Source organism: Mesorhizobium sp. M1428 (genome assembly GCF_040317515.1).
Lineage (GTDB): Bacteria > Pseudomonadota > Alphaproteobacteria > Rhizobiales > Rhizobiaceae > Mesorhizobium.
In genome coordinates this window covers 1-112,778 of sequence record NZ_JAMYKT010000015.1, presented here as the reverse complement: position 1 = coordinate 112,778, position 112,778 = coordinate 1, and the positions used below count along the sequence as shown (strand labels likewise).

Below are 112,778 nucleotides of genomic sequence, written 5' to 3'. Positions count from 1 at the left end.
ATCGGCAGATTCCTCCTCGATTGCATTCCGGCCTGTTCCGTCGCGGACATTGCGGCGGAATGGTTGGCCGCAAATGAGGGGGCAGAGATTGGCAGGATAAAGGGCCGCGAGGCGCGGCTCGGTCGGCCGATTGTTTTCCTTGTGAGTTTCAACGCAATTCGCGATGTGCTGGCACAAACGGCGATGTGCGCTACTCGCATTTTTCGGTCTTTCCAACGGAAACCGCACCTCGTGGCCGCCTGGCATGAAACGTGACGATAGCTTTCGCGTCCGCCCTGGTCGCATCCGCTCCCGCGCCAGCCAGCGCGCGCGGCCCTTCATCTTTCAGGCGCTTGCGGCCACACAGCGTGCTGGCGGTCATCTTACAAGGGAGGGCCGGATCACCTCCCCACGAGCTTCAACGTTTGGTCGCGGCAGGTCAGCAAGCATCCGCGCCAGTCACCTTATCTCTGAGCGCTCACGAGGCGCCGTCGTCAAGACCCGTGTGGTGCGGCAATTCAGAGGGTCTGCACCACTCGCCACCCATCTCAAGTACCTTCGCCGCGAAGGTGTTACACGTGATGGCGAGAAGGCGAGGATGTTCGGCCCCGACACCGAAGAGGCAGACCATGACGCGTTCTCCGACCGCTGCAAGGACGATCGTCATCACTTCCGTTTCATCGTTTCGCCGGACGATGCAATGGAGCTCCGTGATCTCAAGACCGTCGCTCGCGATCTGATGGTCGACATGGAGCGCGACCTCGGCACGAGGCTGGACTGGATTGCCGTCGATCACTGGAACACCGCACATCCGCATGTTCACATCCTCGTTCGCGGCATTGCCGACGATGGCGAGAATCTTGTCATCTCGCGCGACTACATCCGCCAGGGCATGCGCGATCGGGCAAGCGACATTCTCACCCAGACGCTGGGGCTCCGCACCGACCTCGACATCCGCCAGGCCACAGAGCGGCAGGTCGACACTGAGCGCTGGACGCAGCTGGATCGCCAGCTTGTTCGCGACATTGACCGTCATGGCATCATTGAACTCGCGCCACATCCTGATTGTCAGCCCGACGAGTTCCTGGGGCTTAAGGTCGGCCGGCTCCGGCAACTGGAAAGACTGGGCCTCGCCTATGAAACCCATCCTGGCCAATGGATGATGGCCGAAGAGGCCGAGGCGACTTTGCGCGGCCTCGGCGAACGCGGCGACATCATCAAGCGCATGCACCGTAGCGTCACCGCGCGGGGGCTAGAAAGAGGGACTATGGAGTATGTGCTCGCGGCCGAAAAGATTGATGCGCCGGTGATCGGGCGACTGCTCGAACGTGGCCTCGACGAACTGCGCGGCTCGACTTACGCCATCGTCGACGGCATCGACGGTCGCCCGCACCACATTCGCTTCTATGACCCTGACGCGGCCGGGGACTCAGACCCAGGCTCGGTCGTGGAGTTGTGCCGCGATGCGGATGCAAATGGCTCTGGCAAGGTGCGTCTCGCCGTCCGCTCTGACCTTTCGATCGAACAGCAGGTCCATGCTTCCGGCGCGACTTGGCTCGATCGGCAACTTGTTGCGCGTAAGCCAGCCGAACTGCGCGACAGCGGCTTTGGCGGGGAGGTAAGACAGGCACTGGAAGATCGGGTCGACGAGCTTGTCAGGCGCGATCTGGCCAGGCGCGAGGGACAGCGCGTTGTTCTAGCGCGCAATCTAATCGATACGCTACACGATCATGAGGTGGAATCGCTCGGTGCCCGCCTCGCCGCCGAGACCGGCCTGTCATTCAGAAACGCTGCCAACGGCGACCATGTGGCTGGGATTTACCGGCAGCGTTTCTCGCTGGCTTCCGGCCGGTTCGCGATGATCGACAATGGTCTGGACTTCAGGCTCGTGCCCTGGTCGCCACCGCTCGAAAAGCGCTTTGGCAATCAGGTTTCCGGAGTCGTGTGTCCGGATACAGGGGGCATGGATTGGAGCTTGGGAAAGAAGCGCGGCGTCGGGTTGTGAGACGACACGCGCAGACTCTGTGTGATGCTAGTCTAGGAAGCCAGCACCGGGCGACTCACATTCTGTATGTACCTGCCCAGCCGACCGCCATGGTCGCTTTCAAAACAGGCCCGCAAATTCACAATCAGTCCGCGGTCAGCACGACCTTGACGCTCTGAGTGCGGTCGGCGGCAAGTCGGAACGCATCGGGGGCCGAAGAAAGCGTGCGCTCCGCTGTCACCAACTTGAGGACGTGCACCTCCCGCGACACAATGAGGTCGACTGCACGACCGAACTCTGTACCGAAGCGGAAGGTGCCTTTGAGGTCGATCTCCTTGGCCATCACCGCATTGGCCGGCAGTGGAATCTGGCCCCCGGGAAGGTTGCCGACCTGAACCACCGTGCCGCCGCGCCGGACGCTGGCGATCGCAGCGGCAAGGCCGGCCGCGCTGCCCGAAATCTCGAACGCCACGTCAAGCGAACCATCCGTCGTGAGCGCCTGGAGCTCGGCGTCGCCGCCGGAAATGTCGATCATCCTGTCGGCGCCCAATCTGCGGGCGAAGGCGAGCGGCGCGGCGGCGATATCGACGACGGTCAGTTCACCGCAGCCGGCAAGCCTGGCCGCGAGCATGGTCAAGAGACCGATGGGACCGGCACCGAACAGGATGACGTTGCAGCCCCTGATGTCGCCCGCCCGCGCGACGGCGTGCAGGCTGACCGCCAACGGCTCGGCAAGTGCCGCCGCCTGGTAGGCCACGTCAGATGGAACCTTGAAACATTGCGCGGGCGTGGCGTCGAACAGACTGGCGAAACCGCCCTGCATATGCGGCGTCTTCGATGCCGAGCCCATGAAATAGATGTTTTCGCAGAGATTGGCGCGGCCTTCCAGGCATCGCGCGCAATGCCCGCACCAGCGCGACGGATTGACCGCGATATGGTCGCCGACGCCCAGGCCGGGTGCCGCGCCGTTGATCTCGACGATTTCGCCTGAGATTTCGTGGCCGAGGACAAGCGGCGAGGTCACCACGAAGTCGCCGGTACGGGCATGTCGGAAATAATGCAGGTCGGAGCCGCAGATGCCCCCTGCCCCGAAGCGCACCCGCACCATGCCTGGCGCCAGCGGTTCGAGCGGACGCTCCACGACGCGCAGGTCCTGCGCGCCGAACAGCGTCGCGGCAATCACCTGGCCACTCACCGGATCAGGCCCATCTCGGTCGGCAGCCAAAGCGTGATGGCGGGTATGAAGGTGATCAGAAGCAGCGCCACGATAAGCGGCACCAGCCACGGCAGAATCGCCATGGTGGTGCGCTCGACCGAAAGCTTGGCGACGCGTGACAGCACGAACAGCACCATGCCGAGCGGCGGGTGCAAAAGCCCGATCATCAGGTTGAGCGTCATGATCAGCCCGAAATGCACCGGGTTGATGCCGTAGACAGCGGCAACCGGCAGCAGGATCGGCACCAGAATGGTGATCGCGGCGATCGTATCGAGGAAGCAGCCGACCACCAGCATCAGGATGTTGACCAGGATCAGGAAGACCCACTTGTTTTCGGTGAGCGCGAAAATGAAGTTCGAAAACAGCTGTGCTGCCTGGCTGACGGTGAGCAGCCAGGCGAAGATCGATGCGGCGGTGACGATGAAAAGCACCGAGGCGGTCGTCTCGATCGTGTCGAAGCTGGCCTTGGCGAGCAAACGCAGCGTCATCGTGCGGTAGCGCACCAGCCCGAGGAAAAGCGACCAGATCACAGCCGCCATCGCCGCTTCGGTTGGCGTGAACCAGCCCATAGTCATGCCGCCGATCAGGATGACCGGCGTCATCAGCGCCATGACCGCGGAGAAATCGAAATACCAGTCCGCCGCGATCAGAACCAGCAGCGCGATGCCGACCGCGATGTTGATCGACAGGCCAAGTTGCACAAGCACGTAACAGCCAATCGGAAAGGCAGCCACCACCAGCACCTCGCCCGCCGCTTCGGCGAGCCGCCGAAGCTCGAAAGGTGTGTCGGAGCCCCAGCCGCGACTGTAGGCAAAGATGGCGACCGTAATCATCATCAGCACGGTCATGACCACGCCGGGCAGGATGCCGGCCATGAACAGCGCGCCGATCGAGACATTGGCCATCATGCCGTAGATGACAAAGGGCAGCGAGGGTGGAAAGATCGGCCCGAGCGTCGCGGAAGCGGCGGTGACGCCGACCGCGGCGTCGATAGGATAGCCGTGGTCCTTCATCGCCTTGATCTCGATCGTGCCAATGCCGGCGGCGTCGGCGAGCGCGGTGCCCGACATGCCGGAAAAGATCACCGATCCGATGATGTTGACCTGCGCCAGGCCGCCCTTCATCCAGCCGACCAGGGCAAGGGCGAAGGAATAGATGCGTCCGGTGACGCCGGCGATGTTCATGAGGTTGCCGGCCAGGATGAAGAAGGGAACGGCGAGCAGCGGAAAGCTCTCCACCCCGGCGATCATGCGCTGGGCTGCGATGATATCGGGCGCGACGCCGTAGATGACGAGGTAAAGGATCGAGGCGGCCGCCATCGAAACAGCGACCGGCACGCCGATAAGCATCAGGACAAGAAAGCCCCCTACCAGAAGCAGCATCGCTCAGACCCCCGCCGTCTCGAACGCACCGGGACGCTCGAGCACCGAATAGCCGCGCCGATAATTGCCGATGAAGACCTGGATCGAGCGCAGAAGCATCAGCACGAAGCCCGCCAGAACGGCGTAGAAGAACCAGCGCCGCGGCAGGTTGACGGTGACCATGCGCTCATGCGCCACGATCGTGACGTAGCGCCACATCAGCCATGTTCCGTAGGCGAAGAATGCGATGCGGATAATATCGACGGCGAGCGCCAGCCAGCGGCCGACACGCTCCGGCAGATAGTGGTAAAGCACGTCGACGTGGATGTGGCGCGAGAGGCGCACGCACATGGCGGCGCCGAGAAAGACAACGACGACGAGCGCGTTGATGGCGATCTCCTCGGTCCAGGCAAAGCTGTTGTTCAGCGCATAGCGGGTGAAGAACTGCAGGAAGACACACACGACCATGCCCCAGAAAACAGCAAGCGTGACCCAGTCCTCGATACCGTGGTCCGACAGGTCGACGTGTACCGGCACCTCCTCGAAGGCGTGCACAATCTCTTCGACGGTGATCTCGGTGTGGTGTTCCTCGGCCATTGGCACGGGCTCCCGAAGCTGGTGGGTCGTCAAGGATTGGAAAGGCCGTCCGGCACGATTTGAAGCCGGACGGATGGGCAAGCGGCTAATCCGATCGCCGCCCTATCCTCTTGATTGAGCATCCGGTTTCCGATGCTCTACTTGATAGCGCGGATCGCTTCCCAATCGGCCTTGTTGTAGCCGAACTCCTCGAAGGTGACCTTCTCCAGCACATTCTTCTCGAAGTCGGCACGGTCGACATCGGTTACGGTGATGCCGCGGTCCTTGAATACCTGCACCAGTTCCTTTTCGCGGGCGACGATCTTCGCCGTGGCGCGGGCGGCAGCCTCCTGCATGACCTCGGTAAAGATCTTCTTGTCCTCGTCGGACAGCGAGGCCCAGCGCGACGCCGATATGATGGTGTTGAGATGATCGACGATATGGCCAGTGAGCACGATGTTCTTCTGCACCTCGTAGAATTTCTTCGCCTCGATGGTGGTCAGCGGGTTCTCCTGGGCCTCGACCGTGCCGTTCTGCAGAGCGAGATAGACTTCGGCGAAGGCAATCGGCGCCGTGTTGGCGCCGCAGGCACGCGGCATGGCCAGATAGGCCGGCACGTCGGGAACGCGCATCTTCAGGCCCTGCATGTCGGAGCACTTGGCGATCGGCCGGTTCGAGGTGGTCTGCCGCGTCCCGTAATAGGTGGTGGCGGCGATATGATTGCCGGTCTTGTCCTCATAGCCCTTGGTCAGGGCCTTGTAGACGTCGCTTTTGGTGTATTTCAGCAGATGGTCGGCATCGCGGAAAGTGTATGGGAAATAGGTGACGCCGATCGGAGGATATTCGCGCGCCGCGAAGCTCGATCCGGAAATGATGATGTCGACGGTGCCGAGCATCAGGCCCTGGTTGATGTCTGCTTCCTTGCCAAGCTGCGAGGCCGGATAGACGTCGATGGCATAGCGGCCCTGGGTACGCTTCTTGATCTCGTCGGCAGCCCACACGGACTCGGTGTGGAAGGGCTCCGTCGTCTCGTAGACATGTGCCCATTTCAGGACCGTTTCCGCCGAGGCCGACGTCATGGGTATGGCAATTGCGACGATCGCACCGAGCAGAACTGCGTATTTTCTCAGCATCTAATTCCTCCCTGGTTGAACTTGACGGCCGGATCTCCCCCCGGCCAACTGCTATTCCGCAACCTCCTTGGCTGCGGCTCTCTCATCGAAATTGCGTGAGAATCTGATTTGCGACTGGCGCAGGTGCTGCTGCATGGCGGCCTTGGCCCGCTCGGGGTCGCGCGCGGCAATTGCGTCGCGCACGGCACGATGTTCCTTTGCCGCGACCTGCCAGGAATCGCTGGTCTCGAAATAGATCGACAGGCGTTCGAAGTACGGGTTCATGCGCTGGTCGAAAAGCTCGCCGATGAAGCGCACCAGCACCGCGTTCTCGAGAATGCCGGCGACAGCGGTATGGAATTCCCGGTCGAGCGCAATGGTCATCTTGTTGGGGTGAAGCATGGCCTCCATCCGGCGCAGCACGTCGTCGAGCCGTTCGATATCTGCAGGCCGCACGTGAAGGGCCGCTTCGGCGGCGATCGCGCCTTCGACGAATTCGCGCGCGCGCAACAGCTCGAACGGGCCTTCCTCGACTTCGGGTTCGGAGGCGGCGGCGCTCGGCGGATCGGTGACGTAGATACCCGAGCCGACGCGGATGCGTATGCGGCCTTCGACCTCCAAAGCTATCAGCGCTTCACGGACCGTCGGGCGGGAAATTCCGAGTTGGTCGGCCAGATCCCGCTCGGTCGGCAGACGGTCGCCGACGGAAAACTCGCCAGCATCGATCAGCTGCCTGAGCTGATCGGCGACCTGTCGGTAAAGCCGGCGTGGTTCAACTGCCTGGATCGGCATGCGCGTTTAGTTCCTCCCGGGGCCACTCCTGGTACATTGGTCTGACCCATTGACCGCAGCTTAAACGGAGGATGCAGAGAGTCAAGCTCGACAGGCACCGCGGCCCGCGCAACCGGAACGCGGCGGCATTGCGCAAGCATTCCATGCGTCAGCGCCGTCCTCCGCGAATGACCAGGACGTTTCCGGCGGCGACGAGGACGAGCCCGATGATCGCGTACGCGGTCCAGTGATAGCCTTCCAGCGCCGTGGAGATCAAAAGCGCAAAGACGGGAAATATGACGGTCGCATAGCCGGCGCGGGCGCCGCCAATGCGTCCGAGCAGCGTCAGATAGGCGGCGAAAGCCATGACGGTCGATATGACGGCGAGGAAGACCAGCGAGCCAATATAAGAGGCGGTCGTCGCGAACACGAACGGCTCACCGAGCAGGAAGGCCAGGAACGCCGACCACAGAGTGCCATAAAGCATGCCCCAGGCGCTGGTTGAAACGAGCGGCAGGCCGCGGCGCTGGTTTGCGACGGAGACAAGATTGCCGGCGCAGAAGCTCAGCGTACCGCAGAGGCACAGCAGAAGGCCCACCAACGTGCCACCGGAAAGCCCGTTCGCGGCGATTTCGGGAAAGAACATCAGCGCTATTCCGGCGAAGCCGATGATGCCGCCGGCGAGAATGCGCGGCGCCGGGCGCTCGCCGATGACCAAGGCACCGAGCAGCATGTTGATGACCGAGGCGAGCGAGAAGACGACCGAGAGCAAGCCGCTGACGAGATAGCCGGCGCCATAATAGAAAAACAGGAAGTTCGACGAGAAGATGAGGATACCGAGCACAGCAAAGCGCAAATGATCGGTGATTGGAAAGCGGAGCCGCCGACCGGAAAAACCCGCCCAGGCAAACATCAGCAGCGTGGCGATGGCGAAGCGCCAGACCAGATTGACCTCGTTCGACACCCCGCTGCCGACCTGAAGTTCGATGGCGAACCAAGATGCGCTCCAGGCGATGACCGTCAGCGCGTAAAGCCCGTAGTCGACGGGTTCGAAGGGGCGGTCGCGCGTCGTCATGCGCATTTCCACGTTAGCCGGTTCCGCGGCGCCGTTTGGTTCTCTTGTTACTGACATGCTGGCCAAGACTCTTCCGCTCACAAGACGCTTACAGCCCAGCTATCCGCCTTCGCCGCTTCTGAACCCAGAAGACGAGACCGAGCAACAACAGGGCCGGGATGGTAAACCAGTAGCGCGACGGCCGTTCCGCAGGGACTAGCACCTGGTTGATTTCGTCGCCGGGCTGCAGGCCGAATTTGGCCGCCTGGCTGCCCAGTCGCACGACACCGACCGTCACGCTCTCGCCAAGCGCGCTGACATCCAGGCCCGCAGCCTTCAGGCGTTCGGCCGGTGAATTTTCAGGCCCGAGCTGTAGCCGAACCAGCTTCGATATCTCATCGCCGTTGAGGTTCAATGTCGTCAGGCGCAAGCGAACCGCGCCTCCCTCGGCTGTCTCGTCGACGATACGGCTGAGTTCGGAGGCGGGTACTGCCCGATACGGTTCGCTCACCTGATCGAGCAACAATCCCGGCCTGAACAAGATGAAACAGGCCAGAAGCAACGCAATCGTCTCGTACCACCGGTTGCGCACGAGCATCCAATTCTGCGTCGCCGCTACAAACGAGATCATGGCCAGCGTCGATGTCACCACCATCGCGACGAAATCGAACGGACCTTCGAGATCGATCATCAGCAGTCCGGTGTTGAAGATGAAGATGAACGGCAGCAGGCCGGTACGGATCTCGTACGTGAAGCCCTGAATGCCGGTCTTCACCGGATCGGCGCCGGAAATTGCCGCAGCAGCATAAGCCGCCAGCCCCACTGGCGGCGTCACGTCCGCCATCAGCCCGAAATAGAAAACGAACATGTGGACGGCGACCAGCGGCACGGCAAGATCGTTCTGCGCCGCCAAATCGACGATGACCGGCGCCATCAAGGTGGCGACGACGACATAGCTTGCAGTGGTCGGCATGCCCATGCCGAGAATGATGCAGATCACCGCGGTAAACAAAAGCATGACGATGAAGCTGCCGCCCGAGATGAATTCGACCAGCTCGGTCATCACCAGCCCGATGCCTGTGAGCAGAACCGTGCCGACGATGATGCCGGCCGTCGCAGTGGCAATGCCGACCGTCGTCATGTTGCGTGCGGCGGCGGACAGGCCACCGACCAGATCGTCGAAACCGTGAAGCCAATGCCGTGCCAGCGCGCGGTCCTTGCGGAAAAAGGCGGTGAGCGGCCGCTGCGTCACGATCAGCGCCATCAGGGCGACAGCGCCCCAGAATGCCGACAGGCCGGGCGACAACTCCTCCACCATCAGGCACCAGATCAGCAGGATCACAGGCAGCAGAAAATGCAGGCCGGTGCGCGCCGTTTCGCCGAAGTGCGGAATCCTGACTATCTCGCCCTCCAGATCCTCCAGCGGCAGGTCGGGATAGCGCGCCCGGTAGGCGACAAGGCCGATGTAGACGACGATCAGCGCGGCAGTGATCATCCAGGTCGCGGCGGCGCCGAAAACGATCTTCGTCCAGCCAATGCCGTAATAGACAAGCCCTGCGAGGACGATGAAGCCGCATATGCCCATCAGCCCGCGCAGCGCACCCTGAAATGCGGAGTGCGTGCTGCGTGACGGCAGGCCCTTCATCCCCGTTTTCATCGCCTCGATATCGACGATGTAGAACAACGAGCCGTAGGTCAGCAGCGCTGGGTAGAAGGCGTGCTTCACCACCTCGGCATAGGAGATGCCGACATATTCCGCGATCAGGAACGCGGCCGCGCCCATCACCGGAGGCATCAGCTGACCATTGACGCCGGCCGCGCATTCGATGGCGCCCGCCTTCACCGCAGAATATCCGACCCGTCGCATCAACGGGATGGTGAAGGTTCCGGTGGTCACGACATTGGCGATCGACGAGCCGGAAATCATGCCGGTCAGGCCGGAAGCCACGACACCGGCCTTGGCCGGACCGCCGCGGTATTTGCCGAGCAGCGAGAAGGCAAGCTGGATGAAAAAGCCGCCGGCGCCGGCGCGTTCCAGCAATGTTCCGAACAGAACGAACATGAAGACGACGTTGGTGGACACACCGAGGGCAACACCGAAGACCCCCTCTGACGTCAGCCACATCTGCGAGGCTGCGCGCGATAACGTCGCGCCCTTGTGGCCAAGCAGGCCAGGAAGGTGAGGCCCGGCGAAGATATAGATCAGCATGATCGCCGCGATGACGGTGATGGCAGGCCCGACGGCGCGACGCGCGGCCTCGAGCAAGATGAGGACGCCGGCGATCGAGACGACAAGGTCAGCCGTAGTAGGAAGACCCGGCCGATGGGCGATATCGCTGTAAAAGACCAACAGATAGAGGGCGGACGCCGCCCCGGCGATGCCTAGCACCCAGTCGGGCAGCGGCACGCGGCTGCGCGACGAGGTCTTGAAGGCCGGAAACGTCAGCATCGCGAGAAACAGGGCGAAGGCCAGATGGACGGAGCGGGCGATGCCGTCGCTGACGACGCCGAAATTGAGCATGAACGGAAGGGGCGAGGCATACCAGAGCTGGAACAGCGACCATGCCAGCGATACGCCGAGGATCAGTTTCGCGGTGCGGCCGGTCGGCTTGCGCCCACCGGTGTCGGCCTCGGCGACGATCTCGCTGAGCTTGTCGATGTCGATAACGGGTTGGTCAGGCGCTGCCGCCCGCTGGCTTTGATCTGTCATCGTTCCCCACAATTATTTGCGATGCGAGGCGCCGTGGGCGCCTCGCATTGAAGGCCTCAGAGCCAGCCCTTCTCCTTGTAATAGCGCTCCGCGCCCGGATGCATTGGCGCCGATAGACCGGTCTTGATCATCTCCTTGGGATCGAGATTGGCGAAAGCCGGATGCAGTTTCTTGAAGTCGTCGAAATTTTCGAAGACCGACTTCACCAGTTCGTAGACCACCTCATCGGGCGTTCTGGCATTCGTCACCACTGTCGCGCGGACGCCGAATGTCGTCACGTCGTCCGGATTATTGGCGTACATGCCGCCCTTGATGGTGGCGACCGAATAGTACGGATGAGCTGCCAACAGCGCATCCACTGCCGGACCGGTCAGCGGGATGAGTTTGGCGCCACAGGCCGTGGTCGGATCCTGGATCGCGGCGGAAGGATGACCGACGCCGTAGAAGAACCCGTCGATCTTGTTGTCGCACAGCGCGCTGCCCTGCTCGTCCGCCTTCAGCTCCGCGGCAAGCGAGAAATCGCCGAGCGTCCAGCCCATCTGCTTGAGCAACTCCTCCATGGACGAGCGGGTGCCTGACCCGGGATTGCCGACGTTGAAGCGTTTACCTTTGAAGTCCTCGAATTTGGTAACGCCGGCGTCCGGCCGCGACAGCACGGTAAACGGCTCGGGATGGACGGAGAACACGGCCCGCAGATCCTTGAACGGCTTGCCGTCGAAATTTCCGGCCCCCTCGTAGGCCTGGTACTGGACGTCCGACTGGGTCAAGCCGAAATCGAGGTCCCCGGTCTGGATGGAGTTGACGTTGAAGACCGAACCGCCGGTCGACTCCGTCGAGCATCGGATGCCGGTTTTCTGCCGGTCCTTGTTCATCAGTCGGCAAATGGCACCGCCGACGGCGTAGTAGACGCCGGTGACCCCGCCGGTGCCGACCGTGACGAAGCGCTGCTCGGCTCCGACGGATGGCAGCGCCAGCAGCATGCAGGCCGCCGCGCCGATCAGGGTTTTCATCGAACTGTACATGGTTGCTACCTCTCTGGTGGGTGTCCCGGCCCGTCGCCGATGACGCGTTGGAACTGGTTTGAGGCGGTCCGCGTCGTGCGGGTCAGGCCGCTGAAGCGATCGCAGCGTCGATCGCCTCGCCGAGCCGTTCGACGATCCGATCGATATCCTGTTTGGAAATGATGAAAGGCGGCGCCACAAGCACATGAACGCCTCGCACACCGTCAATCGTCCCGGCCATCGGATATATCATCAGGCCGCGGGCCATTGCTTCGCGCTTGATGCGGGCGTTGAGTTCAAGCCTCTGGTCGAACGGTTCCTTGCTGGCGCGATCAACCACCAGCTCGATTCCCCTAAATAGCCCCCGCCCGCGAATGTCGCCGACGTGATGGTGGTTATCGAAGCGTTGGTGCAGGCGTTCGTCCAGCTGCGCGCCCATTGCGCTGACGTTGTCGAGCAGACGGTCACGCCGGATGACCTCCTGCACGGCAAGGCCGGCCGCCGCTGCCATTGGATGCCCCATATAGGTATGTCCATGCTGGAAGAAGCCCGAGCCTTGGGCAAAGGTGTCGAAGATATGCCGGCCGAGCAGCACCGCGCCAATCGGCTGGTAGCCACCGCCGAGTCCCTTGGCGATGGTCAGCAGGTCGGGAGCGATGCCGTCCTGCTCGCACGCATGCAGCGTGCCGGTACGGCCCATGCCGCACATCACCTCGTCGAGGATGAGCAGCACGCCGTAGCGGTCGCAGATCGCGCGAATGTGCTTGAAATAATCGGCGACCGACGGCACGGCGCCGAGCGTGGCACCCACCACCGGCTCGGCGACAAAGGCGATGACCTCGTCCGGGCCGAGTTCGAGGATCTTGTCTTCGAGCTGCTGGGCGGAGCGCGCCGCATAGGCTTCGTCGCTTTCGCCATGCTTTTGATAGCGATAGGCGTAACAGGGGTCGATATGGTGGGTCTCGATCAGCAACGGCCTGAACTGGGCGCGCCGCCATTCGTTGCCGCCGGTGGCGAGAGCGCCGAGCGTATTGCCATGATAGCTCTGCCGACGTGCGATGAGATGGCGCCGTTGCGGCTCACCTTTCTCGACAAAATATTGCCTGGCCATCTTGAGCGCGGCCTCGACCGCCTCCGAGCCGCCGCTGACCAGATAGACATGGTCCAACCCCTTCGGCGCGTCCTCGACCAGCCGATCCGCCAAGCGCTCTGCCACCTCGGTGGTGAAGAAGCTGGTGTGGGCGTAGGCGATGCGGTCAAGCTGGGCGTGCAGTGCAGCGATCACGTCGGGGTGGCCGTGGCCGAGACAGGACACGGCGGCGCCGCCCGACGCGTCGATATAGGACTTGCCCTCGGCATCGAACAGTTCGATGCCTTGGCCGCGAGCGGCGACCGGCAGCGTCGAGTGGATGGTTCGATGAAGAATGTGTGTCATCGACGGTCCCTTATAGGCATTTTCTTCGGCGGACGCTGGTTCAGATGGGTCTTGAGGGCGGCGCCCTGCTCATCGAAACGTCGCAGCGACTCAACAGCGCCCTCGCCTGCCTGCCCTGCGACAAGAGCACCGAGGACCTCAGCAACGATGAAAGCTGGCGTCATGGTGTGGAAAAAGGACGGGCTGCCGGTCGGCACGACGACCAGGTGATCGGCAAGCAGCGCCAAGGGCGCTACCCCGCTGTCGGTGATCGCAATGACCGGTACGCCGCGGCTGGCAGCGTACTCGACGAGCTCGATGGTGAAGCGCGTGTAGGGCAGGACGCTGGCGGCGATCAGCACGTCGTCCTTTGTCGCATGGGCCAGAGCGTCACCGTCGGTTCCGCCGATTCCGTGCAGCAGCACTGACTTCTCGCCGATCAGCGACAGGATGTAATGCAGATGCCAGGCGACTGCGTGGCTTGAGCGCAGGCCGAGGCAATAGACGCGTCTTGCCGCACTCAGCGCCCTGGCCGTCTCGACCAGACGGTCGATCGACCTGCCTTCGGCGAGATGGGCAAGCTGGCTGGAAATCGAATCCAGAATATCGGCCGCCAGCGCGTGGTCGCCCTTGAGCTTTTGGCTGGCCACCTGAAGGCCCGCCTTGCCGGCGAAACCGATTTCGCCGTCCCGGATCGCGGCGGCGTAGATATCGCGTACCGCCTCGTAGCCATCAAGGCCGAGATGCTGGGCCAGCCGCGTCATCGTCGCCGGCTGCACTCCTGCGTGCCGGGCCTGCTCGCGCATCGACAACAGCGCGACATCATACGGCTTATCAAGGACATAGCGCGCGGCGGACCGAAGCTGCGCCGACATGCCGTCGAAGGCAGTGACGATCTGTCCAGCAAGCTCTTCCTGGTCCATGGATATTGCTAGCTCGCCAGACCAGCGATTGCAACGTCTGTTTCAGTGTGGTCAAAGATTGATTCATATGAATCTTGTCACTCACAGAACGTCCCGATGAAGCCGGCCCATGGTCTCGACCGCATCGCCATAGCCGTCGCGCCGAACGGGGGACGTCGCAGCAGGGCAGACCATCCGGCGATTCCGCTGACACCAGCCGAACTTGCGAGGACGGCCGCGGAATGCGCCGATGCCGGTGCAGCTATGATCCACGTCCATGTCCGCGACAGAAGTGGCAATCATCTGCTCGACGCCGACGCCTACCGCCAGGCGATCGCCGCCATCCGCGGTGCTGCCGGCGACCGCTTGGTAATCCAGATCACCTCCGAGGCGCTCGGTATCTATTCGCCGGCTCAACAGATGGCCGTCGTACAAGATGTGAAGCCGCAAGCTGTCTCCCTGGCGCTTCGCGAAATCGTTCCTGATGCCGGATCGGAACTCGCCTTCGCGCGCTTCATGGCCTGGCTGCACACCGAGGGGGTTGCGCCGCAGATCATCCTCTATTCGCCCGAGGAGGCCGTCAGGCTTGCGGACATGCAGCAGCGCGGACTGATCACCTGGGCAAGCATACCGGTTCTCTACGTGCTAGGCCGCTACACGCCGGGACAGACGTCCGTTCCTGCCGATCTCCTGCCATTCCTCGCGGCGAACATGCCGCGCTTCGACCATTGGAGCGTGTGCGCCTTCGGCCGCTACGAAGCGGCGTGCGTGACCGCCGCCGCATTGCTTGGCGGCCATGTCCGGGTCGGCTTCGAAAACAATCTTTTCCTTCCGGACGGCAGCATAGCCTCGTCCAACGCCGAACCGGTAGCGACGGTCGCACGCATACTCGCCGACTGCGGCGTCAAGATCGCCTCGGCCGCCGAGTTGGCCGCTCAATGGAACGCGCCGTTTCGTTCCATATGACAAACCAAAGCCTATTTTCGGAGGCAAGCTCGCGTAAGGCAGATAGAGGCGGCTGCAATGTCATTCGCCGACGCGTCCCCGCCCGCGGCGCGGCGATTGCAACAACAGTGCCGGTCGTTGTAACCATTCCGGCCGCTTGATTTTGGAGGAGACGCAGCATGGACCGATTCACCGGCGGTTGCCTGTGCGGCAACGTCCGAATTGTCGCGTCGGGGCGCCCATACCGGGTCGGCCTTTGTCACTGTCTCGACTGCCGCAAGCATCATGGCGCCCTTTTTCACGCTTCCGCGATATTTCCTGAGGATGCGGTGACGATCGACGGCGAAACACGCGACTACGCCGGGCGGTTTTTCTGTCCCCGCTGCGGCTCCTCCATTTTCGCACGCACGGCAGACGAAATCGAAGTAAACCTGGGGTCCCTGGATGCGCCTGACCAGCTTATGCCAACCTACGAAAGCTGGATCATCCGCCGCGAGTCCTGGCTGCCGCCGTTTCCGCTCACGAGACGGTACGAGCGCGATCGTGACGCCACGGGTCGCTTTGAGGAATAGGCCGCACGAACGGTGCGGCTCATTCCTTGCTGCCGTCCTCGGTGTAAACCGCAAGCTCGTAACCATCCGGGTCAGCGAAATGGAAGCGCCGGCCGCCGGGGAAGCCGTAGATCGGTCTGACGATCTCGACACGCTTGACCGTTCCCGGCAAATCCTCGGCATAGAGAATGACGAGCGGGCCTCCTCCGGACCTCGCTGGGCCAGCAGCAAAGCCACCTGACAAGCGCCCGTCGTTGAACTCGCAATATTGTGGGCCGTAGTCGGTGAAGGTCCAGCCGAACGCCTTTCCGTAGAAGTCGCGTGACCGCTGAATGTCTTTCACGTTGAATTCGACGTAGTCGATCCGTTGGTCGTTGTTGTTGCTCATGACGCGTACCTCTCGTGTGATGTACGACGCGGAAAGATAAGCACGCATCTCGCTTGCCGGATTGAACAAAACGGCCATCGACGTATGAGCCGCACACGGCGCCGCCGATGGCGATGCACGTGACATCATCCCTCACCTGCCCTCGTCGGTCCGGCCGGAAGAAAACGACCGATTCTTGCAACCGTTCTCGATTGGAAGACGTTGTCGGTGGTGCAGATTATTGCCTCGACCGACGGCCGGGCGAGCCGCTGCGCCGTAGGTTCACCGCCGCTAATCCGAAGGGGAGCGAGATGAGCGATCCCGTCCCAGCGCAGGCAACGGGTTCATTTCAGCAACGTCCAGCGTCGGCGCGGCTTCACGGGAGCTTTGCTTCTGTGTGGGTGCATCGAATGGACCCGGCGGGCTCACCGCCGATCGTCATCATGCCCGACGCAACGATCGATTTGCAATGGATCGGAGGCAGCTTGCGAATTGCCGGCCCCGACAAGGAGCCGCAGACCGAGGTTCTGGCGGCGGACGAGGTCGTGATCGGCTTGCGCTTCCATCCTGCCGCGGCGGCGGCATGGCTCGGCGTGCCCCAAATCGAGCTGGTCGGCAAGAGGCTGTCGCTCGACGATTTGTGGGGCGCGCGAGCTCGCCGCCTCGCCAGTTGCGTGCGCGCCAGCGACAATCTCGAGGATCTGGCCTGCTCGCTCCAACAGGTCCTCGCCGAGGAGGTGGGCTCCCGCGCGCCGGACGTTCCCATGCAGGCGGCATATCGCTTGATCGAGCGCGGGCCGCCACCCGACGCGCCGCTCGTCCCTTGGTTGATGCGCGCGCTCGAGATGAGCGAAGGACATTGCGCCGGCGCTTCGACGAGAGCTTCGGCTATGGCCCCAAGACGCTTGACCGTATCCTCCGCTACCAGCGCTTTCTGCGGCTTTCGAGCCACTCCAACAGCTCCACCGCCATGCTGGCTGCCGAGGCGGGCTATTCCGATCAGGCGCATCTTGTCCGAGAGAGCCGCCGTCTGACGGGAGGCACCCCGCGACAGATTCATCACCTGCTGCACAACGAGTGAAACCTCGGTGCGTTCTTCGACTTGGCGGCACGCTTTTGGCCGTTTTGTTCAAGTCCTCACTGTCGCCCGACTTTATCCTGGTATTTCCGACAACCAGAGGAGACTGCCATGAAACCGCGCATTTCGGTTTTGACCATCGCTGTCGCCGACCTCGAGAGTTCTCTCGTGTTCTACCGCGACGGTCTCGGCTTGCCGACGGAAGGGATCATCGGCCGCGAGTTCGAGCATGGCGTCGTCGCGTTCTTCACGCTGTCCGGCGGGTTGAAGCTCGCGATCTGGGCTCAGGACGACCTCGCCTACGACACCGGCCTGCCCAAGGCGCCGATTACCTCGACCTCGTTCACAATCGGCCACAACGTTGTGCGCCGCGAAGAAGTCGATCAAGTGATGGATGAGGCCGCCCGCGCCGGAGCCGAGGTCATCAAGCCTGCCCGGGACACGTTCTTTGGCGGATATGCCGGATACTTCCGCGACCCGAACGGACATCTGTGGGAGGTCGTCTGGAACCCCGCCAACATACCGAGTGAGGATCCTCTTTAAGGGCGGCGCGGGCCTGCAGCATCGAACCGCGTCAGTCATCCCGGTGCTGGCAAATTGTGTCGGCACCGGGCGGGCGGCCATGCTTTCCTCAGAAACGAAGCCAGTTCGACGGCGGACCACCAGCACAATCTTAAGCGCTGACTATGTTGCTCTATCCAGATTCGCCTCGCCTGCATGACGCATCATGCGGCGAAAGCTCATTGAAATATGCGCCCGCCTTATGTGTCCTATGGACTCCCAGTCGCCGATCTCGGCGGCGGCAAGGACCTCTTCCATTTCGCGGCGGAACGCGGTGAACTCCTCGACAAGGCCCAGTTGCGGCATCATCTTTAGGACGACGCGCGCGACCTGAAAATACAGGCGCTCGCTGATCTCGCGCAGCGGCTGGTTGCCGGTCATTGCCGTGAGCTCGTAGAAAAAATCCATGTTGAGGCGCAGGAAAGCGCGCTGGTCGGGATTGAGTATATCGGCATCGCAGCGCGCGATGAGCGCCCGTATCCGGTCGAGGTCGTCCGCCGTGCGTGGGATCGGCGAAAGCTTGCCGACGAGGAGCGCCAGCTCAAGACGCAAATGATAGACCTGCTGCAATTCCTCGATGTCGACGTCGGTGACGATCGTGCCGACGCCGTGGACGGATTGAACCAGACCCTCGGATTCGAGGCGCGCCAGGACACGCCGGACCGGCGTGCGGCTGATCTCGAATTCCTGGGCAAGTTCTTCCTCGGACAGATGGCTTCCCGGCGCATAGTCGAGCAGGCAGATGCGGTCGCGCAATATCCGGTAAATGCGCTCGAACCGCTCCCGTGCCGAGAGCGGGCGCGGCGGCGCGGCGGTCACCGTCGTTGGCAGCCTGTCATCCGTCTCAAGCGTCATCCAGCCTCCAGGACAGCGTGCAGGAACTGCCGCGTCCGCTCGTTCTTGGGCGCGCCGAACAACTCGCTTGGCGGCCCCTGCTCGCAGATCTTGCCGGCATGGAAAAAGCAGACGCGATCGGAGAATTCCCTGGCAAATCCCATCTGGTGGGTGACCATCAGCATGGTGAGGTCATGTTCCCTACCGAGTTTTCGGATGACTTCAAGCACTTCGCCGACGAGTTCGGGGTCGAGTGCCGAGGTCACTTCGTCGAACAGCATGATCTTGGGCCGCATGGCGCAGGCGCGGGCGATGGCGACACGCTGCTGCTGGCCGCCGGAAAGCTGCGAGGGATAGTGGTCCTTCTTCTCCGACAAACCGACCATGTCGAGCAGCTCGGCAGCACGCGCCTCGGCATCGGGCCGCTTCATGCCGAGCACGGTTATCGGGGCCTCGATGCAGTTCTGGATCGCCGTCATGTGCGGGAACAGGTTGAACGACTGGAACACCATGCCGATCTTGGCGCGGATCTTGCGGATGTGGGCGAGATCGGCGGGAACAAGCTTGCCGTTCCTCTGCATGTGGGTGAGCGGCTCGCCTTCGACCCAGATGACGCCGTCATTGATCGTCTCCAGCGTCATCAGCATGCGCAGCACCGTGGTCTTGCCGGAGCCGGACGGCCCGATGATGGAGACCTTCTCGCGCTTTCACGACCATGCGGCGCGATTTCGATGATTTGAGCATGCTTTTCTCCCATTGGACAACTGTGGATGGTTCCCAGGGCGCGGCCTTTGTCTCGGGCAGGCCGGTGGTCAGGCGTGCGCTCCGAAGCCGAGCTGGTGCTGATCCGCGAGGCGGGTGCGATCTGCACGCATGCCATGAACCGTGCCATAGAGAAAATGCGGCCCGGTGTGCCTCAGAACCACGTCATTGCGGAAATCTATCACGCGCAGATCATCGGCGTGCCCGGAGCGGGCGGCGACTATGCCGCGATCTGTCCGCTGATGCCCGTTGGCGAGGGCACCGGCACGCCGCATCTGACGTGGTCCGACGCGCCGCTGCCGGACAGCGGCCTCGCCATTCTGGAGATCGCCGGCGTGCGCCGCCGCTATCATGCGGCGCTGACCCGGACGGTACATTTCGGAAACCCGCCGCAAGCCATCCTCGACATGGCCAAGGCGATCGTTGAGGGCGTCGACGCTGGCCTCGAGAAGGCGCGCCCCGGCTACACCGCCGAAGAGGTGGAAGCCGCCTGGCAGGCGGTGTTGAGGAAGAACGGGCTGAAGAAGGAAAGCCGCGTTGGCTATCCGGTCGGGCTCGCATACCCGCCCGATTGGGGTGAACGCACCGCAAGCCTTCGTCCCGGCGACACTTCCGAGATGCAGCCTGGGATGTGCTTCCATTTCATGGCCGGCGTCTGGCTCGACGATTTCGGCATCGCCATCTCGGAATCGTTCGTCGTCACGGAACGCGGCGGCGAACGCCTCTGCGATGTGGCGCGCGAACTCATCGTCATCGACTGACATGGCAGCCGGGAAACCGGCTGCCGAAAAGAACCATGCCCGCCACCAAGCCGGCAACAAGCACGAGGACGCCCGATGGACCGCAATCCGTTTTCCGAAGCCGAAATCGCCGGCCGCTTGGCAAAGGTCCGTACTGCACTGGTTGAGAGCGAGCTCGACGCAGCGGTTTTTGCCTCGCCGGAGAACGTCTTCTATCTCACCGGCCTCGACCACTGGGGGTATTTTGCCCCTCACCTGCTGATCGTCCCGCTCCGGGGAAAACCTGTCCTGGTCACCCGCTCGATGGAGAAGGTGACAATCGAGAAGCAAGTGAAGGCAGCGGAATTCCGTGGCCACTCCGACAGCGAAACGGCGGCCGACCTTGCCGCGCGGGTGCTTGCAGAGCTCGGCTTGTCCGGCAAGCGGATCGGCCTCGAATACTGGACGGCTGGCCTCAGCCATGGGCTTGCCGTTGCGCTCCAGACTCAGGCGGACGCCAAATGGAGCGATGTCTCCGGTCTTGTCGATAAGATGCGGCGGGTGAAGAGCGCCGAGGAACAGGCGCTGATGCGGCGTGCCGCCAAGGTGACGGACGCCGCTGCCGGCGCCGCGATCGCAGCGATCTCGGACGGCGCCTCCGAACAGGAGGTCGCGGCCCAATGTGTTGCGGCAATGATCCGCGCCGGCGGTCATGCGCCGGGCTTCGGACCGTTCATCCGCCCGGCCGCGCGCCTGGGTGAAGAGCACACGACCTGGGGCGACGGGATTTACCGCAACGGCGAGCCGGTCTTTGTCGAACTGTCCGGGTGCATCTCGCGCTACCACGCGCCGCTCGGCCGGCTTGTTCGCATCGGCCACATCAGCGACGAAGATGCCAAAATGGCGGAGGTGACCGCCAAGGCGTCCAACGCGGTCATCGAGGCGCTGCGGCCGGGCGCCAAGGCGCGCGATGTCTACGCCGCCTGGCAGGCCGTCGCCGACGAGGCCGGCCTTTCCCACTATCGCCGCCATCACTGCGGTTACCTCGTCGGCGCCGGCCAGCCGCCGTCATGGACCGGCGGCAATTCGGTGACCGGCTTGAGGCACGATTCCGACCTCGAGATCGAGACCGGGATGAGCTTCCACATCCTGTCGTGGCTGATGGGAACGGGTCGCGGCGACGACTTCGTCTCCAACACGGTGCTGTTGACCGATGCGGGTGCCGAAGTGCTCACCCGCACGCCGGCCGGCCCGATCGTTCGATAGGCCGCACGCATGGCGCGCTACTCGGCATTTTCGGTTTTCCGCAACGCGCTGTCCGGCCAGAAGAATTGGCAGCGCGCCTGGCGTGCGGCGGAGCCAAAACCGTCCTATGACGTGATCGTCATCGGCGGCGGTGGACACGGCCTCGCCACCGCCTTCTACCTCGCCGAGAACCACGGTATCCGCAACGTCGCGGTGCTCGAAAAGGGTTATGTCGGCGGCGGCAATGTCGGCCGCAACACCACCGTCATCCGCTCCAACTACCTGCTCGACGGCAACACCCAGTTCTACGAATTCTCGATGAAGCTCTGGGAGGGCATGTCGCGGGCGCTGAATTTCAACGTCATGTTTTCTCAGCGCGGCCAGCTCGTCACAGCGCATTCGGCCGATCAGCTCGACGGCTTCAGCCACCGCGCCAACATCATGCGGCTGAATGGCATCGATGCCGATATCCTCGACCGCGAAGAGGTGCGCCGGCTGGTGCCTTACCTCGATTTTTCCGACACCGCCCGCTTCCCGATCCACGGCGCCATCTTCCAGGGCCGCGCCGGCACGGCGCGCCATGACGCCGTCGCCTGGGGCTATGCGCGTGCCGCCGATAACCATGGCGTGGACATCATCCAGAACTGCGGGGTGACAGGCTTTGTCCGTGACGGCGACAGGATCGTCGGCGTCGAAACGACGAAAGGCCGGATCGGCGCCGGCAAGGTCGGCCTCGCTGTTGCCGGTCATACATCCGTGCTCGGCGCCAAGGCCGGCCTGGAACTGCCGATCGAAAGCCACGTCCTGCAAGCCTTTGTCACCGAGCCGCTGAAGCCGCTGGTAGATCACGTCGTCGCTTACGGGGCCGACCATTTCTACGTCAGCCAGTCCGACAAGGGCGGGTTGGTCTTCGGCGGTAATCTCGACGGCTACAATTCATACGCCCAGCGCGGCAATCTCGGCGTCGTGCGCGAGGTGGCGGAGGCGGCCATTGCGCTGATGCCGTGCATTTCGCGCGTCCGCCTGCTGCGCCACTGGGGCGGCGTCATGGACATGACTCCCGATGCCAGCCCGATCATCTGCCCGACGCCGATCGACGGCCTCTATCTCAATGGCGGCTGGTGCTATGGCGGCTTCAAGGCAACGCCGGCTTCCGGCTGGTGCTTCGCCCACACGATCGCCAACGGCAAGCCGCATCCCTTGGTCGCTGCCTACGGGCTCGATCGTTTCCGCACCGGCCACACGCTCGATGAAGCCGGTGTCGGCCCTTCGGCCTGGCTGCAATAGGAGGCGGGACAAAATGCTGCGCATCGAATGCCCCTGCTGCGGCCCGCGTGACCACGACGAGTTCCGCTATGGCGGCGATGCCTCGGTCACGCGTCCGGCCCATGACGATCCCGATCCCGAGGCCTGGTACCGCTACGTCTATATCAGGACAAACCCGGCCGGCCCGCACCGTGAATACTGGCAGCACGTGACCGGTTGCCGGCAATGGCTGGTGGTCGAACGCGACACACGCAACCACGTCATCGCATCCGTCGACTTCGCCAGAAAATTGCGGGCCAGGAAATCAACTCTCAGGAAATCACCGGCATGAGTTCGAACCGCAAACGGCTGTCGGTGGGTGGCCGCATCGTCCGCGAGCAGCCGGTCGAGTTTACCTTCGACGGCCGCAAGCTGGCTGGATATCGCGGCGACACGCTTGCCTCCGCGCTGCTCGCCAACGGCGTCACGCTGGTCGGTCGCAGCTTCAAATATCATCGCCCGCGCGGCATTTTTTCCGCCGGGCCCGAAGAGCCGAATGCGCTGGTTACGCTCGGGAGCGCCGGCAGGCGCGAGCCGAACCTGCCGGCAACGACACCGGAACTCGCCGACGGCATGGTCGTGGAGACTCAGAACCGCTGGCCATCGCTTGCCTTCGACGTGCAAAGCGTCAACGGGCTGTTGGCACCGTTTCTGTCCGCCGGCTTCTACTACAAGACCTTCATGGGCCCGACGCGCCGCGCCTGGATGTTCTACGAACATTTCATCCGCAAGGCGGCCGGCCTGGGTAGGGCCGGCACCAGCCCGGATCCCGACCACTACGAGGTTCGTCATGCCTTCGCCGATGTCGCCGTCGTCGGCGGCGGTCCGGCGGGATTGTCGGCGGCGCGAGCGGCCGCCGCGGCCGGCGCGCGGGTCGCGCTGATCGAGCAGGATTTCCTGCTTGGCGGCCAGCTTCTGGCGGAACCGTCCGACAGCGCAGCGGCCGCATGGCTGAAGCAAGCCGAGGCCGAGTTGGAGCGCTTCGAAACCGTGGCGCTGATGAAGCGGACGACCGCTTTTGGCAGCTATGACGGCAATGTGCTTGGATTGGTCGAACAGCGCGATCCAACCGATCCGCAGCCGAATGGCGAGACACGGCAAACGGTCACTATGCTGCACGCCCGCTCGATCGTTTTCGCCACCGGCGCCATCGAGCGGCCGATGGTGTTCTCGAACAATGACCGGCCCGGCGTCATGCTTGCCTCGGCCGCCCGGACCTATCTCAACCGTTTCGCCGTCCTGCCGGGCAAGAAAATCATTGTCGCCACCACCAATGACGGTGCCTGGCGCACCGCCTTCGACTATGCCGCAGCCGGCGCGGAGGTGACGGTTGCCGACCTGCGCGCCGTCCCGCCCGCAGCGCTTGCCGCAGAAGCCGCACGGCTCGGCGTGGTGGTGCGGGCCGCAACGCGTATCGTCGACCTGTGCGGCGGCCATGCCGCCAGGCAAGTAATGCTCAACGGGCCGGAGGGCCAGTCCTGGACCGCCTGCGACCTGGTCTGCGTGTCCGGCGGCTGGTCGCCAACCGTGCATCTCACCTCGCACCTTGGTGTCAAACCTGTCTATCGCGACGACATCGGCGGCTTCGTGCCGGGCGCGTTTCCGGCCGACCGGTTCGGCGCCGGCGCGATGCTGGGGGCCTATACGACCGCCGCGGCCGTCGAGGACGGTCATCGCGCCGGCATCGAGGCGGCATCGTTCTGCGGCAAGTCGGCGCCGGCGCCCACTCCATCGAAACTAGATCTCGGCGAGACCGCCGCGGCCCCGCATCACGAGGTCCTGCCCGCTGGACGCGGAAAAGCCTTTGTCGATTTCCAGATGGATGTGACGACAAAAGACATCGAGCTCGCCCATCGCGAGGGCTATGAATCGGTCGAGCACCTGAAACGCTACACCACGCTCGGCATGGGCACCGACCAGGGCAAGACCAGCAATTTTCCCGCGATTGCTGCCATGGCGGCGCTGCGCAACGCAACAATCCCCGAGACCGGCACCACGACCTTCCGCCCGCCCTATACGCCGGTTGCCATCGGGGCGCTTGCCGGGCGCGCCGTCGGCCATCATTTCAAGCCGATCCGCCGCACGCCGATGCACGACTGGCACATGGCGAATGGCGCCGAGATGCTCGAGGTAGGGGTCTGGATGCGGCCCTATTTCTACCGGCAGTCGGGGCGCGACGTGAACGAGGCCCATGTCGCCGAAATGCGTACCGTACGTCAGGCGGCGGGCCTAATGGACATTTCCACCCTTGGCAAGATCGATGTCCAGGGCGCGGATGCGGCGATATTCCTGGATCGCGTCTACGCCAACGGCTTTGCCAAACTGGCGGTCGGCCGCGCCCGCTACGGCGTCATGCTGCGCGACGACGGTATCGTCTTCGACGACGGCACCACGACGCGGCTGGCGGAAAACCGGTTTTTCATGACGACCTCGACCGCCAAGGCCGCCGATGTGCTGTCGCGTCTCGAATTCCTGCTCGACACGGCCTGGCCTGATTTGCGTGTGGCAGTGACCTCGGTAAGTGACGAATGGGCGGCTATGTCGGTTGCCGGGCCAGCCAGCCGCGCAATCCTCAGCGCTGCTTTTCCTGATCTCGACGTCTCCGATGAGGCGCTTCCGCATATGGGGCTACTCGAAAGCGAGTGGGAGGGCCGTGGGCTCCGCATCCTGCGTCTGAGTTATTCCGGCGAGCGTGCTTACGAAGTCTATGTCGGCGCCAGTGCCGGTGAACAGCTCTGGAGCCGCTTGCTCGAAGCCGGCAGACCCTTCGACCTGAAGCCATACGGCGTTGAGGCGCTTGGCGCGCTACGCGTCGAAAAGGGCCATGTCGCCGGACCGGAGATCGATGGGCGCACGACGCTCGACGATCTCGGCCTCGGCCGCATGGTCGGCAAGCGCAGCGGTTTCGTCGGCGACGTCCTGCGAGGGCGCCCTGCCCTCCAGGCGCCCAACCGGCAGCGCCTCGTCGGACTGGAATGCATCGAGGACGGAAAACGGCTGCGCGGCGGCGCCATCCTGTTCCTGCCGGATGAGAAACCCTATGGCCATGGGCGCGGTCGCGTCACCTCCGTCACATTCAGCCCCGAACGCGGCCATTATGTCGGTCTGGCACTCCTTGCCGGGGATGTTGCGTCAGAAGGAAGCGAAGTTGTGGCGGTACATCCGATGAAGGCCGAAACGGTTCGCGCCCGCATTGTCTCGCCGGTATTCATCGACCCGCAGGGAGAACGGCTGCATGGCTAGCTTGACCTCTCGGGATTTCAGCCTGTCCGTGGCCGATTGCCCGCTTGTCCAGATCGAGGGCTGGGACGGGACACTGAGACAATTCGAAAAGAGCGTCTCGGCCTCGCTCGGCAAGAAACTTCCCGCTTCGGTCGGAGAGACGGTTCACCACAAGGGGCTTCTAATTATCCGCGTTGCACCTCGCCGCCTTTGGCTGGCTCTAGACGAAGGCACAGAAGTGCCAGCCCTTGTCGTCGACCCCGATCTCGGCTGTTCCGTTCCCCTTGGGGAAGGTCGTGCTCGTTTGAAAATGGCCGGCCCTGACATCGCAAGGCTTCTGTCCGGCCGCATTGCCGTCGACTGGCACGCGCCGACAGCCGCTCCGGGCCGCGCCGTACTGACATCCTTCCATCACGTGCCCGTGCTCTTCCTGCGCACCGGCGAGACCGCGTGCGAACTCATCGTGCCGCGAAGTTTTGCCCGCAGTCTCTCGGATTGGATTGCCGGCGGCTAGCCAATACCGGTTCCTCGGGTAGGGCCGGCTTTAGCGGCGATCCAAGCCGCCATCACGAAGCCTCCTACTCTCTTGCCGGCCAGTCTTGCAGAAGCGTAATCCCATGCTTCGGCGCGGCTGCTTTGAGCCGCTCGATATCGGCAGGCGTCGGCGGCCCGACCACCTCTCCCTTGCCGAGTTCATGGCCACCTTCGGCGAGAAACTGCTCGAACACACTTGGCGTGTCTATCAGGATATAGCGAACGAGCTGATTGCCGGGATTCATAAGCTGGTGCGGGATGCCCCGCCTCAAAAACATGCTCTCGCCGGGCGAGAGCGTTCGGACCACACGGTCCACAATTGCGGTCAACTGCCCTTCGATGACGTAGACCGTCTCGTTGTCATTCGCATGAACATGGATTGGCGTTTTCGTGTGCCCGTCGCTTCTGTTTTCGAAAAGACTTAACAAGCCTCCCGTCTGTTGGCCGGAGACCAGTCGCTTCATGACGATGCCTGCGAGCACGAATTCTTTTGGTTCAACATCCGCCATTGATCCAATCCTGCCAGGCACATCTGGAGGGCCGTCAAGCAGACGAACTGCGCCGCGACATCCGTCGAACGGGCTCATGCGTTCCCGGCCGCTGGAGTTTCCACTTCCAAGCTCCGTCCGCCTAACTGACGGCGAAGCTGCACCGGGCTGCCAGGCTCTCGCCAGGCCCAAGCACCGACAGTCCATTCCATTTGTCGATCGAACCGCGATTGTGAGCATCGACAGCATGACTGACCGGTTCAAAACAGAAGAAGTCGCTCTCGTCCGATGGCGAATAGACCAGGTAGAAATTCAAGGGCGATGAAGCTTCGACACGCAGGCTGCAACTGTGCTTCGGCCACCATATGGTAGCGACGCCGCTCCAACCGGCAAACAGATTGTTTATCCATCCACTCGGCAATACGGCCGGCACGTCGAAATCCCAATCGGGACGGGTTTTGATATCCACAAACCGTTCAGGGAGGTGGTTGGGCAGTTCGAGACAAACCTGCGAGGCCGGCGCATGAAGCGCGGTTCGTGCCGTTCTCGGGAACCATGGATGGATGCCAAGCCCGAACGGCAATCTGATCGACGCCCGATTGACGATGCGAAGCTTCAGCTCGAGCCCCTGTCCGGTCAGCGTGTAGCGCACCTCGGCGCGATATCGGTATGGGCCGGGTCCGTTGCTGATGAGCGACAGCTTTGCGTTGTCCTGCGCTACGCTGTCGATGTCCCACTCGCTCGAAAACCCATTGCCGTGAATGGGAAATGGCTCGCCTGCAACATTGGCTGGCAGTCCGTGGAATTTGGAATCGAATGTGAACCCGCCGCCCGAGATGCGATTTGACCACGGCAAAAGCAGGTTGCAGGCAAGGTCGAACGGGTTGCTGCTCCCGCCATCCGGCCATGGCCGGAAGAGCGGCACGCGCCCATAGTCCAGTCTGGCAAGACCTGCCCCAAGCGACGGGACGATTTCAGCGGACAGGTCTCCGCTTCTGATCTTGATCGTCGGGGCCATCAGTTCAGGCGGTGTCGGCCTTGGCAGCGGCGATCGGCTGTTGATGGCGGCCTTTGCGAGCCACTGCAAGAAGGTCGTTCGACGCGATGCCGATGAGCGCCTTCATCTGATCGTGAGCGTCGTCGGCCCTGCGCATCCTAATTGCCTCCAGCACGTCGCCATGCGCGCTCAGCGTCTGCTGGTAATTAGCGGTGGCCGATGTGGTCAGGCGGAAGGAGAAGCTGAGGGCGGCCGCAAGCATATTGCCGAGATTGGCGAATACCGGGTTGCGGCTGGCACGAAGGATGGCGGTATGAAACCTGACGTCGGCATCGAGACACGCAGCGAGATCGTCCTGCGGAGCAATGCGCATGGCTTCATACGCCGCTTCGATGACTGCGAGATCGCCTGACGTCGCCATCTTGGCCGCAAGTTGGGCGGCAGCGGGTTCAATGACCAGCCGCGCCTCGATCAATCCACGGACGAAATCGAGGTCAGGCTCGATATCGCGCATCCATTCCAGAACCTGTGCATCCAGCCTGTTCCATTCGCTCGACACGCGCACACGCGTCCCGGCCCGCTTGCGTGCCTCGATTAATCCTTTCGCCGAAAGCGTCAGAAGAGCATCGCGAAGCGCGGTGCGGCTCGCCCCGTAGATAACGCAAAGTTCGGCTTCCGTCGGCAGGACGGAGTGCTGGGCGTAGGAGCCGGCGAGGATGCGCTGTCCGAGATCGCGTGCGATGCGATCCTTGAGCGATGACGTGGTGCCATCTGCGGCAGGAATGTCCTGCTTGCCTTGGCCAGTCGAAGCGATCGCCGCGTCCATCGTCATGTCCTGTTCAAGTGGTACTCGGCAATTACCACAGCAAGTATCAGCAGCGAGCCCTTGGCAAGCAACTGATAGAAGGTTGGCACGGACGTCAGTATCATTCCGTTGTTGAGGACGCCAATGATGGCGACGCCCAGCAGCGCGCCGACGATCGTGCCCTTGCCGCCCTGCAAGGCGCAGCCACCCAGAACGGCCGCTGTGATGGCCTCGAGTTCCAGGCCTTGGGATCCGGATACGGGCTGCCCAGAGCCGGTACGGGCAGCCAACAGAATCCCGGCCAATCCGGCCGCCACTCCACTCATGATGTAGATGCCGACGCGGTAGCGGTTGATGTTGATGCCAGAGAAGCGTGCGACAACGGGATTGCCGCCCAGGGCATAGATGTTGCGGCCAACGATCGAGCGGGCAAGAAAGAGATGGAACACGATGGCGGTCAGCAAAAGTATCCAGATCAGCAGAGGCAGGCCGAGGATTCGTCCAATCCCGATGAAGCGGAAAGTCTCGCTGAAAATCGCGATCGATTGCCCATCGGACATGATGAACGCGATGCCGCGGAAGATCGCCATCGTACCGAGAGTCGCGATGACAGCGTTGACCCGCCCATAGGTGATGATGATGCCGTTCACGAGGCCGGCAAGACCGCCCAGGACCAGGCCGGCAAGAATGCCCACGGCGGGTGATCCGGTGGCCTGGATGGCCATTGCCGTCGATACTGTGGTCAGACCGACAATTGCGCCGACGGCAATATCAAGCCCGCCGGCGACAATGACCACGGTCTGGCTCATCGCCAGAACGCCCAGGATGGTGATGCCCAGACCGATGTTCAGCAGGTTTCGGCTCGAGAAGAACACGTCGCCTCTCAGGGTGCCGAAAATGAGCACGAGAATGGCGAGAGCAACAAGAAGGCTTATGTTGTGAATGCCGATGCGCTCTGCGATGCGCAAGGAAGAGCGCCTTTTGTCGGTTTGTGTTGTTGCTGTCCTGAGCTCAAGGCTGTTCACTGAATTTGCCCTCCAAGTGATGCTGCAGATTGAGGCATGGCATGTTTCAGGATCGTGGCCTCGTCGATGTCAGGGCGGGAAAGTTCGGCCGTGATCCGGCCTCCAGCCATGACAAGCACCCTGTCGGCGAGCCCGATCAGTTCCGGCATTTCCGAGGAAATCAGGATTATGCCGATGCCGCTGGCGGCGAGTTCGTCGATCAGGCGATAGATTTCCGCCTTGGCGCCGATGTCGATACCGCGGGTCGGCTCGTCGAGGATGAGAAGCATCGGCTGCCGCGCAAGCCAGCGCGCGAGAACGACCTTCTGTTGATTGCCACCCGACAGTTTGGAAACCTGTTCGTCGAGGTCGGGCGCCTTGATCGACATCTTTGCTGCAAGCGGTGAGACGATCTCCAGTGCCTTGCGCCGATTGAAGAAGCCGAAGATCGACGTTCTGTCGGGCACGCACAGCGAGGCATTGTCAAGAATGCTTCGGAACAGCAGCAGCGCCTCGTGCTTGCGGTCTTCCGGGGCAAAGCCGATGCCCGCCACGATCGCCGCATGCGGACTGTTAGGGCCAACGGGCACCCCATTCATCATTATGCTTCCGTCGAGACGCCTGTCATAGCCGACAATCGCCTTTGCCAACTCGGATCGGCCCGCACCCATAAGGCCGGCAATGCCGAGCACCTCGCCATGGCGGACCTTGAGGCTCACATCGGTGACGTGGTCGGTGGTCAGGCGCGTCACCTCCAGCAACGGTTGCCCCGATTGCCACGTCTCGCGCGTAAACAGATCTGCAATGTCGCGGCCGACCATGAGCTTGGCTATGGTCTGCTCGCTGGCACCGGCCGCGGGGGAATCATCGATCAGCCGGCCGTCCCGCAACACGACAATGCGATCCGCAAGGTCGATGACCTCGTTCAGCCTGTGAGAGATGTAGACGATCGAAGTGCCCTCTTCGCGCAGCCGGCGAATTACTGAAAACAGACGGCGCGCTTCGTCGTCGGTCAGCGACGAGGTCGGCTCATCAAATGCGATCAGCCGGCCGCCGGCACGGATGGCGCGCATGATTTCGATCATCTGGCGCTGTGCCGGACCGAGTGTGCTGCAGAGTTGACGCGGCCGCATATCCTGCTGCATGCCGAAGGTCGCAAGCACCTTATCGGTCTGCTCCTCGAGCCTGTGCCAGTCGAGCAGGACGCCTGCCAGCCGCGGCAGTTCGCCGACGAAAATGTTCTCGGACACGGTCAGGTTCGGAACGATCTCCGGCTCCTGATGGATGACGCGTATTCCGGCTCTGTGGCTGTCGCGCGGTTCGTTGAAAACGATCGGCGTGGCGCTATGCAGCACGGTGCCGGTGTCCGGTGCGAACACGCCCTCGAGAATTCGCATCATTGTCGACTTGCCGGCGCCATTCTCGCCAACCAGGGCAAGCACCTCTCCTGGCCGAAAGGCAATCGAGACATTGTCGAGCGCCTGCACGACGCCGAAGCGCTTCGAAATCCTATCGAGCGAGAAGAAATCCGATTGCATCAAAAGCTCATTCCCGAGGATCGATCCGTGTGTCTGCCGACGAACTGCCGGCCCGAAGAGCGTCATGCGCCCTGCGGCGCATGACGCATATCTGGTTCAATGGCAGAGCTTGGCTTTGTAGTCCGACGCAAAATTGTCGGCGGTGATGTATTCCGGGTCGGTGAAGGACTGAACGGGAAGCTTCGTTCCGTCCTTAATGGAGGCCAAGAGAATCTTCACCGCCAGCGCGCCATGATTTGCCGAATTGAGCCACATCGTGCCGCGGAAAGCCGAAGGCTTTCCCGATCCGAAGGCGTCGCAGGCGCGGCTCCCGTCGATGCCGATCCCCATGCCCTGGTCTGCGGAATAGCCGGCATTCTCCAGTGCTCGCGCACCACCCAGCACGCCATCATCGTTGCATGAATAGAATATCCAGTTCGTGACGCTGGGATTGGCCGTCAATGTGGTGGTCATCACATCGATGGCGTTGACCATCGTATTGTCGTAGGGGACACGAACGATGTTGCCCGGCTTGAAATCGGGCACCGCCTTCAGGAACGCTTCTTCCGCGCCCTTGTTGCGCTGCATGCAGGTATCGGCCTTGCGGTCCTCGATCGAGGCGATGCGCACCTCTTTGCCCGCCCAGCCCTCAGCCTTGTAGAGCTTGGCAAGCTCTTCGCCCACCCGCGCACCGATATTGTAGGCATTCATGCCGACATAGGGGACCTGGGTGCCATCCTGGTAGTAGATATCGTCGTCCACCGCCACCAAGGGAATTTTTGCGGCCTTTGCTTTCTCCGCGATGACCGGTCCCAGCGCCTTGTCGGGGACAACGATGGCGATGCCCTTCACGCCATCGCCGACCATCGTATCGAAGGTCGTGATCGTCAAATTGGCGTCGAACTGAACGTCCTGCGACACGAACGCGGCCCCTGCCGCCTCAGCCGCTTTCTTGGCGCCGCCGACTTCGGCGACGAACCATGGGTGGTCTCCCATCTTGTTGATGTAACCAATCTTGATGTCATCTGCGCTTGCTGCGCCACTCATCAGTCCGGCAGCCAGTGCCGCAAATGTCGCCAAAGCCTTTGTTGTGGTTTTCATGAAGATCCTCCCTGAGCTCAATGGTGGTTGCTAGTCGTGGTAGAGAACCGAGCGCCCACCATCGATGGTGATCGTCTCGGCATTTATGAACGGCGCTTCGTCCGAAGCGAGGAAAACCGCCGTCATTGCAACCTCGTCCGGCCGGCCAATACGCTTGGGCGGATGGAGGTCGTAGGCTCGCCGCTTCTCCTCGGCGGGGTTCGGGAATGTGTTCCAGTAGGCTTCCGCGATCGGCGTCTCGATATAGCCGGGGGCTATCGCGTTCACCCGGATGCCGCGTGCGGCATATTCGATGGCCAGCGAACGGGTGAGGCCCAAAAGTGCATGCTTGGCGACCGGATACGGGAACGTATGGGGAATGATCTGGAACGCGTGACAGCTCGCTATGTTGACGATGGACCCCGAGCCCTTCGCCAGCATCGTCGGCAAAACCGCCTTGGCGCAGAACCACGCGGCCTGGAGGTCGAGCTTGAGGCAGCGCTCCCATTCCTCATCCGGCATCATCAATGGTTCGTAGAAGACGTTGGCACCGGCATTGTTGACCAGAATGTCGACCCCGCTATAGGCCGTGATCGTCCGCGCGATCATGTCCGCGACTGCGGATGCTTCGGTGACGTCCGTCTCGATGAACAGGGCGTCCGCGCCCTGGGCACGCAATTCGTCGGCGACCGCTTTCCCGCTTGCCGCATTCAGTTCAGCAATGACGGTCTTTGCCCCATGTGTTGCAAAGGCGCGGGCGGTGGCAGCACCGATGCCTTGGCCAGCGCCCGTGATGATTGCGATCTTTCCTTGCAGCCGTCCTGCCATTGCATTCACCAGTCGACCACGGTGCCGTCCGGCATAACGGCGTTGCGGGCATGCAGCACTTCCTGCTTGAAGGGGTGGCGCGCGATCACGTCCTCATTGACGGTGACGCCAAGGCCCGGCAGTTCGGGCAGATCCCAGCGGCCGGGTTTACGCTGAATTGGCCACATGACGACGTCGTCGTACCAGGCGACGGCACCGGACATCTCCTCCTGAATGACAACGTTTGGCGTCGATATGCCGAAATGAAGAGCAGCCACACCGGCGATCGGACCGAGCGGGTTGTGCGGTGCAAGGCCGATGCCTGCGGTTTCCGCCATGGCCGCGATCTTCTTTGCCTCGAGCAGACCGCCAGTGTGGCAAATATCAGGCTGGGCAATGTTGAAGGCGCGGGCTGCGATCGAGTGTGTGAATTCGCGGCGCCCGATCAGCCGTTCGCCGGACGCGATCGGCACGGCCGATCGCGCCGTAATATGCGCCAGTCCGGCAACATCTTCGGGTGGAACGGGCTCTTCCGCGAACATGATGCGGGCCGGCTCGATTGCCTTGAGGTAATCCATCGCCGCGTTAACCGATGAAGGGCGGCCGTGGAAATCGACCATGATGTCGATATCCGGGCCTACCGCCTCGCGAAGTGAGCCGACCATATTGGCAACGGAGTCGACTGCCTTTGCGGGCGATACGTAGTGGGTGTAGGGAATGCAGACGACCTTGACGGCATCGTAGCCTGCTTGCGTCACGATACGTCCGCGTTCCACCATGGCATCCGCGGATCCGGTCTCATAGACCGCCTTCATGTCCCCGAGGCCGAGATGCGTATAGGTGCGCAGATAGTCGCGAACCCGGCCGCCCAAAAGGCGCCAGACTGGGACGCCCAATGACTTGCCCAGGATGTCCCAGAGCGCGATCTCGATGCCGCTGACGGCGGACATTCCCTCGACGCCGAGGCGCCAAAAGCCGTGCCGCGTAAGTATCTGGTAGCACTGCTCCACATTGCGCGGATCTTGCCCGATGAGCAGGGCCTCAAGGTCCTGAAGCGCCCCAACGATGGCTCGGGTCTTCCATTCCAGCGTTGCCTCACCCCAGCCAAACAAGCCGGGCTCGTCGGTTTCGACGCGAACGAAGACCCAGTTGCGCATTTCCGCATTGCAGACGCGCGCCTTGATGGCCGTGATTTTCATTGGTCCTCCCAGACCTGCCGTCTTTTTTCGAAGCAATATGTATGATTTATTATGAATAATATGGACGAGTCAAGCGCAACGTCGATGTGGACCAGCGCCGTCAAGGAACTGGTCCTCAGGAGGATCGGGCAATTTTCGATCAATGCTTGTTCGCGGATGGAAAGGCTGTCAGCCGCCGATCTGCGAACATCGCGGGAAAGGCGCGGCTAAATCACCGCGCAGACCGTTTTCGTCTCGAGATAGTTCTCCAGGCCCGGTGCGCCGTTCTCATAACCCCAACCGGATTGCTTGTGGCCGCCTTTCGGCAACTCCGGCGAGAAGTAGGAATGGCAATTGATCCAGACGGTGCCCGACCGGACACGTGCGGCAAGGCGATGCGCAGTGGAAAGGTCGCGGGTCCAGACGCTTGCGGCGAGGCCGTAGGGCGAGTCGTTCGCATGGCTTACCGCCTCCGCGACATCGGCAACGACCGGGCCGAAGATTTCCTCGCGCATCATGCGCGTGTCCGGGCGGACGCCGGTGACCACAGTCGGCTCGAAGAAGTTGTCGAAGCGCCGGCCACCGGTGATGATCTCGGCGCCGCTGGAAGCACCATCGCCGACATACAAGGCGACGCGCGCAGCCTGAGTTCCGTTGACCAGCGGACCAAGGTCGGTATCCAGGTCAAGCCCGTGTCCGAGACGCAGCTTTCGCGCCTCTTCCGCCAGACCCTCCACCAGACGGTCGTGGATCGAGCGATGCGCATAGATACGCGAGCCGGCGAGGGACGAACTCGACGACGGCGACGGCATCCTTCAGAAGATCGTCTACTCCGCTTCCAAGGCCAACATCGCGTCGGTCTGGGTCGGCGGGAGAGCTGTTCTCGCCTAAGCCGACAGGAGGCTGTGCCGAGAACCAGAATGGATATCAGTATTCGCCGACGTCGATGACAGCCTGGGCAAAGGCTTGCGGGGCTTCTTGAGGCAAGTTGTGGCCGATACCGCCGGTGATGATCCGGTGCGTGTATCTGCCCAAGAATTTCTTGGCGTAGGAACTGCTGTCGGGATGGGGTGCGCCATTGGCATCACCCTCAAGGGTAATGGTCGGCACTGTGATCACGGGAGCTTCGGCCAGCCGGTTTTCCAGACCGTCATATTCCGGCTCGCCCAGCGCCAGGCCGAGCCTCCAGCGGTAATTGTGAATGACGATGCTGACGTGATCCGGGTTGTCCAGGGCTGCGGCGCTGCGCTGGAAGATGTCATCGTCGAAATTCCACCGCGGCGAAGCGAGTTGCCAGATGAGTTTGGCGAAATCGCGCGTGTATTTCTCGTAGCCGGCGCGGCCGCGATCCGTGGCGAAGTAATAGTGATACCACCATTGAAGCTCCGCCACCGGTGGCAGCGGCACCATGCCGACCTGCTGATTTCCGATGAGATAGCCGCTCACCGAGACGATCGCCTTGCAACGCTCAGGCCAGAGGGCGGCAACGACATTGGCCGTTCGGGCGCCCCAGTCGCAGCCGGCGATCGTGGCCTTTTCGATCCCCAGCGCATCCATCAGCGCAATCGTATCCGCGGCGAGCGCCGACTGCTGGCCGTTGCGCATCGTCTCGTCCGACAGGAAGCGGGTAGTGCCGTAGCCGCGCAGGTAGGGCACGATCACGCGGTACCCCTTTGCGGCAAGCAAAGGAGCGACGTCGGTGTAGGTGTGAATGTCATAAGGCCAGCCATGAAGCAGGATCACAGGGGCACCTTCGGCCGGCCCCAGCTCCGCATATCCGACGCTCAGTTTTCCGGCATTGACCCGTCTGAGCGAGCCGAATGATTTCTGCGTGGCTTGCGTTGCAGATGCCCTCGCCTCGACCATCCAAGTGGCTGCCGGCGCGCTCAAGCCGAGTTCGGTGGCGGCGAACGTCATTGCTGTTGCACCAACAATGCGCCGGCGGCGATGATCGACCGTCTCGGGAGCCTTACTCGCATTCATGATGAAGCCTCTATGATGACCAACAAGCGGGAACGACTAGACCGCCGCCACACCGGCCGACAGGAAATATTGGGCTTATTTCGACGGTGACTGCGGCGAATCCAGGATTGTAACCACTCCGCCAGGGGGCCGTGCGGCGAGCCCTGACTGAATGTCGGTAAGGTCCAGCGTTTCCTCGATTTCCTTCCGGAGAAATTCGAGACGTAGGCCACCCCCGCGCTTGGAAGCGGCTGGATGTAGCATCCGCAGGAACGGCAGCATGAGAATGACTCCTGATCTTCTGTTGGGGCGAGCGGATATGTTGCGTCTGATCTTATGCTCGGAGCCGCCCGCGGCTTCAGACGAGGCCCTCACGATCCATTGCGATGCGCACGGCCGGTCGGGCAGCCATTCGGGCGCGAAGCGCTTGCAAAGGCGCGGGAACAGGGACGTGGAAGCGGGCCGCCCAAAGCAGCATCACGAAAAGATAAAAATCCGCGACGCTGGGTTTGTCGCCGAACAGATAGTCGGTCTCGAGCCCGTCAGCGAAGAACTCGAGTTGGCTCGTAATCGTCGCGCTCGCCTTGGCCTTTTCGGCATCGCTGCTTTGGTGCCACATCGGCTTGAAGCTTCGGTGTATTTCAGTTGAGACGTAGGTCAGCGCTTCGAGAAGGCGGGTACGGCCCAACGGCCCCGCCACTCCCAGTGGCGGGTATTGCGACGCAATCCAGTCGAGGACGGCGATATTTTCCGTCAGCGTTTCGCCGCTATCCAGCACGAGGGCCGGAACGTAGCCCTTGCGCGTGACGGTAGTGAAATCATCCCCGGAGCCCGTTCGTTTGGTCTTGAGGTTCACGCTTTCGCGCTCGAAGGAAACACCCGCTTCTTCCAGTGCGATGTGGTCCGCTAGGCTGCAGGCGAGAGGGCTGTAATAGAGTTTCACCGCTTTTCCCTTTTTCTGAACCCGATTGAATCGCGCTGGTCCTCGCCGGGCGGAAAACCTGCCACGCGAGACAGCCGCCCCAGAAACTCGCACCTGGCGGAGACCACGACTGCGACACCGACAGCTAGACGTGCCTATGCCGAGGTATGGTCGGGCTGAAGTTCGGGATCGCTGCGCGCAATGCCGGACGCGCATTCCAGCTCAGTGGCCGACGGTTATCTGGAGGAATCCATAACCTTCCATGATGGCGTCATCGACAGCCCGGCCAGTCCTTCGCTCAGGGAATCCTAAACGAAAGTATTGGACGCACGTGCCGTTGGCACGATGGCTCACACCCGGCCACGGCAGGCATATTCCGCGCGGCATGAGCAGACTGGAAAGGCGAAAGCCGTGGCCTGCTTTTGCTCGATTGCCACCAACGCGATGACGCAGCTTCCAACAACAGGAGTCGCCATCATGGCCGACCTTTCCGAAACCTCCACAGCCGAGCACACATTGCGCGTCGAAGTGCCCGCCGCGATCGAGGTCGACGTCTCCTCGCTGACGCCGGGAACGTCGCTGATCGTCGACTGGCACGGCAAGCCGGTGGTCGTACGCAACCGCACTGAAAAAGAGAGGAAGGACGGCCAGGCAGTCAGTCTCGCCGAGCTCAAGGATCCAATCGCCCGCAACGCCAACCTGCCGGCCGATGCGCCGGCAACCGACGCCAACCGAACCACGCCGGGCAAGGAAGCCTGGGTTGTGATGGTCCAGGTCTGCACCCATCTCGGCTGCATCCCGCATGGCCAGGAAGGCGATTTCGGCGGTTGGCTCTGCCCCTGCCATGGTTCGCAATACGACACCGCCGGCCGCATCCGGAAGGGGCCGGCACTCGAGAACATGGCGGTACCGGTGTTTCAATTCGTTTCCGACACTAAGATCCGCATCGGTTGAGGCGGGTGCATTTCGATGAGCGGCAACAAACACTCGACCTATACGCCCAAAACCAGAATCGAACGTTGGTTCGACGCCCGCCTGCCGCTGCCGCGGCTGGTGCACGACAGCTTCATCGTCTATCCCGTCCCGCGCAACCTGAACTACGCCTATACGTTCGGCGGCATTCTCACGATCATGCTGGTTTCACAGATCCTGACCGGCATCGTGCTGGCGATGCATTACGCACCTGATACGGGCTGGCCTTCAATTCGGTCGAGCAGATCATGCGCGACGTGAATTCGGGCTGGCTGCTGCGCTATCTCCATTCCAACGGGGCGTCGTTCTTCTTCATTGCCGTCTACATCCATATCTGTCGTGGGCTCTACTATGGTTCGTACAAGGCGCCGCGTGAGTTGCTGTGGGTGCTCGGTTGCACCAACCTCCTGCTGATGATGGCGACGGCCTTCATGGGCTACGTGCTGCCTTGGGGACAGATGTCGTTCTGGGGCGCTACTGTCATCACCAACTTCTTCACGGCCGTCCCACTGGTCGGCGACTGGCTCCAGCAGCTTTTGCTCGGCGGCTTCGCGGTCGATAATCCGACGCTGAACCGCTTCTTTGCGCTGCATTGAGGCTTTTTTGTCCGACAGGAGAAGCCAATGACAGCAGCGTCCAATTCACTTGGCGAAAAGGGCGCGGCGCAGTACGTCACGCGTTTCAGATAGGCCGGAGGAAGACGCAACGTGACCAGATCGTCGATCGGCTAGGGCATCCTCGGTTCCGGCATGATGGGCCGCGAGCATATCCGCAACATCGCCCTGTTGCGCGACGCGCATGTGGCCGCGATCTTCGAGCCGGACCCCTGCATGTTGGCGGCATCGCTGGCGATGGCGTCGGGCGCACGGTCGGCGGCATCGATCGCCGAACTGCTGGCCATAGACGAGGTAGACTGCGTCTTGATTGCCGGCCCCAACCACCAGCACCTCGGTCAGATGGAGCAGATCGCCGCACTTCGACCACTGCCGGTGCTGGTGGAAAAGCCGCTCTTCACCGAGGCCGCTGACGAGGGGCGGATCGCGGCGCTGAAAGCTCGGCTTCCGCTCGTCTGGGTGGCCATGGAATACCGCTATATGCCGCCCGTCGCCGCATTTGTCGAGCAGGCGCGCCACGCCACCGGCGGCATCCGCATGCTGACGGTCCGCGAGCACCGCTTCCCGTTTCTGGCCAAGGTCGGCGACTGGAACCGCTTCAACCGCAACACCGGCGGCACGTTCGTCGAGAAGTGCTGCCACTTCTTCGACCTGATGCGGCTGATCCTCGGATCCGGCCCCGTCCGCGTGATGGCCAGCGCTGGACAGGCCGTAAACCATCTCGACGAACGCTATGGCGGTGAGAGGCCGGATATCCTTGACCATGGCTATGTGCTGGGTGATTTCGCGAGCGGCGCGCGCGCCATGCTGGAACTGTGCATGTTTGCCGAGGGCAGCCGCTACCAGGAGGAACTCTGCGCTGTCGGCGGCGACGGAAAGATCGAATGTCTGGTGCCCGGACCAGGCCGTTTCTGGCCGACCCACCTTGGCCCTGCGCCAGTGCCCCAGTTGATCGTCAGCCCGCGCAATCCGCCTGGACCACGACTGCTGGAGATTCCCGTCGATCCCCGGCTGCTCGAGGCAGGCGACCGTAATGGTTCGACCTATTTCGAGCACGTCCGCTTCACCGCTGCGGTGCGCGGACAGAGCAAGGTGGAAGTGACCTTGCAAGACGGCTGGTGGGCCGTCGTCATGGGTCTCGCCGCGCAGAGATCGGCCGGCGAAGGCCGCGCCATCGAACTCGCCGGTGAATTCGCGTTGCCGACCTAGGCCGACCACGCATTCACCGGACCAGCGAGTCAGATGCGCCGACCAGTTTCGGCGTCGAACAGATGCGTACATGCGCGGTCGATTTCGATCCGCACCCCTTCGCCTTGCTTGAGCGCAAGCCTTTCTCTGAACAGGCAGGAGATTTCTTCACCGGAGCAGTCGACCCTGGCGAAGATTTCCGAGCCGGTCGCCTCGAGAAGCGTGACCGTGCCCGGCATGCCCCGCCCGGTTGCCCGGATATGTTCCGGTCGAATGCCGTAGACGAGTTCGCGTCCCGCGGCATCCGCCGGCTGGGCGCCTTCCGGCAACGGCAGGATCAACCCGCCGGCGCTGCGGAACACGCCCTCCTCGATGCGTCCGGCGATGAAGTTCATGGCGGGCGAGCCGATGAAACCGGCAACGAAGAGGTTGGCCGGATGGTCATAAAGGTCCAGCGGCGCGCCGATCTGCTCGACCAGGCCGTCATGCAGCACGACGATCTTGTCGGCCATCGTCATGGCCTCGATCTGGTCGTGCGTGACATAGATCGTCGTCGTACCCAGCCGCTGGTGCAGGGCCTTGATTTCGCCGCGCATCTGGACGCGCAACTTGGCATCGAGGTTGGAGAGCGGCTCGTCGAACAGGAAGACCTGCGGGTCGCGTACGATCGCGCGACCCATGGCGACGCGCTGGCGCTGGCCGCCCGAAAGCTGGCGCGGATAGCGGTCAAGCAGCTTTTCCAGGCCGAGAATGCCGGCTGCCTTCCTGACCCGGCCAGCGGTATCGGTCGGGTCGGCTTTCTTGATCTTGAGGGCAAAGCCCATATTGTCGGCCACAGTCATATGCGGATAGAGCGCATAATTCTGGAACACCATGGCGATGTTCCGGTCCCGTGCCCGCAGATTGTTGACCATACGCTCGCCGATGGCGATCTTCCCGCCGGAGATCGTTTCAAGCCCCGCAATCATCCGCAGCAGCGTTGACTTTCCGCATCCCGACGGGCCGACCAGGATGACGAATTCGCCATCGGCGATATCGACGCTGACGTCGTGAATGATCTTGGTAGCCCCGAAGGCCTTCTGCACGTTGTTGATCGTTACCGATGCCATTGTATCTTTCCCAGAAAAGAGTGATGTCAGGGCGCGCCCTCAGCCGCCCTTGATGGCGCCGGCGGTCAGCCCCGCGACGATCTGCCTTTGCGCGAACATGGTCAGGATCAGCACCGGTAACGTCACCACCAGCGCCGCCGCGGCGAGCGGCCCCCAGCTGACCTGCTCGTAGGACAGCATGTTGTAGACGGCGACCGGCAGGGTGCGCGTCTCACGGCTGGCGAGCACCACGCCGAAGACGAAATTGTTCCATGAGAAGATCACGGACAGGATGAAGGCGACGACGATGCCCGGCTTGGCGATGGGCAGGGCAACCAGCCGGAACACCTGCCAGGAGCTGGCGCCGTCGATGTTGGCCGCCTCTTCCAGTTCCATCGGCGTGGTCTCGAAATAGCCGATCATCACCCAGACCACTATCGGTACCGTCACTACCAGGTGGATGATGATCTGCGGCCACAGCGTGCCGAGGATCCCGATCCATTGGAACAGCAGAAACAGCGGGATGAGATACGATAGTCCGGGCGTCATGCGGGCGATCATGATGACGACCGCCGACCGTTCAGCCTTGAGCCGTGCGATGCCATAGCCGGCCGGTACGCCGATCAGCAGCGCCAGCAAGGTTGCCGTGCCGGTCACCAGAACCGAATTCCAGAGATAGAGCAGGAAATTGTTCTCCTCGAACACCTTTACATAGTTCGACCAGGCGAAGCGTTCGGGGATCAGGATCGGCGGATAGGCACCGTTGTCGATCTCGAATTTCAGCGACAGCGAGATCATCCAGAGGAAGAACAGGATCGCCGGCGAGACGAAAATCAGGGCAGCGAAAAACAGACCGATCTGGTTGAGCAGCCGTGAACTCATCTATTTGCCCTCCGTATCGATCCACTGCGAGCGTTGGCGCAGCATCAGCAGGACAAACGACAGGGCCACGATGACAATGAAGAACACCACGGCCATGGCCGAGCCGTAGCCGATATCGTAGTAGGAGAAGGCGGTGTTGTAGAGATAGATGTTGATGGTCTCCGACGCCGTTCCCGGCCCGCCCTGTGTCATCGCATAGATGATGTCGAAGCTCTTCAAGGCATCGATGGTGCGGATGATGACCGCGATCATCAGGAACGGCGCGATCATCGGCAGAGTGAGATAGCGGAATTGCTGCCAGGCATTGGCGCCGTCGATCTCGGCGCTTTCGAAGGGCTCGCGCGGCACCGAGGCCAGCCCGCCAAGCACGATCAGCATGACCAGCGGCGTCCACTGCCAGGTCTCGACCGCAACCAGCGACGGGATGACCGTGTTGGCATTGAATATCCATTCCTGAGCCGGGATGCCGACCAGCGACAGCAGGTAGTTGAGCACGCCAAGCTGAGGATGGAACATCATTGTCCAGACGAGTGCCACGGCAACGGGCGTCGCCATCATCGGCATGACGAAGACGCCGCGCAGCAACCCGCGCAGCGGAAACCTGGCGTCGAAGATCAGGGCGGCCAGAGTGCCCAGGAGCATCGGCGCTGCAACCGAGAGGAAGGTGTAGGTCAGTGTATGAACAAGGGATTCCCAGAACCGTGGGTCGCTGGCCAGGCGGAGATAGTTTTCCATCCCGGCAAAGCTTCGCGACTGGCCGAGCGTCCAGCGGTTGACGCTCATCCACAGGGTGAAAGCCCAGGGGAAGACGATGACGGCGCCGACGACGACGAGTGCGGGGACAACGAAGGGCCAGTAGTTGGGAGCCAGCCGGATCGTCTGGCTCCCGTCGATAACCGGCATCGTCACCCCGGTCTGTTCTGGGGTGGTGGCCGACATCAGCCCTGCTCGCTCCTGTCGAGAACCGGCTGGAACTGCTCGGTGGCCTTCTTCAGCTCCGCGGCGGGATCGGCGCCGGCAATCATGTTGGTCAGCGCCACGCCATAGATGTCGCGGAATTCGGTGACGGGGATGATGACCGGCAGCGCCAGCCGGCTGATATTGCCCGAGCCGACCACGGCATCAAGCCAGCTTGCCGGCATGGTGACGCCTTCGCGCACCTTGGGATCTTCCAGCACGGATTTGCGAAACGGAACACCGGCGCCGGCCTGCAACAGCCGCGCGCCCATGGTTGGCGATACCGCCCACTGGCAGAACAGATAGGCGGCCTCCTTCTTCTCGCTGGCGGCGGTAACGCCAATCCCGTCGCCGAAGGTGCCTGAGGCATGCGCCTTGGGACCCTTGGGCATCACGCCGTAACCGACCTTGCCCACCACCCTCGATTTTTCCGGATTTTCCATCGGGGGGGCAAAGCCCACGCCGTCGAGCCACATGCCGATCTTGCCCTGCAGGAAGGCAGACTGTGCTTCGGCCCAATTGAACCCGGTAACGCCCGGAGGGGCGGACTTGGTCATCAATCTTTGATAGAGCGCGGCAGCCTCGATCGCCTCGGGAGCCTCGGTGCGCAGCTTGCCCTTGTCATCTAGCGGCGTCATGTCGTAGCCGAGCATCAGCGACGTCCACACCGGCGTGTTTGCGTTCTTGAGCCCGCGGGCGACGAAGCCGTATGTATTGGTCGACGGGTCGGTCAGCGCTTCGGCAGCGGCCACCAGTTGCTCGAAGGTCTCGGGGTATTTGAGGCCCTTGGCCTCGAACAGCTCCTTGTTCCAATAGAGGATCCAGTAGTCCACCGAGAACGGTAGCGAGCGCAGCACGCCCTGGCCGTCCTTGGCAAACAGCATGCCGGCTTCGGCGAAGTCGCTTTCGACAAGCGCCGGGTCGGTGAGCGACGGATCGGCGAGGTAGCCGGCGATGTCGGCTAGCCACCCACCCTTCTCGAACTGGCGCTTCTGCACGTGGTAGCTCAGATGCACGACGTCGAAGCTCGGCTTGCCCGAGCTCAATTCGATCACCGTCTTCTGGCGCTGCTGCTGCTCGGGCGTGGCCTCGGCATTGACCTTGATGCCGGTCAGTTCCTCGAACTCGGCGAGATATTTCAGGATCGTGTCGCTGCGCGGGCTTTTCACCAGATTGACGTCAAGCGTCGTCCCGGCAAAGCGTTTCCAGTCAACGCCTGCGGCAAAGCCGGGGCGAAGCCCCACAAGGCCGGCAGCGGTGAGCGCTGCGGTTCCGGCAAGGAGTTGCCTCCTGGTTGGGTTGAACAGATTGGACGACATTTCTTCCTCCCGGTTGCTGTCGTTGTGGATGCGCCGCGAACCGCGGCGCGGCTATATTTCCTCAGATCTGGAGCGCCAGCCGGCGCGCATTGTCGATATGCAGACTGATCGCTTCAACCGCTTTTTGCGGATTGCGGCTCTCCATGGCTTCGATGACTGCCAAATGCTCGCGCATCACCGGCACCACACGGCCGTCGATGCGGAAACGTTCCTGGTGGATCAGCCGGATTTTCACCGAGTTGACCAGATAGGCTTTGGCGATAATCTCGTTGCCGAGCGCATTGATGAAGGTGTCGTGCATGGCCCAGTCGATGTTCTGGGCCTTGGCTTCCATTTCCGGCGTCGGCGCCTGTCCCAGAGCTTGAGCCAGCATCTCCTCATGTTCGCGCCGCATGCTGGCAAGTTCGGCGTCAGAAGCGCTGGTCGTGAATAGCGCCACTGCCTCGCGTTCCATGAACAATCGAAACTGAAACGCCTCGCGGATCAGATTGATATCGATATGCGCGATTTGCATGCCGCGCTGCGGGATGGTGGTCAGCAGTCCCTCGGCCTCGAGACGCGGGACGATCTCGCGAATGGCACCCAGCGGCAGCCCGGTGAAAGCGACCAGTTCGCGCTGTGACACGAACTGCCCCGGCCGCAGATCACGGGCTAGCAAATGCCGCGTGAAGCTGGCATAGGCTTTCTCCCGGAGAGTGATCGGTTCGCTGCCGTCTTCCACTTCAGCTCGCTTCCTTGTCGGTCAGCCCGGCCTTGTCGGTCAGGCGGCCTCTGTCGCAAACAGCCTGTCGTAGGCAGCGGCAAGCTGCCGCTGTCCTTGCGGATCGATCGCCTCCAGGGGCGGGCGGACCGCCAGCCAGCGCTCGTCGCCGGTCTTGCGCGCGACCATGACCTTCACCGCCGGCGTGACCGGGTATTTGAGCAATTCGAGCACGAAGTCCTCGACGCGTGAGTCGTCGCGGCCCTCTTCGACCATTGCGCGGATTTCGCCGGTAACAAAATTAGCCATGCCGGAAATCGCACCCTGTCCGCCACGGCGCACGCTTCTCGCCAGATGCCGTTCGTCGCCGATGAGGATCACCAGATCGCCGTGCGCTTCAAGCAGCGCCTCACTGTAGCTCCAGTCCCCGCCGGAATCCTTCACCCCGGCCACCACAGCGGGAAAAGCGGTGCGCAGCCGGCCGATCAGCCCAAGCGGAAGCGGCACCATGGTGACTGAGGGGATGTTATAGAGGAGCACGTCGCGCGCCAGCGAACCGAGTGCGGTGAAGACGGCGGAAAACCAACCGAACAGCCCGTCCTCGCCGACATTCTTGAAGTAGCTCGGCGGGGCGAGCAGAATGTTGCGAACGCCGCGCTGTAAAGCGTGCCGGGCCTGATCGGCGGCATCTTCGGCTGCATCGACCAGCACTCCGGCGACGAGCTGATGTGCCGGAATACCGGCCGCCAGCATGGCGTCGGTGACGATCCGCCGCTCGTCGGTGCCAACCGAGGCCCCTTCGCCAGTGGTGCCGAACAGCGTCACGCTGCTGCAGCCGGCGCCAAGGCAGGCTCGGGCGTGCGCGATCATCGGCGCGAGCGCTATCTTCCCCGACGGGTCGAAGGGTGTGGTCAGGGCAACCGAAAGACCAAAGCGGGAAGCCAATGCGATCTCCGTTGAAATCAATGTGCACGTAGTGTTAGCATGCTAACATGTCAGATGTAAACTGGTGATCTTGCCAACTCGGCATCGCCCAACGGCACTGCCGCGGCAGCGCCATCGCCGATCATTTCCACCACTCGAACATTACATATGCAGCTGTCCCTGAGCCTCTGCGGGATTGGCTGGACGAGGCAGCCTAAGTTCGATCAAGTGGCGACGAGGTGGCCGTCGCCAACATCTTCAAGCTTGAGTTTCCGGGGCTCCTCACCGATGCGCCGCACAGCGCTTGGAATTTCGCTGTCCAAACGGGCGAACCGGGCGCGGCGCTGGCCTGGATCGGGAACCGGAACGGCTTCGATCAGCCGCTTTGTGTAAGGATGGCACGGGTTGGAGAAGATCTGGTCGCAGGTGCCCATCTCGACGATCTGCCCCAGATACATTACCGCCACGCGATCGGAGATGTTCTCCACCACTGCCATATCGTGCGAGATGAAGAGATATGCGACGCCGAATTCGCGCTGCAGCTCCTTCAGCAATCTTAACACGCGCGCCTGCACCGACACGTCGAGGGCAGAAATGCTTTCGTCGGCAATGATCAGCTTCGGTCGCAGCGCCAGCGCCCGTGCAATGCAGATTCGCTGGCGCTGCCCGCCGGAGAATTCGTGGGGGTAGCGCTCCATCTGGTCAGCGGAGAGGCCGACGCGTTCGAACAGGGCGGCGATCTGGGCATGCCGTTGCTCTCTGTCGCCGAGGCCGTGGATCAGCAGAGGCTCGGCGACGAGATCGCCTACTCGCATGCGCGGGTCGAGGGACGCGAAGGGATCCTGAAAGATCATCTGCACATTGCGGCGCACAGCCTTGCGCTCCTTGCGGTTGAGCGCCGACAAGTCGTGGCCGCCGATTGAAATGCTGCCGGTGTAGGGCACCAGCCCGGCGATCGCCTTGGCTGTCGTCGACTTGCCGCAGCCCGATTCGCCGACCAGCGACAGGGTTTCGTGCGGCGCGATCGAGAAACTGACGCCTTCGACCGCGTGCACCCTGCGGTCAACGCGGCCGAAGAAGCCGCCGTGCAGGTCGAAGCGGACGTGAAGATCGCTGACAGATATAAGCTCGGCCGGCATGTTGGTGGCATCTTGTCGGTCTTCGGCCGTCCGTCCGCCGCCGATACGCGGCACGGCGACCAGAAGCTCGCGTGTATAGTCGGCCTGCGGGCGATTGAAGATGTCAGCCGCCCTGCCCTGCTCGACCATCCGGCCGTCGCGCATGATGATGACGCGGTCCGCCATCTCGGCGACGACGCCCATGTCGTGCGTGATCAGGATAACGCTGGTGCCGTGCTCGCGCTGCAGGTCGCGCAGCAGCTCCAGCACCTCGCCCTGAACGGTGACGTCGAGGGCGGTCGTCGGTTCATCGGCGATCAGCACGTCCGGGTTCAGGGCCAGAGCCATTGCAATCATCACGCGCTGGCGCATGCCGCCTGAGAGTTCGTGCGGATAGTGCTCGAGCCGCCGTTCGGCATCCGGAATTCGGACTGCCTTCAGCGCCTCGAGCGCCCTCAGCCGCGAGTAGGAGCGCGACAGCGAGGTGTGTGCCTCGATCGCCTCCGTGAGCTGACGGCCGATGGACAGAACCGGATTGAGCGATGTCATCGGTTCCTGAAAGATCATGGCAATACGGTTGCCGCGGATGCGGCGCATGCCGCTCTCGCTGAGAGCCGCGAGATCCTGATCGCCGAGCCGGATGGAGCCTGATCCGATGCGTGCCGCCGGCTGCGGCAGCAAGCCCATGATGGCCAGCGCCGTCATCGACTTGCCGGAACCGGACTCGCCGGCAATGCAAAGCGTTTCGCCGCGCATCAGGCCGAATGTTAGGTCGGAAACGACGTCGCGCTCGCCCTCCTCGCCACGCACGGCGACGCTCAGACCTGAGACGCTGAGTACCGGCCTGATGGAGCCACTCTCCGCGGCGGCCTGCCCGGATCGTTTGATGTCCTCCACGTTCATTCAAAGACGCAGCGGGGGAAGTAGAACGAAACCACCCAGTTGGGCATGTCGACGATCTCGCTGATGCGCAGGTCGCCGCAAACCGAGACGAGCATATAGGCATCTACCGGATCCATCCCGTAGCGGCCGGAGAGCAGGTCGATCATCTGGGAGACGGCGCTCCTGGCGCCGTCCATCAGATCCGGCCCGACACCGGTTGTCACCTCGTAGCCCTTGGTATCGAGATGCCGCGACACCGGACCGGGCGTTGTGAAACGCGGCGTCCGCAGCCGGGCATCCTTGACCAGATCGAGCGTCAGCACGGCGTTCATCGGGCTCTCGATCGCCGTGCCGCAGACCTCGCCGTCGCCTTGCGCGGCGTGCGTGTCGCCGACCGAGAACAACGCTCCCGCGACCTCTATGGGCAGGTAGAGCACCGCGCCGGCAGCGAGATCGCGGATATCCAGATTGCCGCCCACGCGCCGCGGCGGGACCACCGAATGCAGGCCCGGCTCAGCCGGGGCATTGCCGATGGTGCCGGCGAAGGGCTTGAGCGGCACCCGGCCGTTCTTGCCGAACAGCGCCGGTTCGAGCGAGGCGGCGTCGTAGTTCCAGATATTTAGTGCCGGTTGAGTGAAGTCATCCGCCAGCAGACCGAATCCCGGGATATTCGCCGTCCAGCCGAAGCCCGACGGCTTGAACGCCTCGATGGTGATTTTCAGGGCATCGCCCGGCTCCGCCCCGTCGACATAAATTGGCCCCGTGACCGGGTTCACCTTGGCAAAGTCGAGCAAGGCAACGTCGTCGACGGTGCTCTCCATCGTCAGCTGCCCGCCGGACGAGTCCAGGCACTGGAACTCGATCGTCGACCCTGGCGCCACCCGTTCGACCGGGACAAAGGAATTGTCCCAGCCGAAATGATGGTGGCGCCCGTGGATGGTGTAGTCGCAGTTATTGCACATCGGTCACATACACATTGTCGTAGTTGATCGGAATGTGGACCGGGTCGACATAGAGGTTGTCGGCGCCACCCATGCGAGCTGATTTCATGGTGAAACGCTGCTCGTTGAAGATCGGTGCCCAAGGCGCGTCTTCCATGATCTTGCCGTAGATCTCGCTCCACATCTTGGCGCGTTCGCCAGCCTTGGCCGGGTCGACGATGGAGTCGGCTTCGGCCGCCTTGGCGTCGAGCTCCTTGTTGCAATACCACGACCAGTTCCAGCCGCCCGGGACGGCACCAGCGCAGCCCAGGATCGGGCCGTAGAAGTTCGACGGATCGGGGAAGTCGGCGATCCAGGCCATGCCACCGGACCAGATCATCGGCGCGCCGGCCTTGTCGCCGCCGGCGGCGATGACGTTGGCCTGCGCGAGCGACTGGATACTGGCCTTGATGCCGACCGCCGCCAGATCCTGCTGAATGGCTTGCGCGATGCGCGGGTTGGGATCGGTGTTCATGGCAAACAGCTGTGTGTCAAATCCGTCGGGATGCCCGGCCTCGGCAAGCAAGGCCTTGGCCTTGGCCACGTCATAGGGATAGCCCTTGAATTCCTTGTCATAGCCAGGCATCGACGGCGGCAACGGCTGATTGGCCGGCACCGCACGGTTGTTGATCAGCTGGACGATACGGTCCTTGTTGATCGCCATGTTGACCGCCTGCCGTACCTTCACATTGTCGAAGGGCGCCATGGTGGTATTCATGGTGATATAGCCGGTGTGCAACTGGCCGCCCTCGACGACACGGGCCTTCTGCTCGGGATCGGCCATCACCTCTTGGAATTTCGCCGGCGGAATGCCGTCACCGGGAACGTCGATCTCGCCTTTCTGCAGCCGCAGCAGCGCCACGATCGGCTCCTGGCCGATCTCAAAGGTGATCTTGTCGAGATGCGGCAGACCCTTGTGCCAGTAATCCGGGTTGCGCTCGAAGACCACGCGCTGGCCGAGTGTCCATTCGGCGAGCTTGAAGGCGCCGGTGCCGACCGGATGCTTGCCGAAGTCCGCGCCGTATTTTTCGACCTCTTCCTTCGGCACGACATGCGAGAAGTTGATCGCCATGACATGCAGGAAGGTGGCGTCGGGCCGCGTCAGCTCGAACTTGATCGTGTAGGGATCGACGACGGTTATGCCGGCCAGGCTTTCCGCCTTGCCGGCAGCGACGTCGTCATAGCCTTTGATCGAGCCGAAGAAGCCGGCACCCGGGCTCTGTGTCTTTGGATTGGTGACCCGGTCGAGCGAATATTTCACGTCGTCGGCGGTCATCTCGCGGCCATTGTGGAACTTCACTCCCTGGCGCAGTTTGAAGGTGAAGGTCTTGCCGTCGCGCGCAATCTCGTAGCTCTCGGCAAGGTCGGGCCGCAGGTTGGTGGTGCCCGGCTCGTAGTCCATCAGCCCGTCGAACAAGCTCTTGATCATCGACCAGTTCTGCCAGTCATAGCCGATGGCTGGATCGAGCGTGGCGACGTCGTCCTTGTAGGTGATGGTGATCGCACCGCCCTGCTTGGCATTCGGATCGACGGCGTCTTCGGCGCGTACGCTTGTCATGCCAAGCACCAGCGCAAGCGCCGATGCCGCCACGGTCGATATCAGATATTTTCTCATGTCATGTTCCCTTCTCTGGTTTCTTGGTTTTCATCTGAGCTTGATGCGTGGATCGATGAAAGGTGCGACAGTGTCGGCCAGGAGATTGCCGAGCACGATGGCAAAGGCCGAAACCAGGGTGACCCCCATAATGATCGGAATGTCGATGCGCTGAATGGCCTGCCAGGCTAGCTGGCCGATGCCTGGCCAGCCGAACACGCTTTCGACAACCACGATGCCGCCCATGAAGATGCCGATGTCGATGCCGATCATGGCGATGACCGGCAGGATGGCGTTGGGCAGCGCGTGCCGGAAGATAATGGCGCTGCGTGCAAGACCCTTGGCACGCGCGGTACGCACGTAATCCTGGCGCAGCACGTCGATCATCGACGAGCGCATCATGCGGGCGTACCAGCCGGCGCCGAGAATTCCCATGGTCAGCGAGGGCAGCACCAGATGACGCCAGGTGCCGTAACCGCCGATCGGGAACCAGCCGAGCCGCACCGCGAACACATAAAGCAGCAGCAGGCCGACGACGAATTGCGGCGCCGAAACACTGACGAAGGAGGCGACCATCAGCGATTGGTCGGTGGCGGTGCCACGCTTGACGGCGGCGATGAGGCCCATCGTCAGCCCGATCACGACTTCGCAGGCAATGGCGCCGAGCATCAGCAGCAGGCTTGCCGGCAGCCGCGAGACGATAAGCTCCGTGACCTCCGAGCGCTGAATGTAGGAGCGCCCCAGATCGCCGCTGAGGAGGCTGGTCAGATAGTGCCAGTACTGGACGACGAAGGGCTGGTCGAGGCCGAGCTGCCGGCGGATGTTCTCGACCGTCTCGGGCGTGGCGCTGCGGCCGGCGATCTGGCGGACCGGATCGGCCGGCAGGAGGTAGAGCAGCGCAAAGGTGATCAGCGACACCCCGAGTAGGATGAGCACCGACTGGACAATGCGGCGGCCGAGATAGGCGATCATGCCCGCCCCCTTTGCGTCGGATCGAGGATGTCGCGCAGCGCATCGCCGACCAGGTTAAAGGCCAGCGCCAGCGCCAGGATCGCCGCACCGGGAAAGAAAACCAGCCAGGGCGCTGCCTGAAAATAGGTTTGGTTTTCGAAGATGATGTTGCCCCAGGAAGCAGTCGGCGGTTGCACCCCGATGCCGAGATAGCTGAGCGTCGCTTCCAGAAGCACCGTCGTCGAGATGCCGAGCGTGCCCCAGACGATGATCGTCGGCAAAAGGTGTGGCAGGATATGGCGAAACAGGATGCGTGGGGCGCTTGCGCCGATGGTGCGCTCGGCATCGATGAACTCGCGCTCGGAGAGCGAACTTGTCTCGGTGTAGATGACGCGGGCGGTCTGCACCCAGTTCACCAATGCGATCACCATGGCGACGATCCACAGGCTCGGCTGGAGCACCGCCGCTAGGCAGATTGCGAGCAGCAGCGCCGGGAAAGCCATCATCAAATCGGTGAAGCGCATAAGCGCGCTGCCGATCCAGCCGCGGAAATAGCCGGCGGTGATGCCGACCAGCGTGCCGATCAGAAGCGCCACGCCATTGGCGACGATGCCGATGATCAGCGACGTGCGCGCGCCGAAGAGAAGACGGGTCAGCAGGTCGCGGCCAAGCAGGTCGGTACCCAGCCAGAACTGGGCTCCCGGCGGCAGTGGCGCGCCTTCAAGCGTAAGCCCGTCAAACATCTGCTCATTCGGATCGTAGCCTGTCAGCCACGGTGCAAGAATGGCGCCGGCCAAGACAATGGCAATAATCCCGAGGCCGAGCAAAGCGAGAGGCCGTTTTAGCAGACGTCGCCAGACGCCGGCGCGAGGCTTGGCTGGCATACGCCCGGCGGCTGAAAGCTCACGCGCGACCGGATTGGTCATCGTCGCCTTCTTCTTGTGTCATCGCCACGATCCTGCGCGCGGCGTCCTCGACGCTGATTTGCCAGCTCATCGCCAGCGAGCGGAGCTGCGCATAGGCGCGGCCGTCCTCGGCGCCCTTCGATAAGACCTCCACGGCGCGTACGATGGTCTGGCGCTCCGCGACCCGCTGACGAAGCGAGGCAATCTCGCTGGCCAGAAGCTTGCGCGCCTCGAAACTCTGCCTTGCGATCAAAAGCGCGCTATAGACGCCGGCATTGCCGACCGGTTTCAGCAATTGGGCATCGGCCTTGTGCGACAGTGCCCATTCGACACGCCCCGGCGCCTCGGAGCCGATCAGCGCTATCAGCGGCATCGGTGCCTCGCCCGGTTTCCACGGAAATTGCTCGTCAAAGCCGAGGTCGACGTCGAAGAAGACGAAGTCCGCCGCCAAGGCTTCGGCCGGCAGTTCCGGCCAGAAGCCAATCGCCTCTAGGCCGATGGCCGACAATTGCCTTGTGATCGCCTGCACGGTCGGATGTGGACGATGCAGGACAAAAGCCCTGGCGCCTCCAAGGTTCGGGATACGCGCCATCTTGCTCACGACACTACCCGCAGGCGTGGCCGCCCGAACGTCTCCGTCCGGTCATAGCGGGAAAGGTAGGGATCGGGTGCCACGCCCTTCGTCAGCGTGACCGTTTTGAACGATGTTCCATCGATACGTCCGATCTGCACCGGCAAGGTAGTGTGCTGGGTTTGCGGGTCGATGGCGATGTCGCCCAGCGGCGTTCGAAATGATGTTTCGGCGAAGACCTTGGGAAGATCCATCCATTGCGCATCGGGGCTGCGGGTAAGGATCTCGGCGAGGGTGCGCACCGAGGCATAAGCCGCCGCCTCGAAGGATGAGGCAGGCATGACGGAAGACACTGAAGCCGCTCCGCGATCCACCTCCGAGATGTCGTGAAAATAGGGCCCAACGGACAGATGGCCATCGCCTGCCCCGTTGAGCGCCGGCAATTCGCATTCCGTGAGATTGCAGGACAGGATCGGGCAACGCTCCGGCCCGAAATGCGGGTCGCGCTGGCCAAGCTCGGCATAGGCAGCGATGAAGGCATAAGAAGAAGGGCCGATGAGATTGTTCAGAATGAAATCAGGTCTCGTCGCCTGTATCTCCGCGATCAGCCTCGCAACATCGACCTCGCCGAGCGGCAGATAGCGTTCGCCCAGCACCTTGCCGCCGGCGTCCGCAATCAGGTCGCGCGCCACGCGGTTGGTCTCCCAACCCCAGATGTAGTTGGAACCGAGCAGGAAGCCGTCGGCGCCGAAACGAGGCACGACATAGGCAAGCAGCGGTACGAGATGCTGATTGGGGCAGGCGTGCGTGTAGACGACATGTTCGTTGGCTTCGAAGCCCTCGTACGGGCAGGCGTACCACAGCGTGCCGCCTGCCCTTTCCAGGATTGGAATGACCTCCTTGCGGCTCCACGAGGTGATACAGCCAATGATGTGACGCGCGCCGCTGTTGGCGAGAATGTCTGCGCAGCCGCTTGCATAGCGATCGATATTACCCTGCGGGTCGCGCTCGACCGGGACGAATTCGAATGGGATAGCGGGATCGGCGTTGACGTCGGCGATGGCGTTCATCGCGCCCGCACGGCAGGATTCGGACACCAGCCGGTAGTTGCCGGACCGCGAATAGAGAATGCCGATCTCGATATGCCGTTTCAAGCAAAGCCTCAAAATGACAATGCCCCGCAGCCACCGCCGCAAGGCGAGGCATACGAGGCATTCTTGCCGCCCGGCGGCCAGAGCCGGTATTTGTCCTCACCGTATTACGCCCGCGCCCCCAGTCAAGAGCCGCCACGCGAAACTTTGGCCAGCCGAACCGGTTCGAGGTGGAGCACGCAACTCATGCCCGCAGGTTTGTATAAATTCCGCCAGGAACGAAATCGCTGATGTCCAGATATGGGGCCGGACAAACTCGTTTCGCTACCATTCAAAGCAACGACTTTAATATCGGTTTACCTGAATCTGCTAGCAGCAATGACGCCGGTTTTCGTCGGTCAAGCAAAGGGTCCACCTTGCCGCAGCAATTCAGCACTCCGTTCAGTCACCGGGGCGATCGCAACTGGTCGAGGTTGCACGGCTTCATAGGCGTCGAGTTGGAACTCGCGTCCGATATTCTCGTGCCTCGCGTCGCCTTGGTCCGGAAGCTCGGTGGACGGGACTTTGGTGGCGGGAGCTGGGCTTGAGCGTCATTCGCGCCTTGCAAGGCGCCGACCTCCCGGCAGTTGCGAACATGTTTCAGCGCGTGCTGTTGAAGGAGAGGACCGAAGCGCCGGCCTCTCTCGTGGAATACATGAAACGGTTTTATCTGGATGCGCCCGGTTGCGGAGACAACCTCCGGTCGCTTGTCCATGTCAACGACGCCGGTCGCGTCTCCGGATTTGTCGGCGTCCACGTCCTGCCGATGACGTTCAACGGCCGACAACTACGCGCGGCCATCTGTAGCTCGCTCATGGTCGAGGACCACGAGCACGACCCGCTGGCCGGCGCTCGCTTGCTGAAAGCTTACCTGGATGGTCCGCAGGACATCTCCTTCAGCGAGACGGCCAACGATATCTCCGTGAAATTGTGGACCCGGCTGCGCGGCGTGGTCCTGCCGCAATACAGCCTTGACTGGGTGCGCGTGATGCGCCCCGCGGCCTTCATGCTCAGCCTTTCCGCCAATCGCATGGCGCTTGCGCGAATGCTCAATCCGTTGGCGCGTACAGTTGACCGATTTTATTGCAGGAGGATGACGTCCAGCGAACGACGTTGGTCGGGTGTGGCGGTGGACGGGGCAGGCCACGGAGCATTTCATACATCCGAAATCGACAGCCACACATTTGCCAGGCTCATCGAACCGTTTACCGCTCAATTCGCCCTGCGCCCATATTGGACGAAAGGCCAACTCGACCACATCCTGACCGATGCGGCACAAAAGCCGGATCTGGGCGAGCTTGTCTACGTTTGTGTGACGTCGCCAGTCGGCACCAATATCGGCGCTTTCGCCTATTACGCACGGAAGTATGAAATTGGTCGCGTGCTGCAGATTTTCGCCCTCCCCGGCCAGGCGGGCCCGGTGATTGACTGCCTGATCGATCACGCCGCCGCGCGCGGCGTCAGCGGCCTGCGCGGACGCATTCAACCTGCACTTCTGGAGGCGATGCTTGGACGACGCATCGCTTTCCTGACCGTTGCCTCAACGGTGGTACATTCACGTGATCCAGAGCTTTTGGACGCCATGAAGAACTCGCAAGTCTTCCTGAACGGGCTTGCGGGCGAGCAGTGGAGCCGGCTGATCGGCAGCCGTTTCAGTTAAAGCCGGACGCATTCAAATCGAACCGTGCACACCGCTTCACCTGTCTATCAGGTACCGATTTCCTCTACGTCATCAATGAGTTGCGGACGCTGGTGCAGATAACGCGTCGCCTTGCGTTTGGCGACAATATCGGCCCAGACGCGTTCCACTTGTGTGGCGGCCAACCCCGCCGCCTGCCCCACTACCTCAGCCGCCACGCCGTTGTTGAGACCGTAAAGGCAAAGATCCATACGGTCATAGGGCAGCGAGAAGTAGAACTCCTCCTGGGTCTGCGCCAGCGAGTAGGTATCGGTGGTCGGAGGCCGGTTAAGGATTTCCTCCGGAACACCGAGATGGGCCGCCAGCGCATAGACCTGCGTTTTGTACAGGTGGGCGATCGGCTTGACGTCCGCGGCGCCGTCACCGTTCTTCACGAAGAAACCCTGATCATATTCCAGCCGGTTCGGCGTTCCAAGAACGGCGAAGTTCAGGCGATCGGCATGATAGTATTCAATCTGCTTGCGGGTGCGCTGCTTCATATTGGTAGCGGCGACGACGCCGAGATAGACAGGCAGCGGCATTCTCAGTTTCGTCTGCTTGCCTTCGGGATCCTGCACCACCAGGGACGAGATATTGTAGCCCCCGCCCTCAAGGGCGTTCGCGATCACGATCTTCGAGGCCCAGCCTTCGCCGTATTCCGGGACCAATTCGCGGATGAAGGCGTCGCGACGCTTGTAGCAGCCCATTGCGCGCAGGATCGGCCCGATATCCTCCGTCACAGCCTCGACACCGAAAGTTTCGGCGACGAGGCGGCCGAGCCGCAAACTTTCAGGATCGGAATCGCTTTCCGGCATGAACAGGCAAAGCACATTCTTGCGGCCGACGGCTCGTGCCGCCAACGCGACCGAGACGCTCGAATCAATCCCTCCCGAAAGACCGAGCACAAGGCCCCGCTTGCGAAGCCCGCGCAACTGCTGGCGCAGGGCCGTTACGATACGGTTCGTTTCGGTGGCCAGGTCGATCGCCAGAGCCTGCGCCAGAAAGGTCCGCGCATCATCGTTCGGGCGAACATTCATTGCGCGGCCTCCATGGTTTCTGCCGCAAGCCGACGGCTGACCTTGCCGGTATCGGTCTTCGGCAGCTCGCGGCGGAACTCGATGACCTTGGGGACCATGAAGTCCTCAAGGTGGCGTGCACAGTGGCGTATGATATCCTTTTCGCTAAGCGCCGGGTCGGACCGTACGATAACTGCGCCGATCGCATGCCCGAGCACGGGATCCGGCACACCGACAACCACCGCTTCCGCGATGCCCGGATGAGCGTGAAGCACGGCTTCCACTTCCTTGGGCGCCACCTTCTCTCCCCGCGACTTTATGATGTCGTCCTTGCGGCCGACGAAATAAAGAAAGCCTTCCTCATCGGCCCTGAACAGATCGCCGGTGTAGAGAACCTTCTCCCAAGGGTTCGGACCCGGGCGCAGGGCTCGTGCCGTCGCAGCTTCGTTTCGCCAATAACCCTGCATGACGTGCGGCCCGCGAATGACCAGCTCACCTGCTACGCCCGGCAGCACCCGTTGCCCCTCGTCGTCGACGACAAAGGCTTCGGTGTTCGGAATGGCTATTCCGACCGAGCCCGGCCGGCGGTCGAGCTCCTCTGGCGGCAGATAAGTGCAGCGCTTGCATTCCGTCAGGCCATACATCGAATAGAGCCTGACACTGGGGAAAAGGAACCGAAGGCGTTCTATGTGAGGCGGCGGCAAGGCAGCCGCCGTGTTGGAAATATACCGAAGGCTGGGCAGGAAGCCCGGCGCCAGGTCCCTCATCTGCAGGATCATCGCTGCCATCGTGGGCACGAGCGGAAGCCCGGTGACGCCTTCCTGGCGGATGCGCTCAAAGACCGCCTGGGGAAAAGCGAAGGACTTCTCGAGCACGAGCGTGGCGCCGAGCCTGACTGCCATCAGCAATTGGTAGAGGCCGTAGTCGAAAGCGAGGGGCAGAACATTCAAGATGATGTCGTCGGGCGAGTTGCGCAGGTAGGTGGTGATGGAGTCGGCCGCCGCGTCGCAATTGCGGTGCGTCATCATCACACCCTTGGGCCGGCCGGTCGAACCCGAGGTGTAGATCAACATCGCAAGATCGACGTCAACGCCGCGATGGTCGATCTCCCTGGCTTGGAACGTCAAGCAATCCGCCAGGGATGTGGCTCCTGCCGGGCATTGGTTATCGGCGGCAACGGTGGAAGCCACGAAGATGCCGGTCTTGCCGGAGGACGTTTTGCCGGAGGATCCGGACGCCTCGGCGACCACGGGCATCAATTTTGCCTGGGTGAGGATCGCAGCGGCGTCGCAATCGGCGATGATGTAGGCCAGCTTTTCGGCCTTGGTGGATGCGTTGATCGGACTGAAAGTCGCGCCTGCTTTAAGAACCGCGAAAATCGAAACCGCAGCCTCCCAGCAATTGTCCATGAAGATCAGCACCCGGTCGTCGCGCCTGATGCCATTCATGAAAAGGGCGGCGGCCAGGCGGCTCGAGAGATCGTCCAGCTCTTCGTAGCACAGCCTTTTGTGCTCGGTGATCAATGCCGTTTTGGCTGGATGGGCAGCGGCCTTCGCCGTCAGAAAATGTTCGATCCGCACGGACGCTCCTCGCCGATGGCGCCTAAGCTGCCAGCGCTTCTGCTTTTGCCTTGATGAAGGCTGAGATGCGGTCAATCGAATCCAGATTGGCCGGTACGATGTCGGGATCGACCATCGCTATGCCGAAATCATCCTCTATGAATGCCACTAGCTCCAACACGGCCGTCGAGTCGATGATGCCGTTCTCGATCAGTGATGCCGAGTCTGCAAGCTCGTAGGACGTGTCCCCGAACAGGAAGTTGTCGACGATAAAGGTTTTGACCTTGTCCTTGATTGCTACCATGATTTTTTCATTCCCTCGATTTCTCAGGCCGCTCGTGCTGCACCGACCTTTTCGCCGGTGAAAATCTTCTGCCACAGTTGCGTCGACAAAATGCCGACGAAAGCCGCATTGTCGCGGAATCCGGACGCTGGCTGCAAGCGGCATTTCTCGTGCAGGTTCGCCACCGCCTTGGCGTTGAATAGTCCTCCGGCGGCGATGCTCGCCTCGCTCAGTGAGTCGCGTACGTAGTCCAGTTCTCCCGCTCCAATGAAGGAGCGGGCTTCCGGCGCCCGGTAAGGCTGTTTGGTGCGCTCGCGGATGGCCGTCGGAAGCAGGTGCTTGGCAGCTTTGCGCAATGTGTGTTTTTCCACCAGTCCCTTCAGCTTCATCTCCGGCGGAAGTCTTGCCGCAAACTCCACCAAGCGATGGTCAAGGAAGGGGAACCGCCCCTCGATACCGTGCGCCATTGCCATGCGATCGCCCTGGCTGGAGAGGATGTAGCCCGGCAGGAGAAAGCGGGTTTCGAGATATTGCGCCTGATGCAGCGGATGCCACCGGGAAAACGCCTCAGGCAACCGGCTGGCCAGGTCCTCGGCTGCGTCATAGCCCTTCAATATCGCGCGCAGGTCACCGGAAAAGAACATCTTCGCCGCTGATGTGGTCTTGAACCGCGGCCGATGCGAGAACAGCGGATCGTCCAGGGCAGCGCTGCCGGTGCCGAAGAACGCAGCCAGGTACTCCACGGACTGCTGTTGCAGGCCCGGCAGATAGGGATAAAGCTTGCGGAACAGCTGTGGCCTGATGCGCGATGCTGGCTGTCGTGCGCAGAAACGGCGAACCCGCGCTTCCTTGAAGACATCATAGCCGGCAAAGACCTCGTCGGCGCCTTCGCCTGTCAGCACTACTTTCAAACCGGCCTGGCGAACGAGGCCGGACAGTTGATAGAGGGGCGCCGGGGCGGTGCGGATGATCGGCCGCTCGGTAAAGCGGACGACTTCGGGAAACACACCGGCGATATCGCCGGCACGGCAGGCTATGGTTCGATGACGCGTGCCAAGTGCTGACGCCATTTCGGTCTGGAAGGCGCTTTCGTCATGCTCGGCGCTGTCGAACGTCACGGAAAATGTCTGCAGCTTAAGAGGAGTCATGCCGGCCGCGAGTGCCGAAACGAGGGATGAATCGAGCCCGCCCGAAAGGTAAGAACCGACCGGCACGTCGGCGCGCATGCGAAGCCTCACCGCGTCGGTCAACAGGGCCTGCAGTTCCTCGGCCGCGTCGTCCTCATTGGTGATCTTCGATGGCGTATCCGGATACGGGTAGTCCAGGTGCCAGTATGGTTTGACTGTGACTTGCCCCGGTGTCGCGATCATCACGCTTGCCGGCTCCAGCTCGTGGATGTTGCGGAAAGCCGTGCGTGGAGCGATCGGCGCCCACAGGGTAAAGATCTGGTCGAGTGCAATCGGATCGATTTCGGCCGAGACGCCGGGTACCTTCAGCAGGGCTTTTATCTCCGACGCAAAGTAGAGCACCCCGTCCTTGCTGGTGTAGAACAGCGGCCGAACACCCATGCGGTCTCTTGCAAGCACCATCCGCCGTCGCCGGTTATCCCAAATCGCGAAGGCGAAATCACCGTTCAGGAGAGATAGGCAGTCTTCGCCCATCTCGTCATACAGCTGCAGGAGAACTTCGGTATCGCTCGACGTTCGGAAGCGTCGGCCCTTGGCCAGCAGCCCTTCGCGCAATTCGACGTAATTGAAAATCTCGCCGTTGAAGGCAATCGTCAAATTGCCGGTTTCGTCGGACATCGGCTGCTGGCCATCACCAATCCCGATCACCGACAGCCGCGCATGCCCAAGTCCAGCCTCGGGCGCTACGAATTTCCCTTGTTCATCCGGCCCGCGATGGGCGATCGCAGACGTCATGCGCGCAAGCAAAGCTTCCGCATCCCGGACTGAACCGAAATAGCCCCCGAATCCGCACATCCACACAGCTCATACTGAACAGCAAGCCACGAAACATAGCGGTCATAAGCGCCTCAAAGGTTAATCGGATACCTTTCAGCAAGCATATGGTTAACAGGATGTTAGGATAAAATGATGCTTTTGCGGACCGACTTGCGCCCCACTCCAGGTGTCACGCATGAAGACGCCACGGCGAGCGGTGCAAATTACTGTTTCGAGTACGGCCGGTACCAGTCAACAAACTTCTTCAGCCCGTCCTCTATCGAAACGCTAGGCCTGAAGCCGAAATCCCGCTCCAGCGCGGTCATGTCGGCGTAAGTCTTCTCGACGTCGCTCGCCTGCATCGGCTCGTTGTGGCGGATTGCCTTGACCTCGAGCAGCCTTTCCAGAATGTCGATGAAGTCGCCCAGCCGCACCGGCCGGTTGTTGCCGACATTGTAGAGCCTGTTCGGCGGAATGTCAGCCGCCGGCGGCTTGTCGAGCACGGCGACAATCGCCTTCACAACATCGTCTATGTAGGTGAAATCGCGCCACATTTCGCCATTGTTGAAGACCCGGATCGGCTTGCCCTCGAGCATCGCCTGGGTGAACATCCAATAGGCCATGTCGGGACGGCCCCAGGGACCGTAGACCGTGAAAAAACGCAGGCCGGTCTGCGGGATGCCGAACAGATGGGCGTAGGTGTGGCTCATCAACTCATCGGTTTTCTTGGTGGCAGCGTAAAGCGAAACGGGCTTGTCGACCTGATCGGCTTCGCTGAATGGCACGCTGCGGTTGCCGCCATACACCGAGCTCGACGAGGCATAGACCAGATGCTCGAATGCCGGTTCGGCGCGACAGAATTCGAGCACTTCGAGGTGGCCCATGACATTGGAGCGGATATAGAGCCGCGGATTGTCGAGTGAGTGGCGCACGCCCGCCTGCGCGGCAAGGTGCACGATGCTGACGATGCCCTGCCCGGCCAAAGCGGCCGCAAGCGCGCCCTGTTCGGCAATATCGATCTGGTGGAACGAAAAATCCTTATGGGGCACAAGCCCGGCAAGCCGCCCCTTTTTGAGCGCCAGGTCGTAATAGTCGTTCATGTTGTCGACGCCGACGACCGCTTCTCCCCGGTCGAGCAGATGGTGGCAAACGTAACTGCCAATGAACCCCGCGGCTCCGGTGACAAGTATAGGCAACAAGCTTCTCCACGCGCATAGCCGGGCCGGTATCTGGAGCGGCAGATCCGGCCCATTTCGTCGTGCTATAGTCGAAAGCCGAGGTGGAGACCACCATTAAGCTGATGCGTCAGCTTGCCTCGCGCATGGCTTCGGCCTCCTGCAGGTCGACCGACACCAGTTGGCTGACGCCTTGCTCGGCCATGGTCACCCCGAACAGCCGGTCCATGCGCGCCATGGTGATCGGGTTGTGTGTGATGATGACGAAGCGTGTCTCGGTGGTTGCGGCCATTTCGTCCATCAGATTGCAGAAACGCTCGACATTGTGGTCGTCGAGCGGCGCGTCGACTTCGTCGAGCACGCAGATCGGCGCCGGGTTGGTCAGGAACACGGCGAAGATCAGCGACATCGCGGTCAATGCCTGCTCGCCGCCGGACAGCAACGTCATCGTCTGCGGCTTCTTGCCGGGCGGTCGCGCCAGGATCTCGAGCCCCGCTTCGAGCGGATCGTCGGACTCGATCAATTGCAGCTCGGCGGTGCCGCCGCCGAACAGGTGCGAAAACAGCCGTTGAAAATGGCCGTTGACCACCTCGAAGGCAGCGAGCAGCCGCTCGCGGCCTTCACGGTTCAGGCTGTGGATCGCCTGCCGCAGCTTGCGGATCGCCTCGATAATGTCGTCGCGCTCGGAGACGATGGTCTCCAGCCGGTCCGACAGTTCCTTCTGCTCTTCCTCGGCGCGCAGATTGACGGCGCCCAGCCGTTCGCGTTCGACCTTCAGTCGGTCGAGCTGACGCTCGATCTCGGCCATTTCGGGCATCGGGCTGTCGGGTTCGAGGCCGGTGTGGCGGATCACCAGATGCGGCGGCGTGTTCAGCGTTTCCTGGATGCGCGCCTCGACTTCCAGCCGACGCTCGTCGGCGGCGGTCAGCCGCTCTTCGGCGCGAACGCGGGATTCGCGCGCCTCAGCCAGCGACTGGATGGCAGCAGTCGCAGCCTTGTCCAGCTCGGACTGCCGGTTCTCCGCTTCCTGCAAGCGGTCGCCTGCTGCCTTGCGCAGGCTTTCGGCCTCGGCGAGCTGCGAGAGCAAGGCGCGCCGCTTGGCGTCGATCTCGTCGGGGGCGTCGGCCAGTTGCTCGCGCTCGGCCTCGGCCTCGGCCTTGCGTTCGCCGAGCGCCGCGATCTGCGTCAAGGCATTTTCGGCGCGCGCCACCCAGTTGCGCCGTTCCGCGCCGATGGCGTCGAGCCGGCGCACCCGTGCCTCGGCTTCCCGCCTCAGGCCCTCGTGAACGGCACGCGCATCGGCAAGGGCGGCGCGGTCGCGGGCGACGTTGGCCGCCGACTGCTCAAGCTGCAATTGCAGATCGCCGAGATCGGGCGCGTCTTGCAGCAGCATTTCCGCCTCGACGAATGCCGCCGCCGTCTCCTCATGGCTGTCGACAATGCGTGCGCGCGCCTCGTCAAGGGCGGCACGCCGGCTCGACAGTTCGCCACCGGCTTTTTCGGCCTCGGCCAGCGTATTGCGGGCAGCGTCCAGCCCGTGCTGGGCGTCGCGCCCGGCCTGCCGGGTGTTGCGTTCAGCCTCGCTCGCCTGGGCAAGCGCCTGTTCGGCCTGGGCAAGGGCTTGTTCAGCTTCGCGCAGGATGCGCGTGGCATGGACTGCTTCGGCATCGAGCTCGGCCAGCCGGTTTTTCTGCGCCAGCCGCTGCGCGGCGGCGGTCGGGGCATCGGCGCTGGCGGTGAAGCCGTCCCAACGCCACAGCGCGCCTTCGCGGCTGACCAATCGTTGACCGGGAGCAAGCAGCGTCTGCAGCCGTCTTCCGTCGGCGGCTTCGACAATGCCGATCTGGGCCAGCCTGCGGGCCAGCTGTGCCGGCGCGCGCACAACGCTGGCGAGGCTCCTTATGCCTTCGGGCAATGCGGCGTCGGCGGGCTGGATTTCGCTCTGGCCCCAATGCACCGGCGCACTGCGGTCGAGCGGCACGTCGAGATCTTCGCCAAGCGCGGCACCCAGCGCCGTCTCGTAGCCGCGCTCGACGCTGATCTGCTCCAGCACCGAGGGAAATAGATCGCCGCTGGCGGCGTTGAGGATCTTGGCCAGCGTGCGGGCCTCGGTTTCGATCCGCGCCAGCTCGGCCTTTGCGTCCTGAACCGGTGGGCGGGCAGCACCTTCGCCTGCACGCGCCTCGGCAACCGTCTGTTCGGCGGCAATGGCGGCTGCCTCGGCCTCTTCGAGCAGTGCCAGCGCCTGATCGACCAGCAGCCGCTTCTCGGCGGGATCGGGCAGGCCGGCGACCCTGGAGACGATCTCCGACAGTTCGCGGTCGACATCGGCAAGCTGGCGGGCAAAGCGGTCGCGGCGCTCAGCGGTGTCGCGCAGCGTCCGTTCGATCTGGTTGCGCGAGGCGGCGGCCTCCGCCCGTTCGGCGGTCAACGCGGCGAGCCTGGCCTCGCTCGAGACAAGCGTCGATGCCGCCTGCTCGAAAGCCGCGCGGGTGCTGGCCTCGCGCTCGGCGGCGCCGGCGTTTTCGGCGTTGAGCGCGGCTTCTTCGGCGGCGAGACGTTCGAGGATATCCGCATTGTCGCGGACCATGCGCTCCTCGCGGGCAAGGTCGCCATCAAGCTGTTGCAGTCGGCGGTCGAGCTCAGCCTGGCGGGCGCGGATGCGGCCTGCCTCTTCCTCGATCTGCGCCTTGGCGATCGACAGACGTTGGAAGGCGGCGGCGGCGGCGGCTTCCGCATCGCGCAGGTCCGGCAGCCGGTGGGCGTTGATGCCTTGTTCCCTCGCAGCAGCCATCTGGGCGGCAGCGCGGTCGCCGACCAGCGCGGTGGCAATCGCCAGCGCCGAACGCGCTTCGCCTTCCTGCGTCTTGGCCAGCGTCCAGCGCAGATGCAGCAGCGTCGCTTCGGCCTTGCGGATGTCGGCCGACAGATTCTTGAAGCGCGCGGCCTGGCGGGCCTGGCGTTTCAGGCTTTCGATCTGGCTTTCCAGCTCGCCGACGACGTCGTCCAGCCGTTCGAGGTTCTGTTCGGCTGCCTTCAGCCGCAGCTCGGCTTCGTGGCGGCGCGTGTGCAGGCCGGAAATTCCGGCCGCCTCTTCCAGCAGCGCGCGGCGCGCCTGCGGCTTTGCCTGGATCAGCTCGCCGATGCGGCCCTGGCCGACCATCGAGGGCGAGCGGGCGCCGGTCGACTGGTCGGCGAACAGCAGCTGAACGTCCTTGGCGCGAGCCTCCTTGCCGTTGATGCGGTAGAGCGAGCCCGCCTCACGCTCGATGCGGCGCGAGACCTGCAACTCATCGGCGTCGTTGAAGGCAGACGGCGCAGTGCGGTCGCTATTGTCAAGGAAGAGCGTGACTTCGGCGGTGTTGCGGGCCGGACGCGTTCCCGAGCCGGAAAAGATGACGTCGTCCATGCCGGACGCGCGCATGTTCTTGTAGGAGCTTTCGCCCATGACCCAGCGCAGCGCCTCGACCAGGTTCGACTTGCCGCAGCCGTTCGGCCCGACGATGCCGGTCAGGCCGCGTTCGATGACGAACTCGCCGGGTTCGACGAAGGATTTGAAGCCGAGCAGGCGAAGGCGCGAGAACTTCATTCGCGCCGGCCCATAGCCAAGTTTCGCAAAACTGTGCCGCGTTTTTGCAACGAGAACCCGCGGCAACACAAAGAAGTGCGCACGCCGAAGCGACGCCGCTTCGGCGCTGCCGATACGTCAGAGCAGAGGGTCGATGATGGCCGACATTTCCGCAATCGACATCGCCCCTTTGTAGGTCTTTCCGTTGATGAAAAAGGTCGGTGTGGAATCGACCTTGAATTCGTCGGCGCCGCGCTTCTGGACAGATCTCACATCGTCCAGAAGTTTCTGGTCCGTCAAGCAGGCCTCGAAGGACTCCTGTGTAAAACCGGCAAGCTTGGCGATTTGCAGCAGTGCGTCCTTGGTATTGTTCACACCAACCCAGTTCGCCTGCTGCCTAAACAGCACGTCGACCATCGGGAAATAGTTGTCCTTGGAGCAGCGCGCCAGCATGAAACCGGCCTCGGCGCTGGGATCGAATGGAAACTCGCGCAGTATGTAACGGGCCTTGCCGGTGTCGATATATTTCGTCTTCAGCTCCGGGAATGTGGTTTCGGCGAAATGCGCGCAATGCGGGCAGGTCATCGATGCATATTCGACGATGGTGACCTTTGCGTCGTCCTTGCCAAGCTGCATGTCGGGCAGCGCGCCGGGCTTCAACAAGGCTGCCATATCCACCGTGCCCTGAGCTTCAGGCGCTGTGGCGGCGGCCGGAGCGGCGGCCGGCTTCGCAGGTTCCGGAGCCGCAGGCTTCACATCCTGCGCCTCGGCTTTCTCGCCCGAGTCGCTGCAGGCGGCAAGCAGCGCCACCGCTGGTATTGCGGCCAGCGAAGTCAAAAGGTTTCTGCGGGACAAGGAACGGATCATACGAATCACCTGGCAATAGTTGGATTTTGCAATGCAAAGGCTACAAAAAGCGAGAGTTGGCGCGAATTAAGGCATTACCGCGCCTATTCCAATCGCCAAATCCGGGCATACCATCACGATAGCGCGAGATCACGGCTTCTTTTGACCGAGAATGGTGGCGCCAAGCCGCTCCAGCGAGGCGCGCAGCCCGCCGTCCTCGATCAAACCGACGGTGCCCGACAGCTTCGCTTTCTCGGCCGCAGTCAATGGCCGCAAACTGGGTTTCGGCTTTTCCTTGCCCGCCATTACCGGCTTCTGCACGATCCTGATCCGGCCGATCGCATTGAAACCGAGGAAGGCATTGACCCGGTTGATGATCTCGCCGGTCTCGTGCTGCAGATGCAGTGCCGCTACACCCTCGCAGGCAATCACCAGCACCGCCGGCTCGAACGGATCGTCCTCGTGCATGCGGCGCGGCCACTGAATCTTTTCCGGGCGCGAGCGGCCGGCAAGCCGCGGCCCGGCAATTTCTTCCCATGACTGGACCAACCCGATCGACATGCCGGCCCGCTTGCGCAGCACTGGGTCGAGTATCTCGGTTGCGAGATCGCTCACCGGAACGGGATTGCCGAAGGGCCTTTTCCCTGCCATGTGCGTTCTCCAGCTTCAGCACCAATGGATTAGGGCCGACCCTCGATCAATGGCACTGCACGACCAGACCCGCAAGGCCGTATCCGGAGACAATGGCGAGATCGCATCCCGGCTGCTTGGCTGGTACGACGCGCATCACCGCGACCTGCCCTGGCGCGTTTCGCCGCACGCGCTGGCGGGCGGGGCGCGGCCCGATCCCTATCTGGTCTGGCTTTCCGAGGTGATGCTGCAGCAAACCACGGTCGAGGCGGTAAAATCCTATTTCCGGGCGTTCGTAGAGAAATGGCCAACTGTCCAGGCGCTGGCGGCGGCACCGACCGAAGACGTCATGAAGGCCTGGGCCGGGCTCGGCTATTATTCCCGCGCCCGTAATCTCAAAGCCTGTGCCGATCTCGTCGCGCGGCAAGGCGGCCGCTTCCCGGACAGCGAGTCCGGCTTGAAGGAACTGCCCGGCATCGGCGCCTATACGGCGGCGGCGATCGCGGCGATCGCCTTCGACCGACCAGCCGCGGTCGTCGACGGTAATGTCGAACGGGTCGTCTCACGGCTGTTTTCGATCGCCACGCCGCTGGGCGAAGCCAAGGGCGAGATACGCGGCCAGGTCGAACGCATGGTTCCCCCGACAAGGCCCGGCGATTTCGCGCAGGCGATGATGGACCTGGGCGCGACGATCTGCACGCCGCGCCGGCCCCGCTGCATGCTCTGCCCCGTTCGCGAGGACTGCAGCGCCACAATCTCGGGCGATCCCGAACGCTTTCCGGTCCGCCTGCCCAAGGCCGAAAGGCCCTTACGCCGCGGTGCCGCCTTCGTTGCCGTCAGGGGCGACGGCGCCGTGCTTTTGCGAAAGCGCGTCGAAAAGGGCCTCCTCGGCGGCATGACTGAGGTGCCGACGACCGGCTGGACGTCGCGCATCGACGGCGCCACCACGGAAGCGGCAGCCCCCTTCCCCGGCAACTGGCGGCAGGCCGGACGCATCGGCCATGTCTTTACTCATTTTGCGCTTGAACTCGACGTGTTCAAGGCGGAGACCGACAGTGCCGCCCCGGCCGGGCATTTCTGGTCGCCGGCCCATGAAATTTCCGGGGAAGCGCTGCCGAGCGTCATGAAAAAGGTAATCGAAGCGGCGATACCGGGCGCGACGAAAAAGCAGCGCCCGCGTTGAAAGAGAGAAGAATGACTGAAATCCGCCACATCGTTTTCGACATCGGCAAAGTACTGATCCACTATGATCCGAACCTGCCCTTCAGCCGCTTGATCCCCGATCCCGACGAACGGAAATGGTTCTTCGACAATGTCTGCACGCATGATTGGAACATCGAGCAGGACCGCGGCCGCAGTTGGGAAGAGGCCGAAGCGCTGGCGATCGCGCAGTATCCCGAGCACGCCGAAAACATCCGCAATTTCCGCCGGCACTGGCACGAGATGGTGCCTCACGCCTATGAGGACAGCGTCGCCATCATGATCGGCCTGATCGACAGCGGCCATGACGTGACGATGCTCACCAATTTCGCTGCGGATACGCTCGCCGAAGCCCGCGAGCGCTTCGATTTCCTCAATCGGCCGCGCGGCGTCACCGTTTCCGGCGACATCCGCCAGATCAAGCCGGACCGCGCCATCTATGATCACCACGTTGCCGCGTTCGGCCTCGAACCGTCAGCCACGCTGTTCATCGACGACAGCCAGAAGAACGTCGACGGCGCCAAGGCGGCCGGCTGGCAATCGGTGCTGTTCACCGATGCAAAGACGCTCAGGGCGGACCTTCAGCGTCTGGGGATCAGAGCCTGATTTGAATCACTTCGACAGGCTCACTGGATAACCTGCTTCAACGCGACGGATTGCAATAGAATCCGTTCCCAGACCGGCTTGTTGGGCGGGAGCAGAATGTGTATATTTAATCAAATTCGTACACATTGAGCATCGCCATGCGAACCAACATAGAACTCGACGACAAACTGATCGCAGAGGCCATGGCCGCCTCCGGTCTCAAGACCAAGAAAGCCACCATTGAGGCGGCCTTGCGCACTCTGGTGCGCAGGCATCGGCAGGAGATGGCTATCGCCACCCTTGCTGGCGCCGGCTGGTACGGCGATCTTGACGCCATGCGGGAAGGTCGTTCGCCCGATCAGCATCGATGATCGTCGTCGACAGTTCCGTCTGGATCGCTCATCTGCGCAATACGGACAGCGTCTCGGTCGGTAAGCTCCGGCATCTCGATGACACTCAGGAGATTTTGGTCGGAGATTTGATCTTGCTGGAAGTGCTACAAGGCGCGCGCGACGAACCGCATGCCCAACTGATTGAGCGGAACCTTCGACAGTTCGCTGTTGTGCCGATGCTGAATCCGGCGACGGCAGTCGAAGCTGCCCGGAACTACCGCATGCTCCGGCAGCGCGGCATCACCATCCGCAAGACAATCGATATGATCATCGGCACATTCTGCATCCAGGGCGGATACGCGCTGTTGCATGATGACCGAGACTTCGACCCGATGGTTGATCATCTCGGCCTGCAACTCGCTTGATCGTAAGTTCCGACCGGCGGCCTGCCGACAGGGCGTCATTCGTCCGGTCGCGCCGTCCTGCTTCCGTCCGCAACGATGTGCAACGAGATCGCCAGAGCGGTTTTTGTCAGGCCCCGGCCCGCTCCATGCCTAGCCGAGCAATGCGGCGAAGCTCGTCGATCGGGGTCAGGCCGCCGCTGCGCTCATAATGCCAGAAAGTCCATCCGTTGCAGGCGTCCAGCCCCTGCACTTGTGCGCCGATCTTGTGGATCGACCCGGCACTGTCGCCGATCGCTAGCGTGCCGTCGGCGCGCACTTTTGCCGCCCAGCGCTTCTTGGCGTCGTAGAGCGTGGCGCCGGGCGCGACCAGGCCATTGTCGAGAAGCGTGACGAAGGCGACGCGCGGCTCGGCGCGCTTACCGGTCAGTACCGTCAAATTGGCGCCTTCCAGCGGCCGGACCGCATCGATACGTTCCATGGCGGCATCGATATAGGTTTGTTCGCGCTCGATGCCGACGAAGTGGCGGCCAAGCCGCTTGGCCACAGCCCCAGTGGTGCCTGAACCGAAGAAGGGGTCGAGCACGATGTCGCCCGGCCTGGTCGATGCCGTCATGACGCGGGCAAGCAACGCTTCCGGCTTCTGCGTCGGATGCAATTTGTCACCATTGTCGTTCTTCAGGCGCTCGCCGCCGGTGCAGATCGGAAACAGCCAGTCCGAGCGCATCTGGACGTCGTCATTCGACGCCTTCAGCGCCTCGTAGTTGAATGTGTAACCCTTGCCCTTTTGGTCGCGCGATGCCCAGATCATCGTCTCATGCGCGTTCTGGAAACGGCGGCCACGGAAATTGGGCATTGGATTGGTCTTGCGCCAGACGACGTCGTTGAGGATCCAGAAGCCCAGGTCCTGCATCTTGGCGCCGACCCTGAAAATATTGTGGTAGGAGCCGATAACCCAGATCGTGCCGTTGGGCTTCAACACGCGGCGCGCCGCCAGCAGCCAGGCGCGGGTGAAGGCGTCATAGGCCTCAAAACTGTCGAACTGGTCCCAATGGTCATCGACGGCGTCGACCTTGGATTGGTCGGGCCGGTGCAGATCGCCATCGAGCTGCAGATTGTAGGGCGGATCGGCGAAGATCACGTCGATCGACTTTTCCGGCAGCCGTTCGAGCGCGGCGACACAGTCGCCCTTCAGGATCGTATCCAGCCACTCGGATTGCTGGGGAGCATCGGAAAGCTCGTCGAGAAGACGCACGGCAGACATTGTGACACCCAAGGCACGCGTTACTGTTTACTCTCCGTTATGGTTACCGATCAGCGTAAATATTCAATGAAGCAGGCTGCTGAATTTGCGAAGCCCGGTCTGTTGGTGTATGCCGCGCCGCCTGAGCCGTTTGGACCAACGGACCCTCGGCATTCCCTTCATCCCGCTTTCCGGATCACCATGCCCCAGCCAGATCTTGTCATCTTCGATTGCGACGGCGTGCTCGTCGATTCCGAAATCATCGCCGCGCGGATCGATGCCGAGCTGTTGACCTCGGCCGGCTACGAGATATCGGCCGAGGAGATTTCCGAGATCTATGCCGGGTTGACTTTCAAGGACATCATGATGCGGGTCGAGGAAAAGTCCCGGATCCCGTTCCAGGCCTCGCTGATCGACAAGGAGGAACAGCTGGTCGATCGCCGGCTGCGCAGCGATGTGCGTGCCATCGACGGGGCGCACGAGGCTGTCGCCGCGGTAGCAGTGCCGCGCTGCGTCTGTTCGAATTCGCGTTCGGAGCGGATCGAATTCATGCTGGAAAAGGTGCAGCTTTTGCCGTTCTTCGCCGGCCGTATCTTTTCGTCGCTGGAAACCCCGACCGGGAAAACCAAGCCGGCGCCGGACGTGTTTCGGTTCGCCGCGGAAAAGCTCAAGGCCGATCCTGCGAACACCTTCGTCATCGAGGATTCCGTGCACGGCGTCACCGGCGCAAAGACGGCGGGAATGCGCGTCATCGGCTTCACCGGCGCGGCGCACAGCTATCCCGGCCACGCCGATGCGCTGACCGAGGCCGGCGCGGAAACGGTCATCCGCCGCTGGGCGGAGCTGAAAAGCGTGATCGCCGCGCTGTCGGAATGGTCGGCGGACGCCTGAGAGGCCGCCTTCAACCGCCGTGACGCGAATGCAGCGGCTCAGTTGGTCGCGGCGGCTTTCTTCTTCTTCGGCTTGTCTGTCGCTACTTTCGGAGCGCCCTCGTCATACCCGGCATATGCCTGGTAGTCCTTCGCCGTCGGCTCCGGAACGACGACGTTGGAATCGGTGAAGACGAACTGCGTGGCACTCGAAGGATCGGTAACCTGGACCTGATAGGAGTGAAGCTGCGAATAGAGAACTTCGGTGCCGTGCATCACCGCGATGCGGATCGGCATGGTGATGGTGCCGGGGGTGAACATCGGGCCAGGCACGACCTTGCCGGCGACGGCTATCTTCATCGACAAGGAGCCGTTGGCGCGGCTGCAGTCGCGGGTCACATCGGTGATCGAAGCCTGATAGATGATCTTGGCGGAATCGTCCGGCTGATCGACGCCTGCCGCATCCGCTGCCGGCTGGGCGGCTTCCTCGGCGGCGACGTCGGTTTTTTTCTTCGGCTTCGGACCGCTCTTGGCGTAGGTATTGAAGAAGGCGGTGCCGTCACGCAACGTCACTTTCGGGCAATAGGCCTGCAGCTGGCTGGAAAGCACCTTGGGATCGGGTGGCGGTGGCGGTGTCGTATCCTTTTTGCCGAAGCCGAGAATTCCATTGTCGCTCGATTGGCAGCCTGCGGCGGCAAGCATAAAGCAGGCGAGCGCCAGACCCGCGACAAAACGACCGTTAAATGAATGAAACGCCATGAACTGCACTTCCCTCTCGCAAAGCCGGTGACGTATATCAACCGCGCGGCAAAAATGCGACTGAGCCTGCGCAGAAATCCACCACCTCGCGGCGGGCGAAAATTCCCGGCAGCAATGGAAACGTGACGATGCAATATGTGAGTACCCGCGGGGAAGCGCCCGCGCTTGGATTTTCCGACGCGGTGCTGGCCGGACTGGCGCGCGACGGCGGGCTTTACCTGCCGAGTGCCTGGCCGCTTTTTTCCGCAGCCGAGATCCGCGCCATGCGCGGCCTTGCCTATCCCGATCTTGCCATCCGTGTGCTGTCGCCGTTCATCGGCGGCGAGATCGCGGCGCCGGTGTTCGAACGGCTGGTGCGCGAAGCCTATGCGACCTTCCGCCATGAGGCCGTCTGCCCGCTGGTGCAGACCGGGCCGAACAGCTTCGTGCTCGAGCTCTTCCACGGCCCGACGCTCGCGTTCAAGGATGTGGCGATGCAGCTTCTTGCTCGGCTGATGGACCATGTGCTGGCCGAGCGCGACCAGCGCGCCACCATTGTCGGTGCCACCTCCGGCGACACCGGAGGGGCCGCCATCGATGCCTTTGCCGGGCGCAACCGCACCGACATCTTCGTGCTTTTCCCGCACGGCCGCGTCTCGCCGGTACAGCAGCGGCAGATGACGACCTCGACCGCCGCAAACGTCCATGCGTTGGCGATCGAAGGCAATTTCGACGACTGCCAGGGCCTGGTGAAGGACATGTTCAACGACCACGGCTTTCGCGACCGGGTATCGCTGTCCGGCGTCAACTCGATCAACTGGGCCCGCATCATGGCCCAGATCGTCTATTATTTCTCCTCCGCGCTGTCGCTCGGCGCGCCCGACAGGCCGGTTTCCTTCACCGTGCCGACCGGCAATTTCGGCGACATCTTCGCCGGCTATGCCGCCAAGAAGATGGGGCTGCCGATCGAACGGCTGATCATTGCCACCAACGACAACGATATTCTGGCGCGCACGCTGGCGACCGGCGAATACCGCATGAAGGGGGTCTTTTCGACCACGTCGCCTTCGATGGACATCCAGGTGTCTTCGAACTTCGAACGCTTGCTGTTCGAGGCAGCCGGCCGCGATGCCTCGACCGTACGGCGCTACATGGACGGGCTCAAGCAGTCCGGCGCCTTCACCATCGAGGCCGGCGAAATCGCCAGGATCCGCTCCGAATTCGACGCCGGCCGCGCCACTATGGACGAGGTCGCCGCCACCATCCGCACCACACTTGCGGCGAGCGGCTATCTGCTCGACCCGCATACGGCCGCAGCCGTGCATGTGGCCGCCGGCAAGGTTGCGGGTGAGGTGCCGATGGTGGTGCTGGGCACTGCGCACCCGGCAAAGTTTCCCGCCGCCGTCGAAGCCGCCAGTGGCGTGTCGCCTGCCCTGCCTGCATGGCTAGGCGGGTTGATGAGCGCCGAGGAAAAATACACGGTACTTCCATCCGACCTGAAAATGGTGGAAGATTATCTCGGCCGCCACGCGCGGGCGGCGCGTTAGGGAGTAATTGCCATATGGGTGTTGAGGTAAGCCGTCTGTCGAACGGCCTGACAGTCGCCACCGAAACCCTTCCAAGCCTCGAATCTGTTGCCCTTGGCGCCTGGGTCAAGTCGGGCGCACGCAACGAGCGTGACGAAGAGCACGGAATGGCGCACTTGCTCGAGCACATGGCTTTCAAGGGCACCAGGCGGCGAAGCGCCTTCGAGATCGCCTCGGAGATCGAGGACGTCGGCGGCGAGATCAATGCCGCCACCAGCGTCGAGACGACCTCCTATTATGCAAGGGTTCTGAGCGACGACGTGCCGCTGGCCGTCGATATCCTTTCCGACATCCTGCAGGAATCCGAATTCGATCCGCAGGAGCTGGAGCGCGAGCAGCATGTGATTCTGCAGGAGATCGGCGCCGCGCACGATACGCCCGACGACGTCGTTTTCGATCACTTTACCGAGACCGCCTTTCGCCACCAGACTATCGGCCGCTCGATTCTCGGCACGCCGGAAACCGTCAAATCCTTTACTTCGAAGCAGCTGCACGACTTCATCGAACGACAGTACGGCGCCGAGAACATGGTGATGGTGGCGGCCGGCGATATCAAGCACGACGATTTCGTGCGCGAGGTCGAAAAGCGTCTCGGTAGCTTCCGCGGCAAGGCCGATGGCACCATCCCGCAATACGCGCAGTATGTCGGCGGCGATTTTCGCGAGGACCGCGACCTGATGGACGCCCAGATCGTGCTGGGTTTCGAGGGCCGCGCCTATCACGTCCGCGATTTCTATGCCTCTCAGGTCCTGTCGATGATCCTGGGTGGCGGCATGTCGTCGCGGCTTTTCCAGGAAGTCCGTGAAAAACGCGGCCTGTGCTATTCGGTCTATGCCTTCCATTGGGGTTTTTCCGACACCGGCGTCTTCGGGGTCCATGCGGCGACCGGACAAAGCGATATTGCCGAGCTGGTGCCTGTGATCATCGACGAGCTGCAAAAGGCCGGTGAAAACATCCTGCAGGAGGAGCTCGACCGGGCGCGTGCCCAATACCGCGCCGGGCTGATCATGTCGGCCGAGAGCCCGGCCAGCCGCGCCTCGCAGATCGCCAGGCAGTTGCTTCTGTTCGGCAGGCCGATCGCCAAGGAAGAGCTGATGGAGCGGCTGGCGGCGTTGACCGTCGAGCGGCTGACGGATCTGTCGTCTCGACTTTTTTCGACCAAGCCGACGCTTACAGCCGTCGGGCCGGTGGGTACGCTCGCGCCCTATGAGGCGATCCTCGATTCGCTTTCGGGCACGCAGACCACTGCCCGTAAGCTTGCCGTCTAAGCCTATTCGAGCGTCGTGTTCGCGCTCCCTTTCTTTCGCCGCGACCTGCCGGCACTGAAGGGCGAGCTTGTCACGCTGCGCGTACCGCTGACCAGCGACTATCGCGAGTGGTCGGTGCTGCGCAGCGAAAGCCGCGCCTTTCTTGAGCCGTGGGAGCCGCGATGGACCCCTGACGAACTCGACCGCACGGCGTGGCGGCATCGTATCGGCCGCTACCGCGAGGACTACGCGCAGGGGACGGCGATCGCCTTCTTCATCTTCGAGAAAAGCAGCGGCAAGCTGGCCGGCGGTATCACCCTCGGCAATATCCGCCACGGGGTCGCCCAAAGCGGCCATATCGGCTACTGGATCGGCGAGCGCTTCAGCGGACGCGGCCTGATGACCGATGCCGTCAAGGTGGTGACGCGTTTCGCCTTCGAAACGCTGCGATTGCACCGGATCGAAGCTGCCTGTATCCCCGATAACGCCCGGTCGATCCGCGTGCTTGAAAAAGCCGGATTCCGGCGCGAAGGACTGCTACGATCCTATCTCAGGATCAACGGCATCTGGCAGGACCATTACCTATACGCCCGAATCGCGGACGATCCGCCGGGCGTTGGAACAAAGGGCTGATTTTGACGAATTTTCTGCGCAACGGGTCGCTGCTTGCCTTTATGCTGGCGGCAATCGTCACGCTCTGCGCGGCATCCTCGGCGTTTGCCGTCGAACCGATCAAGATCGCCCGCGACGACGTGGCGCTCGACCTTTCAGGCGCCGTCGAAATCTACCGCAACCAGGGCGAGAATTTCCAGGTCTCGACGGCACCCGGCCCGGACGGGATCGTGCGGCGCATCGAGGTCGAGGCCAATGACGCTCGCTCGACCGGCGACTGGGCGGTGTTCGCGCTCGCTAACACCACCGACCAGCAACTCGACAGGCTGATTGTCGCACCGCATTTCCGGCTGGTGAATTCCGGCCTGTTCTGGCCGGATCTCGGCTCGACCCGTATCGCCGCGATCACGCCCAGCGAAGGCTTTGCGCTCGACCGCCAGACCAGCCCCGACGCCGACGTGTTCCGGGTCACGCTGAACCCCGGAACGGTGATTACCTTCATCGCCGAGCTCGCCTCGCCCAAGCTGCCGCAGGTCTATCTGTGGGACCCTGAATCCTACAAGGACTCGGTCAATTCCTACACGCTGTTTCGTGGCATCGTCATCGGCATCGCCGGCCTGCTGGCGCTGTTCCTGACCATTCTTTTCGTCGTCAAGGGGACCTCGATGTTCCCGGCAACGGCGGCCCTAGCCTGGGCGGTGCTTGCCTATATCTGCGTCGATTTCGGCTTTCTCAACAAGATCATAGAGATCTCACCGGGCAATGAGCAGATGTGGCGCGCCGGAACGGAGGTGGCGCTCGCGGCGACCTTCGTGGTGTTCCTGTTTGCCTATCTCAACCTCAACCGGTGGCACGGCCATTTCAGCTACGGCGCACTGGTCTGGATTCTCGGGCTGGTGCTGATCGCCGGCGTCGCCATCATCGATCCGGCGGTTGCCGCCGGCATTGCCAGGCTGTCCTTCGCCGCCACCGCGCTGACCGGGCTCGGCCTGATCATCTTCCTCGGTATCCGCGGTTACGACCGCGCCATCATGCTGGTGCCCAGTTGGGTGATGGTTCTACTGTGGCTATGCGGATCGTGGATGGCGATCACCGGCATGTTGGACAACGACATCGCCCAGCCGGCGCTGGGCGGCGGGCTGATCCTCATCATCCTGCTGATCGGCTTCACCGTGATGCAGCACGCTTTTGCCGGCGGCGCCCTGCATCAGGGCCTGTTCTCCGATCTCGAGCGCCAGGCGCTGGCGGTTGCCGGATCGGGCGATACTGTGTGGGACTGGGACGTGCTGCGCGACCGCGTCGTCACTCGTCCCGACGTCAGCATCCAGCTCGGTCTTGCCCCCAACAGCCTCGGCGGTCCCGCCCGCAACTGGCTGCCGGTGCTGCATGCCGACGACCGCGACACGTTTCGCACGACGCTCGACGTGGTGCTCGAGCACCGGCGCGGCCGGGTGTCGCAAAACTTCCGCCTGCGCGGCGCCGACGGGCACTATCACTGGTTTGCGCTGCGCGCCCGGCCGGTGATCGGCTCGGACGGCGAGGTCATCCGCTGCGTCGGCACCATGGTCGACGTGACGGAGCAGAAGAAATCCGAGGAACGGCTTCTGCATGACGCCGTGCACGACAATCTGACCGGCCTGCCCAACCGCGAGCTGTTCATGAACCGGCTGGAGGCGATCATTTCGATCGCCCGCACCGAAGAGAAGGTGCGCCCGACCGTCTTCGTCATCGACATCGACCGCTTCAAGCAGGTCAATGACGGGCTCGGCATCTCGGCGGGCGACACCATCCTTTTGACCATCGCGCGGCGGCTGCACCGCCTGCTCAAGCCGAAGGATTCACTGTCGCGCTTTGCCGGCGACCAGTTCGCGCTGATGCTTTTGTCGGAGCAGGATCCGGCTCGCATCGCGGCCATTGCCGATGCCATCAAGCACGCCATCAACAACCCGATCACCTTCGCCAAGCGCGAGATCGTGCTGACCGCCTCGATCGGGCTGATCACCTGGACCTCCACGCAGACCTCAGCCGAGGACATGGTCAAGGATGCCGAGCTTGCCATGCATCAAGCCAAGCGCTTCGGCGGAGACAGGATCGAGCCGTTCCGGCCCGCCTTCCGCACGGTCGGCACCGACCGGCTGCAGTTCGAGTCCGACCTGCGCCGCGCCATCGAGCGACGCGAATTCACGCTTGCCTATCAGCCGATCGTGCGGCTGGAGGACGGCAGCGTTGCCGGCTTCGAAGCGTTGCTGCGCTGGGACCATCCGCGGCGCGGCATGATCCCGCCGGCGGATTTCATTCCGGTTGCCGAAAACTGCGGCCTGATCGTGCAGCTTGGGCTGTTTGCCATGCAACAGGCTGCCGAAGACCTGGCGGGATGGCAAAAGCAGATCGGCGATGCACCGCTGTCGGTCTCGGTCAATCTGTCCAGCCGCCAGCTCATCCGCCGCGACCTGGTCAGCGACGTCCGCTCGGTGATCGCGCGGGCCAATCTGAAACCGCGCTGCTTCCGGCTCGAACTCACCGAATCGCTGGTGATGGACAATCCCGAGCAGACCGCTCATGTGCTGACCAAGCTGAAGCAGCTTGGCATCGGCCTGTCGCTGGACGATTTCGGCACCGGCTATTCATCGCTGGCCTATCTGACGCGCTTTCCGTTCGACACCATCAAGATCGACAAGAGCTTCGTCGACGACGCGACGCCGAAACGCGCGGTGCTGCTCAAATCCATGGTCAACATGGCGCATGAGCTCGGCCTGTCGGTCGTTGCCGAAGGCATTTCGGACGAAAGCGATGCGCTGGAGCTGCGGCAGATGGGCTGCGAATACGTGCAAAGCTTCATGTTCGGCGCACCGATGCCCGGCGACCAGGTGCTGAAGACGCTGAAGGAACAGTATCCGCTCACTCAAGCGTGACGAGTTTCGGGACGTGATGAGGCTCAGGCGTGACCGGCAGCTAGGCTGAGATGCGCGAGATCGATGCCGATCGAGGCAAGGATCCGGTCGTATTTGCGGTCGATGTCGGCGTCGAACAGAAGCTCGGCACTTGCCGGGCAAGTCAGCCAGCCATTCTCGGCGATCTCGCTTTCAAGCTGGCCCGCACCCCAGCCGGCATAGCCGAGCGCCATCAGCGCCCGCCGTGGTCCGCGGCCGGAGGAGATGGCACGCAAAATGTCGACGGTCGCGGTCAGGCAAACGTCGTCGGACACAGCGAGCGAGGATTCCACCCGGTAGTCGCCCGAATGCAGGACGAAGCCGCGGCTGCGATCCACCGGTCCGCCATTGCGTACGACGAAGTCGCGCGCCGGCGCCGGCAGGCGGATCGCCTCCATCTCGTTCATGATGCCGAGCTGCACGAGCAAGTCCGGAAACAGCATCTGCTGCGTCTGGTTGATGATCAGCCCCATCGCGCCTTCGTCGCTGTGCGCGCAAATGTAGATGACAGAGCGCGTGAAGCGGTCGTCCTTCATGCCGGGCATGGCAATCAGGAACTGGTCGTCGAGAAAGCCAGGTCCTGCGGCCGTCCTTTTATGGCGCAACAAATCCATGGCCACAGCGTAACGCGTTTCCGGGGCGTCGAAAAGATGGGCGGCGCCCGATTTGATCTGGCTCGTAAATCGAAGGTCACGCAAATATGATGCCGGCCGCGTCATGAAATCATTGTGCGGCCATCAACGGACGATCAAATCACCGTCATGCAAAGCTTGAAAATCCTGCTGCTTAGTGTGGCCATTGGATCGGCGACCGGCTCCCCCGCGTCAGCCTCCTCGTCGGCCTGGTACAACAGCGAAGGCGGCAGGGTGCGGCTGGTAACGAGCGGCAAAGCCGACGAGGCCGGACGTCTCCAGGGCGTCCTCGACATTGAGCTGAAGCCCGGCTGGAAAACCTATTGGCGCGATCCGGGCGATGCGGGCGTGCCGCCACAGATCGACGTCTCGGCCAGCACCAACATTGCCGACGCGACGCTTTCGTTTCCGCCGCCGCAACGCCATGACGACGGCTATGGCAAATGGGCCGGCTACGACCACCCGGTTTCGTTGCCGGTGACGTTCACGCTTGCCGCGCCCGGCCAGCCGGCCGTCATCGATGCGGACATTTTCCTCGGCATCTGCGAAACCATCTGCATCCCGGTGCAGACAAGACTGACCGTCGATCCCGGCGCCGATCCGGACAACGCCGAGGATGCGACACTGGTCAAGGCAGGCCTTGCAACCCTGCCCGCTGCCGCGACTCCTGGTTTCGGCATAAACGTACTGCCGGGCGACCACGAAACGCTGATTGTCGAAGCGAGCTTTCCGGGCAGCCCCGAGGGCGCCGACTTCTTCGTTGCCGGCGAACGCGACTACATGTTCGGTGCCCCGGCACGCAGCGAAAAGGATGGCAAGCTGATCTTTACTGTGCCGATCCTCGACAGGCCGTCGACAACGCCAATCGATGGCGGCCTGCACTACACACTGACTAGTGCCGCTGGCGCGGTCGAAGGCCTGCTGCCTTTTCCGTGATGCCAACGTCTGGACGGTTGCCGGGAGCGCCTTAGTTCGCTATCGCAAGGACACTCCCTTTCCATTCTCAAGCGAGGACCATCATGACGATCTCCGTTGGCGACAAACTGCCCGATGCGACCTTCAAGACAATGACCGCCGACGGTGCAAAGCCGATCACGACGGGCGAGATATTCTCAGGAAAGACGGTCGTGCTGTTTGGCGTTCCAGGCGCCTTCACGCCGACCTGCAGCAACAATCATCTGCCCGGCTACCTGGATAATTTCGACGCCATCCTGGCGCGCGGCGTCGACACTATCGCCGTTGTCTCGGTCAACGATGTTCACGTCATGGGGGCTTGGGCCCGCTTCAGCGGCGGTGAAGGCAAAATCCTTTATCTTGCCGATGGCAATGGCGATTTCGCCAAATCGGTCGGCCTCGACGCCGACCTCTCCAGCGGCGGCATGGGGCTGCGCTCGAAGCGTTTTTCGATGATCGTCGACGACAGCAAGGTCACCGCGCTCAATGTCGAGACAAAGCCCGGCGTCGACGAATCCGGTGCGGCTCACATTCTGGGACAGCTTTCCGTCCTGGCGACAGCCTAGGCCAGGCACGGCAAAGGGCGCCTTCGAGCGCTCAACGTCCAAGGACGCTGACTTTTGCATCGGCGCATGATCCTTCCGAAAGCCAACCCGGCTTTCGGGGCCATGCGTCGGCCCTTCGGGACTGCTTGCTTTTGGGGACCTCGATTATGTCTGACATCGTCTGGCACAGCGTCGCGATCGGTATCGGCGCAACCGCGCTTATGGATATCTGGGCGATTTTCCTGAACAAGGCGTTTGCTCAACCGCGGCCGAACTGGGGGCTGGTCGGCCGCTGGGTCTGGCATCTCAGGGAAGGCAAGGTCTTCCATGACGACATTGGCGATGCCTCGCCCCACGCCCATGAATCAGCGCTTGGCTGGGCCTTTCATTATGCTGTCGGCATCGTCTACGGCATCATACTGGTCGTGCTGGCCGGAACGGCCTGGCTCACCGCGCCGACCTTTCTGCCAGCCTTTATCCTCGGCATCGTCACAGTCGGCGCCGGGTGGTTTTTGCTGGCGCCCGGCATGGGTGCGGGCTGGGCTGCTTCGAAGCGCCCCAATCCGATGCAGGTCCGCGCCCTCAATCTTGTGTCGCATACGGTGTTCGCACTCGGACTGTTCGGCACCGCCCTTCTGATCCGCTGACACGCCAGCTCAACCGGATCAATAACTCTGGGTCGAGCGCCGAACCTTCTTGGCCGCCGATTGCTTGGACTGGGTGCCTTGCTTCGGCGGCACGGAGGCGAGCACGGGTTTCGCCGACTTCGTCTTGAATGGCGCCATGCCGAGCCGCGCCAATTCATCGGCGCGCTCGTTCTCGGGATGGCCGGCATGGCCCTTGACCCAATGCCAGGTGACCTGGTGGCGGTTGCGCGCCGCGTCGAGCTGCTGCCACAGCTCGGCATTCTTCACCGGCTGCCGGGCGGCGGTCTTCCAGCCGTTGCGCTTCCAGCCATCGATCCAGCCGAAAATGCCGTCCTTGACGTAGTTGCTGTCGGTATAGAGGTCGACGACGCAAGGCTCCTTGAGCGCATTGAGCGCCGAGATGGCAGCCAACAACTCCATGCGGTTGTTGGTGGTCAGAGCCTCGCCACCATGGAGCTCCTTGATGGCGCCGTTGAAGCGCAGGATTGCGCCCCAGCCGCCAGGCCCGGGATTGCCCGAACAGGCACCATCGGTGAAGATTTCGACGCGCTTGGTCATGTCAGTCCATATTCGGAAGGAGAATTGATCGCCCGGTGGAAGCGCATCCGGCGGATATACTCGGTCGGGTCGCGTTTCATCACCAGCCCGCCGTCCGGGACCGTCAGCCAATCGTAGAGGCGGGTCAGCATGAAGCGCAGCGCCGAGCCGCGCGCCAGCATCGGCAGCGCGGCTTTCTCGTCACTGCTCAACGGCCGCACGCTCTGGTAGCCGGCAAGCAGCGCCGTGCCCTTGGTCAGATTGAAGGAAAAATCCTTCTCGAAGCACCAGGCGTTGAGGCACGTGGCAACGTCATAGGCGTAGAGGTCGTTGCAGGCGAAATAGAAGTCGATCAGCCCGGACAGTTTCTCGCCGAGGAAGAACACATTGTCCGGGAAAAGATCAGCATGGATGATGCCTTGCGGCAGACCGTTCGGCCAGTTCCGCTCGAAATCAGCGAAGTCGGCATCGACCTCGGCCGCCAGTCCCGGCTCGACCTCGTCGGCGCGGGCGCGGGCGGCGTTCCACAGCTTGCGCCAGCCATCGATGGCAAGGGCGTTGGGGCGGGTCATCGGAAAATCCGCGCCGGCGAGATGCAGTGCCGCCAGCGCCTTGCCGACCTCGCCGCAATGCGCAGCCATCGGCCGCCGCAGCGACAGGCCTTCGAGAAAGGTGATGACGACCGCCGGCCGGCCGGCAAGTGTTCCGATCACACCGCCATCATGTGCGGTGACCGGGAGCGGGCACGAAATGCCCTTTCTGGCGAGGTGGGCCATGAGGCCGAGAAAGAACGGCAGGTCAGCCTTGTCGACGCGCTTTTCGTAAAGCGTCAGGATGTAGGAGCCGAAGCTGGTGTGCAGCAGAAAATTCGAGTTTTCGGTGCCTTCGGCGATGCCCTTGTAGGACAAGAGGTCGCCGATCGGATAGTTCCTGAGGAATGCGCCGAGCTCGCCCTCATTGACGTCCGTGTAGACCGCCATCGTTGCTACGCGGCTCCGTTGACGAAGGCCATGTCGGCTGCCGTCAGTTCGACATCGCGCAACACCCGCATCACCGGAAAGTCCTCCGTCTCGGTCGCCGTCACGGCCAGCTCGATGGTCACGTCGAAGCGCTGCCTGAAAGCATCGACGATCTCGTCGACGATGATCTCCGGCGCCGAGGCGCCCGCCGACAGGCCGAGCGTCGAAATGCCGGCAATGTCATTCCACGGAATTTCGGAGGCGCGCTGCACGAGAAGCGACATCGAAGCGCCGGCGCGCTCGGCCACTTCGACCAGGCGTCGCGAGTTGGAGGAGTTAGGTGCGCCGACGACCAGGAAGAGATCGGCGCCGGCCGCTGTTTCCTTGACCGCTTCCTGGCGATTGGTGGTGGCATAGCAGATCGATTCCGCCGCCGGCGCATGCAGCTCGGGAAAACGCTGCTGCAGGGCGCGAATGATACCGGCGGTGTCCTCGACCGACAGCGTCGTCTGGGTGACGAAGCCGAGCGCTTGCGGGTCTGCAGGCACGAAGCTTGCGGCGTCGGCCTCGGTCTCGACCAGAGTGACCGCGCCGTCCGGCAACTGGCCCATTGTGCCGATCACCTCCGGGTGCCCGGCATGGCCGATCAAGAGCACGTGGCGGCCAAGCCGCTGATGGCGCATCGCCTGCTTATGGACTTTCGAGACCAGCGGGCAAGTCGCGTCGAGATAGAAGAGATTGCGGGACTGGGCGTCTGCCGGCACCGATTTCGGCACGCCATGCGCCGAAAAGACGACCGGGCTCTGGCGATGCTCGGGCGGGATCTCGGAGAGTTCCTCGATGAACACCGCGCCGAGGCTTTGCAGCCCTTCGACGACGTAGCGGTTGTGCACGATCTCGTGGCGGACATAGACCGGCGCGCCGTATTTCTTCAGCGCCAGCACGACGATCTGGATGGCACGGTCGACGCCCGCACAGAAACCGCGCGGCTGGCAAAGCCGGATGGTCAGCGGTGGCTTTGTGTGAAGCATGATTGCATCTTACGCTGATTGTAGGCCGGTTGATCCGGTTATGACTTCTGAGCTCAAGGCGCGAAATGAGGTGTGCGACCCTGCCCTGTCAAGGGTTGTGGCGGCGATCATTGGTCTTTCGCCGGGCGGCGGAGCCAGGAGATGAGGACACCGGCAAGGGCGGCGGCAAGGCCGTACCAGGTTATCGCATATTGCAGATGGCTGTTCGGCAGGTCGATGACGGTGACACCGCCAACCGGCAGCCCGCCGGGGTTAGCCACGGCGTTCGCATCGATGAAGATCGGCACCAGCGCCGCACCTGCCGGCAGGCCGGCGCTCGAGGCCATCGCGTCACGATCTTTCCAGTAGAAGATGTTCTTATGCGGATCATTGTCGGGAAGCATCATCGAGGGCTTGGCCGGCAGCGGGTTGCGGGCGAGCCCCGTCACCGTCACTTCGCCCGTCGCCTGCCCCTGCGGCCGCTTGGCTGGGTCCTTGAAATCGTAAGGCACGAAGCCGCGGTTGATCAGTACGAAACGGCCATCGTCGAGCTGCAGCGGCGTGAAGACGTCGAAACCGGACTGGCCTTCCCAGGTGGCGAGGAAATGCCGCTCGCCTTGATGCCGGAAAGTGCCGGTCACCGTTACCGGCGTGTAGTCCACGTCGCCGGTGGCAGCAAACCGCTTTTCGACCTCGGCCAATGGCACAGGCGCCGAATGCGTGCGCTGGTCTATCGTCTGGAGAAGGCCCTCTTTCCAGTGCAGGCGCTGAACCTGCCAGGTGCCGAGCGCCAGCAGTATCAAAAACAGGACGACACCCAGGGCGAGCGCCAATGCGCGCTTCGGCCGCGACCGGCCGGCCACCGAACCCGATGCCTCGCTCATTCGCCGCGATCCAGCCGGCCCTCGGCCGCCTTGTTGCGGTATTGCAGCGTCAGCAGCACGCCCTTGATCAGCCGGAGCGCCGCCAGGCAAAGCACAAGCGTCAGCGGAATCCACAGCAGCAGATGCAGCCAGAGCGGCGGATTGAGCGTCACCTCCATCCACAGCGCCAGGCCGACGACGATGAAGCCGATGATCAGGATAACGAACACCGCCGGCCCGTCGCCGGCATCGGCGAAGGAATAATCGAGGCCGCAATTGGTGCAGCGATTGCCGACCGTGAGGAACCCTGAGAACAGCTTGCCCTCGCCACAGCGGGGGCAGCGGCCATGCAGGCCGGCCGAGATCGCATCGATTGGTGGCCAGATCGCCTTGTCGTCGCTCATGAGGTCATCCTAGGAGCATTTGCCGCAAAAGATAAGGCGGCCACGTCGCCGCAGCCGCCTTGTCGATTTCCTCAGCTCGATCTCAGTGCGGTTCGATCATCGCGCCGTTCGATGCCCAGACGTAGATCGAGGCAAACAGGAACAGCCACACCACGTCGACGAAGTGCCAGTACCAGGCGGCGGCCTCGAAGCCGAAATGTTGCTTGGGCGTGAAGTCGCCCTTCATGGCGCGGATCAGGCAGACCAGCAGGAAGATCGTGCCGATGATGACGTGGAAACCATGGAAGCCGGTCGCCATGAAGAAGGTGGCGCCGTAGATCGAATCCCTGAAGCCGAACGGCGCGTGCATGTACTCGTAGGCCTGCACCATGGTGAACAGCATGCCGAGGCCGACGGTCAGCACCAAGCCGTTGATCAGGCCTTTGCGGTCGCCGTGGATGAGCGAGTGGTGCGCCCAGGTCACCGTGGTGCCCGACAGAAGCAGGATGACGGTGTTGTAGAGCGGCAGATGGAAGGGGTCGAGAACTTCGAGGCCCTTGGGTGGCCAGACGCCGCCGGTGAAGGCGGTACGGGCGTATTGATGGACCTCGCCCGGAAACAGGCTGGCGTCGAAGAAGGCCCAGAACCAGGCGACGAAGAACATCACCTCGGAGGCGATGAACATGATCATGCCGTAGCGCAGGTGCAGCGACACGACACGGGTGTGGTGTCCCTCATGCGCTTCCTTGATCGTATCCGACCACCAGGCGAACATCGTGTAGATGACGATCAGCAGGCCGATGAAGAACAGCCATGGATTGGCGACATTGAAACCGAAGATCGGGAAATCGCCGCCCTTGAGGTATTGCATGTAACAGACGCCGCCGAACGCGGTCACCAGCGCCCCGACGGAGCCCAGGAAAGGCCACGGGCTCGGGTCGACGAGGTGGTAGTCATGTTGTGGTTTTGCGTGTGCGTCTGCCATATCAACCCCCGAGGCTTGCTTCGGTATCTGAAATCTTGTTGCGGCGGCCGTCGGCCGGCACCGATGATGCGACCGGCTTGGTCTTGTCGACCGGGAACATCGTGTAGGACAGGGTAATCGTCCTCAAATCCTTCAATTCCGGCGCGTTGACGATGTCGGGATCGACATAGAACACGACCGGCATGTCCAGTGTCTCGCCCGGCTTCAGCGTCGTGTCGGTGAAGCAGAAACACTCGACCTTGTTGAAGTAAGGTCCGGCCAGCTCAGGCTGTACATTGAAGGTGGCCCGTCCGGTGATGGGCCGGCTGAATTTGTTCGTCGCGCTGAAATGCGCCTCGGCGGTCTCGCCGATCTTGATGGTGATCGAGCGGGCGACCGGTTGGAATTGCCAGGGAACCCCGACCGTGTTGGCATCGAAGCGGATGGTGATGTCGCGGTCGAGCACCCGGTCGGCATATTGCTGGGTCGCCCTTTTGACGGTGCCGCCGTAGCCTGTCGCCTGGCAGAACATCGCATAGAGCGGCACCGCGGCGTAGGCCATGCCGATCATGCCGCCGAAGAACGCGATGCAGACGCCGGCGACGACACGGTTCGTGTTTTTCTTCGTAGGATCGGTGACTGTTTGCCTGGTCATCGTCAGCTCACATCGAGCCGGGGAAACTGTGACCAAATTTCACGATGGTCGCGACGTAGAATATGACGACCAGCGCCGCCAGCGCGAAACCGATTGCGGCCGAGCGATTGCGGCGGGCCTTCTGCTGACGTTCGGTCAGCGTGACCAGTTCAAGCTTCTTGTCGACCATGCTCATGCTCCACCGATGGTCAGCGCGCGCGCGACGACGCAATCGCCAAGGTAGGTGGCGAAGATGGCGAAGAGATAAAGCAGCGAATAGCCGAACAAGGCCTTGGCCGGCCTCATCGCCCTGTCGTCATCGGCCATTTGCAGCACCTTCCACGCATACCAGACGAAGCCGGCGCCGAGCAGCAATGCAACGATGCCATAGGCCGGCGTGGTGAAGCCGAGAACCCATGGCAGCACGCCAACCGGCGCGAGGACCAGCGCATAGGCAAAGATCTGGCGTCTGGTCGCGGGATGGCCGGCAACATTCGGCATCATCGGAATACCTGCCTTGGCGTAGTCCTCCGACTTGAACAGTGCGAGCGCCCAGAAATGCGGGGGCGTCCACAGGAAGATGATCAGGAACAGCACCAAGCTTTCGAGGCTGATCGATCCGGTGACCGCCGCCCAGCCGATGACCGGCGGAATGGCACCGGCGGCCCCGCCGATAACGATGTTCTGCGGCGTCCAGCGCTTCAGCCACATCGTATAGATAACGGCATAGAAAAAGATGGTGAAGGCTAGAAGCGACGCTGCCAGCCAGTTGACCAGCACGCCGAGCGTCATCACCGACAGAACCGACAGCACCAATCCGAAGCTCAATGCCTCGCCTGGCCGGATGCGGCCGGCCGGCACGGGACGGCCGGCGGTGCGCGTCATCACCGCATCGATGTCTGCGTCGTACCACATGTTGAGCGCACCGGATGCGCCAGCACCAATGGCAATAGCCAGGATCGCTATCACCGCCAGCAGCGGATTGATGGTCACCGGGGCGGCGACCATGCCGACAAACGCGGTGAACACCACCAGCGACATGACGCGCGGCTTCAGCAGGGCGAAGAAATCGCCCGCCGTCGCTTCCGACATGCGGAAGCCCGGCTCGTCAATCAGTCCGTCTTCGGCAAGGGCCATGCGTACTAAAGTCCATCATTCCGTTGGCCAAAACCGCCGGCCGGCCGGCGGTTCCGTATTAAAGGAGGCAACCGCCTACTTGATCTTCGGCAACTGTTCCCACTGGTGGAACGGCGGCGGCGAAGGCAGCTGCCATTCCAGCGTGGTCGCACCCTCGCCCCAAGGATTGGCGCCGGCGACCCGCTTCTTCTGGAACGCCTCGAAGACGCCGAACAGGAAGATGACGACGCCGACAGCCGAGATGTACGAGCCGTAGGACGACACCATATTCCAGCCGGCGAAGGCGTCGGGATAGTCGATATAACGACGCGGCATACCGGAGAGACCGAGGAAGTGCTGCGGGAAAAAGACCAGGTTGACGCCGACGAAAGTGACCCAGAAGTGGGTGTTGGCGATCACCGGCGAATACATGTAGCCGGTCATCTTCGGGAACCAGTAGTACCAGCCGGCGAAGATGGCGAAGACCGCGCCCAGCGACAGCACGTAGTGGAAGTGCGCGACCACGAAATAGGTGTCGTGCAGCGGGCGGTCGAGGCCGGCATTGGCCAGCTGCACGCCGGTGACGCCGCCAACGGTGAACAGGAAGATGAAGCCGATCGCCCACAGCATCGGGGTCTTGAGCGAAATCGACCCGCCCCACATAGTGGCGATCCACGAGAAGATCTTCACACCCGTCGGCACCGCGATGACCATGGTGGCAAAGACGAAATAGCGCTGGGTGTCGAGCGACAGGCCCGTCGTGTACATGTGGTGGGCCCAGACGATGAAGCCCACCGCGCCGATGGCAACCATCGCATAGGCCATGCCGAGATAGCCGAACACCGGCTTCCTCGAAAAGGTCGAGATGATGTGGCTGATGATGCCGAAACCCGGCAGGATCAGAATGTAGACCTCCGGATGGCCGAAGAACCAGAACAGGTGCTGGAACAGGATCGGATCGCCGCCGCCGTCCGGGGCGAAGAAGGTGGTGCCGAAATTGCGGTCGGTCAAAAGCATGGTGATGCCGCCGGCCAGCACCGGCAACGACAGCAGCAACAGGAAGGCGGTGATCAGCACCGACCAGGCGAACAGCGGCATCTTGTGCATGGTCATGCCGGGCGCGCGCATGTTGAAGATGGTGGTGATGAAGTTGATGGCACCAAGAATCGAGGAGGCGCCGGCGATGTGGATTGAAAGAATCGCCAGATCCATGGCCGGCCCAGGCTGGCCCGATGTCGACAGCGGCGGATAAAGCGTCCAGCCGCCGCCGACGCCATAGGCGCCGGGCGCACTCGGGACGAAGGCCGAGAAAATCAGCAGGATGAAAGCCGGCGGCAGCAGCCAGAACGACACGTTATTCATGCGCGGGAAGGCCATATCCGGCGCGCCGATCATGATCGGTACCATCCAGTTGGCAAAGCCGCCGATCAGCGCCGGCATCACCATGAAGAAGATCATGATCAGCGCATGCGCGGTGGTGAAAGCATTGTACATACTCTTGCCGCCGTCGATGGCGGCGTCGCCGTTCATGCCGTAGACCATCTGCGCCAGGCCAGTGAATATCTGGATGCCCGGCTCCTGCAATTCCATGCGCATGACGACCGACAAGGCGCCACCGATGCAGCCCGCCATGATCGCGAAGATCAGATAAAGCGTACCGATGTCCTTGTGGTTGGTCGAATACACCCACCGGACCCAGCCATGATATGGCTTGTGGTCGTGGTCGTCGTGAGCTGCAGCGTCTGCCATGGTCGGCTCCGTTCCCTGAATCTTTTCTGGTCGCGACATCAGTTGCCGGCGGCCGCTACCTTGTTCGTGCCATCGACCTCGGCCATCAGCGCCTTGTTGGCGCCGGGAAGGTCGGTCTTGGCTGCCGCCAGCCAGGTCTTGTATTGCGCATCGGAGACGACGCGAATGGCGATCGGCATGAAGGCGTGGTCCTTACCGCAGAGTTCCGAGCACTGGCCGTAATAGAGGCCTTCCTTATCGGCCTTGAACCACACCTCGTTGATGCGGCCCGGCACCGCATCGGTCTTGATGCCGAAGGACGGCATGGCAAAGGCGTGAATGACGTCGGTCGCCGTCACCAGCACGCGGGTCATGGTGTTGACCGGCACCACCATCTCATTGTCGACGGCGAGCAGGCGCGGATACGCGGCGCGATCTTCCTTGCCGGCAGCAGCCCTGTCGGCATCCTGAAGGATCGCGGAATTGAAGGAAAGCGTGTTGTCGACCTGGTATTCGTAGTCCCAGTTCCACTGATTGCCGGTCGCCTTGACGGTCAGCTTGGCTTCTTCGGGCGGCGTGTACTGCGCGGTCAGCAGCTGGAACGAGGGAATGGCGAGACAGAGCAGGATGACGACGGGACCGACAGTCCAGATGACCTCGATCAGCGTGTTGTGGCTGGTGCGCGACGGGGTCGGGTTGACGCTCGCCCGGAACCGCAAAATGCAGTAGGCGATCAGAAAAAGCACCAAGGCGGTGATCACGATAATGAACGCGAACGAGTAGTTCCCGAACCATTCGATCTGCCGCATGATGTCGGTTGCCGGAGGCTGAAAACTGGTTTCCCAAGGTTGGGGCTGGGCTGCATGAGCGGATGCAGCGGCAAACAACGTGGCAGCAGCACTAGCTACGATTTTGGCGGTTGCCAGGAATTTTCTCATCGCCCTCGTCATCTCCCAGTTCCTCGCGATCGAACCGCAAGAATGTCGAACAATGCCGGGACGGGAATCCCGGACAATTCAAGGCTGGTTCAAACCATACTCTATTTGCCTCCGCAAGAAAGGAGCGCCGGAACCCGTGCGGCATTTTTGCGCGCAAGCGCGGCGCTGGCTTCGTGCGGTGACAGCTCGCCGCGAATCACCAGAGCGGCATCCGGGTAGAATGAGCCGCGCGGCGCGCGGAACCGTCGCAATTAGGGCGAAATTGGCACGGAAAAGCGCATTGTCGCCTGTGTCGGGGCAGATCGCCGGGGTCTCGTCCTTTACTTGGGTTTAGTGCGGCTTAAAGTGCCGTGATTCGCAATGGAGCCGTCATGAACCCTTGGCTTTCGAGAACCTTGGCGAAGGTCATCCTTGTTGCCGCCGCAATAGCCTTGCCCGGCGCCGGCCTGGCCAATGCCGCGCAGCCAAGCGGCACGGTGAAGTCGACGCATGGGGCGTGGTCGATCATCTGCGATACGCCGGCCGGTGCTACGTCCGAACAATGCGTGATGATGCAGAACGTCGTCGCCGAGGACCGCCCGGAAATGGGGCTTTCCGTCGTCGTGCTGCGCACAGCAGACAACAAGGCCGAAATCCTGCGTGTGCTGGCGCCGCTCGGCGTGCTGTTGCCCAACGGCCTCGGCCTCAATGTCGACGGCAAGGATATCGGCCGCGCCTACTTCGTGCGCTGTTTCCAGGACGGCTGCTATGCCGAGGTCATCCTGGAAAAGCCGCTGCTCGACACGCTGAAGACCGGAACGTCCGCCACCTTCATCGTCTTCCAGACGCCGGAAGAAGGCATCGGCATTCCCGTCGATCTCAAGGGTTTCGCCGACGGCTTTGCCGCCCTGCCCTGAACGCGGTGTTGTAGCACGATCCAGTGATGTTGACCGGCCGCGGTCACGGCGAATGTCATTTCAGATTGTCTGTGCGGGCCTTCGCGCCTACATCGTGGGAAACAATCCTCCTGCGAACGGATACGCCATGAACAGCCTGATCGGCCAATTCGACATTTCCGACGATCGCATCAAGCAGATCGTCGCCGAGACTATCAACGGCGCCGACGACGGCGAACTGTTTCTCGAATACAGCGAGAGCGAAGCGCTGATGTTCGACAATGGCAAACTGAAGACGGCGAATTTCAACACCGACCAGGGTTTCGGCCTGCGCGCCGTCGCCGGCGAAGCCAGCGGCTACGCCCATTCCAGCGATCTCTCCGAAGCCTCGCTGCTGCGCGCCGCCGATGCCGTTTCGACGGTGAAGAGCGGCTATTCCGGCACGCTTGCCGCAGCGCCCGCCCGCACCAACCGCCATCTCTACGGCGACGGAAACCCTATCCCCTCGCCTTCCTTCGAGGCCAAGGCCAAGCTGCTTCAGGAAATAGACGCGTGGCTGCGGTCCGAGGATCCGCGCGTCAGGCAGGTGACGGCGTCGCTCGCCGCCTCCTGGCAGCATGTCGAGATCGTGCGCGCCGACGGCCAGATGGTGCGCGACATCCGTCCGCTGGTCAGGATCAACGTGTCGGTGGTGGTCGGCGACGGCGACCGTCAGGAGAGCGGCTCCTACGGCACGGGCGGCCGCAAGGATTTTGGCGAATTCCTGGTCGAGGACAGCTGGAAGCACGCGGCCAAGGAGGCACTGCGGCAAGCGCTCGTCAATCTCGAAGCGGTTCCAGCACCTGCCGGCACTTTCGACATCGTGCTGTCGAGCGGCTGGCCGGGCGTCATGCTGCACGAGGCCGTCGGCCACGGGCTGGAAGGCGATTTCAACCGTAAGAAGACGTCGGCCTTTGCCGGCCTGCTTGGCCAACAGGTGGCAGCGAAAGGCGTCACTGTCGTTGACGACGGCACCATGCCCGAGCGGCGTGGTTCGCTGACCGTCGACGACGAAGGCACGCCTTCGGCCTATAACGTGCTGATCGACGATGGCAAGCTGGTCGGCTACATGCAGGACCGCCAGAACGCCCGGCTGATGGGCATGAAAGCCACCGGCAACGGGCGGCGCCAAGGTTACGCACACGAGCCGATGCCGCGCATGACCAACACCTATATGACAGCAGGCGGTATGGAGCCGGACGAGATCATCGCGTCGGTCAAGAACGGCATCTATGCCGTGTCGTTCGGCGGCGGCCAGGTCGACATCACTTCAGGCAAGTTCGTGTTCGGCTGCACCGAGGCCTACATGATCGAGAACGGCAAGGTGACGCAACCGATCAAGGGCGCCATGCTGATCGGCAACGGGCCGGACGCGATGCATCGCGTTTCGATGATCGGCAATGATATGAAGCTCGACACCGGCATCGGCATGTGCGGCAAGGCCGGACAGGGTGTGCCGGTCGGCGTCGGCCAGCCGCATCTCAGGATGAACCAGATGACGGTCGGCGGCACCAGGGTTTGATGCGGCGGCCGCGTTCCGGTAACATCGCCTTCTAAATGATGTTTCCGGATGCCGGTGTCTTCGACCATGTCCAAAGCCAAAATCGTCATCCTGACAGGCGCCGGCATTTCGGCGGAGTCGGGCGTCGCCACGTTCCGGGATCCCGACGGGGTCTGGGCGAAATACGACCTGCAGGACGTGGCCACGCCGCAAGGTTTTGCGCGCGATCCCGTAAAGGTGCAGGATTTCTACAATATGCGCCGGCGGCAGATGGGCAGCGTCGAGCCAAATGCGGCGCACGCCGCGCTGGCCAAGCTCGAGCAGAAATTCCCAGGCGACGTCCTCGTCGTCACGCAGAATATCGACGACCTGCATGAGCGCGCCGGTTCGCGCAAACTGATCCATATGCATGGAGAACTGGACCATGCCCTTTGCCTGGGCTGCGGGCAAAGCAGCGCCTGGGCCGACGACATCGCTGCCCATTCGGCCTGTCCAGCGTGTGGCGCAAAAGGTCAATTGAGGCCTGACGTGGTCTGGTTCGGCGAAATGCCTTACCGCATGGAGGAGATCGGCGAGGCGCTGACGCGCTGCGACCTGTTCGTGGCCATCGGCACCAGCGGCAGTGTCTACCCGGCAGCAGGTTTCGTGGAGGAGGCACGCGCGGCCGGAGCCGTAACAGCCGAACTCAATCTGAAATGCGCCGGCTGGGCCTCCCGTTTCGACGAGCAGATGGAAGGGCCGGCGACACAAGTGGTGCCTGCCTTCGTCGAGCGCGTCCTTTCAGGCGCAGGCTAGCACCGTCTGGTTATGCAGCCTTGAATTCAGCGCGCGATCAGCATCTTTGTTATGTCGGGAGAGGAAATTGTGATGGTCGGCGGAGAACAGCGAGAAGTCACCAGTTCGACCGACGATCAAGTCATACTGCCTGTTCCAGTCTTGCCCCTAACGCGGCCAGAGGACGTGTTTGGATCCCTGCCCACAGAGGCAGGCCGAAGACGTTGGAAGAGATGGAGGCGGGTGTGCTCGCCGCGGCTCGAATTGCCCTAAAGCCATGAAGCCGGTGTTTTCGGCAGGCGATGGTCGGGATCGATGATTTCAAGACGCGGAGCATCGTTTTCGTTCCAGCGCCACAGCGCGACGCATGTGCCGCCGGGCGACATGAAGGACGGGTAGATCACGCCGTGCAGCCCGTCGCCAAGCAAGCGGTCTCTCAGCTGATGCGTCTCGAGCACACAGCCTCTATCCACGATGTCACGCCATTCGCATCGGTGAATGCCCGCCGCTACACCAAGCTGCACCAGCGTATCGGCGTCTGTCAGGTCGGCCAGCCGGGCGCCTGACAGCTTCAATCGTGCAATCGGCGCCGGGTGCTGGACAAAAGCGCGCCAATCGGATTCCAGCGGCCGCCGAAGCGGGCCGCGCCGTCACCGGAAAGCGGCAGATGGGCCCAGCCCGGCACAAAAGCGCGCCACAGGGTCAGCCTGGTTTCAGGCATAGATGCCGGAGCGGACTGCCTCCAGATAGGCAAGCACCTTGTCCGTCTTACCTTCGCGAACCAGATCGTAGGCGGTCTTTCCGGCCCAACCGGGGATCGGCTGATGCTTGAACCAGATCGCCGCACGATGTTCATCACCGACCATCTCGCCGGCCGTCGCCAGGATACGGACGATGGGACTCAATGCGGCGTCGACCTTGCGCGCACCGGATTTGGCGGCAAGCGTGTTGCGCGAGACCGGTCAGCCCCGCCAGTTCTGTCATATTGACCCCTAGCAGTTCAGCGACCCGCCTTGGCGAGAGAAACGGCGCCCGCTCCTCGCCGAAGCGCGACGCCGAAATCTCAAAGGCTTTGGTGCTCATTGCAATTTCCTAGCACATTTTGAACAACGCACGTTCAAATGCGCTTTGTTGGTGCGCATTTCACGCCCATAAATGCTGCTAGCGCCTTCGCCTCGGCTTCTCCAACAGCGCCACGGCCTCGACATGCGGCGACCACAGGAACTGGTCGATCGGCGTCACGCTCTTCAGGGCGTAGCCGCCGTCCATGAGAATGCGTAGGTCCCGCGCCAGCGTTACCGGATTGCAGGACACCGCGGCGACGAGCGGCACGTCGGAGCGCGCGATCTGCTTCGACTGGTCCTCGGCGCCGGCGCGAGGCGGGTCGAAGACAACGCCGTCAAAGGCATTCAACTCCTTGGATGTGAGCGGCCGCCGGAACAAGTCGCGACGTTCGCCGGTCACCCGCTTCAGGCCGCTGGCGAAACGGAATGCCCGGTCGAGCGCCGCGAGTGCTGCCGCATCGCCTTCCACCGCGTGAACTTCCGATCTTGCGGCCAGGCGCAGTGCGAAGCTGCCGCAGCCGGCGAAGAGATCGGCGACCTTTTTGGCACGCGCGAGATGCTGGCCGACAATGCCGGCCATCGCTTGTTCGGCGGCCTCGGTCGCCTGCAGGAAAGCGCCCGGAGGCACTGCAACGGCGACGCCACCAAACAGGACGACCGGTTTCTTTGGTTCGATAATGATCTCGCCGTCGACCGACAGCCTGGCTAGCCCCTCGGCGATGATGAAGTTGGAGGCGACGCGGCGCTGGTTCTCGCCGAGCTTACCGGAATCGTGAACCGCGACATCGAGGCCGGAACCGGTTACCGTCACCGCCATGTGGAACGATTTGGTCGTGGTGCTGATCAGTCCGGCAAGCATCCTCAAACGGTCGAGCGCAGCGACGATCTGCGGCGCCGAGATCGGGCACTCCTCGATGGAGATGATTTCGGACGACAGCGCGCGAACGAAGCCGAACTGCATTCCCGCCTCGCTCCGCCGGGCGGTGAAGACGACGCGGCGGCGCGTGTGCGGCGCGCACGGCACCAGCGCGCCGACATCGCAAGCGATGCCCTTGCTCTTCAGCGCATGCACTACCTTTTCGCGCTTCCACTGGTGATAGGCTTCAGTCTCGAGATGTTGGACGGCGCAGCCGCCGCACGCGCCGAAATGCCGGCACGGCGGATCGACCCGCAGCGGCGAAGCCTCAAGCACCGACATCAAGGTAGCGCGATCTTTCTCCCGCGCGGCGGTGACGACCTCTCCCGGCAGCGCGAACGGAATGAAAACCTCGCCGGTTTCCGTCTCGGCGATGCCGTCGCCCTGCGAGCCCAATTTTGCGATCGTGAAACGGGTGCTCATCGCTTCTGGGTCTCGGTGTCCTTGATGCCGCCGAGCAGGAACTCGCGGTTGCCGTCGCCGCCCTCTATCGGCGACAGATGCAGCCCCAGCGAGCGCCAGCCGGCAATGGTGTCGAGCCAGTCCTGCATCAGGCCGGCAATGCGCGCCGCATCATAGGGGTCCTTCAGCAGGCCGCCCTTGCCGATCGCCTCGCGGCCGGCCTCGAATTGCGGCTTGACCAGAAACACAGCTTTTGCGCCGTTCCTGGCCAAGGCAAGCGCCGGCGGGAGCGCCAGTTTCAGCGAGATGAAGCTGACATCCGAGACGATGAAATCCGGCACACGGCCGCCGAGATCGGCGGTAGTCAGTTCGCGCGCATTCAGGCCTTCAATTACCGTCACGCGCGGATCGCCGGCAATGTCGGAGTGCATCTGGCCGTGCCCGACATCGATCGCCGTGACATGCGCCGCGCCGCGTTCGAGCAGCACCTGCGTGAAGCCGCCGGTCGAGGCGCCGACATCGAGCGCTTCGCTGCCGGTTGGGTCGAGCGCGAAATGGTCGAGACCAGCCTTCAGCTTCAGTGCAGCGCGCGACACGTAACCTTGCGCCGGATCGTCAACGACGATGTTGCACTCAGGCAGAACGGCCTGGCCCGGCTTGAGGGCGACGATGCCGTCGACCGTCACGGTGCCGCGCTCGACCGCGTCGCGGGCACGCGAGCGGCTGGCAAACAGACCGCGCTGGACGAGCAATTCGTCGAGCCGCTGGCGTATGCTGGCTGGCGGAAGGGAAGTCATCGGCCTTCATGGCGAAAGCCAACGATGATGGCAAGGATATTGGCGATGAGAGAAGGCATAGTTGGAAAAGCGGGTGAACTCATCAGCCGCAGCGCTGTTTGTCGAACCTCGCACGAGACCCGACGCAATGCTAAGAAGGAGATGCCGTTTAGCCGTCGAAACGTGGAGGAGGAACATGCTGACGGGAACCTGCCACTGCGGCGCAGCCCACTGGACCCTGGAGGGCGATCCCGGTTCGATCACTGCCTGCAATTGCACACTTTGCCGTCGCTACGGCACGCTCTGGGCTTACGACTATGTCGACGAACGAATCCGCCTTGCGGGGCCTGTAAGCGCCTATACGCGCGTCGGAAAGGCCCATCCTTCGCTTGAGATTCTCTTCTGTCCAACCTGCGCTTGCGTCCTTGCATGGCGCGGTCTGCATGCCGATGCCGCCGGTCGCTACCGTATCGCCGTCAATGTGAGGCTTGCGCCGCCCGAGGCTGTCGCCGATCTCCCGATCGACCATTTCGATGGTCTCGATACATTCGAGGATTTACCGAGAGATGGTCGCTGTGTGCGGGATATGTGGTTCTAGTTTCTAGCGTCTCTTCGGGATCATGCTTTAGAATATGATCCGCGAAACCCGCCGCTCGACGGCCGGCGTCAGACCGTCGCTGCTGTCGCCGGACACCTGCGTGCGCGGCCGGTCAATGGAAATGGACGCCTTCGGCAAGGTGTCGGGGCAGACGACGAATTGCGGCGCCTGCGTGTCGGAAAAGCCGCCACGGATTTCGCCGATCTTGCCGGCGACGATGCCCATCACCGCCTTTTCGAGTTTGCGGTCGTAGCGCGTTTCGGCCGCGGCCGACGCGGCGAAGATTGCCATTAGCGCGATGCCGCCCAAAAGCGATCTCATTGGTCTTCATTCCCCTGCCGGTCGCTTTCTAGCAGGGCAGCGTTGAAGAACGGCCAAAGAACACGGTAAGCAAATCGCCAAACGGCTGCGTAAACAGCATGTTACGACCGTCCGCCGGCGATTTGATTCAAGCAGTTGAGATTTTGATTCAGACTAGCATCTTGCAGCAAAGTTGAATCGCTTCGGCGTCGCCGGAATGCGTCCAAGCTAGGCGCGCTGGGCCTGCGCTGTGTGCCCCAGCGCCACGAACACGGTGCGCACGATGCCGGCGCTGTCCAGCCCGGCGTCGGCATACATCTTTTCCGGCTTGGCATGGTCGACGAAAGCGTCGGGCAGCACCAGCGGGCGCACCTTCAAGCCGCTCTCCAGCAGCCCTTCATGGGCCAGGAACTGCAGCACATGGCTGGCGAAGCCGCCGACCGCGCCCTCTTCCACCGTCACCAGTATCTCGTGCGAACGGGCCAGCCGCCGGATCAGATCTTCGTCGAGCGGCTTGGCAAAACGGGCATCGGCGACCGTGGTAGAAAGCCCTGCCGCGCCGAGCTCCTCGGCCGCGGCCAGGCAATCCTGCAGCCTGGTGCCGAAGGAAAGCAGCGCTACCTTGGTGCCCTCCCTGACGATCCGGCCCTTGCCGATCTCCAACACCGAGCCGCGTTGCGGCATCTCGACACCAACGCCGTTACCGCGCGGGTAGCGGAAGGCGATCGGGCCGTCATCGTAGCTTGCAGCGGTGCGTACCATGTGGCGCAGTTCGGCCTCATCGGCCGCCGCCATGACGACGAAACCGGGCAGCGTCGCCAGGAAGGTCGTGTCGAAGGCGCCGCAATGGGTGGCACCATCGGCGCCGACGAAGCCGGCGCGATCGATCGGAAAGCGCACCGGCAATTTCTGGATTGCCACGTCGTGGACGACCTGGTCGTAGGCGCGCTGGAGGAAGGTCGAGTAGATCGCAGCGAAAGGCTTGAAGCCTTCCGTGGCAAGACCGGCGGCGAAGGTCACCGCATGCTGCTCGGCAATGCCGACATCGAAGGTCCTCGCCGGAAACGCTTCGCCGAACAGATCAAGCCCGGTGCCGTTCGGCATGGCGGCGGTGATGGCGACGATGCGGTCGTCCTCTCGGGCCTCCTGGATCAGGCTTTCGGCAAACACCTTGGTGTAGCTCGGCGCATTGGCGGGCGCCTTGGCCTGGGCGCCGGTAATGACGTCAAATTTGTTGACGCCGTGATATTTGTCGGCGGCCGCCTCGGCCGGGGCATAGCCCTTGCCTTTCTGGGTCACGACGTGGATCAACACCGGGCCGTCGGCATTGTCGCGGACGTTCTTCAGCACCGGGATCAGGTGCTCGAGGTTGTGACCGTCGATCGGGCCGATGTGGTAGAACCCCATTTCCTCGAACAGCGTGCCACCGGTGACGTAACCGCGCGCATGCTCGACCGCGCGCTTGATGGCGCGATCGGCGCGCTCGCCGAGATAGGACGTCAGCTTCTTGCCGAAATCGCGCAACCCAAGATAGGTCTTGCCTGAGGCGAGCCGCGCCAGATAGGCGCTCATCGCACCGGTCGGCGGAGCGATCGACATATCGTTGTCGTTCAAGATGACGATTAGCCGGGCATCGAGTGCGCCGGCATTGTTCATCGCCTCATAGGCCATGCCGGCCGACATGGCGCCGTCGCCAATAACGGCAATGACATTGTTGCGGCCATCGGACAGATCGCGCGCCATGGCCATGCCGAGGCCGGCTGAAATCGAGGTCGAGGAGTGGGCTGCGCCGAACGGATCGTATTCACTCTCGACGCGACGCGTGAAGCCGGACAGGCCGCCCTCCTGCCGCAGCGTGCGGATTCGGTCGCGGCGGCCAGTCAGAATCTTGTGCGGATAGGCCTGGTGGCCGACGTCCCAGATCAGCCGGTCGTCCGGCGTGTTGAACACGTAGTGCAGCGCGACGGTCAGTTCAACGACGCCAAGGCCGGCGCCGAGATGCCCGCCGGTGTGCGAGACGACGTCGATCAGTTCGGCGCGAAGCTCTGACGCCAGCTGCGGCAGGTCGCCTTCGGCAAGCGTGCGCAAATCGGCTGGGACGCGGACCTTGTCGAGAAGCGGCGTATCGGGCTTTGCGTTCACTGTTTGCGAGCCTGGTCAGATTTTCTGTTCATCGTGAAATATGCCGCTGGCCGGCGAATGTAAATGTGGCGGTAACGCGCATCAGCTTTCGGGCAGTGGGATGAACTCTTGCTCGTCTCCAGGAACGATATCGAAGCGGCCTGTCTTCCATTCTTCTTTCGCCTGCTCGATGCGTTCCTTTGAGGACGATACGAAATTCCACCAGATATAACGTTTCGAACCGAGCGAAGCGCCGCCAAAGAGCATGAAATGGGCGCCGCCCACCGATGAAACAACGACCTCATCGCCAGGCCGGAAAACCAGCAGCCGCTCGGCCGGGAAGCGGTCACCGGATATCGAAACCTCGCCTTCCAGCGTATAGATGGCGCGCTCCTCGGCATCGGCCGGGATCTTCACGCTGGCACCCGGCGCCAGCCTGAGATCGGCATAAAGCGTGTCCGAAGCGGTGGCGACCGGGGAGCGCAGTCCGGAAAACGCACCGATGACGATACGACCGCTAACCCCCTCGGCGTCGATTTCGGGCAGGCGCAGGGCCGCGGTGTTTTCGAAGACCGGCGCGACCTCCTCCTTGCCGTCCGGCAGCGCCAGCCATGTTTGCAGGCCAGAAACCGACATCGGCGCGCCGCGCAATTCTTCCGGCGTGCGCTCCGAATGGACGATGCCACGGCCGGCGGTCATCAAATTCACATCGCCGGGTTGGATCACCATCTCGGTGCCGAGCGAATCGCGGTGCCTGATCTTGCCGTCGAATAGGTAAGTCACCGTCGACAGGCCGATATGTGGATGCGGACGGACGTCGAGCGCCTGGCCGGCCCGCAGAACCGCCGGACCCATGCGGTCGAAGAAGATGAAGGGTCCGACCAGCCGGCGCCTGGCCGTCGGCAAGGCGCGGCGAACCTGAAATCCGCCGATGTCCTTGGCGTTCGGAATGACCATCAGTTCGATCTGATCGCTGGCGAAGGCATCGCCCATCTGCGGATCGTTTCCGGGAAAGAAGCTCACGCGGTCCCCTCAGGCGAAGCGAAGTGCAGATTTGGCCTTCGCCTTGGCCGCCACCTCTTCGCGATTGCGCGGATGCTGTGTCGTCTCGAGGCTGTCGAGCAATTCGCGCGCCGAGGCGGCGATGGCCTCGACGGCATGGTCGAACGCATGCTGGTTCTGTTTCGACGGCCGCGTCGTTCCGCTCAGCTTGCGGACAAACTGGAGCGCCGCATCGCGGACCTCGTCATTGGTTGCCGGCGGATCGAAATTGAACAGGGTTTTGATGTTTCTGCACATCGTTCGCAATCTCCTCTCGTCCTGGAGCCGTTTCAAACGGTATGAGTTTTATCCTCAATCGTGATGATGTCCAAAGCCGGTAAGCACAATTGTCGTTCGAGGCCGTGCCTCAATCCGCATCCAGCGGCTCTGTCCCCACCGGCTTACCGTCGCGCGACAGCCTGATTTTCTCGACCTTGTCCTCGGCCGCTTTCAGCAGCCGGTCGCAATGCGCCTTCAGCGCCTCGCCGCGCTCATAAATGCGGATCGACTGGTCGAGCGGCACGTCGCCGCGCTCCAGATCGTCGACGATCCTCTCCAGCGCCTCGAGCGCCTGCTCGAAGCTCATCGCCTTAACGTCCTCGTTGGTCTCACCAGCCATCGTCTATCCCTTCATCAGCCGCCCAACATGGGCGGCGACTGAAAATGCCAATCCCTGCAGATCGTAGCCGCCCTCGAGCAGGCTGACGAGCCGGTTGCCGCTATGGCGTCCGGCGCGTTCGAGCAACTGGCCGGTCGCCCAGTCGAAATCATCCTCGGTCAGGTTGATCTCGGCCAGCGGATCGCGGTGGTGGGCGTCGAAACCGGCGGAGATGATGATGAGGTCGGGCGCAAAATTGTCGAGCGCCGGCAGGATGCGCGACAGAAAGGCGTCGCGGAAACTGTCGCTGCCGCTCTGCGGCGCCAGCGGCGCGTTGACGATGTTGCCGGCGCCGGTTTCGCTCGCGGCCCCGGTTCCCGGGTAAAGCGGCATCTGGTGTGTCGAGCAATAGAGCACTGACGGATCGTCCCAGAAGATGTCCTGCGTACCGTTGCCGTGATGCACATCCCAGTCGACGACGGCGACGCGGTCGGCGCCATGCTTCTTCTGCGCGTAGCGTGCCGCGATCGCCGCGGTGTTGAACAGGCAAAAACCCATCGAGGTGGTCTTTTCGGCATGATGGCCGGGCGGCCGCGCGGCGACGAAGACGTTGTCGGCACGGCCGGTGAAGACGTCGTCGACAGCGGCGTTGGCAGCGCCGATCGCGGTCACGGCCGCCTGCCAGCTCTTTGGGCTGGCGGTGGTGTCGGCGTCGATACGGGCGATGCCGGTGTCCGGTATCGCTGCGCGGACACGTTCGGCGAATTCGGGCGGATGCGCGTAAAGGATGGTTGCCTCGTCGCCTTCAGGCGCCTGGACGCGATCGAGCGCCGCGAAGGCCTCGTCGTCAAGCACACGCTCTATGGCGCGCAGACGGTCCGGCCGCTCCGGATGACCGGGCGGGGTTATGTGCTCGAGGAAAATCGGATGGGTGTAAAGTCTCGTGACCATGCCCCCGATATAGGCGCGCCTTACCGCTTTGGCCATGTTTTCGCGTCTCGCTGGTGCGATGTTCAACAGGGTTTACGCGGCCGGCCTCGGCTGGATCGAGCTGTCTGACATTGGCGAAAAGATGACCTCAGGCCGGTGATCGGTCAACCTCGGGCTGTATCGCCGACGGTCGATCAGGTTGATGCAGCCTGCCGGTGCGATTGAGCAGTCCTTCCAGAAGAACCTTGAACGCCTTCACTGCCTTCTTCGATGTCGCTTCGGGATCGTTCGAATTTGCGATCCACTGCGCCGCATGCAGCGAGGCGCCGCTGACCAGCCTTGCCGCGGCTTCGGGATCGACGGCGAGAATTGTCCCCTCGTCGCGCAGTCTTTGCAGGCTCTCTGTCATCGAACGGATGCATGTGCTCTGGCTTGGCCATTGCGATGGATCGCCGAGCACTGCCGGCCCGTCACGAAGCACGATACGCTGGATCTCGGGCTCCAGCGCCATCTCGATATAGGCGGTGCATTCGTCGACAAAGCCCTGCCAGAGATTGTCCGGCTTGGCCGAAACGACCTTCAGCCGGGCCGACATTTCGGCGTCGATCTCGGCGATGACCGCCTGGAGAAGGCCCTTCTTGTCGCCGAAATGGTGATAGAGCGCACCGCGCGTCAGCCCGGCCGATGCCGTGAAGTCATCCATCGAGGCTTCGGCATAGCCGAGCGTGCCGAAGGCCTGGCGCGCCGCGGCAATCAGTTTGGCGCGGGTCTCGGCAATCATCTCCTTGCGTGGTCTGTGCATGCTCTGGCCCTATTAACATACGCTTCGTATGCCAATTGACATACGCCGCGTATGATCTATTTAAACTCATACGCTACGTATGTAATCGCCGAACCGGCCGTTGTCGAGGAGCCAGACCATGCAAAATCCCTATTCGCAGATCTTTCGCGCGCCCGGCGCCAAGGGCTTTGCCGCCGCCGGCTTCGTTGCCCGGCTGCCGATGGCCATGGCTCCGATCGGGATCGTCGCCATGCTGTCACAGACCGATGGCGAATACTGGCTGGCCGGCGCCGTCTCCGCGACATATGCGCTGGCCAACGCTTTCGTCGCCCCGCAGGTATCGCGACTGGTGGACCGCCTCGGCCAGACGCGGATCGTGGTGCCGACCACCGTGATTTCCACGCTCGCTTTCGCGATCCTGATTGCGGCGGCCAATCAGCATTGGCCGATATGGACGCTATTCGTCTCGGCGCTGCTCGCCGCCGTCATGCCCAGTATCCCGGCAATGGTGCGCGCGCGCTGGACGGAGATTTTTCGCAACCGTCCCGAGTTGAACACGGCGTTCGCCTTCGAGTCGGCGGCGGACGAGCTGGTCTACATCGCCGGCGCATCGCTGTCGGTGGGGCTGAGCGTCGCGCTTTTCCCGGAAGCGGGAGTGATCGCGAGCACATTGTTCCTCGCCTTCGGTTCGACGGCCTTCGTCCTGCAGCGCTCGACCGAACCGCGAGCCCGACCGGTGGAACATGGTTCAGGCGGCTCGGCAATCCGCCTCCGGCCGGTCCAGATCATCACCTTGGCCCTGATCTTCATCGGCGCGACCTTCGCCACCACGGAGGTGAGTACCGTGGCGATCACCAAGGAGCTTGGCCAGCCGGGCGCGGCCAGCTTCGTCATCGGCGTCTACGCGCTCGGATCGTTCGTCGTCGGCATCATCATCGGCGCCCTGAACCTGAAAGTGCCGCTGCAAATTCAGCTTGCTATCGCAATCGCCATCATTGCGCTTACCACGCTGCCGCTGCTCGTCGCCGACACTGTGCCGCTGCTGGCACTGGCCGTCTTCGTCAGCGGCGTGGCGATCTCGCCGACCTTCATCACGGCATTCGGCCTGATCGAGCGGCGCGTGCCCGAGGCGGTGCTGACCGAGGGTGTGACCTGGGTGATGACCGGCATCGGCATCGGCATGGCGCTCGGCTCGTTCGCCGCCGGCTGGGTGGTGGACGCTTTCGGCGCGCAGAACGGGTTCTGGGTATCGGTGGCATCGGGCACAATCGCGCTGGTCATCGTGCTCGCCGGCCAGCGCAGCCTTGCCGCGCCGGACTGCGACATGGCTGCATGCGACGCAGCCGCGGTCGCTGCGGAATAGTTTCCGGTGCGTCCGGTCCCGAGGCGGGGCCGGACGTATACCAGCATCGTGAGAATGGCCTAAAGAATCTCGGTCTTGGCGATGTGGATGCCAAAACCTTCGAGACCGACATAATGGCGCTCGCGCGAGGCGATCAGATTGATCGAGGAAATGCCGAGATCCTTGAGAATTTGCGCGCCGAGGCCGATCTCACGCCATTCGTTTTCGCGACGGCGCGCCTCTTCATGATCTTCGCGGTCGCCGGCAGCCGGCCGCTTGCGTTCCTGATGGGCGACGCCGACCGAGCCTTCACGCAGATAGACAATGACGCCGCGCTTGCGCTCGCCCATCGCCTTCATGATGGCATCCAGCCTGTGGCTGATGCCGAAGACGTCACTCACCACGTCCTCAGAATGAAGGCGCACCGGCACCTCGACGCCGTCGCGGATGTCGCCGAAGACGACCGCCACGTGATGCATGGAATCCCAGGGCAGCGTATAGGTGAAGACCTGCGCCTTGCCGCCGGGCGTCTCGATGTCGGAACAGGCGACGCGTTCGACCAGCGTTTCCTTGCGTTGCCGGTAGGCGATGAGGTCAGCGACCGAGATTTGCTTCAACCCGTGCTTTTCGGCGAAGGCCTGCACCTGCGGGCCGCGCATGACTGTGCCGTCATCATTGACCAGCTCGGAAATGACGCCGACCGGCGGCAGGCCGGCGAGCTTGCAGAGGTCGACTGCGGCTTCGGTATGGCCCGAACGCATCAGCACGCCGCCTTCGCGCGCGATCAGCGGAAAGATGTGGCCGGGGCGCACGAAATCGGACGCGCCGACATTGCCATTGGCGAGATTGCGCACCGTCAGCGTGCGGTCGTCCGCCGAAATGCCAGTCGTGGTGCCGTGCTTGAAGTCGACGCTGACGGTAAAGGCAGTGGTGTGGGCAGAATCATTGTCGGCCACCATCGGCGACAGGTTGAGCCGCTTGGCTTCCTCGCGCGGCATCGGCGTGCAGACAATGCCTGACGTGTTGCGCACGATGAATGCCATCTTTTCCGGCGTGCAATGGACGGCGGCGACGATCAGGTCACCCTCGTTCTCGCGCCCGTCATCGTCCATGACGACGACGATCTCGCCGCGCTCGAAGGCGCGCAGGGCTTCAACGATCTTCTTCTGGTCGTAAGGCATAAGTGCTCGCTTCGCTCGCAGGGAATAGGGGAGTAGGGCAGTACGGGAGTAGGGAAAAGGAAAAAATGCTGTCGCGGGAGCTGCATAACCTACTCCCGTACTGCCCTACTCCCCTACTCCCCTACCTGTCTGTCCCCGATGACGCAGATAATGATCGGCAATGGCGCAGGCAACCATCGCCTCGCCGATCGGCACGGCGCGGATGCCGACGCATGGATCGTGCCGGCCCTTGGTCATGATCTCGACGTCATTGCCGTCCTTGTCGATCGACTTTCGCGGCGTCAGGATCGACGAAGTCGGCTTGACGGCAAAGCGTGCGATGATCGCCTGGCCGGTCGAGATGCCGCCGAGGATGCCGCCGGCATTGTTGGACAGGAAGACCGGCTTGCCGTCATTGCCCATGCGCATCTCATCGGCATTCTCCTCGCCGGTGATGCGGGCGGCCTCGAAACCGTTGCCGATCTCGACACCCTTGACGGCGTTGATCGACATCAGGCCGGCGGCGATATCCTGGTCGAGCTTGGCATAAATCGGCGCGCCAAGCCCCGCCGGCACGCCGTCGGCGACGATCTCGATGACCGCACCGACCGAGGAGCCCGCCTTGCGGATGCCGTCCAGATATTTGGTGAAGACGGCGACCGACGCCGGATCGGGAGTGAAGAACGGGTTTTCGGCGTCGCCGACGAAATTCCAGTTCCAATTGGCGCGATCGATCGATTTTTCGCCCATCGACACCAGCGCGCCGCGTACCACCATGCCGGGCACGACCTTGCGGGCAAGCGCCCCGGCCGCCACCCGCGCCGCCGTCTCACGCGCCGAGGAGCGGCCGCCGCCGCGGTAATCGCGCAGGCCGTATTTGACCTCGTAAGTGTAATCGGCATGGCCCGGCCGGAACTGACGCGCGATGTCGCCATAATCCTTGGAGCGCTGGTCGACATTCTCGATCAGCATCGACACCGGCGTGCCGGTGGTGATCATCGTCTCACCGTCCTCATCGAGAATGAAGCCGGACAGGACCTTGACCTCATCCGGTTCGCGACGCTGCGTCACAAAACGTGACTGGCCGGGGCGGCGCTTGTCAAGCTCGGCCTGGATCTCGTCGCGAGTGAAGCGGATGCCTGGCGGACAGCCGTCGACGACGCAGCCCAGCGCCGGCCCATGGCTTTCGCCCCAGGTGGTGACGCGGAAAAGATGACCGAACGTGTTGTGCGACATGGAACCAGCCCTGCCGGCGTCGAAGCCGGCTCAGCGCATGACCCCGAAAATCGGAGCGATCTTCGGAACGGATCATGCACAAAATCAAAACTGCTACAGCGTTCTTTGCGCGTCCAGGAGGACGCGCTGCGCTGCAGCTTGCCTTCTATTGGCGTTTTCCACAGTGGTCAAACTGTGATCCGGCGGATTTAGTTTTGACACATTCGATTGGTTTCTGCTCAGTTCCGTTCCGTTGGACCGAGCCGCTGTACCGGCAATGATTAAAGAGGACGATGATGCGTATCCTGATTGGCGCTGTTGCCGCCACGCTGTTGATTTCCACCGCCGCCTTCGCCGGCCAGACCGAAGGCCTGATCAAGAAGGTCGACAAGGATGCGCTGACGCTGACGCTTGACGACGGCAAGTCGTACAAGCTGAACGCCGAAACCGACCTCGATGCGCTGAAGCCGGGCATGGACATCGTCCTCGCCTATGACGTGACCAATGGCGAGAACGTCGTCACCGACATGGAACTGCCGGACACCGGATCGACCGAGTAGAGTCTTTCCGACCGACCCATGCCGCGCAGCGGTTTCGTTCTTCGCCCCATCTTGGCCGCAACGACGTTGCTTGCCCTTGCCTGAAAACAACTGCGGCGCCGCGTTGGCGCCTTGCGCTGGCACCTGCCTCTTGACGCTTCCGGCCGTGATACGCTCCTACCAATCGGTCATCATGCGTGTGGCCGAAGGCGGGTGACGAGCGTGGCGAGTTCCGCTTGACGGTGTGTGTTGGTTCTGGCGAATACCGCTTTGAGCCGGGTGCGCGCGGTTTCACGGCTGACGCCGAGTGCAATTGCCGCCGTAGCATCCTCCCGTTTGACCAACCGGATGGACGCGCCGAGATGATGTCCTTCATTCCACGCTTCGTTGGTCCGAAAAACCCGAACGGGCACAGGCGTGCTATTCGCTCTGGCGGGTGAGCCTGACAACGTCGCTGTCGGCCACGGCGGAGCAGGTTTCCTCGGTGGATCTCGAACTGGTTCTTTGTGTCGATGTATCGTCTTCAATGAGCGACGCGGAACAACGGCTGCAGCGGGAGGATATGTCAACCACTGCTCGATGCCGCAGTGTTGCAGTCCATTTGAATCCGGCCGGCGTGGTAATGCCCATATCGGTCTCCTTCGACCAATATGAATCATAAGCCGTCCATCAAAGGAATCCTGAATCCCTTAATTCGCGACTGACTTTAGCCCGGTGGCGGGCAGCCACAGGGTGGACATTTCAGCTCACATGGAAAATGATCATGTTGCCATGCACAACACTGCAGTGCGACGAGAAGCCTGAGCGTAGAAGCGGATCAACCGACCTCCGGTCCAGCGAGCGAGGACGCAAATGGACACCCCAGAGAATGGCCAATTGCATCGCGACGCGGGCGGGCGACCCCGTCGATCGGCCAGCTGGCTTGCCCGTGCTGCCATGTCGGCGGCATTCCTGCTCGGCATGGCTTTCAGCAGCACTGCGTTTGCGCAGGACCAGCAGCTTCCCGTGGTGACGGTGGCCAAGCCGGTGGTCCGTGAAATCATCGAAGACGACGAGTTCGTCGGGCGCTTCGAAGCCGTCGACCAGGTCGCCATCCGTTCGCGCGTCAGCGGCTATCTGGACAAAATCAGCTTCCAGGACGGCGCACTGGTCAACAAGGGCGACCTGCTCTTCACCATCGACCAGCGTCCGTACCAGGCGGCTTATGATGCCGCCAAATCGCAAGTGGACGTCGCCAAGAGTCTGCTCGAATTCTCCAAGATGCAGCTGGATCGTGCCGACGAACTCGCCAAGACCGGCAATATCTCCACGGCGACGGTCGACGACCGCCGGCGGGAATACCTTTCGGCGCAGGCGCAGATGCAGGGCGCGACGGCTGCGCTGACGACGGCCAGCCTGAACATGGAATTCACCGAGATCAAGGCGCCCTTGTCCGGCCGCATCGACCGCCGGCTGGTGTCGGTCGGCAACCTCGTGCAGCCGGATTCCACCTTACTGACGACCATCGTTACGCGCGATCCGATCGACTTCTATTTCGACGTCGACGAGCGCCTGTATTTCAGCTACGCCCGCGACGCGAAGGAGCGTGGCGGCAGCATGCAGGAAGGCGCCGGCGGGCTCGATGTGGTGGTTCGCGTCGCCGACCGCGCGGAGGCGGTATTCAAAGGCAAGCTCGATTTTGCCGAGAACCGGATCGACAACGCGACCGGCACCATGCGGGTGCGTGCAAGGTTTCCCAACGCCGACGGCATTCTCCAGCCAGGCATGTTCGGGCGCATCAACGTGCCGGGGTCGCTGCCGCATAGCGGCGTGCTGGTGCCCGACGAGGCGATCGGCGCCGATCAGGATCGCCGCATCGTGTTCCTGGTGGATGAGGCCGGGATGGTGTCGGCGAAGCCCGTGCGCACCGGCCCGCTTCTCGACGGCTACCGGGTGATCCGCGGGGGCCTGACCGGCGACGAGACGATCATCGTCAACGGGCTGATGCACGCCAGGCCCGGCACCAAGGTGAAGGTCGAGATGGTGACGTTGCCGCCCAGGGCCGAGACCGCCGGGTTGCAGCAATGAGGTTCGCACATTTCTTCGTCGACCGTCCGATCTTCGCATCGGTCGTTTCGATCGTCCTGCTGATCCTCGGCGGGATTGCTTATACCCAGCTGCCGGTCGCGCAATATCCCGAGATCGCGCCGCCGACCATCGTCGTTCGCGCGCAGTATCCGGGCGCCGACGCCGAGACGGTCGCAGCGACGGTGGCAACGCCGATCGAGCAGGAGATCAACGGCGTCGAGGGCATGCTCTACATGTCGTCCTATTCGTCGGGCGACGGGGCGATGGCGCTGACCATCACCTTCAAGCTGGGCACCGATCTCGACCAGGCGCAGGTGCTGGTACAGAACCGCGTGTCGGTCGCCGAGCCGCGCCTGCCCGAAGAAGTCCGCCGCCTCGGCATCACCACCACCAAGACCTCGCCCGACCTGATGATGGTCGTGCACATGCTGTCGCCCGACAATACCTACGACCAGCTCTACGTCTCGAACTACGCCCGCTCGCGGGTGCGCGACATACTGCTCAGACTCGACGGCGTCGGCGACCTCATCATCTTCGGCGAACGCGAATATTCGCTGCGCATCTGGCTCGATCCGGAAAAACTGTCCGCCCTGGGGATGACCTCGGGCGATGTGGTGCAGGCGCTGCGCGACCAGAACGTCCAGGTGTCGGGCGGCTCGATCGGCGCGCCGCCGACCAGCACCGGCACGGCGTTCCAGTACACGGTCACCACGCAAGGGCGCTTCAACGACGCACGCGACTTCCGATACGTGATCGTCAAATCGACCGACGACGGCCGCCTGATCTCGCTGCAGGACGTGGCGCGCATCGAGCTCGGCGCCAAGGATTACGTCACCAACTCCTATCTCAACGGCAAACCGGCGGTGGCGCTCGCCATCTTCCAGCGGCCGGGCACCAATGCGCTCGCCGCAGCCGCGGAGATCCAGGACAAGATGAAGGAGCTTTCCCGCGACTTCCCGAAGGGGTTGAGCTACGACATCGTCTACAATCCGACCGAGTTCGTCGCCGAGTCGATCCAGGAGGTCTACAAGACGATCCTCGAGGCGATGCTGCTGGTCATCATCGTCATCATCGTCTTCCTGCAATCGTGGCGCATGGCGATCGTGCCGATTGTGGCGATCCCCGTGTCCCTGATCGGCACGCTGGCGGTGCTTTACGCTGCCGGCTTCTCGCTCAACATGCTGACGCTGTTCGGCCTCGTTCTGGCGATCGGCATCGTTGTCGACGATGCGATCGTCGTGGTCGAGAACGTCGAGCGCAATATCGCCGGAGGGCTGGCGCCCAATCCGGCGTCGCACCTGACCATGGACGAAGTCGGAACGGCGGTCATCGCGATCTCGCTGGTGCTGATAGCCGTGTTCGTACCGACAGCCTTCATCCCCGGCATTTCTGGGCAGTTCTACCTGCAGTTTGCGATCACCATCGCGGTGTCGACGGCGATCTCCGCATTCAATTCGCTGACGCTTTCGCCAGCGCTGGCCGCACTGCTGTTCAAGCCGCACCACGCCGCGGCGGCGCCGCCGCGCTTTTTCCTGGCGCGGTTCGGACGGGCGCTCGCCGATGGCTTCAATCGCGGCTTCGACAGGGTCGCCCACTGGTATTCGAGTATCATCCGCGTGCTGGTCGGCTCGTGGATAACGATCGCCGCCATGCTGGCCGTTTTCGCGGGCCTCATCTACGCCACGGTCTACATGGTGCAGGCGGTGCCGCGCGGTTTCATTCCGTCGCTCGACCAGGGCTATGCGATCGTCGTCGTCCAGTTGCCGGACGGCGCCTCGCTGTCGAGGACCGATGGGGTCATCCAGCAGGCGTCGCAGATCATCCAGAAAACGCCAGGCGTCGACTACGCAGTCGCCTTCGCCGGCTTCTCCGGCGCGACTTTCACCAACGCCAGCAACGCGGGCGTGATCTTCGCCAGGTTCAAGCCCTTTGACGAGCGACTGAAAGCCGGCCAGTCGGCGACCCAGGTCATCGGCAATCTGTTCGGCAGCCTGCAAAGCATCAAGGAAGCCTTCATTATCGCACTGCCGCCGCCGCCGATCCGCGGCGTCGGCAATGCCGGCGGCTTCAAGCTGCAGATCCAGGAGCGTAACAGCGCCGACATGCGGCAGATCCTGGCGCTTGCCAACGAAATCGCCGGCAAGGCCAACAAGACGCCGGGGCTGACGGGCGTGTTCACCACGTTCTCCGCGTCGAGCCCGCAGTTCTTCCTGGCGATCGATCGCGACAAGGCGCGCATCCTGAACGTGCCGATCCCCAACATCTTCGAGACGCTGTCGATCAATTTGGGCACAGCCTACGTCAACGACTTCAACGCTTTCGGGCGCGTCTACCAGGTGCGGGCGCAGGCCGACCAGGCGTTCCGCCTCGATCGCGCCGACATCTTGAAACTGAAGGTGCGCTCGGCGACCGGCGCGCTGGTTCCGCTCGGCACGTTGATCGAGATCCGCGACGTCACCGGCCCGGCGCTGGTCCAGCGCTACAACATGTACGTCTCGGTGCCGCTGCAGGGCAACGCCGCGCCCGGCGTTTCCACGGGCGACGCGCTGGCATTGATGGAAGGGATCACGGCAAAGACGCTGCCGGCCGGTACCTCCTATGAATGGACCGAGCTCGCCTATCAGGAGCGCAGCACCGGCAATGCCGCTGTCTATATCTTCGGACTGTCGGTGCTGTTCGTGTTCCTGGCGCTGGCGGCGCAATATGAAAGCTGGGTGCTGCCGTTCGCCATTGTGCTGGTGGTGCCGCTCGGCGTGCTCGCGGCGTTGCTCGGCGTGTCTTTCCGAGGGCTGGACAACAACATCCTCGTGCAGATCGGGCTCATCGTGCTGATCGGGCTTGCCGCCAAGAACGCGATCCTGATCGTCGAATTCGCGCGCCAGGCGCAGGAACGCGGCCTGTCGGCCGCCGAGGCTGCCGTCGAAGCCTGCCGGCTCAGGCTGCGGCCGATCCTGATGACCGCTTTCTCGTTCATCCTCGGCGTCGTGCCGCTGGTGATCGCAACGGGCCCGGGCGCAGAAATGCGCCAGTCGCTGGGCACGGCGGTGTTCTTCGGCATGCTCGGCGTCACCTTCGTCGGCCTGTTCCTGACGCCGGTGTTCTACGTCACGCTCAGGTCGCTGTTTTCACGCCGCAAGCCCCGTGCCGAGGCCGAGCCTTCAGGGCCGGCAGAGGCGCCATCGGAGACGGCCGCCGAGTAGGGTTACGAATTCGCCGCGTCGGGCGCGGCTTATCACGCCAGAAAATCGGCGCGGCGCGGCAATGGCCACGATCTGCGCGACCTCGGCGTCGAGGTGCGGCGGAGAACCTGCTCGGTCTGACCCAGCCCAAGCGAGACGATGCCGGGCGGCGAGGCCAACGCGATCTTCTATCTGGTCGACCAGGCGGGGCTTGAGGGCATAGTGTCGAAGCGACTTGGCAGCAAATATCGCAGCGGCAACACGACGGCATGGCTGAAGACCAAAAGCACCGTCGCCGGATACGCTTGAACCCCCATAACGGTCATTTGCCGAGTCGTTCTCAAACGATGCATTTGGCGCAACCGCGACCTCCGGAGTCCTCGCTTGCGATGTCTTCTGTGGATGGCTCCCGCGATGCAAGAGGTAATTCGACATTATGGCGCGTTGGTCGGGTGCAGTCTTCTGTCCGGC

At 62.7% G+C, this 112,778-nt stretch carries 107 protein-coding genes and 5 pseudogenes (1 of these 112 running past the window's edge); 40 read left to right on the top strand and 72 right to left on the bottom strand.

Annotation, left to right across the window (positions count from 1 at the left end):
• Both NKG60_RS21420 and NKG60_RS21415 read left to right on the top strand, forming a co-directional pair.
• Position 1 carries a 1-nt sliver of a lytic transglycosylase domain-containing protein gene (locus NKG60_RS21420; RefSeq protein WP_352863140.1) on the top strand. Its footprint begins 683 nt before the window's first position, so a 1-nt sliver of its 684-nt coding sequence is all that appears in the window; its start codon lies off the left edge, out of view; only part of the stop codon is in view: it crosses the left edge, with 1 base visible at position 1.
• Between the two features lie 243 nt (positions 2-244).
• The gene (locus tag NKG60_RS21415; protein WP_352661183.1) at positions 245-1,984 is read left to right on the top strand and encodes a relaxase/mobilization nuclease domain-containing protein; all 1,740 of its coding nucleotides are present in this window, start codon (positions 245-247) and stop codon (positions 1,982-1,984) included.
• 124 nt (positions 1,985-2,108) lie between these two features.
• Here NKG60_RS21415 and NKG60_RS21410 read toward each other — a convergent pair whose 3' ends face one another.
• From NKG60_RS21410 to NKG60_RS21365, 10 genes are all read right to left on the bottom strand, one after another.
• Positions 2,109-3,158: an L-idonate 5-dehydrogenase gene (locus NKG60_RS21410; RefSeq protein ID WP_352661180.1), complete on the bottom strand. Its 1,050-nt coding sequence runs from the start codon at positions 3,156-3,158 to the stop codon at positions 2,109-2,111.
• Complete coding sequence (locus NKG60_RS21405; protein WP_352452150.1) at positions 3,155-4,561, bottom strand: TRAP transporter large permease; 1,407 nt, start codon at positions 4,559-4,561, stop codon at positions 3,155-3,157. Before NKG60_RS21405 ends, NKG60_RS21410 begins: the two co-directional genes overlap by 4 nt.
• A 3-nt stretch (positions 4,562-4,564) precedes the next feature.
• Entirely contained in the window at positions 4,565-5,137 is a 573-nt protein-coding gene (locus NKG60_RS21400; protein ID WP_352661178.1) for a TRAP transporter small permease, read from the bottom strand.
• A gap of 137 nt (positions 5,138-5,274) precedes the next feature.
• Positions 5,275-6,195 carry a sialic acid TRAP transporter substrate-binding protein SiaP gene (locus NKG60_RS21395; RefSeq protein WP_352489764.1) on the bottom strand — a complete coding sequence of 307 codons (921 nt, stop codon included), beginning with the start codon at positions 6,193-6,195 and terminating at the stop codon, positions 5,275-5,277.
• Between the two features lie 105 nt (positions 6,196-6,300).
• Positions 6,301-7,020 (bottom strand): FadR/GntR family transcriptional regulator, encoded by a 720-nt coding sequence (locus NKG60_RS21390; RefSeq protein ID WP_352661175.1) that lies wholly within the window; start codon positions 7,018-7,020, stop codon positions 6,301-6,303.
• Between the two features lie 148 nt (positions 7,021-7,168).
• Complete coding sequence (locus NKG60_RS21385; RefSeq protein WP_352565700.1) at positions 7,169-8,074, bottom strand: DMT family transporter; 906 nt, start codon at positions 8,072-8,074, stop codon at positions 7,169-7,171.
• An 88-nt stretch (positions 8,075-8,162) separates the two neighbouring features.
• On the bottom strand, positions 8,163-10,763 hold the full coding sequence (locus tag NKG60_RS21380) for a TRAP transporter permease (protein ID WP_352661172.1): 2,601 nt from the start codon (positions 10,761-10,763) through the stop codon (positions 8,163-8,165).
• Between the two features lie 56 nt (positions 10,764-10,819).
• Positions 10,820-11,773, bottom strand: a complete 954-nt coding sequence (locus NKG60_RS21375; RefSeq protein WP_352661350.1) for a TAXI family TRAP transporter solute-binding subunit — start codon at positions 11,771-11,773, stop codon at positions 10,820-10,822.
• A gap of 94 nt (positions 11,774-11,867) precedes the next feature.
• Entirely contained in the window at positions 11,868-13,199 is a 1,332-nt protein-coding gene (locus NKG60_RS21370) for an aspartate aminotransferase family protein (RefSeq protein WP_352661169.1), read from the bottom strand.
• Positions 13,196-14,101, bottom strand: a complete 906-nt coding sequence (locus NKG60_RS21365; protein WP_352661166.1) for a MurR/RpiR family transcriptional regulator — start codon at positions 14,099-14,101, stop codon at positions 13,196-13,198. The genes NKG60_RS21370 and NKG60_RS21365 overlap by 4 nt, the downstream gene beginning before the upstream one ends.
• 96 nt (positions 14,102-14,197) lie before the next feature.
• On the opposite strand from NKG60_RS21365, the gene NKG60_RS21360 reads away from it, so the two are divergent.
• Both NKG60_RS21360 and NKG60_RS21355 read left to right on the top strand, forming a co-directional pair.
• Entirely contained in the window at positions 14,198-15,046 is an 849-nt protein-coding gene (locus NKG60_RS21360) for a beta-keto acid cleavage family enzyme (protein WP_352661164.1), read from the top strand.
• A 158-nt stretch (positions 15,047-15,204) separates the two neighbouring features.
• Positions 15,205-15,597, top strand: coding sequence for a GFA family protein (locus tag NKG60_RS21355; RefSeq protein ID WP_352661161.1), 393 nt, complete (start codon positions 15,205-15,207; stop codon positions 15,595-15,597).
• Positions 15,598-15,616: 19 nt separating this feature from the next.
• Here the strand turns inward: NKG60_RS21355 and NKG60_RS21350 are convergent, their stop codons facing one another.
• Entirely contained in the window at positions 15,617-15,964 is a 348-nt protein-coding gene (locus NKG60_RS21350; protein WP_352661347.1) for a VOC family protein, read from the bottom strand.
• Positions 15,965-16,071: 107 nt separating this feature from the next.
• On the opposite strand from NKG60_RS21350, the pseudogene NKG60_RS32305 reads away from it, so the two are divergent.
• The 3 genes and pseudogenes from NKG60_RS32305 to NKG60_RS21340 form a co-directional block, all read left to right on the top strand.
• A pseudogene (locus NKG60_RS32305) lies at positions 16,072-16,509 on the top strand (hypothetical protein); the annotation flags it as partial.
• Positions 16,413-17,024, top strand: a complete 612-nt coding sequence (locus NKG60_RS21345) for a helix-turn-helix domain-containing protein (RefSeq protein ID WP_352661158.1) — start codon at positions 16,413-16,415, stop codon at positions 17,022-17,024. The pseudogene NKG60_RS32305 and the gene NKG60_RS21345, both read left to right, overlap by 97 nt.
• A 108-nt stretch (positions 17,025-17,132) precedes the next feature.
• Entirely contained in the window at positions 17,133-17,564 is a 432-nt protein-coding gene (locus NKG60_RS21340; RefSeq protein WP_352661156.1) for a VOC family protein, read from the top strand.
• 141 nt (positions 17,565-17,705) lie between these two features.
• On the opposite strand, the gene NKG60_RS21335 is transcribed toward NKG60_RS21340, so the two are convergent.
• Both NKG60_RS21335 and ehuA read right to left on the bottom strand, forming a co-directional pair.
• Positions 17,706-18,437, bottom strand: coding sequence for a GntR family transcriptional regulator (locus tag NKG60_RS21335; protein WP_352661153.1), 732 nt, complete (start codon positions 18,435-18,437; stop codon positions 17,706-17,708).
• Positions 18,434-19,117: pseudogene (gene ehuA / locus NKG60_RS21330) on the bottom strand (ectoine/hydroxyectoine ABC transporter ATP-binding protein EhuA); the annotation flags it as partial. The pseudogene ehuA and the gene NKG60_RS21335, both read right to left, overlap by 4 nt.
• A gap of 117 nt (positions 19,118-19,234) precedes the next feature.
• On the opposite strand from ehuA, the gene NKG60_RS21325 reads away from it, so the two are divergent.
• From NKG60_RS21325 to NKG60_RS21300, 6 genes are all read left to right on the top strand, one after another.
• The gene (locus tag NKG60_RS21325; protein WP_352661150.1) at positions 19,235-19,939 is read left to right on the top strand and encodes a M24 family metallopeptidase; all 705 of its coding nucleotides are present in this window, start codon (positions 19,235-19,237) and stop codon (positions 19,937-19,939) included.
• Between the two features lie 75 nt (positions 19,940-20,014).
• Positions 20,015-21,163, top strand: a complete 1,149-nt coding sequence (locus tag NKG60_RS21320; RefSeq protein ID WP_352661147.1) for a M24 family metallopeptidase — start codon at positions 20,015-20,017, stop codon at positions 21,161-21,163.
• Positions 21,164-21,172: 9 nt separating this feature from the next.
• Positions 21,173-22,429, top strand: coding sequence for a sarcosine oxidase subunit beta family protein (locus NKG60_RS21315; protein ID WP_352661144.1), 1,257 nt, complete (start codon positions 21,173-21,175; stop codon positions 22,427-22,429).
• A gap of 13 nt (positions 22,430-22,442) precedes the next feature.
• Entirely contained in the window at positions 22,443-22,739 is a 297-nt protein-coding gene (locus NKG60_RS21310; protein WP_352661141.1) for a sarcosine oxidase subunit delta, read from the top strand.
• The gene (locus NKG60_RS21305) at positions 22,736-25,690 is read left to right on the top strand and encodes a sarcosine oxidase subunit alpha family protein (protein WP_352975469.1); all 2,955 of its coding nucleotides are present in this window, start codon (positions 22,736-22,738) and stop codon (positions 25,688-25,690) included. Before NKG60_RS21310 ends, NKG60_RS21305 begins: the two co-directional genes overlap by 4 nt.
• Positions 25,683-26,183 carry a sarcosine oxidase subunit gamma family protein gene (locus NKG60_RS21300; RefSeq protein WP_352661134.1) on the top strand — a complete coding sequence of 167 codons (501 nt, stop codon included), beginning with the start codon at positions 25,683-25,685 and terminating at the stop codon, positions 26,181-26,183. Before NKG60_RS21305 ends, NKG60_RS21300 begins: the two co-directional genes overlap by 8 nt.
• A gap of 64 nt (positions 26,184-26,247) precedes the next feature.
• On the opposite strand, the gene NKG60_RS21295 is transcribed toward NKG60_RS21300, so the two are convergent.
• The 11 genes from NKG60_RS21295 to NKG60_RS21245 form a co-directional block, all read right to left on the bottom strand.
• Entirely contained in the window at positions 26,248-26,712 is a 465-nt protein-coding gene (locus NKG60_RS21295) for a cupin domain-containing protein (protein WP_352661131.1), read from the bottom strand.
• Between the two features lie 121 nt (positions 26,713-26,833).
• Positions 26,834-27,709, bottom strand: coding sequence for an aldose 1-epimerase (locus NKG60_RS21290; RefSeq protein WP_352661128.1), 876 nt, complete (start codon positions 27,707-27,709; stop codon positions 26,834-26,836).
• Between the two features lie 4 nt (positions 27,710-27,713).
• A complete protein-coding gene (locus NKG60_RS21285; RefSeq protein WP_352571188.1) occupies positions 27,714-28,514 on the bottom strand; it encodes a FadR/GntR family transcriptional regulator in 801 nt (266 codons plus the stop codon).
• Between the two features lie 2 nt (positions 28,515-28,516).
• Positions 28,517-29,518: an ABC transporter permease gene (locus NKG60_RS21280; protein WP_352975467.1), complete on the bottom strand. Its 1,002-nt coding sequence runs from the start codon at positions 29,516-29,518 to the stop codon at positions 28,517-28,519.
• Complete coding sequence (locus tag NKG60_RS21275; RefSeq protein WP_352661122.1) at positions 29,515-31,035, bottom strand: sugar ABC transporter ATP-binding protein; 1,521 nt, start codon at positions 31,033-31,035, stop codon at positions 29,515-29,517. Before NKG60_RS21275 ends, NKG60_RS21280 begins: the two co-directional genes overlap by 4 nt.
• A gap of 96 nt (positions 31,036-31,131) precedes the next feature.
• A complete protein-coding gene (locus tag NKG60_RS21270) occupies positions 31,132-32,115 on the bottom strand; it encodes a substrate-binding domain-containing protein (protein ID WP_352661119.1) in 984 nt (327 codons plus the stop codon).
• Between the two features lie 30 nt (positions 32,116-32,145).
• The gene (locus NKG60_RS21265; protein WP_352661116.1) at positions 32,146-32,922 is read right to left on the bottom strand and encodes an SDR family oxidoreductase; all 777 of its coding nucleotides are present in this window, start codon (positions 32,920-32,922) and stop codon (positions 32,146-32,148) included.
• Positions 32,923-32,927: 5 nt separating this feature from the next.
• The gene (gene dgoD, locus NKG60_RS21260; protein ID WP_352661113.1) at positions 32,928-34,100 is read right to left on the bottom strand and encodes a galactonate dehydratase; all 1,173 of its coding nucleotides are present in this window, start codon (positions 34,098-34,100) and stop codon (positions 32,928-32,930) included.
• Positions 34,101-34,306: 206 nt separating this feature from the next.
• Positions 34,307-34,891 (bottom strand): aldehyde dehydrogenase family protein, encoded by a 585-nt coding sequence (locus NKG60_RS21255; protein WP_352661110.1) that lies wholly within the window; start codon positions 34,889-34,891, stop codon positions 34,307-34,309.
• 115 nt (positions 34,892-35,006) lie between these two features.
• Positions 35,007-36,062 (bottom strand): alpha/beta fold hydrolase, encoded by a 1,056-nt coding sequence (locus NKG60_RS21250; protein ID WP_352661107.1) that lies wholly within the window; start codon positions 36,060-36,062, stop codon positions 35,007-35,009.
• A gap of 337 nt (positions 36,063-36,399) precedes the next feature.
• The gene (locus tag NKG60_RS21245) at positions 36,400-36,984 is read right to left on the bottom strand and encodes a glutathione binding-like protein (protein WP_352455799.1); all 585 of its coding nucleotides are present in this window, start codon (positions 36,982-36,984) and stop codon (positions 36,400-36,402) included.
• 456 nt (positions 36,985-37,440) lie between these two features.
• Between NKG60_RS21245 and petA the strand changes: the two genes are divergently transcribed.
• From petA to NKG60_RS21230, 3 genes and pseudogenes are all read left to right on the top strand, one after another.
• Positions 37,441-37,917 carry a ubiquinol-cytochrome c reductase iron-sulfur subunit gene (gene petA / locus NKG60_RS21240; protein ID WP_352661104.1) on the top strand — a complete coding sequence of 159 codons (477 nt, stop codon included), beginning with the start codon at positions 37,441-37,443 and terminating at the stop codon, positions 37,915-37,917.
• Between the two features lie 15 nt (positions 37,918-37,932).
• Positions 37,933-38,528 (top strand): annotated as a pseudogene (locus tag NKG60_RS21235) (cytochrome b); the annotation flags it as partial.
• 156 nt (positions 38,529-38,684) lie between these two features.
• A complete protein-coding gene (locus tag NKG60_RS21230) occupies positions 38,685-39,758 on the top strand; it encodes a Gfo/Idh/MocA family protein (protein WP_502903348.1) in 1,074 nt (357 codons plus the stop codon).
• Between the two features lie 29 nt (positions 39,759-39,787).
• Here the strand turns inward: NKG60_RS21230 and NKG60_RS21225 are convergent, their stop codons facing one another.
• The 13 genes from NKG60_RS21225 to NKG60_RS21165 form a co-directional block, all read right to left on the bottom strand.
• A complete protein-coding gene (locus NKG60_RS21225; protein ID WP_352661101.1) occupies positions 39,788-40,846 on the bottom strand; it encodes an ABC transporter ATP-binding protein in 1,059 nt (352 codons plus the stop codon).
• Positions 40,847-40,885: 39 nt separating this feature from the next.
• Positions 40,886-41,707 (bottom strand): carbohydrate ABC transporter permease, encoded by an 822-nt coding sequence (locus NKG60_RS21220; RefSeq protein WP_352661098.1) that lies wholly within the window; start codon positions 41,705-41,707, stop codon positions 40,886-40,888.
• Positions 41,708-42,610: a carbohydrate ABC transporter permease gene (locus NKG60_RS21215; RefSeq protein ID WP_245274609.1), complete on the bottom strand. Its 903-nt coding sequence runs from the start codon at positions 42,608-42,610 to the stop codon at positions 41,708-41,710. It lies immediately after the preceding gene.
• A gap of 35 nt (positions 42,611-42,645) precedes the next feature.
• Positions 42,646-43,983, bottom strand: coding sequence for an extracellular solute-binding protein (locus NKG60_RS21210; RefSeq protein WP_023674177.1), 1,338 nt, complete (start codon positions 43,981-43,983; stop codon positions 42,646-42,648).
• 61 nt (positions 43,984-44,044) lie between these two features.
• Positions 44,045-44,704 (bottom strand): GntR family transcriptional regulator, encoded by a 660-nt coding sequence (locus NKG60_RS21205; protein ID WP_352661095.1) that lies wholly within the window; start codon positions 44,702-44,704, stop codon positions 44,045-44,047.
• Between the two features lie 39 nt (positions 44,705-44,743).
• Positions 44,744-45,628, bottom strand: coding sequence for a dihydrodipicolinate synthase family protein (locus NKG60_RS21200; RefSeq protein WP_352661092.1), 885 nt, complete (start codon positions 45,626-45,628; stop codon positions 44,744-44,746).
• Positions 45,629-45,831: 203 nt separating this feature from the next.
• The gene (locus tag NKG60_RS21195) at positions 45,832-47,628 is read right to left on the bottom strand and encodes an ABC transporter ATP-binding protein (RefSeq protein WP_352661089.1); all 1,797 of its coding nucleotides are present in this window, start codon (positions 47,626-47,628) and stop codon (positions 45,832-45,834) included.
• Positions 47,625-48,569 carry an acetamidase/formamidase family protein gene (locus tag NKG60_RS21190; protein WP_352661086.1) on the bottom strand — a complete coding sequence of 315 codons (945 nt, stop codon included), beginning with the start codon at positions 48,567-48,569 and terminating at the stop codon, positions 47,625-47,627. Before NKG60_RS21190 ends, NKG60_RS21195 begins: the two co-directional genes overlap by 4 nt.
• The gene (locus tag NKG60_RS21185; protein ID WP_352661083.1) at positions 48,559-50,202 is read right to left on the bottom strand and encodes an ABC transporter substrate-binding protein; all 1,644 of its coding nucleotides are present in this window, start codon (positions 50,200-50,202) and stop codon (positions 48,559-48,561) included. Before NKG60_RS21185 ends, NKG60_RS21190 begins: the two co-directional genes overlap by 11 nt.
• Before the next feature lie 30 nt (positions 50,203-50,232).
• Entirely contained in the window at positions 50,233-51,153 is a 921-nt protein-coding gene (locus NKG60_RS21180) for an ABC transporter permease (protein ID WP_352661080.1), read from the bottom strand.
• On the bottom strand, positions 51,150-52,016 hold the full coding sequence (locus tag NKG60_RS21175) for an ABC transporter permease (protein ID WP_352661341.1): 867 nt from the start codon (positions 52,014-52,016) through the stop codon (positions 51,150-51,152). The genes NKG60_RS21180 and NKG60_RS21175 overlap by 4 nt, the downstream gene beginning before the upstream one ends.
• 19 nt (positions 52,017-52,035) lie before the next feature.
• Positions 52,036-52,638, bottom strand: a complete 603-nt coding sequence (locus tag NKG60_RS21170) for an ANTAR domain-containing response regulator (RefSeq protein WP_352661077.1) — start codon at positions 52,636-52,638, stop codon at positions 52,036-52,038.
• A complete protein-coding gene (locus NKG60_RS21165; protein WP_352661074.1) occupies positions 52,635-53,762 on the bottom strand; it encodes a transporter substrate-binding protein in 1,128 nt (375 codons plus the stop codon). Before NKG60_RS21165 ends, NKG60_RS21170 begins: the two co-directional genes overlap by 4 nt.
• Before the next feature lie 520 nt (positions 53,763-54,282).
• Between NKG60_RS21165 and NKG60_RS21160 the strand changes: the two genes are divergently transcribed.
• The gene (locus tag NKG60_RS21160; protein ID WP_352661071.1) at positions 54,283-55,398 is read left to right on the top strand and encodes a hypothetical protein; all 1,116 of its coding nucleotides are present in this window, start codon (positions 54,283-54,285) and stop codon (positions 55,396-55,398) included.
• A 47-nt stretch (positions 55,399-55,445) separates the two neighbouring features.
• Here NKG60_RS21160 and nadE read toward each other — a convergent pair whose 3' ends face one another.
• The 8 genes from nadE to NKG60_RS21120 all read right to left on the bottom strand — a co-directional run bounded on the left by nadE (position 55,446) and on the right by NKG60_RS21120 (position 66,457).
• A complete protein-coding gene (gene nadE, locus NKG60_RS21155) occupies positions 55,446-56,453 on the bottom strand; it encodes an NAD(+) synthase (RefSeq protein WP_352661068.1) in 1,008 nt (335 codons plus the stop codon).
• Positions 56,450-58,012, bottom strand: a complete 1,563-nt coding sequence (locus NKG60_RS21150; protein WP_352863177.1) for a class I adenylate-forming enzyme family protein — start codon at positions 58,010-58,012, stop codon at positions 56,450-56,452. The genes nadE and NKG60_RS21150 overlap by 4 nt, the downstream gene beginning before the upstream one ends.
• A 22-nt stretch (positions 58,013-58,034) precedes the next feature.
• On the bottom strand, positions 58,035-58,298 hold the full coding sequence (locus NKG60_RS21145; RefSeq protein WP_352661338.1) for an acyl carrier protein: 264 nt from the start codon (positions 58,296-58,298) through the stop codon (positions 58,035-58,037).
• Positions 58,299-58,318: 20 nt separating this feature from the next.
• Positions 58,319-60,256 (bottom strand): asparagine synthase (glutamine-hydrolyzing), encoded by a 1,938-nt coding sequence (gene asnB, locus NKG60_RS21140; RefSeq protein ID WP_352661064.1) that lies wholly within the window; start codon positions 60,254-60,256, stop codon positions 58,319-58,321.
• A gap of 185 nt (positions 60,257-60,441) precedes the next feature.
• Positions 60,442-61,413 carry an NAD-dependent epimerase/dehydratase family protein gene (locus tag NKG60_RS21135; RefSeq protein WP_352661061.1) on the bottom strand — a complete coding sequence of 324 codons (972 nt, stop codon included), beginning with the start codon at positions 61,411-61,413 and terminating at the stop codon, positions 60,442-60,444.
• A gap of 109 nt (positions 61,414-61,522) precedes the next feature.
• Positions 61,523-64,981: a chromosome segregation protein SMC gene (smc, locus tag NKG60_RS21130; RefSeq protein WP_352661058.1), complete on the bottom strand. Its 3,459-nt coding sequence runs from the start codon at positions 64,979-64,981 to the stop codon at positions 61,523-61,525.
• 117 nt (positions 64,982-65,098) lie between these two features.
• Positions 65,099-65,827, bottom strand: a complete 729-nt coding sequence (locus tag NKG60_RS21125; RefSeq protein ID WP_352661056.1) for a DsbA family protein — start codon at positions 65,825-65,827, stop codon at positions 65,099-65,101.
• A gap of 129 nt (positions 65,828-65,956) precedes the next feature.
• Entirely contained in the window at positions 65,957-66,457 is a 501-nt protein-coding gene (locus NKG60_RS21120; RefSeq protein ID WP_292657525.1) for a DUF721 domain-containing protein, read from the bottom strand.
• 49 nt (positions 66,458-66,506) lie between these two features.
• On the opposite strand from NKG60_RS21120, the gene mutY reads away from it, so the two are divergent.
• The 4 genes from mutY to vapC all read left to right on the top strand — a co-directional run bounded on the left by mutY (position 66,507) and on the right by vapC (position 68,978).
• On the top strand, positions 66,507-67,619 hold the full coding sequence (gene mutY / locus NKG60_RS21115; protein ID WP_352661053.1) for an A/G-specific adenine glycosylase: 1,113 nt from the start codon (positions 66,507-66,509) through the stop codon (positions 67,617-67,619).
• An 11-nt stretch (positions 67,620-67,630) separates the two neighbouring features.
• Positions 67,631-68,242: an HAD family hydrolase gene (locus NKG60_RS21110; protein ID WP_352661050.1), complete on the top strand. Its 612-nt coding sequence runs from the start codon at positions 67,631-67,633 to the stop codon at positions 68,240-68,242.
• Positions 68,243-68,379: 137 nt separating this feature from the next.
• On the top strand, positions 68,380-68,592 hold the full coding sequence (locus NKG60_RS21105) for a type II toxin-antitoxin system VapB family antitoxin (RefSeq protein ID WP_352661048.1): 213 nt from the start codon (positions 68,380-68,382) through the stop codon (positions 68,590-68,592).
• On the top strand, positions 68,589-68,978 hold the full coding sequence (gene vapC, locus NKG60_RS21100) for a type II toxin-antitoxin system VapC family toxin (protein WP_352661045.1): 390 nt from the start codon (positions 68,589-68,591) through the stop codon (positions 68,976-68,978). Before NKG60_RS21105 ends, vapC begins: the two co-directional genes overlap by 4 nt.
• A 106-nt stretch (positions 68,979-69,084) precedes the next feature.
• Here vapC and NKG60_RS21095 read toward each other — a convergent pair whose 3' ends face one another.
• A complete protein-coding gene (locus tag NKG60_RS21095; protein WP_352463905.1) occupies positions 69,085-70,218 on the bottom strand; it encodes a site-specific DNA-methyltransferase in 1,134 nt (377 codons plus the stop codon).
• Between the two features lie 180 nt (positions 70,219-70,398).
• On the opposite strand from NKG60_RS21095, the gene NKG60_RS21090 reads away from it, so the two are divergent.
• Complete coding sequence (locus tag NKG60_RS21090; RefSeq protein WP_352661043.1) at positions 70,399-71,088, top strand: HAD family hydrolase; 690 nt, start codon at positions 70,399-70,401, stop codon at positions 71,086-71,088.
• 38 nt (positions 71,089-71,126) lie between these two features.
• Here the strand turns inward: NKG60_RS21090 and NKG60_RS21085 are convergent, their stop codons facing one another.
• Positions 71,127-71,825 (bottom strand): hypothetical protein, encoded by a 699-nt coding sequence (locus NKG60_RS21085; RefSeq protein ID WP_352863184.1) that lies wholly within the window; start codon positions 71,823-71,825, stop codon positions 71,127-71,129.
• 128 nt (positions 71,826-71,953) lie between these two features.
• Here NKG60_RS21085 and thrC point away from each other — a divergent pair, with 128 nt between their 5' ends.
• Genes thrC through NKG60_RS21065 form a run of 4 tightly spaced genes read left to right on the top strand, consistent with a single transcriptional unit; the run spans position 71,954 to position 78,161 of the window.
• The gene (thrC, locus tag NKG60_RS21080) at positions 71,954-73,351 is read left to right on the top strand and encodes a threonine synthase (RefSeq protein WP_352661039.1); all 1,398 of its coding nucleotides are present in this window, start codon (positions 71,954-71,956) and stop codon (positions 73,349-73,351) included.
• Positions 73,352-73,365: 14 nt separating this feature from the next.
• Positions 73,366-74,658 (top strand): M16 family metallopeptidase, encoded by a 1,293-nt coding sequence (locus tag NKG60_RS21075; RefSeq protein ID WP_023674150.1) that lies wholly within the window; start codon positions 73,366-73,368, stop codon positions 74,656-74,658.
• Between the two features lie 15 nt (positions 74,659-74,673).
• A complete protein-coding gene (locus tag NKG60_RS21070) occupies positions 74,674-75,270 on the top strand; it encodes a GNAT family N-acetyltransferase (protein WP_352661037.1) in 597 nt (198 codons plus the stop codon).
• A 2-nt stretch (positions 75,271-75,272) separates the two neighbouring features.
• Positions 75,273-78,161 (top strand): EAL domain-containing protein, encoded by a 2,889-nt coding sequence (locus NKG60_RS21065; protein WP_292657502.1) that lies wholly within the window; start codon positions 75,273-75,275, stop codon positions 78,159-78,161.
• A 23-nt stretch (positions 78,162-78,184) separates the two neighbouring features.
• Here NKG60_RS21065 and NKG60_RS21060 read toward each other — a convergent pair whose 3' ends face one another.
• A complete protein-coding gene (locus NKG60_RS21060) occupies positions 78,185-78,793 on the bottom strand; it encodes a YqgE/AlgH family protein (RefSeq protein ID WP_352661032.1) in 609 nt (202 codons plus the stop codon).
• Positions 78,794-78,940: 147 nt separating this feature from the next.
• On the opposite strand from NKG60_RS21060, the gene NKG60_RS21055 reads away from it, so the two are divergent.
• From NKG60_RS21055 to NKG60_RS21045, 3 genes are all read left to right on the top strand, one after another.
• The gene (locus NKG60_RS21055) at positions 78,941-79,747 is read left to right on the top strand and encodes a protein-disulfide reductase DsbD domain-containing protein (RefSeq protein WP_352661029.1); all 807 of its coding nucleotides are present in this window, start codon (positions 78,941-78,943) and stop codon (positions 79,745-79,747) included.
• 83 nt (positions 79,748-79,830) lie between these two features.
• Complete coding sequence (locus NKG60_RS21050) at positions 79,831-80,331, top strand: peroxiredoxin (RefSeq protein WP_352661026.1); 501 nt, start codon at positions 79,831-79,833, stop codon at positions 80,329-80,331.
• Positions 80,332-80,477: 146 nt separating this feature from the next.
• Positions 80,478-80,957 carry a DUF2938 domain-containing protein gene (locus NKG60_RS21045; protein ID WP_352975460.1) on the top strand — a complete coding sequence of 160 codons (480 nt, stop codon included), beginning with the start codon at positions 80,478-80,480 and terminating at the stop codon, positions 80,955-80,957.
• Between the two features lie 18 nt (positions 80,958-80,975).
• Here NKG60_RS21045 and rnhA read toward each other — a convergent pair whose 3' ends face one another.
• The 11 genes from rnhA to coxB all read right to left on the bottom strand — a co-directional run bounded on the left by rnhA (position 80,976) and on the right by coxB (position 90,089).
• Positions 80,976-81,515: a ribonuclease HI gene (rnhA, locus tag NKG60_RS21040; protein ID WP_352489622.1), complete on the bottom strand. Its 540-nt coding sequence runs from the start codon at positions 81,513-81,515 to the stop codon at positions 80,976-80,978.
• The gene (locus NKG60_RS21035) at positions 81,512-82,474 is read right to left on the bottom strand and encodes a homoserine kinase (protein ID WP_352661020.1); all 963 of its coding nucleotides are present in this window, start codon (positions 82,472-82,474) and stop codon (positions 81,512-81,514) included. The genes rnhA and NKG60_RS21035 overlap by 4 nt, the downstream gene beginning before the upstream one ends.
• A gap of 5 nt (positions 82,475-82,479) precedes the next feature.
• Positions 82,480-83,484 carry a 4-hydroxy-3-methylbut-2-enyl diphosphate reductase gene (gene ispH, locus NKG60_RS21030; protein WP_352661017.1) on the bottom strand — a complete coding sequence of 335 codons (1,005 nt, stop codon included), beginning with the start codon at positions 83,482-83,484 and terminating at the stop codon, positions 82,480-82,482.
• Positions 83,485-83,591: 107 nt separating this feature from the next.
• Positions 83,592-84,347: an SURF1 family protein gene (locus tag NKG60_RS21025; RefSeq protein WP_352661014.1), complete on the bottom strand. Its 756-nt coding sequence runs from the start codon at positions 84,345-84,347 to the stop codon at positions 83,592-83,594.
• Positions 84,344-84,730 (bottom strand): DUF983 domain-containing protein, encoded by a 387-nt coding sequence (locus NKG60_RS21020; RefSeq protein WP_352661012.1) that lies wholly within the window; start codon positions 84,728-84,730, stop codon positions 84,344-84,346. Before NKG60_RS21020 ends, NKG60_RS21025 begins: the two co-directional genes overlap by 4 nt.
• Positions 84,731-84,812: 82 nt before the next feature.
• Entirely contained in the window at positions 84,813-85,694 is an 882-nt protein-coding gene (locus tag NKG60_RS21015; protein WP_023674137.1) for a cytochrome c oxidase subunit 3, read from the bottom strand.
• Between the two features lies 1 nt (position 85,695).
• Positions 85,696-86,328, bottom strand: a complete 633-nt coding sequence (locus tag NKG60_RS21010; protein ID WP_292657471.1) for a cytochrome c oxidase assembly protein — start codon at positions 86,326-86,328, stop codon at positions 85,696-85,698.
• 7 nt (positions 86,329-86,335) lie between these two features.
• Positions 86,336-86,503, bottom strand: a complete 168-nt coding sequence (locus NKG60_RS21005; RefSeq protein ID WP_502903347.1) for a cytochrome c oxidase system small membrane protein — start codon at positions 86,501-86,503, stop codon at positions 86,336-86,338.
• Positions 86,500-87,444 (bottom strand): heme o synthase, encoded by a 945-nt coding sequence (locus NKG60_RS21000; RefSeq protein ID WP_352661009.1) that lies wholly within the window; start codon positions 87,442-87,444, stop codon positions 86,500-86,502. Before NKG60_RS21000 ends, NKG60_RS21005 begins: the two co-directional genes overlap by 4 nt.
• Positions 87,445-87,519: 75 nt before the next feature.
• Complete coding sequence (gene ctaD, locus NKG60_RS20995; protein ID WP_292657466.1) at positions 87,520-89,172, bottom strand: cytochrome c oxidase subunit I; 1,653 nt, start codon at positions 89,170-89,172, stop codon at positions 87,520-87,522.
• 38 nt (positions 89,173-89,210) lie between these two features.
• Positions 89,211-90,089, bottom strand: a complete 879-nt coding sequence (coxB, locus tag NKG60_RS20990; RefSeq protein ID WP_352489615.1) for a cytochrome c oxidase subunit II — start codon at positions 90,087-90,089, stop codon at positions 89,211-89,213.
• Positions 90,090-90,460: 371 nt separating this feature from the next.
• Here coxB and NKG60_RS20985 point away from each other — a divergent pair, with 371 nt between their 5' ends.
• From NKG60_RS20985 to NKG60_RS20975, 3 genes are all read left to right on the top strand, one after another.
• A complete protein-coding gene (locus tag NKG60_RS20985) occupies positions 90,461-90,985 on the top strand; it encodes an invasion associated locus B family protein (RefSeq protein ID WP_254818452.1) in 525 nt (174 codons plus the stop codon).
• A 127-nt stretch (positions 90,986-91,112) separates the two neighbouring features.
• Positions 91,113-92,525 carry a metalloprotease TldD gene (tldD, locus tag NKG60_RS20980; protein WP_352863193.1) on the top strand — a complete coding sequence of 471 codons (1,413 nt, stop codon included), beginning with the start codon at positions 91,113-91,115 and terminating at the stop codon, positions 92,523-92,525.
• 66 nt (positions 92,526-92,591) lie between these two features.
• A complete protein-coding gene (locus tag NKG60_RS20975; RefSeq protein ID WP_352661002.1) occupies positions 92,592-93,299 on the top strand; it encodes an NAD-dependent deacylase in 708 nt (235 codons plus the stop codon).
• A 248-nt stretch (positions 93,300-93,547) separates the two neighbouring features.
• Here the strand turns inward: NKG60_RS20975 and NKG60_RS20970 are convergent.
• The 4 genes and pseudogenes from NKG60_RS20970 to NKG60_RS20955 form a co-directional block, all read right to left on the bottom strand.
• Positions 93,548-94,026: pseudogene (locus tag NKG60_RS20970) on the bottom strand (RES family NAD+ phosphorylase).
• Positions 93,992-94,361, bottom strand: a pseudogene (locus tag NKG60_RS20965) (antitoxin Xre/MbcA/ParS toxin-binding domain-containing protein). Before NKG60_RS20965 ends, NKG60_RS20970 begins: the two co-directional pseudogenes overlap by 35 nt.
• 78 nt (positions 94,362-94,439) lie before the next feature.
• A complete protein-coding gene (locus tag NKG60_RS20960) occupies positions 94,440-95,681 on the bottom strand; it encodes a class I SAM-dependent RNA methyltransferase (RefSeq protein ID WP_352660997.1) in 1,242 nt (413 codons plus the stop codon).
• A complete protein-coding gene (locus tag NKG60_RS20955; RefSeq protein ID WP_352660994.1) occupies positions 95,678-96,457 on the bottom strand; it encodes a TlyA family RNA methyltransferase in 780 nt (259 codons plus the stop codon). The genes NKG60_RS20960 and NKG60_RS20955 overlap by 4 nt, the downstream gene beginning before the upstream one ends.
• Positions 96,458-96,632: 175 nt before the next feature.
• On the opposite strand from NKG60_RS20955, the gene NKG60_RS20950 reads away from it, so the two are divergent.
• A complete protein-coding gene (locus NKG60_RS20950; RefSeq protein ID WP_352660991.1) occupies positions 96,633-97,034 on the top strand; it encodes a GFA family protein in 402 nt (133 codons plus the stop codon).
• A gap of 27 nt (positions 97,035-97,061) precedes the next feature.
• Here the strand turns inward: NKG60_RS20950 and NKG60_RS20945 are convergent, their stop codons facing one another.
• The 7 genes from NKG60_RS20945 to NKG60_RS20915 form a co-directional block, all read right to left on the bottom strand.
• Positions 97,062-97,355, bottom strand: a complete 294-nt coding sequence (locus tag NKG60_RS20945; protein ID WP_352660988.1) for a hypothetical protein — start codon at positions 97,353-97,355, stop codon at positions 97,062-97,064.
• A 207-nt stretch (positions 97,356-97,562) separates the two neighbouring features.
• The gene (dxs, locus tag NKG60_RS20940) at positions 97,563-99,476 is read right to left on the bottom strand and encodes a 1-deoxy-D-xylulose-5-phosphate synthase (RefSeq protein WP_352516531.1); all 1,914 of its coding nucleotides are present in this window, start codon (positions 99,474-99,476) and stop codon (positions 97,563-97,565) included.
• Between the two features lie 81 nt (positions 99,477-99,557).
• Positions 99,558-100,478 carry a pirin family protein gene (locus tag NKG60_RS20935; RefSeq protein WP_352975458.1) on the bottom strand — a complete coding sequence of 307 codons (921 nt, stop codon included), beginning with the start codon at positions 100,476-100,478 and terminating at the stop codon, positions 99,558-99,560.
• A gap of 9 nt (positions 100,479-100,487) precedes the next feature.
• Positions 100,488-100,754, bottom strand: coding sequence for a DUF2277 domain-containing protein (locus NKG60_RS20930; RefSeq protein ID WP_023716908.1), 267 nt, complete (start codon positions 100,752-100,754; stop codon positions 100,488-100,490).
• A 109-nt stretch (positions 100,755-100,863) separates the two neighbouring features.
• Complete coding sequence (locus NKG60_RS20925) at positions 100,864-101,115, bottom strand: exodeoxyribonuclease VII small subunit (RefSeq protein WP_031211056.1); 252 nt, start codon at positions 101,113-101,115, stop codon at positions 100,864-100,866.
• A 3-nt stretch (positions 101,116-101,118) separates the two neighbouring features.
• Positions 101,119-102,045: a histone deacetylase family protein gene (locus tag NKG60_RS20920; RefSeq protein ID WP_352661335.1), complete on the bottom strand. Its 927-nt coding sequence runs from the start codon at positions 102,043-102,045 to the stop codon at positions 101,119-101,121.
• 127 nt (positions 102,046-102,172) lie between these two features.
• On the bottom strand, positions 102,173-102,826 hold the full coding sequence (locus tag NKG60_RS20915; RefSeq protein ID WP_352660984.1) for a TetR/AcrR family transcriptional regulator: 654 nt from the start codon (positions 102,824-102,826) through the stop codon (positions 102,173-102,175).
• Between the two features lie 118 nt (positions 102,827-102,944).
• Here NKG60_RS20915 and NKG60_RS20910 point away from each other — a divergent pair, with 118 nt between their 5' ends.
• Entirely contained in the window at positions 102,945-104,168 is a 1,224-nt protein-coding gene (locus NKG60_RS20910; protein WP_352660982.1) for an MFS transporter, read from the top strand.
• 59 nt (positions 104,169-104,227) lie between these two features.
• Here NKG60_RS20910 and ribB read toward each other — a convergent pair whose 3' ends face one another.
• Positions 104,228-105,328 (bottom strand): 3,4-dihydroxy-2-butanone-4-phosphate synthase, encoded by a 1,101-nt coding sequence (gene ribB, locus NKG60_RS20905; protein ID WP_352660979.1) that lies wholly within the window; start codon positions 105,326-105,328, stop codon positions 104,228-104,230.
• 105 nt (positions 105,329-105,433) lie between these two features.
• Positions 105,434-106,543, bottom strand: a complete 1,110-nt coding sequence (aroC, locus tag NKG60_RS20900; protein WP_352660977.1) for a chorismate synthase — start codon at positions 106,541-106,543, stop codon at positions 105,434-105,436.
• A 74-nt stretch (positions 106,544-106,617) separates the two neighbouring features.
• Here aroC and NKG60_RS20895 point away from each other — a divergent pair, with 74 nt between their 5' ends.
• From NKG60_RS20895 to NKG60_RS20870, 6 genes are all read left to right on the top strand, one after another.
• The gene (locus NKG60_RS20895) at positions 106,618-106,803 is read left to right on the top strand and encodes a hypothetical protein (RefSeq protein ID WP_352660974.1); all 186 of its coding nucleotides are present in this window, start codon (positions 106,618-106,620) and stop codon (positions 106,801-106,803) included.
• Between the two features lie 15 nt (positions 106,804-106,818).
• Positions 106,819-107,082, top strand: a complete 264-nt coding sequence (locus NKG60_RS20890) for a DUF1344 domain-containing protein (protein ID WP_023716902.1) — start codon at positions 106,819-106,821, stop codon at positions 107,080-107,082.
• 415 nt (positions 107,083-107,497) lie between these two features.
• On the top strand, positions 107,498-107,722 hold the full coding sequence (locus NKG60_RS20885; protein ID WP_352660971.1) for a DUF1194 domain-containing protein: 225 nt from the start codon (positions 107,498-107,500) through the stop codon (positions 107,720-107,722).
• 275 nt (positions 107,723-107,997) lie between these two features.
• Entirely contained in the window at positions 107,998-109,128 is a 1,131-nt protein-coding gene (locus NKG60_RS20880; protein WP_292661581.1) for an efflux RND transporter periplasmic adaptor subunit, read from the top strand.
• Complete coding sequence (locus tag NKG60_RS20875) at positions 109,125-112,328, top strand: efflux RND transporter permease subunit (protein ID WP_352660968.1); 3,204 nt, start codon at positions 109,125-109,127, stop codon at positions 112,326-112,328. Before NKG60_RS20880 ends, NKG60_RS20875 begins: the two co-directional genes overlap by 4 nt.
• Before the next feature lie 138 nt (positions 112,329-112,466).
• Entirely contained in the window at positions 112,467-112,616 is a 150-nt protein-coding gene (locus NKG60_RS20870) for a DNA ligase-like domain-containing protein (RefSeq protein ID WP_352660965.1), read from the top strand.
• Positions 112,617-112,778: the final 162 nt, after the last annotated feature.

What these genes read in the sequence shown, in the direction of transcription:
- NKG60_RS21315 (WP_352661144.1), top strand. Translation starts at nt 21,173, where the DNA reads ATGGCGCGCTACTCGGCATTTTCGGTTTTCCGCAACGCGCTGTCCGGC.
- NKG60_RS21125 (WP_352661056.1), bottom strand. Translation starts at nt 65,827, where the DNA reads ATGATCCGTTCCTTGTCCCGCAGAAACCTTTTGACTTCGCTGGCCGCA.
- NKG60_RS21380 (WP_352661172.1), bottom strand. Translation starts at nt 10,763, where the DNA reads ATGACAGATCAAAGCCAGCGGGCGGCAGCGCCTGACCAACCCGTTATC.
- smc (WP_352661058.1), bottom strand. Translation starts at nt 64,981, where the DNA reads ATGAAGTTCTCGCGCCTTCGCCTGCTCGGCTTCAAATCCTTCGTCGAA.
- NKG60_RS20975 (WP_352661002.1), top strand. Translation starts at nt 92,592, where the DNA reads ATGTCCAAAGCCAAAATCGTCATCCTGACAGGCGCCGGCATTTCGGCG.
- NKG60_RS21190 (WP_352661086.1), bottom strand. Translation starts at nt 48,569, where the DNA reads ATGTGCAATAACTGCGACTACACCATCCACGGGCGCCACCATCATTTC.
- NKG60_RS21215 (WP_245274609.1), bottom strand. Translation starts at nt 42,610, where the DNA reads ATGCCGGTTATCGACGGGAGCCAGACGATCCGGCTGGCTCCCAACTAC.
- asnB (WP_352661064.1), bottom strand. Translation starts at nt 60,256, where the DNA reads ATGTGCGGATTCGGGGGCTATTTCGGTTCAGTCCGGGATGCGGAAGCT.
- NKG60_RS21020 (WP_352661012.1), bottom strand. Translation starts at nt 84,730, where the DNA reads ATGAGCGACGACAAGGCGATCTGGCCACCAATCGATGCGATCTCGGCC.
- NKG60_RS21225 (WP_352661101.1), bottom strand. Translation starts at nt 40,846, where the DNA reads ATGGCATCGGTAACGATCAACAACGTGCAGAAGGCCTTCGGGGCTACC.
- NKG60_RS21305 (WP_352975469.1), top strand. Translation starts at nt 22,736, where the DNA reads ATGAGTTCGAACCGCAAACGGCTGTCGGTGGGTGGCCGCATCGTCCGC.
- NKG60_RS21300 (WP_352661134.1), top strand. Translation starts at nt 25,683, where the DNA reads ATGGCTAGCTTGACCTCTCGGGATTTCAGCCTGTCCGTGGCCGATTGC.
- NKG60_RS21110 (WP_352661050.1), top strand. Translation starts at nt 67,631, where the DNA reads ATGACTGAAATCCGCCACATCGTTTTCGACATCGGCAAAGTACTGATC.
- NKG60_RS20880 (WP_292661581.1), top strand. Translation starts at nt 107,998, where the DNA reads ATGTCGGCGGCATTCCTGCTCGGCATGGCTTTCAGCAGCACTGCGTTT.
- NKG60_RS21090 (WP_352661043.1), top strand. Translation starts at nt 70,399, where the DNA reads ATGCCCCAGCCAGATCTTGTCATCTTCGATTGCGACGGCGTGCTCGTC.
- NKG60_RS21345 (WP_352661158.1), top strand. Translation starts at nt 16,413, where the DNA reads ATGGATCGGAGGCAGCTTGCGAATTGCCGGCCCCGACAAGGAGCCGCA.
- NKG60_RS21250 (WP_352661107.1), bottom strand. Translation starts at nt 36,062, where the DNA reads ATGAATGCGAGTAAGGCTCCCGAGACGGTCGATCATCGCCGCCGGCGC.
- NKG60_RS21335 (WP_352661153.1), bottom strand. Translation starts at nt 18,437, where the DNA reads ATGACGCTTGAGACGGATGACAGGCTGCCAACGACGGTGACCGCCGCG.
- mutY (WP_352661053.1), top strand. Translation starts at nt 66,507, where the DNA reads ATGGCACTGCACGACCAGACCCGCAAGGCCGTATCCGGAGACAATGGC.
- NKG60_RS21355 (WP_352661161.1), top strand. Translation starts at nt 15,205, where the DNA reads ATGGACCGATTCACCGGCGGTTGCCTGTGCGGCAACGTCCGAATTGTC.
- NKG60_RS21210 (WP_023674177.1), bottom strand. Translation starts at nt 43,983, where the DNA reads ATGTCGTCCAATCTGTTCAACCCAACCAGGAGGCAACTCCTTGCCGGA.
- ribB (WP_352660979.1), bottom strand. Translation starts at nt 105,328, where the DNA reads ATGCCTTACGACCAGAAGAAGATCGTTGAAGCCCTGCGCGCCTTCGAG.
- NKG60_RS21045 (WP_352975460.1), top strand. Translation starts at nt 80,478, where the DNA reads ATGTCTGACATCGTCTGGCACAGCGTCGCGATCGGTATCGGCGCAACC.
- NKG60_RS21005 (WP_502903347.1), bottom strand. Translation starts at nt 86,503, where the DNA reads ATGAGCATGGTCGACAAGAAGCTTGAACTGGTCACGCTGACCGAACGT.
- NKG60_RS21350 (WP_352661347.1), bottom strand. Translation starts at nt 15,964, where the DNA reads ATGAGCAACAACAACGACCAACGGATCGACTACGTCGAATTCAACGTG.
- NKG60_RS21050 (WP_352661026.1), top strand. Translation starts at nt 79,831, where the DNA reads ATGACGATCTCCGTTGGCGACAAACTGCCCGATGCGACCTTCAAGACA.
- NKG60_RS21195 (WP_352661089.1), bottom strand. Translation starts at nt 47,628, where the DNA reads ATGAACGTGGAGGACATCAAACGATCCGGGCAGGCCGCCGCGGAGAGT.
- NKG60_RS20875 (WP_352660968.1), top strand. Translation starts at nt 109,125, where the DNA reads ATGAGGTTCGCACATTTCTTCGTCGACCGTCCGATCTTCGCATCGGTC.
- vapC (WP_352661045.1), top strand. Translation starts at nt 68,589, where the DNA reads ATGATCGTCGTCGACAGTTCCGTCTGGATCGCTCATCTGCGCAATACG.
- tldD (WP_352863193.1), top strand. Translation starts at nt 91,113, where the DNA reads ATGAACAGCCTGATCGGCCAATTCGACATTTCCGACGATCGCATCAAG.
- NKG60_RS20870 (WP_352660965.1), top strand. Translation starts at nt 112,467, where the DNA reads ATGCCGGGCGGCGAGGCCAACGCGATCTTCTATCTGGTCGACCAGGCG.
- ctaD (WP_292657466.1), bottom strand. Translation starts at nt 89,172, where the DNA reads ATGGCAGACGCTGCAGCTCACGACGACCACGACCACAAGCCATATCAT.
- coxB (WP_352489615.1), bottom strand. Translation starts at nt 90,089, where the DNA reads ATGAGAAAATTCCTGGCAACCGCCAAAATCGTAGCTAGTGCTGCTGCC.
- NKG60_RS21340 (WP_352661156.1), top strand. Translation starts at nt 17,133, where the DNA reads ATGAAACCGCGCATTTCGGTTTTGACCATCGCTGTCGCCGACCTCGAG.
- nadE (WP_352661068.1), bottom strand. Translation starts at nt 56,453, where the DNA reads ATGAATGTTCGCCCGAACGATGATGCGCGGACCTTTCTGGCGCAGGCT.
- NKG60_RS21295 (WP_352661131.1), bottom strand. Translation starts at nt 26,712, where the DNA reads ATGGCGGATGTTGAACCAAAAGAATTCGTGCTCGCAGGCATCGTCATG.
- NKG60_RS20930 (WP_023716908.1), bottom strand. Translation starts at nt 100,754, where the DNA reads ATGTGCAGAAACATCAAAACCCTGTTCAATTTCGATCCGCCGGCAACC.
- NKG60_RS20925 (WP_031211056.1), bottom strand. Translation starts at nt 101,115, where the DNA reads ATGGCTGGTGAGACCAACGAGGACGTTAAGGCGATGAGCTTCGAGCAG.
- dgoD (WP_352661113.1), bottom strand. Translation starts at nt 34,100, where the DNA reads ATGAAAATCACGGCCATCAAGGCGCGCGTCTGCAATGCGGAAATGCGC.
- NKG60_RS21175 (WP_352661341.1), bottom strand. Translation starts at nt 52,016, where the DNA reads ATGCCAGCCAAGCCTCGCGCCGGCGTCTGGCGACGTCTGCTAAAACGG.
- NKG60_RS21220 (WP_352661098.1), bottom strand. Translation starts at nt 41,707, where the DNA reads ATGAGTTCACGGCTGCTCAACCAGATCGGTCTGTTTTTCGCTGCCCTG.
- ispH (WP_352661017.1), bottom strand. Translation starts at nt 83,484, where the DNA reads ATGCTTCACACAAAGCCACCGCTGACCATCCGGCTTTGCCAGCCGCGC.
- NKG60_RS20985 (WP_254818452.1), top strand. Translation starts at nt 90,461, where the DNA reads ATGAACCCTTGGCTTTCGAGAACCTTGGCGAAGGTCATCCTTGTTGCC.
- NKG60_RS21275 (WP_352661122.1), bottom strand. Translation starts at nt 31,035, where the DNA reads ATGCAATCGGATTTCTTCTCGCTCGATAGGATTTCGAAGCGCTTCGGC.
- NKG60_RS21060 (WP_352661032.1), bottom strand. Translation starts at nt 78,793, where the DNA reads ATGGATTTGTTGCGCCATAAAAGGACGGCCGCAGGACCTGGCTTTCTC.
- NKG60_RS21385 (WP_352565700.1), bottom strand. Translation starts at nt 8,074, where the DNA reads ATGACGACGCGCGACCGCCCCTTCGAACCCGTCGACTACGGGCTTTAC.
- NKG60_RS21185 (WP_352661083.1), bottom strand. Translation starts at nt 50,202, where the DNA reads ATGAGAAAATATCTGATATCGACCGTGGCGGCATCGGCGCTTGCGCTG.
- NKG60_RS20915 (WP_352660984.1), bottom strand. Translation starts at nt 102,826, where the DNA reads ATGCACAGACCACGCAAGGAGATGATTGCCGAGACCCGCGCCAAACTG.
- aroC (WP_352660977.1), bottom strand. Translation starts at nt 106,543, where the DNA reads ATGTCGCACAACACGTTCGGTCATCTTTTCCGCGTCACCACCTGGGGC.
- NKG60_RS21120 (WP_292657525.1), bottom strand. Translation starts at nt 66,457, where the DNA reads ATGGCAGGGAAAAGGCCCTTCGGCAATCCCGTTCCGGTGAGCGATCTC.
- NKG60_RS21390 (WP_352661175.1), bottom strand. Translation starts at nt 7,020, where the DNA reads ATGCCGATCCAGGCAGTTGAACCACGCCGGCTTTACCGACAGGTCGCC.
- NKG60_RS21265 (WP_352661116.1), bottom strand. Translation starts at nt 32,922, where the DNA reads ATGGCAGGACGGCTGCAAGGAAAGATCGCAATCATCACGGGCGCTGGC.
- NKG60_RS21290 (WP_352661128.1), bottom strand. Translation starts at nt 27,709, where the DNA reads ATGGCCCCGACGATCAAGATCAGAAGCGGAGACCTGTCCGCTGAAATC.
- NKG60_RS21025 (WP_352661014.1), bottom strand. Translation starts at nt 84,347, where the DNA reads ATGAGCGAGGCATCGGGTTCGGTGGCCGGCCGGTCGCGGCCGAAGCGC.
- NKG60_RS21310 (WP_352661141.1), top strand. Translation starts at nt 22,443, where the DNA reads ATGCTGCGCATCGAATGCCCCTGCTGCGGCCCGCGTGACCACGACGAG.
- NKG60_RS20950 (WP_352660991.1), top strand. Translation starts at nt 96,633, where the DNA reads ATGCTGACGGGAACCTGCCACTGCGGCGCAGCCCACTGGACCCTGGAG.
- NKG60_RS21010 (WP_292657471.1), bottom strand. Translation starts at nt 86,328, where the DNA reads ATGACCAGGCAAACAGTCACCGATCCTACGAAGAAAAACACGAACCGT.
- NKG60_RS21015 (WP_023674137.1), bottom strand. Translation starts at nt 85,694, where the DNA reads ATGGCAGACGCACACGCAAAACCACAACATGACTACCACCTCGTCGAC.
- NKG60_RS21085 (WP_352863184.1), bottom strand. Translation starts at nt 71,825, where the DNA reads ATGGCGTTTCATTCATTTAACGGTCGTTTTGTCGCGGGTCTGGCGCTC.
- NKG60_RS20955 (WP_352660994.1), bottom strand. Translation starts at nt 96,457, where the DNA reads ATGACTTCCCTTCCGCCAGCCAGCATACGCCAGCGGCTCGACGAATTG.
- NKG60_RS21405 (WP_352452150.1), bottom strand. Translation starts at nt 4,561, where the DNA reads ATGCTGCTTCTGGTAGGGGGCTTTCTTGTCCTGATGCTTATCGGCGTG.
- NKG60_RS20920 (WP_352661335.1), bottom strand. Translation starts at nt 102,045, where the DNA reads ATGGTCACGAGACTTTACACCCATCCGATTTTCCTCGAGCACATAACC.
- NKG60_RS21095 (WP_352463905.1), bottom strand. Translation starts at nt 70,218, where the DNA reads ATGTCTGCCGTGCGTCTTCTCGACGAGCTTTCCGATGCTCCCCAGCAA.
- NKG60_RS20960 (WP_352660997.1), bottom strand. Translation starts at nt 95,681, where the DNA reads ATGAGCACCCGTTTCACGATCGCAAAATTGGGCTCGCAGGGCGACGGC.
- NKG60_RS21105 (WP_352661048.1), top strand. Translation starts at nt 68,380, where the DNA reads ATGCGAACCAACATAGAACTCGACGACAAACTGATCGCAGAGGCCATG.
- NKG60_RS20890 (WP_023716902.1), top strand. Translation starts at nt 106,819, where the DNA reads ATGCGTATCCTGATTGGCGCTGTTGCCGCCACGCTGTTGATTTCCACC.
- NKG60_RS21255 (WP_352661110.1), bottom strand. Translation starts at nt 34,891, where the DNA reads ATGCCGTCGCCGTCGTCGAGTTCGTCCCTCGCCGGCTCGCGTATCTAT.
- NKG60_RS21320 (WP_352661147.1), top strand. Translation starts at nt 20,015, where the DNA reads ATGGACCGCAATCCGTTTTCCGAAGCCGAAATCGCCGGCCGCTTGGCA.
- petA (WP_352661104.1), top strand. Translation starts at nt 37,441, where the DNA reads ATGGCCGACCTTTCCGAAACCTCCACAGCCGAGCACACATTGCGCGTC.
- NKG60_RS20945 (WP_352660988.1), bottom strand. Translation starts at nt 97,355, where the DNA reads ATGAGATCGCTTTTGGGCGGCATCGCGCTAATGGCAATCTTCGCCGCG.
- NKG60_RS21365 (WP_352661166.1), bottom strand. Translation starts at nt 14,101, where the DNA reads ATGGACCAGGAAGAGCTTGCTGGACAGATCGTCACTGCCTTCGACGGC.
- NKG60_RS21270 (WP_352661119.1), bottom strand. Translation starts at nt 32,115, where the DNA reads ATGAAAACCACAACAAAGGCTTTGGCGACATTTGCGGCACTGGCTGCC.
- NKG60_RS20910 (WP_352660982.1), top strand. Translation starts at nt 102,945, where the DNA reads ATGCAAAATCCCTATTCGCAGATCTTTCGCGCGCCCGGCGCCAAGGGC.
- NKG60_RS21000 (WP_352661009.1), bottom strand. Translation starts at nt 87,444, where the DNA reads ATGGCCCTTGCCGAAGACGGACTGATTGACGAGCCGGGCTTCCGCATG.
- NKG60_RS21180 (WP_352661080.1), bottom strand. Translation starts at nt 51,153, where the DNA reads ATGATCGCCTATCTCGGCCGCCGCATTGTCCAGTCGGTGCTCATCCTA.
- rnhA (WP_352489622.1), bottom strand. Translation starts at nt 81,515, where the DNA reads ATGACCAAGCGCGTCGAAATCTTCACCGATGGTGCCTGTTCGGGCAAT.
- NKG60_RS21230 (WP_502903348.1), top strand. Translation starts at nt 38,685, where the DNA reads ATGATGGGCCGCGAGCATATCCGCAACATCGCCCTGTTGCGCGACGCG.
- NKG60_RS21375 (WP_352661350.1), bottom strand. Translation starts at nt 11,773, where the DNA reads ATGAAAACCCTGATCGGCGCGGCGGCCTGCATGCTGCTGGCGCTGCCA.
- NKG60_RS21400 (WP_352661178.1), bottom strand. Translation starts at nt 5,137, where the DNA reads ATGGCCGAGGAACACCACACCGAGATCACCGTCGAAGAGATTGTGCAC.
- NKG60_RS21285 (WP_352571188.1), bottom strand. Translation starts at nt 28,514, where the DNA reads ATGGACGCGGCGATCGCTTCGACTGGCCAAGGCAAGCAGGACATTCCT.
- NKG60_RS20895 (WP_352660974.1), top strand. Translation starts at nt 106,618, where the DNA reads ATGCACAAAATCAAAACTGCTACAGCGTTCTTTGCGCGTCCAGGAGGA.
- NKG60_RS21075 (WP_023674150.1), top strand. Translation starts at nt 73,366, where the DNA reads ATGGGTGTTGAGGTAAGCCGTCTGTCGAACGGCCTGACAGTCGCCACC.
- NKG60_RS21035 (WP_352661020.1), bottom strand. Translation starts at nt 82,474, where the DNA reads ATGGCGGTCTACACGGACGTCAATGAGGGCGAGCTCGGCGCATTCCTC.
- NKG60_RS21395 (WP_352489764.1), bottom strand. Translation starts at nt 6,195, where the DNA reads ATGACGTCGGCCTCGGCGGAAACGGTCCTGAAATGGGCACATGTCTAC.
- NKG60_RS21360 (WP_352661164.1), top strand. Translation starts at nt 14,198, where the DNA reads ATGAAGCCGGCCCATGGTCTCGACCGCATCGCCATAGCCGTCGCGCCG.
- NKG60_RS21415 (WP_352661183.1), top strand. Translation starts at nt 245, where the DNA reads ATGAAACGTGACGATAGCTTTCGCGTCCGCCCTGGTCGCATCCGCTCC.
- NKG60_RS21055 (WP_352661029.1), top strand. Translation starts at nt 78,941, where the DNA reads ATGCAAAGCTTGAAAATCCTGCTGCTTAGTGTGGCCATTGGATCGGCG.
- NKG60_RS21370 (WP_352661169.1), bottom strand. Translation starts at nt 13,199, where the DNA reads ATGACACACATTCTTCATCGAACCATCCACTCGACGCTGCCGGTCGCC.
- thrC (WP_352661039.1), top strand. Translation starts at nt 71,954, where the DNA reads ATGCAATATGTGAGTACCCGCGGGGAAGCGCCCGCGCTTGGATTTTCC.